Raw genomic sequence first — 115,343 nt, 5'->3', positions numbered from 1 at the left:
CGAATACTCTTACATCAATCGAAACATCTGCATTTGAAAATTGCCAAGCTATGAAATCTATTATTATTCCAAAGAATGTTACATATTTTGGTAGAACCGCAGTGGGCTATAGTGATGGCAGAGTTATTGACGGATTTATAATTTACGGCTATAAAAATACAAAGGCGCAGACATACGCAACCAAAAATAAAATTACATTCAAAGCATTGCAGGAGGAAACTGTACCTGTAGGTGATATAAATAATGACGGCAAAATAGATGTATCGGATGTTACATACTTACAGATGTATCTTTCGGGCAATTCATCATATGTAATTAAAAATACAAAGGCGGCAGACGCAAACGGCGACGGTAAAATTGATGTTGCCGATGTTACAAAGATTCAGACTATTATTGCTTCGTAATTAAAATTTAATATTAAAAGTACATTAAAGCTGTTCGGGCAAGAGTTACCGAACAGCTTTTTGCTTTTATAAATGATAAAATACGGGAATAAAAAGACAGTAATCGGGATAGAATATTTTTGAATAATCTTGGCTGATTTATGACTGAAATTGAATGACTTAAAAATGCAAAAGCAAAATCACTTGTTAAAACACACAAAATTATATGCGATTTTTGATATAAACTAACTGAATTTCAATTTTAATGAATTTTTTTGAAAGAATTTGCTTGACTTTAACAAAACAGGTGTTATAATGTAGTCAAGAGGTGAGGGAAATGCTTACTCAGGAAAGATACCAAACAATACTTCAAATATTAAGCGAGAAAAACACAGTCACGGTACAGGAGCTTACAAAGCTTTTGAATACATCTGAGTCAACCATAAGGCGTGACCTCACAACACTTGACGAGATGGGCAAGCTTAATAAAGTATTCGGAGGAGCAACCTCAATTCACCAGCTTTCGGGCGTATATGAGGCTGATGTGAAATCAAGAGAAGGTATAATGCTTGACGAAAAGAAAGCAATCGCAATCTATTGTGCAAAACTTATTAACGATACGGATTTTGTATATATAGACGCAGGCACAACCACTGATATTCTCACAGATTACATTACAAACAAAAACGCAACCTATGTTACAAACGGTATTACCCACGCAAAAAATCTTATAAGAAAGGGACTTACAACATACACAATCGGCGGCAGAATCAAACCTGCTACCGAGGCTATTATGGGCGCGGAAGGTTTAAGGTCGCTGAAAACCTTTAACTTTACAAAATCCTTTATGGGTACTAACGGAATTGAATTAAATGCAGGCTTTACCACTCCTGATATGGAAGAGGGCTTGATCAAAGAGGAAGTTATAAAAAGAAGTTATATGTCTTTTGTTCTTGCCGATAATACCAAATTCAGAAAGGTATTTCCGATTACCTTTGCAGAGCTTAAAGACTGCTGTATTATAACCGACAAACTCCCGTATAATGAGTTTTCGGAAAAAACAATAATCAAGGAGGTTATGAAGTGATTTACACAGTTACACTAAACCCGTCAATTGATTACATCGTTCGTCTTGATGAGCTTAAGACAGGCATTACAAACAGAACAACAAGCGAGGAATATTACATCGGCGGCAAGGGAATAAATGTTTCGTGCGTACTTGCCGAACTCGGTATCAAGAGCACAGCGCTTGGTTTTGTTGCAGGATTTACCGGAGAGGCTATTGAAAAAGGTCTTAAAAATCCTAAAATCACAGCAGATTTTATCACACTTAAAAGCGGAATTTCAAGAATAAACATCAAAATCAAGGCAGGCGAAGAAACCGAAATCAACTGTCAAGGACCGCACATAGATGAGGAAGAACTTTTGAATCTGTTTGATAAAATCGACAATATTCAGAGCGGCGATACACTTATCATTGCAGGAAATATTCCAAATACATTGCCTGACGATGTTTATGAAAGAATCATCGAAAAACTTGACGGAAAAGATGTAAGAATTGTAGTTGACGCAACTAAAAAGTTGCTTGTTAATTCACTAAAATACAAACCGTTTTTAATCAAACCGAACCGTCAGGAGCTTTCAGAAATTTTTGACACAACAGTAAAGACAGAAAGCGATGTTGTCAAATATGCGCAGGAATTGCAGAAAATGGGTGCAAAAAATGTTCTCGTTTCTCTGGGCGGCGACGGTGCATTACTTGTTGACGAATTCGGAAAGGTTCATAAAGAGGGCGTTATTAAAGGTCACAAGGTACTGAATACAGTAGGCTCGGGTGACTCGATGGTAGCAGGCTTTGTAGCCGGCTGCATTGACAAAAACGATTACGCCTATGCGTTAAAGCTCGGCAGTGCCTGCGGAAATGCAACAGCATTTTTAAACGGACTTGCCACAAAAGATAAAATTGATGAATTGCTCGCTCAATTCTGAGTGGGTAGAAATAAATAAACTAAAAAGGAGAAAAATTTATGCGTATTACTGATTTATTAAAACAAAGTGCCATAGAGCTTAATGTATCAGTGGCATCAAAACAGGCAGCAATCGACAAGCTCGTTTCATTGCACGACAAGAGCGGAAATCTTGTAAACGCAGCCGAGTATAAGAAAGGAATCCTCGCAAGAGAGGAAATGGGAACAACAGCAGTCGGTATGGAAGTTGCTATTCCGCACGCAAAGAGCACGGCAGTTAAAGCTCCTGCACTTGCTGCAATTACAGTTCCTAACGGTGTAGATTATGAGGCTCCGGACGGACAGCCTTGCAAACTTATTTTTATGATAGCGGCTACAACAGACGGCGATGTTCACCTTGAGGTTCTCGCAAGACTTATGCAGCTTTTAATGCATGAAGATTTTACAGCGAAACTTAAAGCCGCAAAAACTCCGAAAGAATTTATCTCTATTATTGACGCAAAAGAAACAGAGAAGTTCCCCGATGAACCAAAGGCAGAAGTTCCTGCAAAGAAGGGTTACAGAGTTCTTGCTATCACAGCTTGTCCAACAGGTATTGCTCATACTTATATGGCGGCTGAATCACTCCAGAAAGCCGGCGACAGCCTTAACATTCCGATTAAGGTTGAAACAAACGGTTCGGGCGGTGCAAAGAATGTGCTTACCGAAGAAGAAATTGCAAATTGTGACGGTATCATCATTGCTGCTGACATCACAATAAATCTTGCCCGTTTTGACGGCAAGCCCGTTTTACAGTGTGCCGTTTCAGACGGTATTCATAAGCCGGAAGAGCTTATCAACAAGATTGTAAACAAAGAAGTTCCCGTATATCATCACAAAGGCGGTTCTGCAGATGCTCCAAAGAAGAGAGGCGGCGCTTACGGTCACCTTATGAACGGTGTATCACATATGCTCCCGTTCGTTGTAGCAGGCGGTATCTTCATTGCAATTGCATTCCTTATTGATATTGCATGCGGTGTTAACGCACAGGAGGTTGGCAGTACATTCGGTACGGTAACTCCTGCAGCCGCATGGTTTAAGACACTCGGCGGTGTGGCATTTAACCTTATGGTTCCTATTCTTTCCGGCTTTATCGCAATGTCAATTGCAGACCGTCCTGGCCTTCTCGTTGGTCTTGTAGGCGGTTTCCTTGCAACATCAGGCGCAACCTTTGCAGATCCGGGTGCTGTTAACACAGTTCCGTCAGGCTTCCTCGGTGGCTTGCTTGCAGGTTTCGTAGGCGGTTACTTAATGCTTGCTATTGAAAAAATGTGCGATAAGATGCCTAAGGCTCTTGAGGGTATCAAGCCAGTTCTCATCTATCCGCTTCTCGGACTCGGCGGTATTCTCGTTGTAATGTGCGCAGTCAACCCGTTCATGGGTATGATTAACTCAGGTATGTCAGACGGCCTTAACGCTATTGCCTCTAACCCTGCAATGATGGTTCCGCTCTGTGCACTCCTCGCAGGTATGATGTCTATCGACATGGGTGGTCCTTTCAACAAGGCAGCTTATGCATTCGCAACACTTAACCTTGCAAACGCAGACGATCAGGCATACATCATTATGGCAGCAGTTATGATCGGCGGTATGGTTCCTCCAATCGCAATCGCTCTTTCAAACACATTCTTCAAGAATCGTTGGACAGACGAAGAAAGAAAGAATGCTCCCGTAAACTATGTAATGGGACTTTCATTCATCACAGAAGGTGCAATTCCTTACGCAGCAGGTCATCCGCTTCAGGTTATCCCTTCATGTATCGTTGGTTCTGCAGTAGCAGGCGCATTTTCAGCTCTCTTTGGCTGTAAGCTTATGGCTCCTCACGGCGGTATCTTCGTATTCGCAACAATGCAGGGTACATGGTATTTCTACCTCCTTGCTCTTGCAATCGGTGCAGTAGTTTCAATGTTTATGCTTGCACTTCTTAAAAAACCTCTTAACAAAGAGATTAAAAAAAGTTAAATAAATTTCACAAAAAATCTTCCATTCTTTCTTAAAATATGATAAAATAAACTTAATTCAGACAGGGAGTAGCCCTCCCTGTCTAACACAAAACTATTATAAAGGGGTTTTCTATTATGGTATCAAAAAAACTTACATTAAATAATGCATCAGGTTTTCATATGCGTCCCGCATCAGTATTTGCAACAGCAATGGCAAAGTTCCAGAGTGATGTTACAATTGATTTCAACTCAAGCAAAATTAATGCAAAAAGTCTTTTAAATATTATTGCAGCTTGTATTAAGTGCGGCAGCGAGTTTGTAGTAGAATGTAACGGTCCTGACGAAGAAGAGGCTCTTGCAAAGGCAGTAGAGCTTATTGAAGGCGGACTTGGTGAATAAAAACGGGAGCGTGTCTTTTGGCACGCTTTCTTTCTAAAATTTGAAAGCAGGTGAGATTATGTTACACGGAACACCCGCTTCCGAGGGTATCGGACTCGGAAGAGTAATGATTGTAGAAGAAACAAAACTTGAATATAATAATGTAACTGTTACGGATACCGAGGCAGAGGTTGAGCGTTTCAGAAATGCGGTTAAAATATTTTGCGACAATACTGCGGCACAGGCAGATGCGCTGAAAGCGTCGGCAGGTAAAAAAGAGGCAGAAATTCTTGAGGGTCACATTCAGATGATGAAAGACCCGTATATGTGCGGCGAAATTGAAAAGTTGATTGATAACGGTCAGTGCGCCGAGGCTGCACTTGAGTATATGTGCGATATGTTCATCTCTATGTTTTCTGCCACAGATGACGAACTTACACAGCAAAGAGCGGCAGATGTAAAAGACTTAAAAACAAGTATGCTAAGCATTTTGCTCGGAGTAAAAGAAGTAAAACTTTCGGCAGCGCCAAAGGGCACGGTAGTTGTCGCAAAAGAACTTACTCCGTCCATGACAGCAGGCATCAATAAAGAAAATATTGTCGGAATTATTACCGAAACAGGCGGCAAAACATCTCATTCGGCTATCCTTGCAAGGGCACTTGAAATTCCCGCCGTGCTAAGCGTAAACGGTGCGGTTTCAAAACTTTCGGCAGGCGAATATGTAATCGTTGACGGCAGTGAGGGCGTAGTAATTGATGAGCCGGATGACGCTGTTATTCAGGAGTACGATACAAAGAGAATTAATTTTCTTAAAGAGCGCAAAGAACTTGAAAATTTCAGAGGCAAGGCAACTAAAGCTTTAAGCGGTGAGGAATACGAGCTTTTCTGCAATATCGGCAAGCCGGAGGACGCAATAAAGGCAGTTGATGCAGACGGCGAGGGCGTTGGTTTGTTCAGAACTGAATTTTTATTTATGGACAGAACCGCTTTGCCTACAGAGGACGAGCAGTTTGACGCTTACAAAAAGGCGGCGCTTACATTAAAGGGAAAGCCTGTAATTATCAGAACTCTTGACATCGGCGGCGACAAGGAAATTCCTTATCTCGGACTTAAAAAAGAGGAAAATCCTTTCTTGGGCTTCAGAGCAATCAGATATTGCTTAAAGCATAAAGATTTGTTCAAAACACAGCTCCGTGCAATTGTAAAAGCAAGCGCTTTTGGCGATGTAAGAATTATGTTCCCGCTTATTACAGCCGTTGAAGAACTTAGAGAGGGCAAGGCTCTTGTTGAAGAGGTTAAGGCTGAACTTAGGGAACAGGGAGTAGAATTTAACGAAAATATCCCTGTAGGCATTATGACAGAAACCTCGGCGGCAGTTATGATTGCTGATATTCTTGCAAAAGAATCCGACTTTTTCAGCATCGGTACAAATGACCTTACGGGTTATACAATGGCTTGCGACAGAGGAAATGACGATGTTGCATATCTGTATTCTCCGTTACAGCCAAGTGTATTAAGGGGCATTAAGTATATTATTGATTGCGCAAACAAGAATAATATTTCTGTAGGTATGTGCGGCGAGGCAGCGGCTAACCCGATGATGGTGCCGTTACTTATGTCATTCGGACTTACCGAGTTCAGTGTATCCGCACCGTCGGTATTAAAGGTAAGAAAAACAATTTCTGCATGGTCAAAGGCAGAGGCAGACAAGGTTGCCGAAAAGGTACTTGCAATGACTACCGAAAAAGAGATAAGCGACTATCTTAAAACTCTTTTATAATTAATCAGATAACAAGTTTCATAATCAAACTCTAAATAATAGTTTGCGAAGGGCAGTGTTCGTTTGAGCACTGCCCAAAGCCTTTTCTGAGGTTCTTTATCAAAATTGGTTTAATTTATGGCTTAGCGGTGTACATCTGCAAAACCGTGATTAAACAATATTCCTTTTTCCGACAAGATATGTTATAATATCTGCGGATAGGTGATTTATGTGAATAATGATTATTTAGTTAAGAAAAAGCCGATGTATGCGCTTTTTGTGTTTGCTCTGCCTATTATTATAGGTAATATTTTTCAGCAGACATACACTATGGCGGACTCGGCTATTGTAGGCAGATTTGTAAGTGAAAAGGCTTTGGCGGCGGTAGGTGCGTCATATTCGCTTACAAATATTTTTATTTGTGTGGCAATTGGCGGCGGAATCGGTGCGTCGGTAATAGTCAGTAGGTATTTTGGCGCCAAGGAATATAAAAAGACAAAAACGGCAGTGTACACTGCGCTGATTGCTTTTACCGCACTTAGTGTTTTGCTTGGAATTATCGGTCTTGTGTTCAGCCGTCTTATTCTTATTGCGCTCAATACTCCGTCTGATGTACTTGATCTGGCGGTAGATTATCTGAACATTTACTTTGCGGGTTTGCCGTTTTTATTTATGTATAATGTGCTTTCCGCAATGTTCAATGCACTCGGAAAATCTAAAATACCGCTTTATTTTTTGATTTTTTCATCGGTGTTCAATGTTGCGCTCGACCTTTTGCTCGTAAAAAATTTCAGTATGGGTGTAACGGGCGTTGCCTGGGCAACACTTATTGCACAAGGAATTTCGGTTGTATTATCATTCATAGTGCTTGTGTGGGAGTTTAAAAAGCTCAACATAGGTCGTGCAAAATTTTTTGAAAAGAGTGAGCTTTTGCCTATGGCAAAAATTGCTTTTCCGTCAATTATTCAGCAGTCAACGGTATCAATCGGAATGATGCTTGTGCAGTCGGTGGTAAACGGCTTCGGTTCGGAGGCTCTCGCAGGATATTCTGCCGCAATAAGAGTGGAATCGCTTTGCATAGTTCCTTTTAACAGTATAAACAATGCTGTGTCTTCGTACACTGCGCAAAATTTGGGTGCAAAGAATGAAAAGCGTGTTGTAGAGGGTTACCATGCCGCAAACATTCTTGTGGCAGCATTTTCTATTTTACTTATTCTGCTTATAGAACCTTTTAACAGTTTGATTGTATCAATGTTTCTCGGTGATGACGGCACAATAACCGCAATGAATACGGGTTGCGGATACCTTAGCTTTATGGGGTGGTTCTTCTGCTTTATCGGATTTAAAATGGCGGTTGACGGACTTTTGCGAGGTGCGGGCGATATGAAAATGTTTACAGTCGCAAATTTTGTGAATCTGTTTATCCGAGTATTTGTTGCAATGGCATTTGCACCGATTTTCGGCTTGCAAATGGTATGGATTGCAGTGCCGATCGGTTGGTTTTCAAATTGGATTATATCGTTTTTGGAGTATCGGACAGGCAAGTGGAAAAGGATATATAAGAGATAACTGTAAACTAAATAAAAATATTATATAAAATATAGGCATATGATTTATACAATAAGTCATATGTCTTGCTTTTTTGTTCAAAAATCATTTATACTCTTTGGTCAAGTAAACAAAATTGTTTTTTTATTGTTGTAAATAAAATGAGGTAATGATATAATTTTAAATAAAGTTTGAATTTAGGAGTTGATTTTTTATGAAAACAAGCAAAAAAATTATAAGTTTGTTGCTTAGTGCAGCTATCATTATGTCTGCCATGGTGATAACAGCTGTTTCGGCGGCTGCCGCAGCAGACGGCTCAGAGGTATATTTTGATAATTCGGTTTTTAATTGGGAAAATGTTTATATTTATGCCTATGGCACAAAAGAAAATGCCAAATGGCCGGGTCAGCTGATGAGCGCAACTGATGACGGACTTTACAAGGCAAGCTTTACTTCAGCATATAAATCAGAAAGCATTATTTTTAATAACGGCAAAGAAAAGGACGAGGGCAAGGAGCAGTATCCAAAGGCAAGCGGACTTTCTTTAAAGGCAGGTCAGTGCAAGCTCCTCACAGCCGCAAAGCAGTGGGTAGATTACGGCAAGCCTGATTCTCATGGATACGGAATTGTTTACAAAGCCTCCGGTACAAGCTTTTCATCAGAATTTTTGCAGGTTCAGCTCGGACTAAAAAATGCCTCAGTAGGATACTATTCTGTTGACGGTTCGGCAAAAAAATCTTATACCGACGGCACAATTATTGAAATAGGCGAGGGTAAAATCGGTAACAGCGAAATTACTCTTGTGCTTACAGCAACAGGCGATGACGGTGTTGAAACAACACAGACTTTCACTTACAACAAAACATTTACAGCAGGCAAAACAACTTTTTCTGCTGACTCGGACGGACACACAACAGCTCCCGAAAGCGGCTATTACGGAACAAACCCGAATATGCAGCTGGGTAAATACAAGGCAATTTCTGTTGACGGCGATGTAAGCGATTGGGACAGCTCAATGATTATTGCTCAGGGTACAGCAAACGATGACCCCCGAGTATATATGCCATCTTCAATGCATGAGCAGCCGTGGGACGCATACGCTCTCTATGGCGCATGGGACGATGAAAACCTCTACTTTATGTGTGAAATGGCAAATACAACATACATTACTTCTCCGAACGATAATTTTGCGGCATCAAATGAGGCTCGCCCTTGGAGAAACAGTATTCCAATGTATATTGCGCTTTCAATAGACCCAAGCAAGCAGGCAACAGGCAAGGCAGTAGGCACAAACAAAGACGGCTCTGTTTACACAAATCCGTTTGTATGGGGTTGTGACGGCGGCGTAGCAAAAGACGGCGGTGTAGGCTTTACAACTCACATTGATACACTTGTTGCTTTCGATTCAAACAATTCAAACGGCGGCGCATCAATCTTCAAGGCTGATGTTCAGGATACGGACGGAACATACCTGTTTGATTATGATACAAGAGTTCCGATTGGCGTAACAAACTATCAGGCACAGGATAACCGGAACGGATTCAAAATTAAATTTGCAAACGGCACAAAGAGCGAAACTCTCTACGGTGTAAGAGAAGTAAAGGGCGACAGAACTTTAGGCGACAACACTGACCCTAACTCAAATTGGGTTGATTTCTTTAAACTCGGCTACAAGAAAAACTACGGTTATGTTTACGAGGTTGCTATTCCTTACTCTGCACTCGGTATCGACAGAAATTATGTAGAAACTCAGGGCATTGGCGCAATGCAGATTCTCACATACGGTACTTCGGGTATGGATACACTTCCACACGACCCCTCAATGCTTGATGTTGCAGATGCTGAATACAGCTACGATCCGTCTACTTCACACGAAAAAGAGGATATAGACAACATTACAGTTCCGCTTGCAAGACTTGGCAAGATCCTCCCTGATACACAGGTTCAGGAGGCAGAGTTTGAAGTAAACTTTGGCGCAGACAAGAGCTCATCTCAGCCTGTTGGCACAGCACTCGAGCTTAAAGCAGAGCCATACAACAACCATGGCAATGTTACTTACGAGTTTACGGTAAACGGTGCAACTGTAAAGACTTCATCTGACAATACATACAATTTTACAGCAAATAATGCAGGCACATACACATTGTCTGTAAAGGCTATTGATTCAGACGGCTGTATAGCTGAAAGCACAAAGTCGTTCTATATTTCGGACGGCGGTGAGCAGGAAACTATCATAAAGGGCGATGTAAACCGCGACGGAGTTGTAGATGTAAACGATGTTACACACTTGCAGATTCACATTTCAAACGACGATAAAAATCCGCTTATTGATGTTACAAATAAGGCTTGGTTTGACGCTGCCGATATGTACGGCGACGGCAAGCTTGATATTCTTGACGCAACCGCATTACAGATTTATATCGCATAATTCGTAAAAGTTATAATCATATTCAAAAGGATTGCAGAGCAAAATCTGCAATCCTTTTTTGTGTATACAGGATGCAAGAATAGTGTAAAATTGCCTATATTGTATTGACATATAAGCTCTTGTAATCGTATTTACAATGCTTTTACTCTATACTTCAGGCAAGATTAAGGCAACAGAAAAATTTAAATCTGTTACACTTGCACTTTTACTTTCAACAATAAGCATTTCAATCCTTGCTTTTATCGGCTACCTCATTACTGCAACAAGAGGTTATGTAATGATTTTCGCAGGAAATCCTATCTTTGACATAGCAATGTCAGTTATTTTTATTATTATCGCAGCTTTGTTTCTTATCAGCGACTTTCAGATTATTCGTGAAACAGTTGAAAATCAGCGCCCAAAAGAATACGAGTGGTCAGTTTCATTTGGCTTGGCATTTACAGTAATTTGGCTCTACTTCAAGGTTCTTGACCTCTTAATAAGAATTTATGACGCTAAAAACTAATTACGGAGAATAATTATGAGTGCAATATTATCGACACAAAATTTAGTGAAAAAATACGGTTATAAAATTGTTTCTAACAACATCAGCCTTACGATAAACAAAGGTGATATTTACGGATTTGTGGGCAAGAACGGCGCAGGCAAAACTACATTTATGCGCCAGGTGTTAGGGCTTGCTTTTCCCGACAGTGGCGAAATTACCCTCTTTGGCGGTGAGCCGCTCAACACTGCAAGGAAGAAAATCGGTTCGCTCATTGAGTTTCCGTCAATTTATAAAAACTGCACCGCATACGAAAATATGAAGAGAATGGCAATTCTTACAGGAAGTTCAGACAAATGTGTCAGGAAAATTCTTGATTTTGTAGGTCTTGGCAATACAGGCAACAAAAAAGCAGGACAGTTTTCGCTCGGTATGCGCCAGCGACTTGGAATTGCTATGGCTTTGCTCGGCAATCCAGAATTGCTTATTCTTGACGAACCGATAAACGGACTTGATCCGACAGGTATTATGGAGATTCGTGATTTAATCATCAGACTAAATACCGAAAAGAAAATTACCTTTATGATTTCAAGCCATTTGCTTGAGGAACTGTCAAAGATTGCCACACGATATGGATTTATTCATGACGGCAAACTTATAGAAGAAATTTCCGCTGTTGAGCTTTCACAAAAATGCAGCGACAGAGTTTTAATTGTGCCTGACAATCCGCAAAAAGCGGCGGAGATTTTATCAAAAATTATGCCGCCTCAACAGATACATATTTATAATAAATCTGTTTATCTTGACTCAATGATTGACAGAACGGGTCAAATTAATAAATATCTTGTTGAAAATGGTGTTACGGTAAATCAGATTTCTATTCACGCAATTAATCTTGAAGAATACTTTTTACGCAAGGTAGGGGCATAAAATGAAAAGGTTATTATTATTTGAACTTCGTGAGCTTTTCAAAAACAAAAGCCTTTATATTTGGACTTTTGCATCGGTTGCACTTAGTTTGATTTACCTGCTTTGCTCATTCGGTATGTTTTCGTTACAATCTTCGCAAAATATGCAGTAAATAGTATCACCGGAGTCCGGTATTATCAGTGCAATAGGATTTTTTAAAACAAGTCCCGTTACAGTATTTATACTAATGTTTATTTGCAGCTTTATTTGCAATGATTTTGACAACGGCATATTGAAAAATATTATTTCACGAGGTTACAGCAGACAGTCGATTTTTACGGCAAAGTTTATGGCGGTTATTGTCAGCACCCTTTTTATGGTAATCCTCAATTTAGTTGCTGTTTTTGCGGTATCAAGCGCGTTATATCATAACATCGGCTCAATATACGCTCTGTTTATTCCGCAATTAATTATCCTTGTGTTTGGACTTATCTCATTTGCCGGCATATTCTTTATGCTGTGTTCAATCTTTAAAAAGAGCGCTCCTGCAATAGTTGTTTCGTTGCTTGCTCTTTTGGCTTTGCCAACAGGAATATCGATAATCAGCTCATACTTACATATTAATTTAAGCTGTTTATGGCTTGGTAATGCGGTTTCTACCCTTGCAGTAAATAACATTTCGGTACAAACATTACTCGCAAGCGGAGTTTGCATTATAGTTTATTTAGTGGTTTCTTACATTGTTTCTATTTCAGTGGTTAAGAAATTGGAAGTTTGATTTTTATATTAGCAGAAATCTCATTTCATTGATTTTGAAATGAGATTTTTGCTTTTTCGGGCAATTTTTTTGGTTTTGATAAGGAGGGGAAGATTAGTTTTTGTAAAACGATATAATAAAGAAAACGGCAGTGTGAGGTTAATACTCACACTGCCAATGTTTTCAACATTTCAAGCTCAAATTGTTAATTATTTTTCGTCACCGAAGCAGATGCCCATCTTTCTTGCGGCGGCTACTATTTCGTGGTCGGCAGGAACGGCTTTCAGCTTGCCTGCAATTTCCTCAAGCGGTACGGCAACTACTTTATTATTTACAAGTGCAACCATTTTGCCGTAGTCACCGTTTATTATAAGTTCGGCAGCTGCAATACCGAAACGGGTGGAGAGCACACGGTCGTATGCGTCAGGACTTCCGCCTCTCTGGAAATGTCCGGGTACGGTAACTCTTGTTTCCTGACCTGTTGCGTCTTGAATTTCTTTTGCAATTTTGTATGAGATTGACGGATATGCGATTTCAGCCATAGCGGCTTTTCTTTTTTTCTTCGGCATAGCCGCAAGCTCTTTTGAAATTGCACCCTCTGCAACGGCGAGAATTGAGAATTTCTTTCCGCTTTCGGTTCTTTTCTTAATTGTATTAATTACGGAATTAATATCGTACGGAATTTCCGGAATTAAAATAACATCCGCACCGCCGGCAATACCTGCATACAAAGTCAGCCAGCCAACCTTGTGCCCCATAACCTCAACAATGAAAACTCTTCCGTGTGAGGTTGCGGTGGTGTGAATACAGTCGATAACATTTGTTGCAATGTCAACGGCGCTCTGAAAACCAAATGTTTTATCTGTACCCCAAAGGTCATTGTCAATTGTTTTTGGCAGAGAAACAACATTCAAGCCCTCTTCACGCAAGAGGTTTGCGGTTTTCTGTGTGCCGTTTCCGCCGAGAACAACAAGGCAGTCAAGCTCAAGTTTCTTATAGTTCTTTTTCATTTCGGCAACTTTATCAACGCTGTTTTCGTCAATAACTCTCATAAGTTTGAACGGCTGTCTTGATGTGCCGAGAATAGTACCGCCCCTTGTAAGAATACCCGAAAAATCATCAGGTTTCATCATCCTTGTTTCGTTGTAAATAAGTCCTCGGTAGCCGTCAATAATGCCGATAATCTGCACGCCGTCATTGCCGTAATTCTGATAAAGTGTTTTTGCGACTGCACGGATAGTAGAGTTAAGTCCCTGACAGTCACCGCCGCTTGTTAAAATACCGATTCTTTTCATTCTGCTTTTTCTCCTTCCTTTGCAGGTACTATAGGAGTGCCTACTGTTCTTACATATGTCTGTTTTTTAACGGCATTTTGTGCCTGTTGTGCAAGTTTTGAAAAATGTTTTTGGCTGTTAAGTCGTTTTCTGCCACGCTTATCTACAAGGTGATATGTGGTGTCGGGTAACTGCTTTCTTGCATTTACCGTGTCTTTGAGCGTAACTTTTAAAATCTGTTCAACCCTGTTTTTAATGTCTTCGTCCTCAACAGGGAACACAAGTTCAACTCGTCTGTCAAGGTTTCTCTGCATCCAGTCTGCACTGCCAAGGTAGTAGAGCGGATTGCCGTTGTTTTCAAATTTAAAAATTCGGCTGTGCTCAAGGAGTTGTCCTACAATGCTGATTACCTTTATATTTTCACTCCATCCCTTTAATCCGGGAATAAGACAGCAAATACCACGCACGATAAGTTCAATTTTTACGCCTGCCTGCGATGCCTCGTAAAGCAAGCTGATAATTGCGGGGTCTACAAGTGAATTTACCTTTGCAGTGATTGATGCGGGAAGTCCCTGTTTTGCGTTTTCGATTTCTTTTCTTATCATTTCCTCAAAGAAAGGTCGCATACCTTGAGGAGCAACAATAAATTTATTGTATTCGGGCGGTAAAGAATAGCCTGTAAGTGTGTTGAATAATGACGATGCGTCAAGGCCGTATTCTTCACGGCAGGTAAACATACCGATGTCTGTGTAGAACCTTGCGGTGCTGTCGTTGTAGTTACCTGTACCCATATGCAGATAACGGCGGATTCCGTCCTCGTCTTTTCGTACAACAAGGCAGATTTTGCAGTGAGTTTTAAGACCTGTAAGTCCGTAAATTACATGACAGCCTGCTTTTTCAAGTTTGGTTGCCCACTGAATGTTATTTTCTTCGTCAAAACGAGCCTTAAGCTCAACGAGTACAGTAACCTGTTTGCCGTTTTCGGCGGCTTTAATAAGTGCCGCAACGATAGGAGAGTTACCGCTTACACGGTATAAAGTCTGCTTGATTGCAAGTACATTCGGGTCTTTTGCGGCTTTTTTGACAAAGTCAACCACCACATCAAAACTCTCATACGGATGATGAACAAGTCTGTCTTTTTCACGGATAGCCTCAAAAATATCGTCGCAATCGTAAAACTCGGCAGGCGGATTTACAGGTGTAATAGGCTCGAAACAGAGCTTTTCGCAGCCCTTTATTCTTGCAAATTTAGAAAGGAAAGTAAGGTCAAGCGGACCGTGCTGTACATAAATTTCGTCCTCGGTTACATGCAATGCATCTACAAGGAATTTGCGGATTGACTTGTGGCATTTTTTAGAAAACTCAAGTCTTACAGGCACACCGCGCTGACGCTTTTTAATGGATTTTTTAATTTCCTCCATAAGGTCTTCCGTGTCCTCGTCAATGTCAAGGTCAGAGTCCCTTGTGATTCTGAAAGCTGCCGACTGTTTGATGTTATAAAGCTCAAACAGTTCGCCGAGATGAATAGTAATAATTCTTTCAAGGGTTATAAAGTCACGCTTGCCTTTTGCGGGAAGTTCCAAAAATCTCGGAAGGATTGACGGCACTTGTACAAGCGCATAAAATTCTTCTCCCTCTGCATTTGTAAGCAGAACTGCAATGTTAAGACTTTTGTTTGCAAGCAATGGGAAAGGTCGGCTTGTGTCAACCGCCATCGGTGTGAGAACAGGGAATACCACTCTCTGAAAATAATCGTCTGCAAATGCTTTTTGCTCGTCGGTCATTTCATCTGCCTTAACAAAGTTAATACCGTTTGCTCTCAGTGACGGAATAATGGAACGATTGTAGCAGTTGTACTGCTTTTCGGCAAAGGCATGTACTTTTTCACTGATTTTTTTCATCTGCATTTTAGGTGTAAGTCCCGACGGGTCGGGCTTATTTGTGCCACGATGAATATTATCAAGTACGCCTGCAACACGAACCATAAAAAATTCGTCAAGGTTTGAGGCTGTAATTGAAAGGAAGTTACATCTTTCCATTATAGGATTTTCCTTTTCAAAAGCCTCTTCAAGTACACGGGCGTTAAAATCGAGCCAGCTTAGCTCTCTGTTATTGTAAGGCATTTCAAGCCATTTTTTTAAATCTTGTTTCTTTTTTACATCAATTGTTGAAGCCATTATATCACTCCTTATTATTCTTATTATATTGTTAAATCTTAAATATTTCAAGTAAAATTTATGTAAAAGTTACAAAAAATTTTTAAAAAGTCATTCCTAATTATTCGCATTAAAAATATGGACAACCTTTTTTTAATTAAAGGCTTGACCTAAATTATAAATTACTCGCCTTAAACCACAATTTGTGCCAAGTTTTGATAAAAACTTTTTTAGTGAATTGTTATTTACCTTAAATCTGAAATTGTAAAAAATAACCGCCTTGTACTGCGAATACAAGACGGTTATAAAAATAATTTGTCTTAAAAGATAAACAGCTAAAGCCGTTTCTTTACACTAACTATATTATCGTAATTAAAAATTCGTGTCAACAGATTTATGTCAACAGTCACTGATACTGTTGAAAAATATTTGACAGAAAAATATAATGATTCATTTACTTTTGATTCCTATGGAAACAACTCTTGGTCATCTGTAAAAACCACACTTATATATAGAGATAAACATATAGAGATAAACAAAATAATAAGTTCTGTGTTGAATTTGATAATAATTCAGCTATAGATAATTACGGAAGCATACTTTACGATAAAGAAATTCAACAGGATTTACAGAAAGGTACAAATAGTGAAAATAAAGTTTTTGCAGACACAAGTTTATTGTATTTCGGACTTAACGAAAAATTTAACAATTACAATGCTTAGCAAATCTCATCGCAGATATTTCAAAAAAATAACACACCCTGAAAAACCAAGGTGTGTTATTGGCGCGCTGGAAGAGACTCGAACTCCCGACCTTCTGATTCGTAGTCAGACACTCTATCCAGCTGAGCTACCAGCGCATATGCGGTTAATTATTAACCGCAAGTAGTATATTACCACATTCTTTTAGAAAAAGCAAGTGTTTTTTGAAATTTTTTAAATTTTATCATCAAAGAATGCAAAAAATGCTCTGTAAGCCATATATACATCAATTTTTGATACGATTTCAAACGGTGCGTGCATACAAAGTACAGGCACACCGAGGTCTACTACATCAACATTCATATTGGCAACATACTTGGCGATTGTTCCGCCGCCGCCCATATCAACTTTACCGAGTTCGCCGACTTGCCACATTACATTGTTTTTCTCAAGCAAAGCTCTTACCTTGCCCATATACTCGGCAGACGCATCGGAAGTATCGTACTTTCCGCCGTGACCTGTGTATTTTGAAATTACAACGCCTTCGTTAATATAGCAAGAGTTCTTTGCTTCGTAAGCGGATGCATATGTTGGGTCATAAGCTGCGCTTACATCTGCCGAAAGACAGGTGCTCTTAGACAGCGCTTTGTAGCCGTCAATACCGTCCTGCTTTGCAAGGTCATATATAAAGTAACGCAAAAAGTCGCTCTGCATACCTGTATTGCCGTCGCTGCCTGTTTCTTCTTTATCTGTAAGATAAGTAACGCAGGTCTGCTCCGGAGTTTCAACATCAAGCGAAGCCATTAATGCAGGGTAAGCGCAAACCTTATCATCGTGACCGTAACCGCCGATCATACTTGCGTCAAAGCCGATATCTCTTGCTTTGAATGACGGAATAAGACAAAGTTCTGCCGAAAGAAAATCGCCCTCTACAATACCGTATTTCTTATTGAGAATTGACATTACATTGAGTTTTACAAGGTCTTTTTCGTCATTGCCGTCTTCGTACGGACGGGAGCCGACAAGAACATTGAGATCCTCACCTGTAAATACCTTTGCAAGCGGCTTTGAAACCTGGTCTTTAGCAAGGTGTGGGAGCAAATCAGTAACGCAAAAACAAGATTCGTTTTCATCGTCACCCCAAGTAATGTTTACCTTTGTGCCGTCAAGTTTTACAACTGTGCCGTGGAGTGAGAGGGGAAGTGCTGTCCACTGATATTTTTTAAGACCGCCGTAGTAATGTGTTTTGAAAAGTGCGAGGTTTGTGTCCTCATAAAGTGGATTCGGCTTTAAATCAATTCGTGGTGAGTCAATGTGAGCGATTGCAAGTCTTGCACCGTTCTTTACACCGTTTTTGCCGATAACAGCAAGTGCGATTGCTTTGTCACGGTTTACATAATAAACCTTATCGCCTGCGTTATATGACGCATTTTCATCGTATTCTGTAAAGCCTGCTTTTTTCGCAAGTTCAAGTGTGTAGCTTACAGCCTCACGCTCAACGGGAGAATGGTCTAAAAACTTTTTATAGCCTACGCAGAAATCGTCTGCTTTTTTAATCTCTTCGGCATTGAGAGTTGCTACGCCCTTGCTGCCTTTCATCATAATTTCTTCTTTAAGAAGTGTAGCTTTGCTTTTTTCGTCTGACATATTTATCTTCCTTTCATCAGATGTACCATATTATTTTATGAATAATATAACTCAATATACTTTGCTTTTGCGTCCGTTACCCGTTCAACATATTCTTTTGTTTCGGGATACGGTATATCTGTAAGCGTTACACCGTCGGTACTGTAATTCGGATCATCAAGCCAGTCCGAAACCACAAATCCTGCGTTGTACGCTGCAATAGCCGATGTTTCTGTCCCATAAAAATCAAGAAAATATTTTAAAAGATAAGAGCCGTAATCTATACAGATTTCGGGGTTATATAAATCTTCTTCCGTATATTTGCCCTCACAATCTCTTACCTGCTGCAGCCATTCAAACGAACTCGGCATAACCTGCATAATTCCGCAAGCACCCGCATCCGACTGTGCGTCTGCATTAAAGCCGCTTTCCGTACGGATAACGGCATATATGAGCGATTCGTCGAGTTCGTAATCTTTTGCGGCTTTTTGAACATATTGGCTGTAATCTCTCGGATAGCTGAGTTCGAGCAGTTGTTTTTTTGCGTTGTCATAGTAATTAAATACAAACAGTGCAAGCAAGACCGCCGTTAAAACTATGCAACCGCCAACAATAAAATTTTTTCCCTTCTTTTTGGGTTTCTTTTTGTATCGGGGATTTGCCGCCATTAAATCACCTGCCGTATGTATCCGAATAGCCCCTCGGCTTTGTCGATAAGTTCTTGCTTTGTGCCGTTGTTTTCAAGAATAAAGTCCGAATTCTCTTTAAAATAGTTTTCGGAAAGTTGAGCGTTTATACGACTTTCCGCCATTTCTTCCGAAATTCCGTCACGCTGCATTATGCGCTGTTTGCGTATGTTTTCATCAGCCGTAACGCTTATGATATAATCGCAAATTACATTTGCTTTACTCTCAAAAAGCTGCGGTGCGTCAAATACAATGAATTTTTTATCGCTGTTGACAAGTTTTTCCGTCTTTTCAAGGAAAAGGGAAAGTACAAACGGGTGGATAAGTTTGCCGAGAACGGCGGTTTTTTCTTTTGTTGCAAATGCCCTTTGAGCAAGTTTCTTTCGGTCAAGATTTTTGTTCGGCAAAATAATGTCACTGCCAAATTCAGCCGAAAGTATCTTAAGACATACCGAGTCGGGCATATAAAGTTCCGCAACAAGCTCATCGGCATTTATTACCGCTGTGCCGTTTTTTGCAAAAACTTTTGATACAGTGCTTTTGCCTGCGCCCGTCTGACCTGTAAGCCCCAATATTTTATATTTTTTCAAGGTCTATCACCTCATAGCCTGCGGCCCTTATAAGTCTGTTGTAAAGTGCCATACCTACGCCATCGCAGGACGGAAGTCTTGAGTAAGCGGTGTCAATTCCGCCGACCTCGTCAACCTCTCTCAGCATATCAAAAAGTCTGTGCGCCTGCTGTGCATAGTCGTGCCTTTTGCCAAGCGAAAATGTTTTTACCTTAAGCTGCGCAATATCTTCATCACAACACAGTGCGGCGGTTTTGCCGTCATCCTTGCTGTTCACATAATTAATATATTCTTCGTCTGTGCCTTTAAGAAGTATAACTCTCGCTTTCGGCGAATAATGCTTGTACTTCATACCCGGGCTTGCCGCCTTTTGATTAGGGTCAAGTTTGTCGAGTACCGCCTTGTTAAGTTCGACTTCTCCGATTGTATCTCTCAATTGTTCAAGGGTGATTCCGCCCGGTCTTAACAGGCAAGGAACTTCGCCCGCAAGAGTGATAACCGTACTTTCAACGCCGACTTCACTTGCACCGCCGTCAATAATTGCCTCAATCTTACCGTTCATATCATTCATAACATGGGTTGCGGTTGTAGGACTCGGAGAGCCCGAAATGTTTGCGGACGGCGCAGCGAGCGGTGTATTTGCCGCCTTAATGAGCGCTCTTGCAACAGGGTGTGACGGACAGCGAATTGCAACGGTTTCAAGACCTGCCGACACTTCGTCAGGAATAATCTCCGATTTTTTCATTATAATTGTAAGAGGGCCCGGCATAAATTTTTCGGCAAGAATTTTTGCCTTTTGGGGAATTTCGGCGACAAGACCGAATTTTTCAATATCCCCAAACTCCGCAATATGAACAATCAGCGGATTATCCATCGGTCTGCCTTTTGCCTTAAAAATTTTGGCAACGGCTTTACCGTTCAAAGCGTCTGCCGCAAGTCCGTAAACGGTTTCGGTCGGCATACCTACAAGTCCGCCGTTTCTTAGGATTTCTCCTGCTTTATTTATATTTTCCTGTGTACTGTCGAGCAATAATGTTTGCATATTGTCACCTTGCTTATGAATTTTCCATACTTTCTTTGAGTTTTTCTGCTCTGTCTGCGGTAACAAGAGCGTCTATAACTTCATCAAGATTTCCATTTAATATATCCTCAAGTTTGTAAAGCGTAAGTCCGATTCTGTGGTCGGTCAGTCTGCCCTGCGGATAGTTGTAGGTTCTAATTCTTTCACTTCTGTCGCCCGTGCCGACCTGTGACTTACGGTTAGCGGCAATTTCACTCGCCTGCTTATCCTGCTTTTCTTTTAAAAGTCGGCTCTTGAGCACCTTGAGCGCTTTATCTTTGTTTTTGTACTGACTTCTTTCGTCCTGACACTCAACAACCGTACCTGTCGGCAAATGAGTAATACGGATAGCCGAACTTGTTTTGTTGATATGCTGACCGCCTGCGCCGCTTGAACGGAAAGTATCTATTTTCAAATCTTTAGGGTCAATTTCAAGCTCCACATCTTCCGCCTCGGGAAGAACGGCAACGGTTGTGGTAGAAGTATGCACTCTGCCCTGGCTTTCGGTTTCGGGCACACGCTGAACACGGTGTACACCGCTTTCGTATTTAAAGCGTGAGTAAGCACCCTCGCCCTCAATCATAAAAGAAATTTCTTTATAGCCGCCGAGCTCGGTTTCGTTTGCGTTTACTATTTCTACTTTATAACCCTTTTTCTCGGCATACATACTGTACATTCTGAAAAGCACCGCACTGAACAGTGCCGACTCTTCGCCGCCTGCTCCGCCACGAATTTCCACAATAACATTTCGTTCGTCATTTGGGTCTTTCGGCAAAAGCAAAATTTTAAGTTTTTCCGAAAGCTCCTCTATGTTCTGTTTTGCCTCGTCAAGTTCAAGCTGTGCAAGTTCCTTTAAGTCGCTGTCGCCGCTCTCTTCAAGAATTTCAATGCTTTCGTCTTGAGATTTTACCGCCTGTTTGTACTCTCGGTAAGTAAGCACTATTTCTTCAATAGACTTAAGCTCTTTCATTGTTTTTTGATATTGTTCCGGATCTGCCGCAACAGACGGTTCGTAAAGTCTTTGCGAAAGTTCGGAGTATCTTTTATCAAAAATTTCTATTTTTTCAAACATATTATTTTTCCTTATCGGTTAAAATTTTTTTAATATTCTTTTCGATTTTATTTCGCGGCACCATAACTTCTCTGCCGCAGTTTGTACAACGGATTTTAAAATCCATTCCAATCCTTAATATTTCAAATTCCTTGCAACCGCACGGGTGCGGTTTTTTCATTTCAACTCTGTCACCGACATTAACCTTCATATTAACACTTCCGATTGCACAAAAGCTAAAAATATAAGTAAAACAGACGCTTTTTTCGGTTTCTCGACCATTTGTCAGCATTTTGTTTTATGCTACTATTGGTTTTTATTATATATCAATACTGCCAAAATATCAAGAGCCTGCTTTAATGACTTTTACAAAGATTACAAATAATTACAACATTATTAAAAAAATATTGTCTTTTGCGGAGCTTTGTGGTAAAATATTCTTTGATAAACAGAAATGTAAACATAATTGACAGAAAGGAAGATTTAAATTGTTTTTTAAAAAACTCAAAAGAATTCCGGCAATGTTCTTAGTTTGTGCATTACTTTTTACCACAGTATTTTCGTATTCAATGATTGCTAATGCGTCATCGTCTTTTACACCAAGACTTGATGCACCGTCATACAGCAATGATTATTATTACAGCAATAAAAATATTTATTACCAATACGGCTATGGTATGCCAAACTGCACAGCTTATGCTTACGGCAGAGCATACGAAATTCTTGGCAGAGATCCCGGACTTTGTCACTATGACGCTTACGAGTGGTATGACTACAACGACGGCTACAGCAGAGGTCAGACTCCGAAAGTCGGCGCTGTTGCTTGTTGGGAATATTACAGAAACGGCGAAACAGGCGGTCATGTTGCCGTTGTTGAAAAGGTAGAGAACGGTACTGTTACATTTTCAAACTCTGCGTGGGGTTGGGAAAACTTCTATCTTACATATGCAGATGTTAATGACCCTGCAATGGGTGAATCAGGTTGGAATTTCCAAGGCTTTATTTACCTTGGCGACTTTGATAAGAACAACAATAACAAAGATGATAACGATACCATTACATACAAAACAGGTGTTTACGAGGTTGAAGTAAGCGATTATCTTAATATGAGAGAGAGCGCAACAACTTCATCAAAAACTGTTTATCAGATTAAAAACGGTACAGAGCTTTATGTTACAGATGTAAAACAGTCCGGCGGTTACACATGGGGTTATACAACTTATAAAAATGTAAAGGGTTGGGTAGCTCTTGATTATTGTAAATATCTTAGGGACAAGCCGCTTGATAACGGAAACAACTACGAGCACGGTGATATTAATATGAACGGTGCTGTGGATATTCTTGATATTACAGAACTTCAGATGTATGTATCTAAAAACGCTGATTTCACCGATACACAGTTAAAGCTTGCAGATGTTGACGGAAACGGCAAAATTGATATAAGCGATGTAACAGAATTACAGCGTATCATTTCATTAAATAAAGCATAAACAAAATTACGGTCATTCGCATAAAGTTTGCGAATGACCGTTTTTTGTCAGTGTATTTTAGGCTTTATCGAAAGTTGGGGTAAATTGAGAATTAGCTAAGCACTTTTTAACAATTATAAAAGTAAGGTCAACATTTTTAAAGGTTTGACCTAAATCTATTTATATACAAAATGATTGCCTATTTTCAACCTTTCAAAAATGCAACGATTCTTTCAAACTGCATTGAGTGTGAGGCTTTTACCAAAACTGTATCACCTTTTTTGAGCAGGCTTTTTAGGTCGGGTAGGAGAGAGTCTATGTCTGCATACCACTTTCCGCCGCTGCCCTCGGCAAGTGCTTTGGCAAGCGGGCCGACTGCAATTACAAGGTCAACGCCTTTTTCTTTTGCGTGTTCGCCTGTTTTGCGGTGCATTTCAAGTTCGTTTGTGCCAAGTTCTTTCATATCGCCGAGAATTGCAACGGTTCTGCCGCTGAAATTTACAAGTGTGTCAATACTTGCCATAACGGAGGTCGGGTTTGCGTTGTAGCAGTCATCAATGATTTTGTAATCTTCGGTATTGATAACATTTGCACGGCTGCCGACGGTTTTATAAGCCTCAACACCTTTTATAAGTTGTTCGTCATTAAGTCCGCAAAGTTTGCCCACTGCCACGGCTGCAAGTGCGTTTGAAACCATATAACTGCCGATTGCAGGAATTTTTACGGAAAGTTTTGTGTCGCCGAAACAAAGGTCGGCAAGCACTCCGCCGTCCGCATTGTTTTGAATATTTTCTGCGTAATAGTCATTTTTGCGGTCAAGACCGAAGAAGATTGGCTTTTTGCCGTTTACTTCCGTTACTGTAGAAAGTTTATCGTCGTCGCCGTTGAGTACAAATTCCGCATTTTCGCTTGCAAATTTAAACATTTCGGTTTTTGCCTTTAAAACGCCGTTGCGGTCGCCGAGGTTTTCAAGGTGACAACAGCCGATAATTGTAAGTACGCATACAGTCGGCTGTACCATCTGCGCAAGTCGGCTCATTTCGCCAAAGTCTGAAATACCCATTTCTATTACAGCAGCCTCGGTATCTTCGGGCATTGCAAGGAGAGTGAGCGGTACGCCGAGTTCGTTATTTAGGTTGCCTTGTGTTTTGTGAGTTTTGTATTTTTGAGAAAGTACGGCATAGAGCATCTCTTTTGTAGAGGTTTTGCCTACACTGCCGGATACGCCTACTACAGGAATATCAAATTTTTTGCGGTAGGCCATACCGATTTTTTTAACCGCCTCAAGTGTTGAGTCAACAAGAATATACGGCTTTGTCGGGTTCTGCGGCGCTTTTTCGCAAACAGCGCAGACAGCGCCGTCAGCATAGCATTTTTCAATAAAATCGTGTCCGTCAACACGCTCTCCTTTAATGGCAAGGAAAAGAGAATTTTCCTTAATGCATCTGCTGTCACGCTCAACCGATGAAATTGCGGTTGATTTTAAGCTTTCGTCGCCGACATATTTACCGCCGCAGGCAGCGGCTATTTCTTCGAGAGTAAATTTTTTCATATTAATCACACCCTGTAAAATTTTATTTGTTTTATATTACTCTAAATATACCAAAAATACCTTGCTTTTGCAATAGCGGTAATATTCTGCGGTTATATAATTATATTCAATCGGTTATGCAAGTTTTGCATAACCGATTGATTTATTAATGAAATAAGAATAGCTTTATTTATTGACTAATCAGTCTATTTTTGCTATTATTTTATTTGTAATAAATTTAGTTTTATTCTGAAAGGCGAGATAGTATGCAGTTGTACAAACAGTTTTGCAATGAAGAATTTAATAGTGATAATACGCTGAAAAGTTTTAAATTAAAATTTGAGGATAATTATAATTTCGGATACGATGTGCTTGATAAAATGGCAGAGAAAGCACCGAATGATATTGCACTTGTGTGGACAAATCCCGAGGGTGAAGAACGAATTTTTACTTTTGCCGACTTAAGCAGACTAAGCAATAAAGCCGCAAATGTTTTCTTGAAATACGGTATAAAAAAGGGCGACAGAGTTTTGCTGATGCTCAAGCGCAACTATGAATATTGGTACATTGTTACGGCTCTGCACAAACTCGGAGTTGTTGCAATTCCCGCTACAAATATGCTTACTGCCGAGGACATAAGCTACAGAGTAAATGTTGCAAATATTAAAATGGCTGTATGTACTCCCGACAGCGAAACGATTGAACATCTGCTAACAGCGGCAAACCAAGAAAATTCATTAAAAACCGTATTTGTTGCGAGAGAAGATTTTGACGGTACGGTAAATATTACAAAAGAAATTGAAAATGCAAGCGACGAGCTTGAACGGGTAGAAACCAAAGCTGACGAGCCAATGCTTATCTACTTTACATCGGGCACAACAGGCTATCCGAAGGCGGTTGTGCATAATCATATTTATTCTTTGTGCCATATAATTTCCGCAAAATATTGGCAGAATGTAAAAGAGGGCGGACTGCATTTTTCAATTGCCGAAACAGGCTGGGCAAAGGCATCATACGGAAAAATCTACGGTCAGTGGCTTTGCGGTTGTGCGGTTATGGCTTTTGATTTCGATAAATTTTCTCCGTCAAAAATTTTGAAAGTAATTGAAAAATTTAAGGTTACATCATTCTGCGCACCTCCGACCGCTTACAGATATTTTGTGAAAAAAGGTATGCAGAAGTATGATTTGAGTTCACTCGAATACTTGACAACTGCAGGTGAGGCGCTCAATCCGATTGTTGCCGAGGCTGTATATCAACAAACAGGACTTCATCCGATGGAGGGTTACGGTCAGAGTGAAACCACATTGCTCATTGCAAATCTCAACGGTACTCACGGCAAAACGGGTTCAATCGGAAAACCAAGCCCTATGTATAATATAAAACTTGTTGACAGCAACGGCGATGAAGTAAAGCAGGGCGAAACAGGCGAAATAGTAGTTGTTCCGCCAAAAGACAGAAAGCAGTACGGTATATTTACAGGCTACATAGGTGACGAGCAGATGTACCAATATGCGTGGAGAAACGGAATGTACCACACAAACGATACCGCATATATGGACGAGGACGGCTATTTTTGGTATGTCGGCAGAGCCGATGACCTTATAAAAACAAGAGGATACAGAGTAGGCCCGTTTGAAATTGAAAATGTGCTTATGAAACACCCCGCCGTGCTTGAGTGTGCGGTAATCGGTGTTCCCGATGATAGCCGTGGACAGGCAATCAAGGCAATTATTAAAACCGTTGACGGCTGCGAAGCGGACAAAAATCTTGTAAATGAAATTAAAGGATTTTCAAACAAGCGTCTTGCATCATATAAGTGGATTCAGTACATTGAATTTACCGATGAAATGCCAAAGACTGCAAGCGGAAAAATTAAGCGTGTTGCCCTTAAGGCAAGAGCCTGAAAGTTTTGAAATTAACATAATATATGCGTTTCTGTACGCAGAAAAAATCACCGTAAAGTTTTTGCTTTGCGGTGATTTTTGAGTTTTTATTAAAAACTGTAATAAATTATGTTTTGACAGAATACTTTGTCAAATAATTATAAAATTCGGTTTAAGTTATTGATTAAAATATCTGCAATATGATATATTTATTCTATAACTTATGAAGTATATGAGGCGATTATATGTCAAATGCAATTCCTACAGAACTTTCGGTAAACGGTAAAAATTACTCCGTAATAAAATTGCTTGGCAAAGGCAAGGGTGGTTATTCTTACCTTGCATCCGACGGTACAAATCAGTATGTTTTAAAGCAGATTCATCACGAGCCGTGTAGCTATTATCAGTTTGGCGACAAAATTCAATCCGAATTAAATGATTATAACCGCCTTAAAAAAATCGGAATAACTATGCCGAAAATGCTCGACATAGATATTGAAAACGAACGGATATTAAAGGAGTACATAGAGGGCGACACAATATTTGATATGGTAAAGGCAGACAGAGTAAAGCCAGAATATGCGGAGCAGGTAAAAGCAATGTGCAAACTGCTTTACGCAAATAACACGAATATAGATTATTTCCCGACAAATTTTGTAGTGCAAAACGAAACCCTTTATTACATAGACTACGAATGTAATGATTATATGGAAGAGTGGAATTTTGAAAATTGGGGTATAAAGTATTGGTCAAAAACTCCTGAATTTATTGAATATGTAAATACACATTAATTTTAAAATCGGTACGCTCTGTGCCGATTTTTTAAATGCAGATTGGTTATACTGTTAATGTAAATCTTTTCAGAGGTGCTTTAATGGTAAAGATAATAACAGATTCTGCATCGGATTTTGAACCGAACGAACTGAAAGAATTAATGATTGATTGTATTCCTCTTTCCGTAAATTTCGGCGATGAGGAGTACAAGGATAATGTTACTATTTCAAAAGATGAGTTTTTCGAAAAACTAAAAAACACAACGGAAACCGTCAAAACTTCGCAACCGTCACTGCATGATATAGTAGAAGAATTTGAGGCTGCCGAGCATAGCAAAGACGGAGGTGTGGCAATTTTTATGTCGTCAAAAATCAGCGGAACGGCAAATACCGCACAAATTGCCTGCGATATGATCGGCTGCAAAAATGTGTATGTTATTGATTCACTGACCGCTTCGGCAGGTCAAAAACTGCTTGTTGAATATGCGGTAAAACTGCGCAGACAAGGGAAAAACTCAAAAGAAATTTATGGAGAAATCGAGCGCATAAAAACGAAAATATCGTTGCTTGCCTGCCTCGATACCCTTGAATATCTGCATAACGGCGGCAGAGTAAGTCAGACAAAAGCAATGCTTGCGACTGTTGCCCGTATAAAGCCTGTAATAAGACTCAGCGGCGGCAATGTTGAGTTGCTTGCAAAAAGTTTTAACATTAAGCGTGGCATAAAAAGCCTTGCCGAAAGGCTTGAAAGGGAAGAGCTTAATCCTCATTTCCCTGTATATGTAATGTGTTCCGACAACGAAAGCCTTGCAAATGATTTGACAAGCGACATAAAAAGGCTGCTGCCGAATGTGCATAGCATTGAAACTGTAAAAGTCGGTGCGGTTATAGGCAGTCACATAGGCACAAATGCGTGTGGAATTGCATTTGTAAAATTATGATTTTAAAGATTACGGTTTAATAAAAAAGTTTGAATAAGTGTTTTAGAATTGCTAAAGATGCACTCAATTTCGGAGTGCGTCTTTATTGTGTATTGAGATGTTTTTATATTTGACTCTTTTTATGTTGTTAAATTATCCCCGATATGCTATAATCAGAAAAAACTAAGCGAGGGATAAATATGGTAAGAGAAGTAGTAAGAGATCCGATGTTTTTACAGAGAAAATCGGTTGAAGCAAATATGTCGGATATGCCGATAGCCGTTGATTTGCTTGATACTTTAAAAGCAAATTTTGAGGGCTGTGTAGGTATGGCCGCAAATATGATTGGCGTTTCAAAAAGAATTATTGCAATAAGCGATAACGGAAAGTATATTCTTATGTTTAATCCTGAAATCGTTAAGGCTTACGGTGAATACGAAACCGAAGAGGGCTGTCTGTCGCTTGACGGGGACCGCAAAACAAAGCGTTATAAAACTGTAACCGTAAAATATGCCAACGATAAATTCAAAACGGTTACACGCACTTTCACAAATTTTACGGCACAGATAATTCAGCACGAAATAGACCATTGCAACGGAATTTTAATATAAAGCAGTCTATAAAATGCAATGTTCCGAGTGGGCTTAAAAATGAGCCGACCTCCAAAAAGTTAGACTCTGTGAATTTATCAATTTTTGTATAAGCGTTATCCTGATTTTTATGGGCGTTATGAAAGTTTTATAAAATTTCTTGCAAAATTGAATATCTATATACTTTGTGCTTGAATTTGGCTATGATAAGAAAATTTTAAATTTCAGCTGATTTTTTTGCAAAAATCTATTGACAAAGGGTAAAAATAACGCTATAATTCAAGTTGTAAAGTAAAGTTTCCGGAAAACTTCTTATTTTAATTTAATTTGAAAATGAATAATCAAGAACAAAGAGGTTCACTTTATCTTTGAAGAATTTGCAATTTAAATTTATTTTCCTGCAAATTTCAAAGATGCGGTGAACCTTGTTTTTATTCAGTCGGTTTATGTGGAGGTTTTAAAATGGATGCAGGAAATATAGCTTTTATGCTTATCTGCTCGGCTTTGGTGTTCCTTATGACTCCCGGCCTTGCAATGTTTTACGGCGGACTTGTTCGCAAAAAGAATGTAGTAAACACAATGATGACTTCAATTTTCATCATCGGTACAGGCATTGTAATGTGGGTACTTTTCGGTTACTCACTTTCGTTCGCACCAAGCTCAAACGGCATTATAGGCGACCTTAGTTGGATAGGACTTGAGGGCGTATCTCTTACCGAGGGTTACAAAGATGGTGCGGCTATTCCTAATATGGTATTCTGCGGATTTCAGATGATGTTTGCAATTATTACTCCTGCTCTTATTACAGGTGCTGTTGCAGGCAGAATGAAGTTTAAATCACTTTTCGTATTTATCATTCTTTGGTCTTTAATTGTTTATTATCCTCTTGCTCATATGGTATGGGCAGACGGCGGACTTCTCGGTCTTGACGGTATCGGTGCTCTTGATTTTGCCGGCGGTGATGTTGTTCACATCAGTTCGGGTGTATCAGCTCTTGTCCTTTGCATTATCCTCGGCAAACGCCACGATTACGAACACGCTAACTACAGAATCCACAATATTCCTACAGTAGTTTTAGGTGCTTCACTTCTTATGTTCGGTTGGTTCGGCTTTAATGCAGGTTCTGCACTTGAGGCAAACGGACTTTCTGCACACGCATTTATGACAACAGCCGTTTCTGCGGCAGCCGCAATCCTTTCTTGGATGCTTTGCGATGTATTTAAAAACAAAAAGCCTACACTTATCGGTGCAAGCACAGGTATGGTTGCAGGTCTTGTAGGCATTACTCCGGGCGCAGGTTTTGTTCCGATTTGGGCGGCAGTAATTATAGGTCTTACAACAAGCCCTGTTTGCTACCTTATGATTTCATTCGGTAAAAAGAAATTCGGCTTTGACGATGCACTCGACGCATTCAGCTGTCACGGTACAGGCGGTATCTGGGGCGGACTTCTTACAGGTGTGTTCTCAAGCACAGCTATTAATGCAGACGCAGGCAACGGACTTATCTACGGTGAGTTTGCTCAGTTCGGCGCACAGGCTTTAGGTATTGTAATTACACTTGTAATTGCAGTTGCAGGTACACTTATCTGTTACGGCTTAACAAGAATTCTTACAGGTAAAATCAGAGTAAGCAAGCGTGACGAAATGCTCGGACTTGATATTACACAGCACGGTGAATCTGCTTACCCGTCATTTAACGGTCTTGATAATTAACGGAGGATTAACATATGGATAACAATAACGAAGTTCAGCTTATTAAAATAGAGGCTGTTGTAAGAGAGGAAATGTTCCTCGATGTAAAAAAAGCGTTAATGGATATAGGCGTAAACGGAATCACAGCCTATCAGGTTGTAGGTTGCGGTATTCAAAGAGGTATGTCCGAATATGTAAGAGGTCAAAAAGTAGATGTGCAGGTATTGCCTAAAATCAAGTTTGAAATAGTTGTTTCATCAGAAGAATGGGAAGCAAAAACCATAGAAGCTATTAAAAAGACTGCGTTTACAGGCAATCCGGGTGACGGTAAAATCTTTACTTACTACTTAAAGCAGGCGGTAAAAATCCGTACAGGCGAAACCGGCTACGATGCAATTCAAACTCCTAATTTTGACGATTAATAAAAGTAAGTTATGTTGGTTTAAAAATCTTTCTAATTTATATTTTCAAAATAAAAGTGCGGTAACTGCGGTTATTGCGCTTTTGTTTTTGTAATAATTTTAAAATTTAGGTCAAGCCTTAAGGTTGACCAAACTTTTATAATCGTTAAATACACCGAAAAAATATTATTGAAAAATCGGCAAACATCATAGCAAAGTCCTGTTTATTACCCAGCCGGTACTGTATAATTTAATTATAGCTAATTATAGCTAATTATAACAAAGCCCCAAATAAACTTAAGGAGTTGTACAAATGCCTGACGCTGATTTATATGTTAATGTCTGCATTTTCGTAATTATAAGCTACGCTATGCGTTATCCCGTAAAGTCAATATTGTTCAAAAAGCCCCAATCTCAACAAAAAAATAAGAAACGAAATGCGGCAACAAGGCATACATCACGCAGAAAAGCTGCGTAAAAAATAACAAGACAGCTTAGTATATAGGCTGTCTTGTTTGTGCTTATTCAGTTGTTTTTTGCTTACGGGCAACTGCCTCGCAAAGTGCAATAAAAATAATAAAAAGCGGTGTTGTAATCGGTTGAGCAAGGTTTACCACAGCCTGCACGGCATAGCTGATAACAGATACCGCAAAAGCAATTGCAATCGGATTTTTACTTGCGGATTTAATCGCACCTTTCAGCGCTCCGAAAATTATCGAAAGGTAAGAAGCAAGTCCGAAAATTCCCGTAGTAATAAGGTAATTTATGTATTCGTTGTGGGCACAGTTTGTGGAGCTGTCACCGTAATGTTTAAGCCCCTCAAAATACGGTTCAAACACGGTGGCAAAGGTGTCAGGTCCGCATCCGAAAAGTTTGTTGTAAAGAGAAAAATCTCCGAATATATAGAAAGACCTTATCCACATATAGCCACGGTGAGTACCCCAGCTGTCATTAAATCTCAAAAAACTTTTCAAAAAGCCGATATTTGTTTTTGTGTCAATTACACTGAAATAATATACGGCAAAAAGCATTGCAATAATGCAGGCAACAAATATACTGCCGATTATAATAGGAACGGCAAGCGGTAAAGTCTTGTCGGGAATTTTGCTGTCTGCAAAAAATAAAATTGCGGTAATTATTGCGAACAATGCAATTGCCGCCCATATGATTTTTGAGTAAACAAGCAGACTCTGAAATTCCGAGATACCTTTTGATTTGTCACCTATAAAAAAGGAAAACAAACGAAGAATTTTGCCGCTTAACAGCATAATTGTTGTTGCGAGGAAAAATCTTTTAAGTCTTGCAACGCTGCGTGAAAACCATATTAAAAGCACGGCAAAAACAGTGCCAAGACCAAGTATACCCGAGTAGCTGTCGGCTGTCATAAGAGCCATATAACCGAATGCGGACGAAATATGATAAACGATACGGTGATTACGATTTTTGCTTATAACCGAAAAAGCGACGGTTACGGGCATAACAACGCAGATAAAACTTGACATAAGGTTTTTGTTGCCAATTGTGGAGGTAAAGTTTGTGATTGTCTGCTCATCTGTAAGGCTTGCAAACATTCCAAGCGGATCTATGTAAAAACAGTTGAGAATATCAAGCAGATATATTGCAATTGAACAACCTGCAAGGGCAACAAAGACATAGTTTTTAAAACAAAAAAATCTGGTAATTAAAAAATAAACCACCGCATAAAAAATCATCAGCAATAAACCGTTGTTTCTTCCGCTAAGACCCAAGAAAGCATCGGCAGGATCTTGAGAAAAAACAGTGGATACGGTGCATACCAAAATGAATGCACCAAATGCATAGTCTGTAAACGATAACTTTTTGCACCAAGGCACGGATTCGGCTTTGTCTTTTGTTCCGCTTTGCGAATCGGAATTAGTGATTGCAACAGCGCCAATCATCAAAACAAGCACCGCAGTGACAACAAGAAAAAAATAATATTTGTCGTGTCTTATATTATAGTAGTAATCCGTGTAAAATAGGGGAAAGAGCGTAAACATCGCAAGCAAAAAGAAGTTGACAAACTTGCTTTTTACAGAATATTTATCCTCGTTCAACCCGTTTGAGATTTTTAGTTTTGTATTGTCAGACATATAAAACCGCCCTTCAAAGTAATATATTTAATCAGTGTAATCATATTTTATACCCCATTACAGCGTATGTCAATTAAAGAAAAATAAAAATCACGAAAGTTTCAAAAAAATTAAAAATAATTGTTGACAAATCAAATTTTATGTTATATAATAATGAAGCTGACTTGTTGAGGCGACAAAAATTAAATAATTTCGAGGTGTAGCTCAGTTTGGTAGAGTGCTTGGTTTGGGACCAAGATGCCGCAGGTTCAAGTCCTGTCACCTCGACCATAAGAGGGTAACAAAAAAGATGTCACCCAAAAAAAGCTCGATTTAATCGGGCTTTTTTGCATTTTATAGAGCGTTTTTAATAGGTTTAAATAGATGTCAAAACTTAATTTTTTTTGCAAACATACAGGATTTGAACCTATGAAAATCAGCTTTTAGCATTTTTTAATTAAATTTAATATTGTTATTGCAGAGTCAATTTTATAGAAATATAGAATTGGCTCTTTTTTTATTAGCAATCGTTTTTATTTTTTGATTAGAACGGTTGCTTTTTTATTTACAAAAAATTGAAAGGATGAATGATAACAATGACTAATTACGAGAAAATCAAACAGATGTCAATTGACGAAATGGCTCGCAGCTGTATGGACTTTTTTGATTGTCCATATGGCATACCACGGTATTTTGATGTTGATTGTCCTAAAGAAAATCAGTTTAACGGCAGCTGCATTGACTGCACAAAACATTGGCTTGAAAGTGAGGCAGAAGATTGACCGCAAAAGAAATCAAAGACATAAACCGAGAAATTACGAGGTTAAAAGCTAAGATTGCACGCATAGCCGCCGAGGCTGACAATACATCGCCTAAGATGTCGGATTTACCGAGTGCAGGTCAAACATCTGACAAAATCGGCAATGCGGTGGTGCAGATATTCAGAGGGAGATACAAAACCTTGAAATCCGCCGAAACGCAGCGCTCAACAGCCTCTCCCGTGACGATTTTGTGGAGAACTGTTTGTTTATGCACCTTAGCTTGCGATACAGCTGGGCGAAGATAGCAGTTGATACAGGCGGAATAAATACACCGGATAACATAAGAAAAATGTGTAATCGTTATCATTGGTAATTTGTCCGTTTTTCCGTTCTAAGGGTGATATAATATAAAATGAAGAAATCGATAATAAGAGGCATTTTGTAGTTCTCCTTTTTCAAAAATAACGGCAGACCGCTCTCACTTGAGGTTGGTTTTGCTTTTGTGGGGCGGAATTAATGTATAAAGATAAAAGCTCCTATGGAAGCTATGACAAAAAATAGAGTGTATGCTACTCTTGACAAACAGAGCGACATAAAAAGTGTTACTTTTTATGACAACTACGGCGAAAGAATAAAACAAATTGACGTTAAAGGTAGACCTCATAATGGAATGATGCCACATACTCATTTGGGCTATGAACATAATGAAATTGGAGATCGTCAATTGACTGATAAAGAACAGAAATATGTAAGTGTATTATTGAATAAATGGGAAAGAAAAAGAAAACACTTGAATATTTAGAAATTTATTGATATAATATTATAAACGCAGGGGATAGTTTAAATAGGAAAACAGTTTTTACAGATTCCGGTGCAACTCCGGGCCCTGTGTTTAAAGACAGTACAGAAATGTGCTGTCTTTTCTTTTGCTGATTTTTACATAAAAGAGAGGTGGTGACGGTGGCAAAAGGAAAGTATGAAAAATGGCTTAAAGAAGAAAATTTATTACTGCTTGAGGGTTGGGCAAGGGACGGCTTGACCGATGAGCAGATAGCTAAGAATATAGGAATTACAGTATCAACATTTTATGAGTGGAAGAAAAAGTATTCGGAGATTTCGGAGTCCTTAAAAAAGGGCAAAGAGGTTGTGGACTATGAAGTTGAAAATGCGTTGTTATCCTCTGCTCTTGGGGGCAACACAACGGCACAAATATTTTGGCTGAAAAACCGTCGCCCCGACAAGTGGCGGGATAAGCAAAAAGAGGAAACCGACAAGACCGCACTCGACAAGCTCGACAGCATTTTGAAAGAAATCAAAGATGAACGCAGAGGAAAACAAGCCTGTAGAATACAACGGCAAGACATACACAAAGTACGAGACAACCCAAAGGCAGCGCAGACTTGAAACCGCAATGCGGGCGCAAAGGCAGAAAATAAAATTGCTTGAAGAAGGCGGGGCTGACGAGCAAGCAATAATTAACGCTCGTGCAAGATATGTAAAAACTTCCGATGAATATGTGAACTTCTCAAAAAGCGTCGGACTTTCTCAACAATGGGACAGAGTGACAGTCGGCAGTAATACCGTAAAAGGCATTACAAAACCAAAGAAAGCCGAAATGCCGTTAAGAGGTATCAAGAATGTCGACGACGGAAAAATCAGAGGTATGAACAGCAATCAACATATTGCAAATTCTTCAAAAGGTGATATACTAAAAGAAGAAAGTAAAGAAAGATTTAGCGGCAGATATTCTGCAAGTCAAGAGAGAATTGACCGGTTAATACAGGATGATTTGTCAGGGATAAATTTTACCGAAAAACCTGTTTACAACTCTCGTATAAGGTCTAATGGAAAAACTACTGTTAGAGAGTTTGCAGATGGCACAGTAAAAGAAGTTGTAAAAGTTGAAATTGGCAAACAAGATAATAGTAGTGCCGAGTTTTTAGAAGACTCAATATTGCATGAAGAACTTGAAGCGAGAATAGCAATTCGCTCTAGATACTCAAAACGATACAAAAAGTTATATAAATCAAACGATGACGAAAGACATAGATACATAAATCGTGTTATAGAACGATACTTTAAAATTAAGGGGTGGAACTATGAGTTGGCAACAAATTGAAGACATATTGTTTGATGGCACAGAAGATGATATTAAAAATTTGAGTTGCCCGGAATGTAAAACTCCAATTTACTACACATATAATAAGGGCGCAAAATCATTAAAGTACGGTTGTAAAAAATGCGGTATTTCTATCAGGTCAAATGGTTGTTTTAGTCAGCCGAATTGTTATCGTTATCAGTAAAGTCAGGAGTGATTTGGAGTGAAAAGAATATTCCATGAAGATGATTCGGTAATAAAAAAGATACTAAACTCTATTGGCAATGATGAACTTTCAGAAGAAGAGAAAAAGCGTTCAATGTCAAATGAGTTTGACTATTTGGAAGAAGACTAACCGCTCCGTAACAAGATCGGTTTTGTTAGTCTTTTTGGATAGGTTGTTTTAGGTGGAAAATTTCGTCCCCGTCCACACGCCGATGGTTTGACAGGGAGCAATCTCGAGAGATGCAGGAGAAAGGGATGCCTGCCAAACAACCAATCCGAAGCCACTTGTACCTTGTATAAGTGGCTATTTCTATATCTAAGCCTATCAGCACTTAATCAATCGGATTGAGTGCTTTTTTAATACCCAAAATCAGAAAGGTGGTGACAAAATGAAAGTAAAAGTAGTTGTGTCGTTTAATGATAAAATGAACGGTCTTATCAACAGACCTGTCAATGAAGTCTTTGAATGTACCAAAGACCGAGCGAAAAGCCTTATTGACAGAGGTTTTGTTATTGAGGTTGAAGACAACAAAAATAAAGCAGACTAAGCACCCTTGCATTTGATTGCATAGGTGCTTTTATTTTACCCCGCTGTTGGTTTATACGGCTGAATTTCTACAGCAGGCAAAGCGGCAAGGCAGGGCGGTTGCCCCGATTGTGCAAAATATATCGGCAAGGTGTTTATTGATGATGTGTATTCAAACGGCAAAAAGTCGGACGGCGATTATCCGCTGCTTTCAACCGCCATAGCGGAGGGACTTTTTCACCCACGCTGTAAGGACAGCACAAGCACCCACTACCCAGAACTTGACGATTTGAGCGGACCTCTCTCTGATGACGAGCTTGCAGAGCTTGACCGCCAAAGAGGACTTGAAGTACAGCAACAGCACGCAGAAAAGCAAGCCAAACGCTTTGACCGCAGGGCAAAATACAGCCTTGACGAGGATAACAAGAAGTTTGCTAAAGCAAGAGCAGACGAGTGGCACGACAGGGCAGAAAAACTGTCGGAAAAAACAAGAGATTTTACTATCGACGACAGTAAGCAGAAATATTATAAGCCTGTAGTTGACGGCGGTGAAGAAAAAGACTTTAACAGAAAAAACAGCGGTAAAAAAATTACAGTAAAAGCACATAAGACCACGGGCAGTAATGATATTTATTTATCCGATAAAGTAAAACTGAAACGCAAGCAATTCCATAAGTTTGATAAGAATGTTACAAAGATTTATGAAATGCTCGGTCAGAGCAAATCTGAAAATAAACCTGCTATTTGCATATTATCGCCCGAAGAAATGGGCAATAATGCAGTTGCAACTTACATACCGACCGATAATGTTTTAACTGTAAATTCAGCTTATTTTACAACTAAGAATTTAGCCGAATTGCAGAAATCATTTGCATGTCCTGACAGTGAATTGAGTTCGGTACTTCATGAGCTTATTCATTGGCAAGATGCCGAGAACTACAAGCGCAAATTCGGTGGAATTACCGATTATAACGCATATTGCGATTATCTTAATAAAATTTATGCTCCAAAGGTTGAAAAATTGATAAACAGCGGTTATAATATAAGTGATATAAGCGAGTATGCCTATAGAAAAATGATGGAAATAAAACCTGAATTTGATGAAATTTTTGATGAATACCGAGTAAAGACACTGTTAGGAGAGTGATTTTATGAGACTAATACCTTCTGAACAAGAAAATTTGAAATTTGAGATTATTAAGCCCTATTTAAAACTTGACGGTTTAAGGTATGTGTTAGATGAAGAGAAAGCTCCTTCTAATGTAAAAAAAGCATATGAAGAATTTCTTGAAATCAGAGAAAAAGCTCTTCATGATGCTTTGGTAGATAATTGCTTAATCTAACCGCTCCTTGTGGGCGGTTTTGTTATGCGTGAATTTAATACAGAGATTAGCACTTAATCAATCGGATTGAGTGCTTTTTTTATGCGAAAGGAAATGTGAAATGACTAATGAAGAATTTTTGAAACTTGCAAAAAGGACAGTAAAAGACTATACAACAGAACATCTTGATAAATCAGACGGCGAAGTCGACTTTTGCGTATACGTTGTTTGGTCTTGTAAAACACTGCAAAACAGCAAAGCACTTCTGTCAACAACGCTCTGTGACGGTATGTATTATGAGTGTACATACAACGGTGACAAAGACGAAATGTACTTTGATGCGTACAAGAAGTTTGAAAACAGGGTAATTAAACACTAAAAAGAGCGGTTTTGTTATTTTAACTTGCCCGTAAAGGGTTACAATTCGTAAAAACGGCTTGTTTTCGGACTTTTTAACTTGCCTATAACTTGCCAAGATAAAACTTAATACATCAAATCAGCACTTTGAGAAATCAGAGTGCTTTTTTGTATTTAAACCCGTCGAAATCGACGGGTTAGAAAGGCGGTGACAAAATGAAAGTAAGAGTAATTACATCGTTCAACGACAAGACCGAGGGGTTTATTAACAGACCGATTAATGAAGTTTTTGAATGCTCCGAGAGCAGAGCAAAAGACCTTATCGAACTTGGCTATGTTAAAGAGGCAGTCGAGGAAGTGCCTGCCGAGGAAAAGCCAAGCCTAAGAGAAAATTGACAAAACATATTTAAAACGCACTTGTGAGTGACTGCACAGGTGCTTTTTTATTGTCCGAAGACGCTAAACTACGGGAGACACCGTGCAAAACTGAAACAGAGAGACACTCTATAAACTGATTACGGGAGACACCCGATAACTGAAAGGATTGATAAAATATGGCAGAAAATAACCCAACACCTAACCCAAACGAAACACAGCCGACACCGCAGGGCAACCCTGCACCTGCATTCGATTATGACAAGCTTGCAAGTCTTATTAACGGCAAGCAGAGCGTGACAGAGGACACGGTTTTAAAGTCATACTTCAAGGAGCAGGGATTGTCAGCAGATGAGATGAAACAGGCAATCGGTGCTTTTAAGGAGCAGAAAGCCAAGAACACACCCGACATTGCGAAAATGCAGTCGGAAGTTGAATCCGCAAACAACGCAAAGCTCACGGCAGAAGTCAATCAGTCGGCAACTCTCGAAGCCGTAAAACAGGGTGTAGATATTGCAAGTATTCCGTATGTGCTTAAAATGGCAGATTTTTCGGCTGTAACGGCAGACGGCAAAATCAACACAGAAAAGCTGACCGAGGCGGTTAAGAAAGTGCTTGACGATATTCCTGCACTCAAAGCAAAAGCAAGCGAAAACGCTGGCGGTGTTCAGAAAATCGGCGGTGACGGTAACGGCAACAAAAATTTAACAGAAGATGCCTTAAGAGGAATTTTCGGCATCAAATCGAAAAAGTAAGAAAAGAGGTAAATAATTATGGCAGTATTAGAATACGCAACTATTTTCAGTAATGTTTTAAGAGAATTGTACGGTCAAGCCCTTACTTGTGATGACCTTTACCACTCAAACTCTGACATTCAGATTATCAACGGTAAGGATGTTAAAATCCCGAAACTCTCGGTCAGCGGTTATAAAGACCATACACGAGGTGCAGGCGGTTTTAATTCGGGTACATATTCAAATGGTTACGAAACCAAAACCCTTGACCACGACAGAGATATTGAGTTTGCTATCGACCCTATTGATGTTGACGAAACAAATATGGTAGTAACTATCGCAAATATTCAGACACGCTTTGAAAAAACACAGGCTATACCTGAACTCGACTGTTATACTTACAGCAAGATTTATACAGAAGCTAAGCGAGTTGGTGCAACAGTAAAAACTACTGCATTAACTGCGGCGAATGTGCTTGCAGATTTTGATGATAACCTTGAGGCTTTTGCCGAAGCGGGTGTACCGCTCGACAGGGTTATTCTTTATGCGACACCACAGTACAAAAAGCTTTTGAAGAATGCAGAGGGTATTCAGAGAACACTTGAAATCAGTTCCGCAAAGGGCATTGACCGCCGTGTTCGTTCCGTTGATGATATTGATAAGATTGTAGAAGTGCCAAGCTCAAGAATGAAGTCTTTGTTTGATTTTACAAACGGTTGTGTTGCTGACAGTTCAGCTAAGCAGATTGACTATATTCTTATTGACCCGGAAGCACAGGTATCAAGAGTTAAGTATTCATATATCAATGTCTATACTCCGCGTTCTGACAGCCGAACAGCTGATAATTATATATATCAGAACAGAAGATTAAATGGTACTTTTGCCATTGATGAACTTATGAAGCAGGGCGTAATCATTCACGCAGAGGCTTAAAGCGAGGTGAGCAAAAATGAAAGCAATTAAAGACAATAAGTCATATACAGTCAATACAGATGAGGAAGCTAAGACTTATGTATCTCGTGGTTATGATATTCAGGACGACAATGGTGAAATCAAAGAATACGGCTTAGGCAAGAAAATTTCTGTTGATGATTACAATACTTTGAAGAAAGAAAATTCAAAGCTCAAAGCCGAAAACAAAAAGCTTAAAGAGAATATCAAATCAGACACAAAGGAATAAATCTATGTTTGCGGATTACATTGAACAGCAGGGCGGAGATGAAAACAGCATTATCTCCGCCGAGCACATCGACATTCTGACCTTTAACCGCATTGTTTATGACAGACTTTCAGAAATGCAGAAGAGAATCATCGGCAGAGTGCATAGCAGACTTACTGCTTTTGAAAAAGAAAATGCCGATATGATTTCTTCCTATCTGAAAAATTACAACATCAACGGTGTGGGTATGGAGTTTGGCGCAAGTTGGAATTTGATGTGCATAAGCGGCGTGGCAATTCCTGCGGACCTTTACTCTCTGCTTAAATCAACAGGGCTTTGTTATCCTGCAATATGAGGTGATATGTTTTGAAATTTCCGTCACTTGTAAAAAAGCAGTTCTGTAAAACTCCTGTCGAGGTCACAATCTACGGTGAGGGAATAACCGAGGACGGCTCTCCTGTTGTTGCTTTCCGCTGCGGAGAAATATACCCGTCAGACACCTTATTGCCGAACACTAATTTGTTTGCGGGTAATGCTCATTGCAATATGCAGTCAAAAGCAAAGACCATATACACAAAAGAACAGAAAATCGTGCAGGTGTCTGCAGTGCTGCTTTTTGACGGTGACATTGCTCCCGACACGCCGACTTTGAGCGCAGGCTTTGTAGTGCTTGACGGAGTAAAGCGTAACATCGTACAAGGCATTAAACACCGCAATCCTGACGGTACAGTGAATTATACGGAATTGGATGTGATTTAATGGGATTTTTTCGGTAACATCAAAAATCAAGCTGAATCTGCCTGTACTAAAACAGCTCGATACAGCACAGCAAACGGCATTGCGTAAAACCACAGACGCATTGCTTACACAGATTAAAAACAGTCAGGTTATGCCTTTTGATACAGGTAATTTGCAGAACGAAAGCACCTTTGCCGATTACACAAATCTTTCCGAGGGCGAAACAAAAATCGTATCGAGTACACCGTATGCCAGACGGTTGTATTTTCATCCCGAATATAATTTCAGCCGTGAGGAAAACATTGCCGCCGGCGGCAAGTGGCTTGTGCCTTGGCTTAAGGACGGTACACGGCAAAACTTTTGTCAAAAGGCATTTGCTCGATTTTACAAACAGGAGGCAGGACTTTGATTTATTTATCTGACATAAGGGACTTTTTAAAGACTGTCTTTAAAGCAGAGCATTACTACATCGGTAAACTCGATAACAAACAAGATAAGTCCCTCGGTGTGTACTCTCTCAAGCAGTCGGGTGCTCCTGTAAGGGCGATTGGTGACGAGAGTACATACAACACAATCAGCGTGTCTTTACTCTTGCATTGGAACAACAACGCAAATGAAACGGAGCGACAGGCACGCAATTTATTTGAAACGCTTTACAGTGTAAAAGATGTTGAAATCAACAAACACACAATTTATATTATTGAACTGCTCACACCCGAGCCTGTCGATGTAGGCACAGACGACAAGGGCGTTTATGAGCAAGTCATTGAAGTTAAATTTTATTACGAAAGGATGTAAATAATTATGGCAGTATCAAGCGGAGTTTATCCTTGCTACGAAAATCAGTTTGCAATCGGTAAATCGGGCACAGACACAGCCACAACTCCAATCGCAAATTGTGAGGAGTTTTCGGTGGCATTTGACAACGGCGTTGAGGAATGGACAGCGTTTGAGAACGAGGGTTGGAAGTCAAGACTTATGACAGCCAAGAGCGTTACAATCTCTGTAAAGGGCAAGCGTACAATCGGTGACGCAGGCAACGATGAAATCGCAGAGCTTGCGTTTAAGAACGGCACAGCCGTACAGCTTCCGTTTAAGTGGACTTTCCCGAACGGTGCAAGCGTACTCTTCAAGAATGCGGTTATCTCTGTAACAGCAAACGGTGCAGCCGCAAGCACAAGTGTTGCACCTCTTGAATTTGAGGTTATGTCAAACGGCAAGCCCGAATACACACCTGCAGCCTAAGGAGGTATAAAGTATGTCAAAAATTATTGATATTACAAACAAACTTAATTTTGACGAAAAGCCAAAACTTGTTATCAAAGGCACAGAAATTGAGGTCAACAACGACGCAATTTCTTTCATTAAGACGGTTGCGCTTTTTGACAGCGAGGACGGCGTAAAAACATCGGACATCTTATCGGCTCTTGAGCTTCTTTTTGATGAGGAGAACAGAGAAAAAATTGCAAAACTTCATCTCTCGTTTGCCGACCTCTCAACGCTCATCAGAACAGCAACGGAGCTTATTGCTGACGAGGACAGCGAGGGGGAAATTCAGACCCCGGCTACGACTTAATAGATGATTTCGATTTAATCGTATCGAGTTTTAAGTCAGAGTACGGGGTGAGCATTTACTCCGAAGATTTTAAAAAGATGACTTGGGCGGAGTTCAGCTCTCTGCTGTGTGGCTTGGGAGCTGACACGCCTCTTGCAAGAACGGCTCAAATTCGCCTTGAAAACGATGAAAATGTTTTGAAGAACTTTACATCATCTCAACATAAAATACGCAACAAGTGGCGTTCACGCACAGCAAATAAACGCACGCAGGCTGACATAAACACAGCCTTGCATGACTTTGAAATGATATTTGCAAATATGTAAATATTGCATACAATTTTGTTTATTTTAATGAAATTCTTGACTTTTGTGTATATTTTTGGTAATATTTAATAAATGCTAAGTATTATAACATTGTAAAAGCCACTCCAAACGGGGTGGCTAAAATTTTATCAAATTATACAGCGTACATCTTCGGGTGTGCGCTGTTTTTATACCACAAGGGTGTCACATTTCGTTATGCCCTTTTAATTTTACAGAAAGGAGTGTGATTATATGATTACTACAGTTGGCGAAATTGGTCTGAAACTTGTGCTTGATTCGTCAGGCTTTACTAAATCGATTAATGCAGTGCAGGAGCAGGCAAACAGCGTAAGCAATAAGATGTCTGCTAAGTTAAAAAAACTCGGTACAGCGGTTGTGGCTGCTTTTTCGGTTGCCGCTGTTAAGAATTTCGGTCAGCAGTGCATTGAATCGGCGGCAGAGGTTAATGCCGCAAATTCGCAGTTTGAACAAACATTTGGCTCAATGCAGTCACAAGCTGAAAGTGCTATTGCTACGGTATCTAAAAACAGCGGTATTTTGAAAACACGCTTGCAGGGTGTGGGTACAAGTATCTATGCATTTGCAAAAACTACGGGTATGGACAGTGCAGATGCTCTTAATATGATGCAAGAGGCTTTACAGGTAACAGCCGACAGTGCGGCATATTACGACCGTTCGCTTGAAGATACCGCAGAAAGTCTTAAGTCGTTTCTTAAAGGTAACTTTGAAAATGACGCCGCACTTGGTCTGTCTTGTACAGAAACAACACGAAACGCAGCGGCTAATAAGCTGTATGGCAAGTCATTTACGGATTTGTCGGAATCGCAGAAACAGCTCACGCTTTTGCAAATGGTCAAGGACGCTAATCAGCTTTCGGGTGCTATGGGACAGGCAAGCCGTGAAGCAGACGGTTGGGAGAATGTAACAGGCAACTTAAAAGAGAGTTGGAATCAGTTGCTTGCCGTAGTCGGTCAGCCTATTCTCCAGGTTGCAACTCAGGTTGTAAAGCGGTTGAGTTCCGCACTTGCAACTTTAACGGAATATGCCAAAGGTGCGGTTGAATCGCTTTCAAAGGTCTTCGGCTGGGATACAGGCAACAACACCGCAAGCAATATCAAATCTGCGTCCGATTCTGCCAAAAGCCTTACGGATACGGCAGATGACAGTTCAAAGTCACTTGATAATGTTCAGAAAAGTTCCGAAAAAGCAAAGAACAGCGTTGCAGGTTTTGACAAGCTGAATGTTATTACTAAATCAGATAGCGGCGGTTCTGATACTTCCGCAAGCAGCACATCGGCAAGCAATGGTACTTCTGTCGCAAATACTGTTGTTAAAGACACAAACAGCGGTGTTTCGGGTGCTTTTAAAAATTTATACGAAAAAAGCGGATTCAAAGGCTTTGTGGATAATGTTCAAAAGGGCATTAATAAGGTTGATTGGTCAGCTATCGGCAAAAATTGTGAGTCGATATTCAAAAATTCTGTTCCGATAGCTCAAAATTATCTTACACAGGTGCAAAAGGTCGGTAAATCTGCATTCGGTGCGGTAGGTTCATTTGTCGGCGGAGTGGTACAGGTTAGCGGTAAACGGCTGCAAACACTGACGGGCGGTGTTGCAAAATGGCTTGATAAAGACAAGAATAAAATCAACGGCTTTATTACAACCATTGGCGATAATTTCAGCAAAGGCTACGATAATTTATCGACATTCTTTGAAAAGGGTTTTGATGTCATCGGGCAGAGCGTTGACAGAGTTCGCCCACAAATGGAGGACGCAATTTCAAATCTGCTCAGCGGTTTTACAGATTTCGGCGGTGCGGTCGGAACGATTTTCTCGGAGGGCTTTAGTTTAGCTACCGAATCACTTGTAAAATGGATTGACAATGACGGTGCAACTATCGGAGAATTTTTTGACAATATTCAACTTCAAATGGCAGATGTTATGAACTTCGTGGGCGGCGTATTTTCAGACATCGGTAACTTCCTGCTTGGCTGGTGGGACGGCGAGGGCGGTTCTGAGATTTTTCAGAATGTGTGTGATATGTTCCTTAATATCGGCACAACACTGATGAATGTGTACAATCAATGGATTAAGCCTGCTTGGGATTTTATCGTGGCAATTGTAAGGTCAGCGTGGGAAAATTGGCTGAAACCTGTTTTTGAGGGAGCAATAAACTTCTTCGGCAAGGTTGCAGATTGCGTTTCAACCGTGTGGAATAACTTCCTGTCACCGCTTGTAAACTGACTTGTCAGCTTTTTGGGTCCTAAAATTCAGAACGTTTTCAATGCTGTAAAAAGAGTGTTTGATAATGTGTTTACATTCATCGGTGGATTGGTTAATTCAATTCTTAAAACATTCGGCGGTCTTATTGACTTTATCACAGGTGTTTTCTCAGGCGATTGGAAAAAAGCATGGCAAGGTATTCACGACTTTTTCAAGGGCATTTGGGATGGTATCGGTGCTGTGTTCAAATTTATTGTAAATGCTATCATTGACGGTATCAACAGTTTGTGGACAGGCATTTATAACTTTGTTTCGGGTGTTATCGATGCAATCGGCGGAATTGCAGGGGCTATTGGTTCTATCATCGGACAGGATTGGAGTTTTTCAATGCCTGAAAATCCGCCTCTCATTCCACGACTTGCAACAGGCGGACTTGTCAAAGCACCGACACTTGCGGTAGTCGGAGATAACGCAGGAGCTAATTCGGGCAATCCGGAAGTTATTGCGCCGCTTAGCAAGCTACAAGGTATGATTAATACTTCTAACGGCGAGGATACGGTAATTCTCGGCGAAATTCTGTCGTATCTTAAAAAGCTGTATGAGATGTTCGTAATATTCAGAAACAATGGCGGTAACTACTATCAGTTTGTCGCTGAAATTAACGGCAATGATATTTTTAACGAAATCGTAAAGCAAAACGAACTTTATAAAAACCGCCATAACGGCAAATCGGCATTTGCGTAAAGGAGGTGCAGTATGTCAAATTATAAAGGTTATTTACTAAAATTCGGAAATACCGAATTTCCTAATAACTATTTCGCTGAATATTCGTCAACACCTGATCAGCGTATGGACAACGATGCCGAGCGTGACGATAACGGCAGTTTACAGCGTTCAACACTGCCGACAGGTAAGACAAGCATTACTTTTTCTACCCACATTCTGCACTTGAACGAGAAAATCAATATGCAGAATATTATTAATTCTGCAATCGTGAACACAGTACAACGCAAATGCTATGTTACCTACTGGAACGATGAAACCAACTCATATGACAGCGGATATTTCTATATTCCCGATATTGAGTTTTCGGTTATGGACGCAAGCAAGACAGACATCCGCTACAACCCGATAAGCATTGAACTTATTGAGTATTAAGGGGGTGCGGTATGATAAATTTAACAGATGAGGTCAAAAAGCAACTGTTGAACGACAGCTTGCAAAGGGAAATAATTATCAGCTTTCCTGACGACGATATTCAAGACATCACTGGCGCGAATATTGTATCTGAAAGTCTTGAACTTACGCAGGCAATCAGTGACGGCAAGGAGTTTAAACTCGGCGGCTGTATTGCGGGTCAGCTTACTGTAAGAGTGATAAATGTTGACACAGAGCTCAACGGCAAGCGCATTAAAGTTATAATGAAACAGTCATACAGCAAGGGGCTTTTATTTCCCTCGGATACAGTATTGCCGAGTGCAGATTTATATTGCGGTTATCAGTCTGGAGTTATTGAGGTGTCGCTATTCTGCGGTACTGTCAACAGCTCATCAAGACAGAAAAACAGGGCGGTAAAGGAAATTATCGCATATGACGATTTATACCTCGCTTCGCAAAAATACGCTTACAACTACTTTACAAGCCTTGCGATTTATTCGCCAAAAATAAGTTTATATGATTTGAGAGTATATCTCTGCAGCAGCTTTTTAAAGGATTATGATTACGAAAACGAATTTACAGGCTTTAATGACAGCAATGAGCTGTCACTGAAATTGGATCTTGTAAAATCGATTTTCAATGACAAAACCACGATATCGGACTTGTTGAGTGCGTACTGCGAACTTAATGCTTGTTTTGCAATTATGAGCGGAGAGGGCAAGATAAAGTTTATTCAAATTTTAAATCCTAAAACCGAGGTCGTTGACAACTACAGCAACCTCGACTTTGAGGAATACACAACACGCAGTATTAATCTTATTAAGTTTAAGTACAACAAGGACAGCTATTTTTCGTACGGTCATACAGAAGAAGAAAAACAAAGTTGGTATATATCAGACAACATAATTACTGCTTGCTGTATAGACATTGCAGGTATTGTTACAAGTTTTAACGATAATAAAGGTAACAACTACATCTTTTACAATTTGTATGCTTACAGGCCTTTTAAAGCTGATGTTTACGGTAGGTGGTGGCTCGAATGCGGCGACAAGGTGAGCATAAAAACAGGCTTTACGGACACGGAAACGGTCGACAGTTTTATACTTGAACGAACGCTGAAAGGCACTAACGGTATGAGAGTAAGACTGACGGCAGAAGGTACAGAATATTTAGGAAAGGATGAGATAAATGAGTTACAGCAAAATTAATTGGGTTGACGGAGCTGTTCCGGCGCTGAACGCAACAAACTTAAATCGTATGGACGACGGTATCTACAGCAACAGTGTGGATATAGCAGTAATGGGCACTAATACAAAAAAATTATTGAAGAACAGTCCTAACTATGTAACGAGCGGCACTGTGTATAACAGTGTTAATTCGCTTAGGCAGACCGTTGTGCAGAACAAAGCCGATATAGAAAAATCGCTTGCAGACAAATATGATGCGGCAAATAACGAAATCGGTTCGGGAGAATTATCTCCGGCGCAGACAATTTATGAGGGCAGTGCGGGAAAATTCGTTTATGTAAAGAACGGCGACGCAGTTACTGTGTCTGTAAATATTACAAGTATGTTGGCGGATACAAACTATTTGCAAATGTCGGGTTTGCCGTTCCCGTCAAAAACAGAAAGTAAACTTGCAAGTATTGCCGTATATTCTACAAAGAATAAATTGCGTAATGTGAGAATAGACGGCTCTTGGATTTATGTCAGCTCAACTGACAAATTTGCAGAGGGCGAAAAAAATCAATTTCATTATTACATACATAATCAAATAAGGAGCGAATTACTATGGAAATCAAAGAAATAATTACGCTTGATATGCTTACAAAAGAGGGAGTGAGCGTATTAAGACAGAGGGTTATTGAAATCGGCGGCACAGAAATGCAGGTCGGCGGTAATGTTCGAAACGCATATATGAATTGTGAAAACGACAGGGAAATACTTAAAGCCGAGCTTTCGGAAGATTACTACAACGCAGTTATGGCTGTATGGGAGGTATAAATATGTCGTATAAATTTAAAGAAATATGGTGCAATAAAGGTAATTTCACAGAGAGCAACAGAAAATCTTCGGAAATTGATACACTTGTTATTCATTACACCGGCAACAACGGTGACACAGCAGAAAACAACGGTAACTACTTTAAGAATAATGTAGTTGAAACATCTGCACATTATTTTGTCGATGATACAACAGTTGTACGATCTGTCGCTGACAAAAATATTGCTTGGCACGCAGGTGACTGGAATATTAATTGTCGCTCAATCGGCATTGAGATTGCAGGCTCAACAAGTGAGTGCAAGGGAAAAACGCTTGAGAATGTAATTCTGCTTACTCAGCGACTTATGAGAAAGTACAAAATCAGTAAAGAGAGGGTGATTCGTCATTATGACGCAAACGGCAAAATCTGCCCGGGGTTTTGGTGCGGTTCAGCTGCTAAAGACAAGCTATGGAGAGAACAGTTTTTAAATAAACTTGAGAGTAACTCTGAAAGCAAAGAGGAATCAAAAGTTGAAAAAGATGATAAACCTACGATTGAATATTGCGTATTTGCAGACGGTAAGTGGTTACCAACTGTAAAAGGTTTATCAGACTTCGCAGGCATTGCCGGCGAGGCAATCAGCGGTCTTGCAATCAAAGTAACAAAAGGTAAGATTAAGTACAGAGTGCATATTAAAGGCGGTAACAGGCTTAGCTGGGTTACAGGTTTTAATCTTAATGATGATGTAAACGGCTATGCCGGTATTCTCGGAATGGATATTGATGCTGTACAGATTTATTATACAACTCCTGCTGATGTTAAGTCCGCACACGGCAGCTACTATAAGGCTACATACAGAGTTTCTGCAGTTAATGAAGACTATTACGATTGGCAGCACGATGACGAAAAAGACAGTAAGCAGGACGTCTACGCAGGAACAAAGGGCAAGGCTATTGACCGTATTGAGCTTACTTTAACTTGATTTGGAGGTATAACTAAACTATGAAAGACAATATTATTCAGGCTACTGTTTCAGTAGCTATCGGTGCTCTGATATCATATTTTAATATCTTACTTATCCCAATTCTCGTGCTCATCGCTGTAATGCTTATTGATTATATTACAGGATTGACATCGGCGTACAGAAACGGCGAATTAAAAAGTAAAACAGGTTTAATTGGAATTTTGAAAAAAGCAAGCTATCTCGTTCTTGTGGTTGTTGCGGGTGTTGTCGATTATTTAATCTGCACAGGCTTAGCGGCGGCAAATGTAAATATAGGTGTCACATATTGTTGCGGTTTAATTGTAACAATTTGGCTCATCATCAACGAATTAATCTCAATTCTCGAAAATCTCTCGGAGTTAGGCACGCCAATTCCGAAATTCCTTGTAAATATCGTCCGCCGATTGAAAAATACAGTTGAAAACAAAACCGATACAGACACAAAAGAATAGCATATATAAGTTTAGCCCCTCGCTTATTTGAATTTTAAAATCAAGGTGGTTCAGCAGGTGGCTCAAAATTGAAAAAAGTATAGTGTCTATCGAATGTTTTTAAGATTGTATTTGCGGTTTGGGAGCGTAGACGGACACATTTTTGACCTTTCCGCAAATCCTCAACAAAGCCTTACACACGGCGGTTTCAGCTCTTTATTTTTTCGTTAATTTATGTTATAATAAGGCAACGACCACATAGTATCCCACAGATACTGAAATCACAAAAATTAAATAAATCCGGGTGTGGCGCAGCTGGGAGCGCGGGTGGTTTGGGAGCATAGACGGCATTTCTGACGTTTATCGGTGCCAACCGCCGAAAGCCCTTTAAACGTGCAGATTTCGGGCGGTATGGAAAACAAAAAATAACGGTCAAAACCGTGCCTGACCACAGATTTGACCACCTACACGCAAAAACCTAAAAATTCAATACAAAATCGGGGTGTGGCGCAGTTGGGAGCGCGCGACATTTGGGATGTTGAGGCCGCAGGTTCGAACCCTGTCACTCCGACCAGGCTAACGAGTCCGAATTAAAAAAGTTCGGACTCGTTTTCTGATTTAAACATTAAAAGTTTCTCTTGAAAAAAACTTCTAATAACCGAATGTTTTAAAGAACTATTAACAATGAGTGGAGGTATCTATGAAAAAACGTATCAATTATGCGTTGCTTATCATTACCATACTGTGTCTAGTGATTGCAATAAAACTCTCATCAATGCCAGTATTCGAATTTCTTCCTAATCCTATTAAATCATTTTTTATCACAGCGCCACATACACAAGAACAATTCAGTTTCATTTATGATTTAGCAATGGATTTTATATTAAGTGCGTTGTTCTACTTTATAGTTGACGTTGTGCCTGAACAAATTAAAATACATAAAGCCAAGAAGTTATTAAGTCCCCAAGTCAACAGGCTACTAGAATATATGGAACAAATAATCTCTATAATAGTTTCAGTTTATGAACGCAACCCAAACTTAAATGAGTTGACCAATAAAGACTTTTTAATTCTCGATGGCGAAACCATAATCGCAAATCAAGAGATATCATATCTCACTACAACTTATTACTCAAATGGAAAGAGGAAAACAGCCGTCCACAGTTATGGAACACCCAATAGAATAATCAAAGACAAGATAATTCAAATAAACAAGGTCGTAGAGCAAATTAAAAATTTCGAATATTTTTATTCCGACTACACCGAACTTATAGAATATATTAGAATCATCGAAAGTAACGACCTTTTAAATTGGTATAAATCAAAAGAAAAAAATGAAAGTCCTTGTTTTTTATTACAAGGCACAAATAAAGGTGTTACAGAATTCACATCATTATACTCAAAAATCAAAAAATTGAAATTTAATACGGAATACACTTCAACAACTTTGGATACAAAATCTGCCACGGAAAAATATAAGCAAGAACGTGATGACGGAACATTACTAAAACATGTTTTTGATTGTCAACAAAAACAACAAAATTTAGCAATCAGCAATCCAACATTGATTGTTGGAAGCAAAAAATACACTACTAGAATACTAACCGATTTTCTATCCAAACGATTTAAAGTTACTTATACAAATTTTGAGTGTTTAGAGCTTGACAAACTATCTGATTTCAAATATGTTGTTTTCATTGTTGATTCAACAACCCGAAAATTTATGACATATATGCAATCAAAGATTAAAATTCCAGTGAATGTAATACTCCTTTCAGAAGCGACCCCCATAAGAAGAAGTTCAAAAAAGCTGTTCAAATCAACCAACATTACTATTATTGACGAATTGTTTTTTGAGAGTGGTTGGAAATTCTTTTCGATACCGTTGAATAAAGAAGAACCATCCGAAAATAGTATTGTTGAAATAGAGGGAAAACTGCGTAGTATATGTTTTAACGATAAGTAAAACACATCAAAAAATCTATCATTTGCACTAATTGTGTGCACCTTGTAATATAGCAGAACTTTATAAAAATATTTTTCTTTGTTTACTGCAAACCAATTTTTGAGGGCGCCTTAATTGGCGCCCTCTTTTAGTTTTGCTTTTTCTTGTGCGATCTCCGCTTTTTTTTGGGCGATCATCTCTGCGAGTTTGATTTCGCACTGATCGCGGGTTTCGGCGTAGACGTTGAATTTCTTTCGCTTGCCGCCGGGCAGGCGTGGGAAGAAGCTGCCTTCCCAGATGTTGTCATTGATCTGATACAGGCATCCGGTGCCGGATTTGCGTATCTTTCTTGGTATGGGCTCGGGATGGGGTTCTGTGGGCGCACACGGGGCGTTTACGGGCGGCTTCGCCGTCGCCTCGGGTGTTTGTTCTTCCACGGGCATCTGTGCGTCCGTTTTGCCGATTTTGCGGTCAATATGCACCGCCGTCTGCCTTTGCATAGTATCGGTGATATGGCTGTAAATATCAAACGTGGTTGCCGAGGACACATGACCTATGGTTGCCGAGAGCGTTTTCACATCCATACCGTGCTCCAGCGCCATGGTAGCAAAGGTGTGACGCAGATCGTGAAAGCGCACCTTTTTACAACCCGCCCGTGCCAAGATCAGTTGTAACCGTTTTCTAACCGATGACGGATTTCTCGGTCTGCCGTTATCCGTCGGTGACGGGAACATCCATTCCGAATCCACCGTTTCTTTATACACTGCGAGAGTTTTGAGGAGTGACGGCGGCAGAATAACAGTGCGTATTGAGGCTTTTGTTTTCGGCGCCGATATAATTATTTCCGCCCTGATGATATACACCTGCCGCTCGATATGCAGCTCTCCTGTTTTGAAGTTCAGGTCACTCCATTTGAGTGCTAATATTTCACCGCGCCGCATCCCCGTGCCAAGCTCCAGCAGAAAGAGTTCATAATAGCCTTCTTCCTTTGCTTGATGCAGAAACCGCAGAATCTCGTTTTGCGTCAGCACCTGCATCTCCCGTGCTTTCTTCGGTGGCAGCTTACAGCCGACGGCGGGATTGGTGCGAATTAAGCCCTCCTGCACCGCCCGCTGTAAAGCAGTGCGGCAGTTGGCATGTATCCCCCTTATCGTTCTGTCCGAAAGTCCCTTTCCGTAAGTTTTTGCATGCAGTTTTCTTCCGTCTGTCTTTTCCTTTGCGTAGAATTGCTGTAAATCCGACTGTGACAGCCTGTTCAGCGGAATTTTTCCGATTTCGGGAATGATATGATTGTAAATGCGGTTATCATAGTCGGTTCTTGTGGTAATGCGGAGAGTGTGCCGACAGTAGGTCTGATACCAGAAGTCGATCCAATCCCCGAACGGCATATCCGCCTTGATTCTGTCGGAAGAGCGTCCGTACTGTTCTTTCAGCGCTTCGAGCTTAGTGGAACATTCTGTTTTTGTTTTCGCCGTTACGCATTTTGTAATAGGCAGGCTTTTCTCATTGTACCCGACAACAATTCTTCCTTCCCACCGACCGTCTTTACGCAGGCGTAATGTGCCCTCACCATTTTTTCTTTTTTTAGCGATTGGTATCATCTCCTTCAAGCATAATCTCATCCATAAAGCTCCCCACGATAGTGGAAGCGTTTCTCTGCATATCGGTGGTCACATGGGTGTAGGTGTCCAGCGTAAAGCTGGCGTTGGTATGCCCGAGGATTCCCGACAGGGTTTTCGCATCCACGCCGCCCGCCAGCGCGTGAGTGGCGAAGGTGTGGCGCAGATCGTGGAACCGAATCAGCGGAAGCTCCGCCTGTTTTAACAGTGTTTTTAATCGGTGGTAAGCATAGTCGGGGTGCATCGGTTTTTCGGGCTCATAGATATTCGGGAATATCCATTCGCTGACTGCCGTTTCTTTTCGCTTCCGCAAAAGTTCCGCAGTGCTCGGCGGCAGGACAATCGTGCGCGTTCCCGTCTCGGTTTTGGTTTCGCCGATATTCAATCCGCCGCCTTTCCTTTTAGCAACCGAGCGCCTCACTTTCAGCTTTCCGTTTTCCGCATCGAAGTCCTCCCACTTCAGTCCGCAGATTTCACCTCGGCGAAGACCTGTTGTCAACTCGGTGTAGAAGAAATCGTACCACCGCTCATCCTGCCGAATGCGTTTCATAAATCTGTCAAGCTGTTCGTCATTGAGTATCTGCTTCGTCGGATAATTGTTTTTGGGAATCGTTGTGCCGACCGTTGGGTTTTTAACAATCAGCCGTAGGCACACCGCCATATCCAGCGCTTCGTGCAGCATCATATGAATACCGCGCACCATGCTGTCGGCAAGCTCGGTGCCGTGTCGTCTGTCGGGCTTCACCCGACCATTCTTTTTGACGGTGTTATAGAATTTTTGAAGCTCCTGCGTGGTCAGCGCCGACAAAGGTCTGTCTCCTAGATACGGTTTGATTTGATTTTTAATCATCGCTTTGTAAGAATCCAGTGTGCTCTCGCGAATCGTGAAGATCATATATTCATTGATCCATCGGTCGAGCCATTCGCCGAGCGTCATATTCGAATCCTCGGTGAGGTCGGCATCGCGGTACATCTCGATGCAGTCGTGGAGCTTTACGATTAACTCCTTTTGTGTTCGGGCAAGCACATAGCGGTGAATCGGATCGCCGTTCTTTTTGTGACCGACAACGATGCGGCCTTCCCACCGTCCGTCATCGCGCTTGCGCACCATACCGTCTCCCGACGGTCTTCGTTTTGCCATGGTATCACCTCCTAGCAGGGCTCTCGCCAGCCGAACACAATACCACATACATGGCGGAATATCCAGCTAAATTTGCGGTAAAATTCGCAACCCCTAAATCAGCGAGGTTTTTATCGCCGCAACCCCTAAATTGAAGCTTTTATAACCGTTCTTAAAAGCCATACAAAGCCTTGTGCGGTCGGCGTTGCCGTACGCTGTTCCCTGCGAGGGGAAAGCAAGGCAACCCCTCGCTTTCTCCTGCTTATTTTCGTACGGAACGTAAAACTGCCGTTATACCGCCGATTTTCCATGTTTGCGGTCAAATTCAGCGAGCTTTTTCAAAGCTATCCGCCGCCGTGTTTCTTCGTGCAGCCGTATCAGTTGTTGCTCGTAATACTGCTCTAACGCTTCTCCAATCGGGCGTATCGTATAGCGCAAATTGCCGTTGCGCCTTTCGCCTTTTTGGGTGATGACGGAGGTCGGTTCGGCAGTAATCAATCGCTTTTCAATCAGGCTGTCCACATATTTCCTGACGGTATTTTTGCTCATGCTGACCGCCTTGCCAATCGTCTTGTAACTCGGATGGCATTGAAATGTTTTCCTGTCCTCGCAGTACATCAGATACGCATACACTGCAATCTCACCGGTGCTGAGACCCAAGCTGAAAATTTCATTCGGCAGAGGAAAATAATCCCGGATCGCATCACGCTTTGGATATCGGGTGAATTTCAAATGCTGCCTCCCGTCTTTTCTTCGACCCATGCGCGAAATTTCTCTTTCGGTACGATGAGCCGTGAGCCGATACGCAACGACGGAAACCCTTTCTCGTGCATCAGCTCGTAGCTGCTTGAGATGGAGATGCCGAGGAGCTTGGCTACCGTTTCAGCATTAAGGAACAGTGGCAGATTCTCATAAGCGGTGTAAACAGATTCTTTCATTGGTTTTTCCTCCTGTTAAATTCACACGGCTTTTCGCCGTGTTATGTAGAGGACTGCTGTTTTGCAAAACAAAAAGACCCGCACTCAATCCCGATGCTGATCTGCATCGGTGATTATGTAAGTGCGAGTCTGAAACTCAAAATAAAAATATGTGTATTCAATTGTCGGTTGCTTTCTTTACTTGCAGTATAACATACCGGGGAAATTCTGTCAAGTTTTTTGCGCCAACAGTGTATATTCCGGCGCTTTTGCGGGAATACTGTTTTCTTTGTTTTCTGCGGTGCAGATTTTAACCGTGCTGTGTCGAACTGAAAATTGCAAGGCCAAACCGCAAAATCGGCTCGGCCTTGTTTCTGCTTATTCAATCCTCTGACGGTTTACACAACACTTCGGTCATGATTCTCGCCGCGAGCTTAAAGCCGCTGATAAACGCTTCACGCTCATTCATACCGTGCAGTTCCGCCTCGCAGTCTTTGAGCTTTTCAAAGGTTTCTTTTAGCTGAGCCGTAAGCGTCGGTATCAAGCTGTCCTGATGCCGAATAACATAGCTCAACATTTCGCTGTAAGCACTCCCGCGCTTAAAACTGTGTTCGTGCGGAACGATATTGCCGTAGTACAGATCTTCAAGCGTTGTCATTTTCATTCCACCTCACATAAGAAGAGGACGACATGTCATCGGTCATACCCGACACCGTGTCGCCCTCATTTTTCATTTTCTCTGCCGCAATCAGCGCGTGTTTTACAAGCAGCATATCAAGCCGTGTCCGCTCGTCGTATTCCGCCGGAAGCCCATTCATAAGATAGTCCGCCGTCGCCACACTCATCACATCATACTTTTCGCCTCTGTAAATTTCTTCTACAGTCATTCGTGCCATACCAGCACCTCCTTTGCAGTACACAACAGTACCACAGAAAGGCGCAGAAGTCCAGATAAGAACGAGGAATTTTTGCTCTTTATCAACTAGTAATTTGTTTGCTAAAACTATTAACTCATTGAAAATTGCTTTTAGCAAGCAAATCAAGAACCTGTCCACCGGGTTCCAAGCTGATTGCTGTATATCTTTGCGCAAGCGCAATAGGAACTATCGATGTACTATCAAGATCACACTCAAACTCTTCGATTAATTCTATATATGTGCCTATGTTTTTATAGTTAAGTAAATTAGATTTTTCTTTTTTAAATACAATCTTATTGTGCTTGTCTCTATACGGCAATAATGCATTAAAAACGAACAGTTTTCCAGTTTCGGTTTTTAAAAGGAAATCTTGACCATAATATGTTTCTGCTCCGAATGTTGTAGATGATGGTTCTCGATCAAAATTGATATATTTATTTCTAAATTCATCGGATACCGCATAAATCGAATTCTTTTTCACCGAAGGTCCAATCATTTTAAAATAGTCACAAATTGCTCCGGCTTTTAAAACACCCATAACGATAATAGGAGCTCTCCCGCTATCTACCAATTCCTTGTTAATGTCATATAAATATTTTAAGATAGATGCGTGTAGCCACGCAGGATTACCGAAAACAGCTAAAGGACCACTAACGATGAAACACAGATCTGTCAGTGCGTTAAGATAAGAATCTGGGCTCTTTTCTTTAAGAAATCGAATATAGTGAACAACTAGCAAATGCATGATTGCATTCGTAAACCTTGTTAGAGCAGATTGATTTGAACCGGCATCCCCCACATCTTCCCATATGCGCAAACAATCAGAAGGATAAACAATATTACCGCAATACGGACAACGCTGAACTTCTGGGATGTCCCACAATTCAAGATTTTCTGCACTACACGAAGGACATTTGAATAAAACCAATTTATCATTTTCGCTGTCAACATCATTTGAACGCAAAGAAGCCATACGAAACAAAGTGGTTCTCAAACTTGTTGAGGCGTCTTTCTCCCAGAATCGACAGTTGTATAAAATTTCATCTAAAGCCTTTCTGAAACTATCACGAACATTACTTTCGCCTTTATAACACATATTCGTACTTGGGAGTGCAAATGAAAGCGATGAGTTGTCCTTGCTCAATTTTGCAACTTCGAACGGATTAACAAAATTACCTTCTGATAAGCTTTTTAAAGCATTGCGCCTTATTAACAAGTTACTTATTTTAACAAAACCTACTCTTGTAAATGGCAACTCCTTTCGAACACTTGCTTCATAATTACTCCCGTCAATAGATATTACTTTTTGAGGCAAATCATATTCTGCATCGGGAATTGTCAAAAAATGATTTGTAATATCATTTATTTCGTTCCCGGTAGGTGCTTTCATATAGTCGCAATTTTCCAGAAAAACCCTTACATCAGGATTATCTACAATATCAATATGAGACGTTCTATCAACGTTGTAATCCGACATTTTTATTGTCCTTTCTCGGCGATTATTTTTTCGGGATCAAATTTATTTATTTGAATAGGAACAACAAATGGGCTTGATAAAGTCTTCACTCTTGAAAAGCCTACGTCTTGAGACCTGAGTAAGGATAATTTGAAATCTGCAAAATCATAAAACTTTGCAAGTTCTGAAATTTCCTTTTCGCTGTTCAAATGGGAGATAAACCAATTTTCGGTGTTGGCAAGGATATTGGGGTGTACAGAAGAGACTTCTTGCGTAGCATACACAAGCGCAATCTTATATTTTGCACCTTCTTTAGCCAAACGCGGCCACGTTTCTGACAAATCCATATTTCGTCCGATTAGGTTATGCGCCTCCTCGATATAAATCACTATGTTTTGGGGACTTTGACCACTAGTGAAACAATTCATGGAAGCATTGAATACATATTTCGCTATTCTTTTGCTGAGTCGCTCTCTTAATTGAGCCTGTCCAACCGATAGATCTAAAATGACTATTTTCCCTTGCATAAGATGTTGATAAATCTCTTCACAAACATCTTGCGTTCTGTAAGGTGTATGATATGGACGACCACATTCGATTGTTCTAAAACCGCGAATATAAGAATCGTTGTTGTTATGTCCATCCAACAGATTTAACATAGCAATACACTCTTCATCAAACCAGTTTGAGCCACTACTCGATTTCAACTTACCGGTCGTCTTCTTATCCTTGTTTGCAGAACGGGCCGCGATAAACCACTTAAGTGCTTCTTCATAAGAAAGAGAATTGTTCGGATCAAAATGCACTTCACAACCTGGTTCGGCATCAGCATTTATAACAGCGTCGACTGCCTCACGAACTTTTTTATTTGCTTCGAATTTAACAGAGAAAGTACCATTATAATCGTATCCAGCTCTTTTAAGAAGTGTTTTATATAAAGCTGTTTTCACCTGCCAGCGCTTATATTCGCCCGGCTCATCAAGAGAATCGGGTTGCTCTAACGACATCCCTAAGAAAGTATCTATATCAGCTGAGCCATCTTTTTTGTTTTCTCTAATCAATTCGCTAAGTATCGTCAATCCTTCTTGCAATTCAGAATAAAAATTGTTCAGCAAATGTGAAAATCCTTCGGTAGGAATCATGCGATATCTTTCGCAGCCTTCAGAATAAATGTCTGAAATCGAACCATTATCCTGTTTGTTTGCATTTGCATATTCGCCGTTAATATCAAATACTAATTGTCCAATAGGAAGTTGACAATTGTCAGCAATGCTCTTTACTACAGAGATAGTCTGCTTGATCATATTAGATTTACCAGTTCTAGTCATACCTAACACGGCAGTTCTACGAGCTAAAAAGTCAGAAGGTTGAATATGAAATGCAATTCGATCCGCAGCGTTTGCTCGATGCAATCGATCTGTTGATGTATAACGAACGGTTCCGATTTCAAAAGGTTGAAGTTCTTTATTAATTCCAAGAAGTGTTAGTTCCTCTTTAAAACGATTCTTTCTTATAGGATCAACATAATTGACAATTAAAGATAATGCATCCCCCTTAGGCATATACACACCCATACGCATTGAAACTGAGAAAGATTCTATATCACTTCCCATATTAAGCTCACTATTTTTCATATAAAAAGTACCTAGCACTCGACACTTTAATCCACCAAATTGTAACCTGTTCTGTGTTATGGGATCATAGCCTTTATTGTTATCTTCTAAGTACACATCAGTTTGATTTTGATAATTATCAATTTTAGTTCGAATCATGTCATCGTCTTGAGGCAACTTACAAGTACCAATAACTCTAAGAAGAATAACTTCTTTCTCCATCGAAGTCACACTGGCATAATTAGACGGGTTAAAAGAAGAGGCAACTAAAAAACTATTATGCGGTATTCCATTAACCTTAGCTTTCCACGCATCGTTTGTTACAACTAATGCTGAATCATAATCAATAGAATAAACCCAACCAATAAAGTTGTCAGGTTGAACTAACTTCAACAATGGATCTCTATCATTCAGAGTATCAATCGATATTTTATTCATCACTACACCGCTTTCTAATATTGATCTTAATTTTTTTACATTTTAATTCATCTTCACTAGGCCAGAGCCTTTCGTCACTCAAAAACATAATTTCTGATTTTTTTCCCGAATTAGCCACACTATAGGTTAGGTCGAATTGTTTACACTCGTAATCTTTATACAGCCCACAAATAGCATCTACATCGTCATAAGTTACCATCCAATAACAATCTAGTCTCTTTATTAGTTTTGAAATGCGCTCGTGATCTTCATGAACAAAGAAGTTCTTATACAGTTCCTTACCTTTGTTGTAATATGGCGGATCAAAATAAACGAATGCATTATGCTGATACTTAGGCAAATAGTTTTTTATGAAACTTTCAATATCTTTATTGTACAAATGTATATGTGATTTATATTCCGATATTTTTTTTATTCGTTGAATCAAATCCTCTCTGTTATACCTAACATCCATAAGGTAATTTCCAGTTTGCTTATATCCACCAATAGGACCAGCTGCCAATATTCCCGAACGGTTGGTTCTATTAAGATAAAAAGTGGCAAAGCCTAATTTTAATGAATATTTCTTATTCTCGTCATTGTATATTTGTTTTTGTTTTCTCCATTCATCAATTGTTAAAGGAACGGTTCGAACCAGATTTATAAAGTCCTCGGTTTCTTCAAGAATGGCTTTCCACATGGAATAAATAGCCTTATCATAATCATTAATTACGATACTAGTTACTGTCCAATCAAATAAAAGGGATAGCGCCACTCCTGCCCCACCTGCAAAAGGTTCAACATACGTACATTCACCTAAATTAGTTTTCTCAATAAGCAATGACACAAAAGGCGCAATCTTACTTTTGCCACCTGGGTATCTTAGTGGTGAATAGTTCATATTCTCTTCTCCTTTCTGGGCGTTTTCCATGTTAGTGACTCCATTTCTTTAGTAAGTCTTCAGCAACATTTAGCCGTATTGTTTCGGCATCATTTTGATAAGTCCGCTTTAAAACATCACCTATTTCTATTGACACACTTACATCTGACAATTCGTTTGCCTTTTTGTTTAAATTAATTGCTGCAATTTCTGATATTTCAAAGTAAACAGTTTTTTGTAAACTATCTCCCGAAGAAATTTGCATAGGAATTTGCGATAAACTCTCCGGCATTTTGATAAATACGCTTTTTTGATCATCTATAAAGTCGACGGTGTGCTCGATTAAATTACTTCCGCAGTGGACAAATATATGAATACTATCAATCACGATTGTTTTGGGTGTATTGTTTTGGATAATACACCTGACTTGCCCAGCCAAATATGAGTTTCCATTTATACGAATATTGCTAAACGAAAGTTCTTTGGTATATAGATTAATGTCCAGAGTCCCTTTATTATGATATATACAATCAAGATCGCTTCTTTCTGCTATGAAATTGGTGGCACCTTTTCGAGTATAAATCTCACCTTTTCGCAAAAAAACACCTTTGTTCTTATTGTACTCCTTTGAAATAACATATGGGCGATTTAAGTCATGATGTGGAATACGAATAAACCCTATCGTTACTCCTTGGTAATCAAGATATCCCAGTTCAACATCAATAAATGGTTCAACATAGGAGTGCAATAAGTTATTAATTTCAGAAATATCAGGCAAAGAAGCTCTATCTATTCCTAAGACATTCCAAGTAGAGTTTTCAACGCCAAAAACGATATACTTATCCTTTGGTTTAATATTATTAGCAAAAGAAACAATATCCTTAATAAGGTCGTACTTCTTCTCTTTGGAATAATATTCTTTTTTGAAATCCACTTGATCATTCTCATCCTGTGAAATGATTAAGTTAATTATTTGATTTTCTTTTGATGTCATAATTGAACCTCTTGAATTATAATATAGTTCTCAAATTAAAATTCCATTACAATGATCGATTTCGTGCTGAATGATCTGAGCCGTCCAGCCTGTGTAGGTCTTGATGCGAGTCTGCAATTCCAAGTTTTGATACTTAACCTTAATGGATTTATAGCGTTTGCAAGGGCGTGGGCCGCCGAGAAGAGATAGGCAACTTTCCTCGGCATCGTATACGCTGTCTTTTTTTATAATTTCCGGATTGAGCATTACAGTGTAAGTAGATATCCGTCTACTTTCATCGAGAAAAGCGATTATTCGTTTTTTCACGCCAGTCATATTCGCTGCCATGCCGACACAACTATCCTTGTGCGCAATCAGCGTATCGAGCAGATCCTGTGCGACGAATAGATCATCTTTTGTTGCCGGTTCCGACTTTCCCGCAAGAAATATCGGATCATGTATCAGTTCCTTGACCATTTCCGTAAACCTCGATTATCTTTTTCAATATCTCTACATCCGCCGGGCAGAATTCATAATTCGGAATTCCACTCGGTGCAATCCATTTTATATCTTTATGTTCAAATTTTTGCGGTACGCCTTCAATGACAACTGCATTGAACAAGGTTAGATGCACTGTCAAATCCGGGTATTCATGAACGACATCCATAAATACATCACCAATAGAAAGCGTCACGGCAAGTTCTTCTTGGCATTCGCGGATAAGCGCCTGTTCTTTCGTCTCGCCCGGTTCCACCTTACCGCCGACGAATTCCCACAAAAGGCCTCTGGCTTTATGCGCCGGGCGTTGGCAAATCATAAATTTATCTTTATCCCATATAAGAGCGGCCACTACTTCTGTCATTATCCAACCACCAATTTGTTTGTTTTCTTCAGGTATTTTGCCGGAATGGGGGCATCTAATCTCCATGTAATATTCATCGGTCTTGAACCGTTATGTGAAACATAATTTGCAGTACCAAGATAAGTGTACGGTGCAGTATTGCCGTAAACATCATTCTTAAATTCGCGCACAAACAAGAGAACCTTGCTGCCGTTTTTGCGATGATTGATATACCGCTGACCGACTTTACCTTCTGCATTGGTCGTGCTTTGACTTTGCCAATAGAACAGTGTTTCATTGATGGAATAATCCTGATACATGGTTGTAGGCGAGTAGTCTTTATCCGACTTGTTCAATGTGATAAAGAACACATCAATTTCCTTGTCGGGCAACCATTTTACACCTTCGCGAACCGTGCTTGGCTTCATAAAATCCATTGCAACAAGCAGTTGATCGCGCGTATAGGTACAATGCAGATCCAGCGGACAATCAAATCCGAGGCTGACAGGCTCATCAATAAAATCAATGCGATTGTAGTTATATTTGAGCAATGCAATCAGCTCAGAAAGCATTATCGGGCTATTTAAAAGAGCCCGGAAATTTTCGAATACTTCGTCCGCGTTCCAATCCTCAATCGCTTTTCCCCACATTGTAATATAGAACATCTGAAGCATACGCTTTTCTATATCCGAAAGTTTTGTAAGGCCGAAATGGTCGATGTTTTCCAAAACACGTAGCATAAACACAATCCAACGTCTTGAATCAACCAAAGCAAAACGGCTGAGTGCTTTTGACATTACCTCTTCGATCGGTTCCTCGAAATCATCAATTATATCTGCACGCGCGCACAGACGAGAAAAAGAAGCAAATTTATAGATTGAGCGAGGATCCAAACGATAGTGGTCAAGAAAGTTTTCGAGAGTAAGTTTTAGGCCGGTATCTTCTTCAAAGGTTGCTATACGTGCAACAAGACCTGCGCTGTTTCCATAAGATGCGCGAATGTTATCAAGAATATATCTTGCTGCCTTCTTTTCAAGCTGAATATAGCATCCCTTTGGGAGTGAAATAAACCCATCCTTAATTTCACGTGTTACGCCTCGTGTGGTGTTGAAAAGTAGAGCTGCAAACTTATCTTCAAAATTATACTTTTTGTTTGCCTGTCCGATAAAATCAAGTACAGTCAGGCACTCTTTATCCTCGGATAAACGCAGTCCACGTCCAAGCTGCTGTAAAAACACTGTCAAAGATTCTGTTGGACGCAAGAATAAAACCGTGTTGACTTCAGGAATGTCCACACCTTCGTTGTAGATATCAACGACGAAGATAAACCGCACTTCACCTTTTACAAGCCTGGCCTTTGACTCTTTTCTTTCTTCGTCCGGCGAATGTCCGGTCAGGAACATCGACGGAATTCCGCGGGCATTAAAGTAATTAGACATAAATTCTGCGTGTTCAACCGTTACGCAAAATCCAAGCCCCTTTACATCATCAATATCAGTAACATATTTGAGCAATGAAGAAACCACCAAGTCGGCGCGACGATTTGCCATCATGCCGCTGAGTGTATAAATTCGCGAAAGTTCGCCTTTATCATAACCTCCGGCTGCCCATTTTAAGTGATCTAGATCAACCGTATCAGTTACACCGAAATACTGGAACGGACACAGGAGCTTACGGTCAATAGCTTCGGGCAGACGAATTTCGGCAGCAATACGATTATTAAAATACGGCAAAATGCTCTTTCCGTCCATACGTTCAGGCGTTGCCGTCAAACCGAGAAGAATCTGCGGATTATAATAGGATAAGAGCTTTTGATATGTAGGCGCGGCAGCATGGTGGAACTCGTCCACAATAATATAATCATAAAAATCTGATGTTGTTTTTTCGGTAAAGCTCTTCGAGTTGAAAGTTTGAATAGATATAAAAAGATTATCTATGCTTTCCGGTTTATAGCTGCCTACAAACATCTCCCCAAAGTTTGCATCTTTCAGTACTGCGCGAAAGGTGTACATACTTTGTTCCAGAATTTCTTCACGATGAGCCACGAACAAAAGTCGGCAAGGCTTATCCGGGTTTTGCTTGCGGAAACGCTTGTAATCAAGCGCAGAAATCACCGTCTTTCCGGTACCTGTGGCGGCAACAACAAGGTTTCTGTGATAGCCACGAACCTTGCGCTCTGCTTCCAGCTTATCAAGAATTTCTTGCTGATAGGCATATGGCGCAATATCCATTGTATAAACTTCGGCATTATTACTGTCAAAGTATTTTTCAGCCTTTAGCGCACGGGCTAAACGCTCCTTTTGCTCCTCGTTGTAATATTCAAATTCATTGGAATTCCAATAGCTTTCAAAGGTGGCTTCGATTTTGTCAATCGTTTCCGGCTGGTCCTTCTTTGTGACCTTTACGTTCCATTCAAGGCCGCTGGAAATGGCAGCATTAGATAGGTTCGACGAACCAACATACGCCGTAGTAAAACCGGTATCCCGATAGAAAACATACGTTTTCGCATGAAGTCGGGTGCGTTTGGTGTCATAACTCACCTTGATTTTTGTGTTAGGAAGTTTGCGGAGTTCTTCGATTGCCTTTACATCGGTCGCTCCCATATAAGAGGTTGTAATAATGCGGAGTTCACCGCCGTTTTGTGTGAAGGTTTTAAGCTCATCCATTATTAAGCGCAGTCCGCTCCATTTAATGAAGGATACCAGCATATCAATACGGTTACAGGATATAATTTCCTTCTTGAGCTCTGAAAACATCTGCGGCTCGTGGATTGCACCAGTAAATAGCGAGCTTTGTGCAATAGATGTTTCGGGGCGAATAATCGCTGCCTTTTCGTCGAGCGCAAGGATGTTGTTCTTTCTATCAAAAAGGGCGAGAAGCTGTTCAGCCCGTTTTGCAACCGTCATGTCATGAAAGGTATTTTCCTTTGTTTCGCAAATAATGGTAGAAATAATACGATTGGCAAGAGCTACTTGCGAGTTGATGTCACCGCCGTTATCGACGATATTATCCAATCCTTTTTCAACAACCTCGGCAACATATTTTGCTAACACTTTGGCCGCCTCAGCACTATCAATAGGTGCAGTTGTAGAGAGCTTCTCCGTGGAATCAAGCTCTTTCTCTAAGCTATTATTGATTATTTGCTCATAAAGCCCATCGTGTAACATATACCTTAATACCCTTCCTCGCGTTTGTTAAATCCTCTTTTATGCTTGATCAATGATTTCCACTATATCATCCATCGTGCAGCCCAATGCAGAGCATATCTTCACGAGCACTTCGCTGCTGACGACGGCGCCGTCTTTGCCCATCTTTGTAATGGTTGCGATGCTGATGCCGGCTTTTTCGGCGAGTTCTTTCTTTTTCATATCACGGTCGATCAAAAGCTTGAACAATTTTTTAAAGCTTGCGGCCATTGCATTACACCTCATACGCAGTTATAAATTTGGCATTTTACCATTTTCGTCATTATACCACATTTCAGACTGAATATCAACGGCTTTCGGCATAATAATACTGCGATTTCAGTATTTCTCGGTTTTTGTCGCAAAGTTCTATCTTATTCCCTGGGATATTCAAATTTCCTTTTTCTTTGTCTACTGCAGTGTATTTGAAACACTATCCTGAAGTCACATTGAAATATTTAGTGAAACATGGTATAATAACTTTGATAATCCACAAAGGCCCACAACAGTTGATATAGAATCATATAATAATGGAGGTGCAAAACCGTGATTGCGGGATTATTAAAAGTAGATGAGGCAATTTATGAAAGCAACAAGATTATTTGTCGCCAAATCAGTCGTTTGGGCGAATCAACACGCGGAGAGGTTTCTCAAGAAGTTTTGGAATCTTTGCGCCATTTTGTAGAACACATCATTCTTAAAGAATATGCTAACGGTGGAGATATTGAAGACACTCACGAGAATCTAAAAGTCGCGGTTAAGTACGTAAAAAACGAGCCGCAGTTAATACACTTATCTAGATTTCACCACTTCCTTCAAGTATCATCATCTCATCGTGTGCTCAAAGAACACAATGCCGAGAGACTCATGATAAGATACTATGAATATTTGTTCCGAATCAGGAAATTTCTATATGACAAATACTCTATGGTGGTACTCGAAAACCTAGAACAATTCCCTTTAGACACTAATGATGAACTCGCAGAATACTATACTAAAATTGCTACCGTAGTTGATAGGTATAATGCTCCTATTCATGGCGGATTCCGTTACGATAGGTTTTACGTTCAAAAAATCAAACCATTTTTCATCAATAACAAAATATATTACGAAGTTGCATTTGTCTCTGCAAATGACAATGCAAGTAAAACCGACAGCATCATTGCTTTTACAGACATGGAAATTACCAGTTACTACGCGGTCAAGTTTGCTATAGCTGACAATAGCATTGAGATTTTTGATCAGCGTATGCCAATTCGTGTTATTGTCGATTGGGAGGTTAATATTCGCCCCTGTGAGTTAAAGAATTTCAATAGAATTCTTGACAATTCACTAAGAGACTACGGCTCAGCAGAACAACGCAATATCAGTCAATTCCTTACTAAAACAGGCCTCAGCTTATCAGAAGTAATAATGTTCTCCGATGAGGCCTTTGCTAAACTCAGAAGCCAACTTGTTCCTTCGACAAAAGCCATCCACTTTTTTGATTGTCTTGAAAAATGTCGCGATATAATAAAACAAAACGCACCCGGAAGCAATATACTGCGATACTTGTTGCACCATCTAACCAATCGTGTACTTAGGAAGCAATATAAAGATATCTGGTACTATGATCGTTTTGAAAACAAATACGTACATGTAGGAAAAAACAGCAATCTTTCTGATCTTTATTTGGACAACAAATGTATCCCTTTTGACGAGATGCCTTTCTGTTCTGGATTAAAAAATCACGTTCCCAGCTTATCGGATTTGTTTGATTGCCTTGATGTAAAGGGACGTGAGCACGAGCTTTTGGCTTGGGTCGTCCAAAACAATACAGAAAGAGAAAACATTCTATTTACGCCGCTCGAAAAAACGGAGGATGGCAAATATAAGCTTGACAACTTTGATGATGTGGAATCCCTGGTTGCCACTTACAATCAGCGGCTATACCATTCGGAGAAACAACAACTTCGCAAAATGGTTATAAAATATAATCATCTTTTCATCGAACATTACAAGGAAGATACTGTATCTATAATTAGGACGATAAAGAATCTTACCCAAAATGGTATAGACAATTATACCAACATGGCAAACTATTGGATGCAGACAACCAATCAAGTCAATAGTGATGAGAAAAAAGCTGCTCTACTCAACATGTTTTCTCACTCGAAAGTTGCTCTCATATATGGCTCTGCCGGTACCGGAAAATCATACTTGATTAATCATATATCGAACATGTTTGCGAGCAAATCAAGACTTTATTTAGCTCAAACCAATCCTGCTGTAAACAATATGAGAAGAAAAGTTACCGCATCTGCAAACAGTACTTTTATGACCATATCAAAGTTCACAAGCAACAAATATAAGGGCAAGACAACCTTTGATATACTAATAATTGATGAGTGTAGTACGGTAAACAATCAAGATATGAGAGAAGTCCTTGAACGAGCAAACTTCGAGTTGCTCGTGTTGGTTGGCGACACCTACCAGATTGAGTCAATAGAATTCGGAAATTGGTTTGATGCAGTACGGTTCTTCCTTCCTCAAACTGCAGTATGTGAACTCACAACACCTTACAGAAGTGATTCTGTTGCTCTATTGAATGTTTGGAACGATGTCAGAAAAATGAATGGGGACATATATTATCTTCTTCAAACTTATGGTTACTCTACCGATTTGGACAAATCAATCTTTGCTCCGGCTAGAGAAGGTGAGGTCGTTTTATGTCTCAATTATGGTGGTCTGTATGGCATAAACAATATTAACCATTTCCTACAAGAAAGCAATACAGGCAAGGCAATATGGCGAGGAATACAACGTTATAAAGTAGGCGACCCTATCTTATTCAACGATGCGTCGGACAAGTTTTTCACTCGTACAGAAGAACAGCTTCCCGTGATTCATAACAATATGACTGGTCGTATTGTCGATTTTCTTTTGCTGAACGAGGGGAAAGCTACAGAAGGAATACAGTTTGATATAGAAATAGATCGACCACTCATAGACATGGATATGAAGGATATGGATTTTACCATAGTTGGAACTGCCGCTAACGGTAACTCTATCATTCGTTTTGTCGTTAATAAAAATAAGACCACAGACGAAGATGACGAAGGACCTTCAAAAGCCATTGTTCCTTTCCAAATTGCCTATGCAGTATCTATTCATAAAGCCCAAGGTCTTGAGTATGATCATGTCAAGATCATCATAACTGATGAAATTGATGAGTTGATTACTCATAGTATCTTCTACACCGCTATTACACGAGCAAGAGAGTCTTTGAAAATATACTGGACTCAACCGGTTGAAGAAAAAGTATTGGATCAGATCAAGCCGCAAGATCATCAAAAAGATGTGGCTCTATTAAGACAAGAGATCAAATGATAAAAAAAGGCGAGAGAGATCTAATAATGCTCTCGCTTTTTCTTTGTTTACAGCATCGCAGATTTTGGCTTAAAAGACTTGACTTTTTTCGGTGTTTAGAGTTACTATACAACCACCAAACGAACGCTCCCCGAACGATTTTTGTTCGGGGAGTGTTTTTATGACCACATAACAGACCACCTACCGTTTCGGAGCACTCGGAAACAGTGGAGATAAGAGTGCCGAAGAGCGCGGTTTTCCGAGCGGAAAGGGGCGGAAAAAGCTATTTTTAGCGGAAATTGTCTTCATAGGTCCGTTTGGGACCAAGATGCCGCAGGTCCAAGTTCTGTCACCTCGACCATATCGAGTGTTCATAAGGGATTTGACTTATGAACACTCTTTTTGTTTTATCATATAATTCGTATGTACGAGCAAGGGTAACACCTTGCTCTTTTTTATGCCGTGAATTGTTCGGTTATATACTCTACGGCAACCCCTTTGCGTGTATCCGCAATGTGGGTTTGTTTTGCGGTGTTCGGCAATTCGATATATCCGATAAAACGGTAATATATAACGATTCGTTGCGTTCGACTTTTGCCTGTACCCTCTGTTTCAAAAATATCAATATGGTCAATCAGTTCTCGAAGCAGCGGGGATGTCAGATTATCCATTTGCATAAACCTGCGAATTGCCGATATGAATTTTCCATATTCCGAATTGGTGTTTTTCAACTCTTCAATTTTGTATCGAGTATCCGCAATTTTGGCTTTTAAGTCTATACGCTCTTTTTCGTATTTATGAGATAGCTCAACAAACCATTCATCGCTGACTTTTCCGATAACATTATCCTCGTATAGCTTTTCATAAAGTTGCGATACCGTGTTGCTGCGTGTAATCGCTTTTTGCAGTTCCGACTCCAAAAACTTTTTATCTTTTTCTCTTTCTTCGTCATTTTTCCGCAAAAGCAGTTGTGCAAAATATGACTCGTCAATTTCTAACATTTCAACAAGTCGCCTTAATTCGAGTTTTACAACTTCTTCAAGGGCGTCTGCTCTGACATAATGTCTTCCCAGACACTTTCCTCGATAATCAACTTTGTTATCAGAACAAGTGAAATAGTGAATTTCTTTATTCGAGGTGCTTGTGTGGTATCTCATTTTACTGTGGCAATCTCCGCAATATATCAATCCGTTAAATATACTCCGTTCGCCGTTTTCTTTTTTCGGAGCCCGACGCTTTGTTTTTGAAATAAACTTCTGTACGGTTTCAAATGTTTCTCGGTCGATTATCGGCTCATTAACATTCTTAAATACAGCCCAATTCTCTTTGGGGTTTTCATATCTTGTTTTGTTTTTAAATGACTTGGAATATGTTTTTAAATTGATAATATCTCCGCAATACTCTTGTTGAGAAAGAATTTTTTGAACAGTTGTCTTACACCATTTGTACGGATTGGTTTGTGTTTTCTTTCCGCCTCTGTTCAGTCCTTTGGACTGCCAATATGCCATAGGAATAAGCACTTCGTTTTCCTGCAATTCTCTTGCAATGGTTTCGTTGCCTTTACCGTCGAGGCACATTTTGAATATGCTTTTCACAACGGTTGCGGCTTCCAGGTCAATTATCCATTTTTTTGTTTTCCGGAGATTTCATATATCCGTAAGGCGGTTGCGATAACGGCTCTGCCATACTGCCTCTGAGCCTGTGGGATGAACGAATCTTTTTTGAAATATCTCTTGCATACATTTCGTTTAAGATATTCTTGAACGGTGCAATTTCGCTCTCGCCTTCGTCGCTGTCAATGGCATCGTTCACGGCAATAAAACGAACATTATGTTCGGGGAAATAGCTGTCGGTATAATTACCTACCGAAACATAATCACGGCCCAGGCGGGATAAATCTTTAACCATTACGGCAGAAACAAGTCCGATTTCAATATCGTCGATAAGCTGTTGAAATCCGGGACGGTTGAAATTTGTTCCGGTATATCCGTCATCCACATAATATTTTGTATCCGTTAAACCCATTTCTTTTGCTTTTTGTGATAACAACTTTTTTTGATTACCTATGGAGTTACTCTCGCTTTCCGTTCCGTCATCACGGGATAAACGACAATAAAGAGCAGTTATCCCTATTTGGTTTTTGTTTTTCGACTGCATTTAATCCTCCTTTACGACAGTCGAACAATCATATTCATCTGTCATTTTATCATTGATGCTATCAAATGACAATTCTGCGAAATCGCCCATGAGATGTTTTTTCAATCTGTTATTCAAATGATTGCTGTCGCTATATTTTTTAATCTTAAAATCCTCAAATTTACCGCAAACGATATATCTTACTCCGTTTATCATATATTCGCCTGTACCCAAGTTGAAATTTGTTATTTGCTTTTTCATATTATCTCTCCCTCTCACGCTGTCGGATTAAATATTTTCTGTAATGTTCGCAAGCTTTAATTATGAAATCTTCGGTCTTTTGTTTATCCAAACCTTTTGGCAAGACGTCACGCAACTTATCTGCTGATATTCGCACCTGTTCTTTTTGATTTGGCTTTTCTTCATTGAGAACGGCGAAAACCGTATCGACGAAAAAGTTGCCGTCTTTACTGAATTTTCTCAATCTTTGTGCTTGTGACAATGACGGCGTAGCGTTGGTAAATTCGATTTGTTCAAGCAATATTTGCTGTTCATATTCCGACAGATATGAAAGTTCAACCGCAGGAGTAAAGGCTATCCTTTCCTCGTCAACGAGTTTAAGTAATTCGGGTATTAAATATGTCAGGCGGATATATCGCTGTATTTGTCTTGCGCTGTCATCGACGGTTTCTGCAATCTTTTCATCTGTTCTTAACTTTGTGCCAAGTTGGCACGAAGTTTTCCCTTGATGCTTCAAAGCCTCTGATTTCATTTTGTATGCAAAAGCCTTTTCACTCGGTAAAATATGTTCACGGTGTATGTTTGAATCCACCATTTGCACAATTGCCTCGTCTTTTGTGAGTTCTTCGATTATTGCGGGTACGCTTGTTATTCCGAGTTCCTTGCACGCTTCAACTCGTCTGTGTCCGCTGATAATTTCATATTTACCGGCCGGAAAAGAACGAACGATTATCGGTTCAAGCAATCCGTTTTCTTTTATGCTTTCGGTTAATTCTTGTTGCTCAATTCCGCTTCTTTTCTTAAACGGATGATTTTCAAAGGGAACAAGTAAATCTATGCTTATGTTTTTTATCATTTTAACCTCCATATATATTCTTTTCTCGGCCGGTAACAGTCTTAATCTTCTAAGTCTTATTACCTTCCGTTATTCGGAAATCAAGAAAACCGAAAATCAGAATTGTTTCAGATAGATAATGCTCGGCTTCCCCTGACCTTGTCTTTTGCGAATAATCAAATCTGCGACTTCAAGTTCGAAGAATAACTTGCATATCTTTTCGTGACCGAAATGCAGTTTTTTCTGAGCGGATTTTATTGTGAAATATTGATATACTCTGCCTTGTTTATCTATCCAGCCGTTTTTGACGGACAAATACATTCGGTCAAGCAAAAGTCCGTACAGCATTTTTGCATCTGTTGAAACCGATTTGTACTTTTCTTCAAATAACGCTTTCGGTACTTTGTAGAAAGTAAAGTTTTTAGCATCCGATATTTTGAAATATTTGTTCACTGTATCACCTCTGTTTCTGTATTGATTTGGTGCCAAAATCGGTAATTTTTTCTTTTGTATCGGCTTTTCATTGAAAACAAGTATCGCTACATCAAATTAACCGCTGTCATCATATTCACGACGATTTTTAACGCTTTTTGCTCCTCTTTTGGATTTGTACTTCGGGCAGAAAACAACGATTGCCTTGTGGCTTTGCTTGCATTTGTTTTTGCTTTTGAGGTAAAGGCTGTTGTATGTTCTTCTGCCTGTTTCGGGATTTATGAAAAAATCCCATTCTTGTTTTGCTTTCTTTGATAATCTCGGCATTGTAAAAACTCCCTTCACTTGTTTGAACCGGGAGAGCCGTTTTGTACCCCCTCCGAAGAGAAAAAGTTTCCGAAAATAAAAAATCTCTCCGATTTATCAAATCGAAGGGGAAAAGTTAGTTTGAATTTGGTATTCAATTTTAATAGGCAAAAAGAAAAAGACACAGCCAACGGATTTTTCTCCGTAAGCTGTGCCTTGATTTTTAATTGTAAAGATTATGGGTAATGCGAATCCAATATCGAATGTTCAATCTGAGCGAGCAGACCGTTTTTACCCATGCGGCGAAAAAACGGTAAAACACTTTGTCAGGGAATACCCTGAAACCCGATTACCACCCTAACTTGTTTGAACTGAGAGAATCGTTTTGCACCCCTGTAAACGAAAAAAATTGTGAGAAAGCAAAAATCCCTGTTGAGATACAGAAAATTCTGTAAACCCAACAGGGACTTCTTTTAATTCGCACAATCGACTTGCACTTTGTATTTATCTAAAATTTAAGCGACAATTTTGGAGACATACTTTTCGGGTACAATATAGTTAACACTTACTCGGAGGTAAATACAATGAAAGGACGAATTTTAACGGCAGATATTATTGATGATTTTAGAAAAAATTTAGAGCTGCAAGAGAAAAGCACGGCAACGATTGAAAAATATATTCGTGATGTAAAAGCATTTTCGCTTTATGCAAAGTCCAAAGCAATAACTAAAGAAACCGTGATTGCCTACAAAAATCATTTGCAGGAAAATTACGCTGTTCGCAGTGTGAACTCAATGCTTGCAAGTATCAACAGCCTGTTTGCATTTTTGAATTGGTTTGATTTGAGAGTGAAATCGCTAAAATTGCAACAGCAAGTATTTTGCTCGGAAGAAAAAGAATTGACAAGAGCAGAATACAAACGCTTGTGTCAAGCGGCAAAGCAAAAGAAAAACGAACGATTGAATTTAATTATTCAAACGATTTGTGCCACAGGCATTCGTGTCAGCGAGTTGCAATATATCACGATTGAGGCAGTGAAGTGTGGCGAGGCAATTGTAAACTGCAAGGCAAAAACACGCTCAGTTTTTATCGTGAAAGAACTGAAACAAAAATTGCTCCGCTATGCAGCAGAGCAAGGAATAAAAAACGGTATGATTTTTGTAACGAAAAGCGGAAAGCCGATAAACCGCACGAATATCTGGCGAGAGATGAAAGCCTTGTGCAAAGATGCAAATGTCAATCCGCAAAAGGTGTTTCCGCATAATCTTCGCCATCTGTTTGCACGCACATTTTATGGGATTGAAAAAGATATTGCAAAGCTTGCCGACATTCTTGGTCACAGCAGTATCAACACAACTCGAATTTATATTATTTCCACCGGTACGGAACACCGCAAAAGAATGGAAAATATGCACTTGATTATTTAGCTTAAAAACAAAAAATCCGTCCAAATCGGCGGCGAATAACATAATCGATATTATGTTGCATTTAGAATCAATTCCATACAAAATAAAAAAGCACCTACAATCAAATGTAGGTGCCGAAAACTAAAAATGAGTATGACGAACCAAGCCTTGTCAAGAAAAAACTTGAAAAGGCTTATTCGTGTTTGTTTTAGGTGACGATTTTGGTACTTTTCATATCGTACAATATATGTAGCATTGTAAATAAATATGAAATATGATATAATCAAAAATAAATTAAGTATGTTTTACAACATAATATCGATTTTGTTGTACGGAGAGTGATAAAAGCGTGATGAAACAAGTTAAATCGAAACAGCGTGTTGCCGATCATGGAGAGGTTTTTACTGCGGAACGAGAAGTAAAAGCAATGTGCGATTTGGTTTCGCAAGAATGTGACCGAATTGACAGTCGATTCCTTGAGCCGGCTTGTGGCAACGGAAATTTCCTTGTTGAAATTTTAACAAGAAAATTGGCAACTGTAAAAAGATTATATAAAAGCAATCCTTATGATTTTGACCGTTATTCCGTTCTTGCTGTTTCGAGCGTTTATGGTGTGGATATTATGCAAGATAACACCGAGGAATGTCGCAATCGTTTGTATTCTATTTGGGAAAAAGAATATAAAGCAGTTTGCAAAAAGCAATGTAACGACGATACACGCAAATCGGTTAAATACATTCTTCAAAAGAACATTTTATGCGGTAACGCTTTAACTCTTATGTGCGTTGACGAACATCAAAATGATACCGATATTCCGATAGTTTTCCCTGAGTGGAGTATGGTGCTTGGTACAAAACTGAAAAGGCGAGATTTTCGTCTTGATGTTTTATTGAAAGCGAATGAAAAACCCAAAAAATCAAAACAACAATCGCTGTTCAATTCAGACGATACAAATCAGTACTTATCTAAAAATCCCGTTACGGATGAATATATGGCGGAGCCGATTTGTGAATATCCGCCGATAAATTACAGGAGGATATGGGAAAATGGCTAACAGTTTTTTTGATACAATCTATAAAAATAAAACTCAACACACACCTGATGTACTAAGTTGTTTATCAAACCTCTCAAATGACGAGGTTTTTACACCGCCGGATGTGGTTAATCAAATGCTTGACCTTTTACCTCAAGAGCTGTTCACAGATCCGAACACAACATTTTTAGACCCGGCTTGCAAAACAGGCGTTTTTCTTCGTGAAATTGCAAAGCGATTGTTAGTAGGGCTTGAGGATAAAATACCCGATTTGCAGGAGCGTATTGACCATATTTTCCATAAGCAGCTTTACGGTATTGCAATTACAGAACTGACGAGCCTTTTATCTCGCCGAAGTCTTTATTGCTCGAAATATCCCAACGGTCCGTATTCAATTACGGAATTTGATAGTCCGGAGGGCAATATTCGATTTAGACGCATAAATCATACTTGGGTAAACGGAAAATGCAAATATTGTGGCGTGTCTAAAAAAACGGTATTAGGAAGCGAAAAACGTAAACTAGAATTAGAGACTCATGCTTACGAGTGGATACATATTGACAACCCTGAAAGGCTATTAGATATGAAATTTGATGTTATAATAAGTAATCCTCCTTATCAGTTGGATGATGGGGGAAATGGTGCAAGTGCAAAGCCAATTTATCATAGATTTATTGAACAAGCAGAAAAATTAAATCCAAGGTACTTAACGATGATTATTCCGGCAAGATGGTATGCTGGAGGTAAAGGACTTGACAATTTTAGAAAATCAATGCTTAATGATACTCAAATATCACATTTAGTAGATTTTGTTAATGCTAAAGACTGCTTCCCAGGAATAAGTATAGGTGGTGGAGTTTGTTATTTTCTAAAAACAAAAGGTTATAAAGGAAAATGCCATTATACCAATATCCATGATGGCCATGTTTCTAAAAAGATGCGTGATTTAAACGAATTTGAAGTGTTTATACGATATAATGAGGCTATTTCAATAATAGAAAAAGTAAAAGAATATAATGAAAATTGTTTTGCATGTCATGTAGGCACTAGAAATCCATATGGCCTTTCTTCCTCTGCAAGAGGTAAAAAAGAGAAGGGAGAAATCGCATTATATTCAAGCGACGGTATTAGCTATATTGAAAAATCGCAAATTAAACAAGGTCATGACACGATTAAAAAATATAAAGTTATGATAAGCAAGGTTACGGCAGAACATGCCGGTGAACCAGACAAGGATGGAATGTTGGGTGTCCTATCAACAACAAAACAACTTGGACCTGATGAAGTGTGTACGGATTCATATCTCATTGCATATACAAGTGATTCACCTACCAAGGTAAATAATTGTATAGAATATATGAATACAAAGTTCTTTCGATTTCTGCTATTACAAGCAGTTTCTTCTATTAACTTATCTAAAGATAAATTCATTTTTATTCCAGATCAGGATTATAACATAGGTTGGAATGATGAAAAATTATATAAAAAGTATAATCTTTCAGAAAATGAAATTGATTTTATAGAAACCATGATAAAACCAAAAGCAGGAGGTATAACTAATGGCAAATAATATCAGTCTATCCGACATTCTACACAACCGACCTGCTGTTGTGCCGACTATTTACGGCTATGTTTTACCTACCGTTGCCGACCATGACGGGTATATAAAAATCGGATATACCGACCGTGAAAATACCGAAAGCAGAATCAAAGAGCAGTTACATACCGCAGGTATTCCGTTTAAGGTGTTATTCAAAGAGTCTGCTATGCGTTCCGACGGAACTTGCTTTACAGATAAAGATGTTCACCGATTGCTAAAACACAAAGGCTTTCGACAGTTAAACGAGGGTAAAGACCATAACGAATGGTTTTGTTGTTCAGAAAAAGAGGCTCTTGAAACAATAGAAGAAGTAAGAACAGGTATTCGCTTTGAAGGTCAGCGCACTTGGAATTTTTCTATGCGAAAAGAACAACAAACTGCCGTGCAAATGGCAAAAGACTATTTTGAACAATCAAAAAAAGATGACCCTGACCGCCCGTCTAAATTTTTATGGAATGCTAAAATGCGTTTCGGCAAAACATTTGCAACATACCAACTTGCAAAATCAATGAATTTCAAAAGAATTTTGGTTTTAACTTTTAAGCCTGCGGTTGAATCGGCATGGCAGGAAGATTTATCACACCATATTGATTTTTTAGGGTGGCAGTTTGTTTCAAACAAAGAGGCAAAATTTGATGCAAGAGAGCTTGACGAACAATTTGAGGATTGCGATAGCACAAAGCCGATTGTGGTTTTCGGTTCGTTTCAAGATTTATTAGGTACTAACAGTGCCGGAGGCATAAAAGCAAAGAATGAATTTATACACACAACAAATTGGGATTTGGTAGTATTTGATGAATACCATTTTGGTGCATGGCGTGAAAATGCAAAAAATCTTTTTGAAAAATTCGACGAAGAAAATGACGATTTCGACATTGAAAAATATCAAAAAGAAGAGGCAGGCAACGCAATTAACGAGTCATTTTTGCCAATCACTTCAAATCACTATCTTTATCTGTCAGGCACACCGTTCAGAGCGTTAAATTCCGGCGAATTTTTAGAAGACCAAATTTTCAACTGGACTTATTCCGATGAGCAATCGGCAAAAGAAAATTGGACAGGCAAGGCTGAAGATAATCCTTATGCAGCACTGCCAAAGATGATTATGCTCACATACAAGGTCCCGGATTCTATTACCAATGTTGCCACAAACGAGGGCTATGATGAATTTGATATAAACGAATTTTTCCGTGCAGAATGTGAAGAAAAGGACAAGCCGGAAACAGCACGATTTGTCTATGAAGATTATGTACAAAATTGGTTGAAAATGATTCAAGGCAACTATATGCCTGTTGATGGATTAAAGCTTGGCGCAGAACGACCGCCTATGCCCTTTTCAGATACAACACTTTTGAATGTTTTATCACATACTCTTTGGTTTTTGCCTAATATTGCAAGTTGTTATGCAATGTATAATTTACTCAAGCAAAAGCAAAACAATTTCTTTAGCGATTACAAAATTATTGTATGCGCCGGAACAAAAGCGGGCATTGGCTTAGATGCTTTAACACCTGTACTCAATGCTATGGGCGATCCACTTAAAACAAAAACAATAACTCTCTCTTGCGGAAAACTCACAACAGGCGTTACGGTTAGACCGTGGGCAGGCGTATTTATGCTTCGTAATTTGAAATCGCCCGAAACATATTTCCAAACAGCATTTCGTGTGCAATCTCCTTGGGAAATTAAAGATGAACACGGCAATCGAGAAATTATTAAAAAAGAATGTTATGTATTCGACTTTGCATTAGAGCGTGCATTGCGACAAATTTCGGATTATTCCTGCCGATTAAAAGTTGACGACACAAGTCCTGAACAAAAGGTGTCGGAGTTTATAAATTTCTTACCTGTTCTTGCTTTTGACGGTTCATCAATGAACAAAATTGATGCACAGGATATACTTGATATTACATACGCAGGCACTTCGGCTACTTTACTTGCGAAGCGTTGGCAGACAGCTCTGCTTGTTCATGTTGATAACGATACTCTCAAGAAGTTACAAAACAATCAAGACGCTTTGGACGCACTTATGAATATTGAGGGATTCCGTTCGCTTAATTCCGAAATTCAGACGATTATCAACCGTTCAGAAAAGGTTAAAAAGCTCAAAAAAGAAAAGGGCGACAACCTTACAAAGCAAGAGAAAAAAGAAATTTCAGAGGACGAAAAGAAAGCAAAATCTTTGCGTAAGCAGGTTCAGGAAAATTTGCTAAAACTCGCTGCTCGTATTCCTGCGTTTATGTATTTGACCGATTACCGTGAGCAAACGATAAAAGATGTTATAACACAGATTGAGCCGGAGCTTTTCAAAAAAGTAACAGGACTTTCAGTTAAAAATTTTGATGTTCTTTGTTCTATCGGTTTGTTCGATCCTGAAAAGATGAATCAAGGCATTTTCGGATTTAGAAAGTATGAGAATTCAAGCCTTAACTATACAGGAATTGACAAGCACGAGGGTGAGGCTGTCGGCGGTTGGGACACTGTTCTTCGCCGAGAAGAATATGAGGCACTTTATTCTAAACAACAAGCAACCATTACAGATTTGACCGATGCGATAATTTCTGCTACAGAAACCAAAACGGCACCCGAATCAAGTGCAAGTTCTAAAATTGATACTACTTCAGCCCAAAAAACGGTTAATCCCGAAAAGCAGGAAAAACCGCAAATCGATTGGGAACATATTCTTGCCGATGTCGGAACCGGAACGATTGTAAAACACAAAATGTTTGGCGAAGGTACTGTTGTTTGGATGGATAAAGCTAAAAAATATATTCGCATTAAATTTAAGAACGGCGAAAAACAGTTTATCTTTCCCGATGCTTTTATTGGTGGATTTTTAAGTCTGCAATAAATTTCTTTACATACAGGTCTTAGGATGTCCCTAACGAGGGAATTACCGTTTGGAAAACTGTGTTTATCCAAATGGTCTGCTCGCTAAGATTATGCATTGCAACTTGGTAAATAAAATTTAAGGCACAGCCTACTGGATTTTTCTCCGTAAGTTGTGCCTTGTTTTTAGTTATATATTACTTGTATATATTACTTGCTCGTTCACAATTTCCGTTGCTCGATTGCGAATGTTATTCACCTTCCGCACCCACAATATTGGGTTATCCGATTTCAATTTTTCCGTAACATTTTCTTTTTCGGCAAGGTCTTTTGCCAACCGAGAAAAAAGATTTTGAGCCTGTTTCTCAATGTCGGCAAGGTATGAATTGAGTTTACCGCTTGTCAGCAAATTGTAGTAACGCACTTTATGGTTTTGCTTCAAATATCGTTTGTGCCTCATTGCCCATAGACCAATATTCGTTTCTTTTTCTTCCGCTGGCAACGAAAGATTAGGCAATAAATAGTCGCCGACCTGCGTATAAGTACCACCGTTATTTTCAAAAATTGTTTTCATATTAAAACCTCCTTGATTTTAGTAAGTTTATTATACGAAAAACAAAGTAAAATTGCGAATGTGCGGATTATTGTTTGAATATGATGTTCGACTATCGGTAAAACTGTATTTCGCCAAATCCTATATGAACATCCGCACCATAGAAAAACCGCACTATTAAGCCATTTTCAGGCTCTTTAGTGCGGTTTATTGTTTTTGAAAATCACCGCAAAAACCCGTTAAAAATCATATAAAATTCTAAAAATGTTAGGCAAATGTTAGGCAAGTAAAAACTCCAGAATACGGCTTGTATCCTGGAGCTTTTTACTATAATATAAAAGATATTACATTTGATGAGCTTTGCGAATAAAATAAAAGCCCCCTCAAATACCAAACGGTAGTCGAGGGGCTAATCTTATGTATTCTTATTCTTCTGATATTTCCGGCAAACCTGCAACACTTGTCAACAGCGAAAGAACTCCCGAAAGTACACTTGCCGAGGCGACCGCAACCCAATTCACATCGCTTAACACGGCAGATACACCGATAACCGAAATTGCTGTTTGAGCAACGGTTTTTACTGCTCTTATGCCTGCACATTTTGCCCACAATTTCCAATTTGTAATTTTTTTCATATTATTACCTCATTATTTTTTCTCAAGGTCTGCAATTCTGTGATTTGCAACTTTGATTTCTTCAACTGTAACGGCTGAATTTTTTTCAAGATTAAACACTCGCTCTTGCAAATGATTGTATTTATCTTGCTTTTGCTCAAGTTTATCTATACGATAAACAATAAGCGATTTTGTTTTTTCATTTTCGCTCTCTTGCTTTTTTCGATTTGAAACATTGATAATTAGCTGACAAATAATACTGCCGCAAGCAACAATGAGCGATGTAATAATTTCCGTTGCCATATTAACACCGCCAATTAAGACAGAATAAGCTGTAATCTGTCTATGTAACAGTCATATGCACCTGCATAGCCGTCTTGTCCGTTTGATGTTTGAATATCGTGCTGCCAATCAAAATACTCTTTGTTAATTTCTGATACACGGTATTTTGCAACAAGATACTTGCCGATACTGTTTGCAACATTTTCAGGAGTTGTGTAATATACTTTAATTGCATCAATTTTACTGCCGTCACCTGCATAACCGTCTTTGTAATCATTAATATTGTAACCGCTTTTTTTGATTGTTTCACAAAATAGTTCTGTAATCTCTGTAAGTTTTGTTTTGCCGAGTTTAACTTGCGAATTATCTTCCAAATCATAATAAATCGGCATATCAAGAGATTTGTTGTTAATGCACTCAAGAATCATCATATTTTCACTTTTTGCGTTTTTGTAATGGCTTTCAAACATACTGTCTTTCTGACTTGATTCTCTGCCATAGCCTGTCCTTATAATGACTGCTTTTATACCGTCATTTTTCATTTTGTTGAAATTAATATCTTTCTGAAATTCAGAAATGTCAACACAAGATATTTTTGTCGTATTTATGCCTCCTTAACAAAGTTTATAACTAAACTCCTTGATGTCGATAGCAGCGGTGTTCTGAATGGCATTACCGGATATATTGGTAGCCGATAGCTTTGTTATGTAAAGTAGCGGATATACGGTTATATCCTTATCCTTATATTTGCTTATGTCAAAAGCAATATTTTTTGTAATATAGCTTGTGTTAAAGATTATATTCGTTTTACCGTAGTCCAACGATGAATCTAAATATTCGTAAACAAGTTTGCCCGCTTCGTTTTTATAAGAAACCTGTACGGCAGGGAAGATTCCGAATGCTTTGTATTCACTTACTTTTGCGGTAAGTTTCAGATATAATACTTCATTTGTATTATTTTTTAAATTAATTTTGTAGCCTCGTCTGTAAGCAACTTTTGCAAAATCTATGTTATTGATATCTTTTAGGTCGTCAACGGTATATGTCGGTAATTCCGAATAATCGTTAAGATTAAGTTTTAAAATATCCGGATTTTCGGAGAGATTATCTGTTACTGTAAGGTAATTTAACCCATCGCTGTTTTTCATATAGCTGTTGATGACAGGAGAAATCATTTTTATGTCAGTCATAGATTTATCTGTTACTGTTTCGCCGTTAATTTTAATTATATTAAGCGGATTGTCATATTTCTGCTTAAGAGTGTTATACTCGTTTAAATTTGTATAATTGAAAAATTTATCTTCTTTATTTTCTTTGTTTTTGTCTGTATATGTATAAACATACGGCAAAAAACAAACATTGTACATATCCGGACCTTTGAGAGAATCACAAACAGATACATCAATAATATTGTTAATGTTGTTTTTGCCGGCAATTCTGATAGAACTCTCTTCAAATGAGTTCCAATAATCATAGCAGCTTGTTATATTGCCTTGAATATAATTGTTGTGATTATTATCAGTTAAAAGAATACCGGCGGCATTATTTAACGGCTTTTCTCCGTTTTTAAGTCTTGAACCTGAAATAAAGTTATTGGCAAGGCTTTGAAAACCTGTAATTACACAACTTTTGCAATTAGTCATCATAAGTCCGTGTCTGCCGTTTTGCTGTACAGACACATTACTTAAATTAATACAAGAGGCATTACTTAAAGTATTATCCATATTTACACCGTCGCCTCTGTTACCCCATGATTTTATATTTGTGCCGTTAAAGCCGCCAATATTAATTTTAATACCGTGTTTGCGGTTCTGATGTGTATCAAGATTTACAATTTTATTTCCGTATCCTCCGTTGTACAAACCGCACTCGCCGTTTTCGTATGTACGAATATTAGAAAGATGACAGCCGATACATGTAGTTTCCAATTTTATTCCGGACAAAGGGCAATTGGAAACATTGATGTTTTCAATTGTGTTATCGGAAGAATTACTGTTGCTTATTTTAATACCGTGATATTTGTAATCATCTTCTGAAATTTTACCCTTAACCGAAAAAGAGCTTAGAGTGCAGTTTGATGAACCGGTGATATGAATTATACAATCGTCATTTTTATATTTATATTCATTCGTTTCACTGTCTTTATCATCATTGTGTTTGATTATGGTTTTGTTAATACCCGCACCAAAGATTTTAAGGTTAGATTTTTCAATTGTTAATTTACCGACTTTATAAATACCTGCGGGAATATATACTACCTTATTTTCTTTTATTGCTTTTTGCAGTGCGTCGGTATCGTCGTTTACGCCGTCACCTACAGCTCCGTAGAACTGTGGAATTGAGAAATACGATGAGTATGAAAATGTTACAGCTTTTGTAGAAGTCAAATCGTTATACTTGCAAAGAGTACCGTCGGATGTCAGAATAAAGCGTATGTTATTAACGATTGTCATAATGAACGAAATTTTGTTATTTTCGCCGTTTCCTATTTCTCCCGTGTAAAGTGTGTCACTGTCAATGTAAGTCAGCAAGTCAGTTACTGAGTTTACAGTTCCTACATTGCAGTGCTTTTCGTAATTTTCAAGATTGTTGTTAGTCATATTTATACCTCCAAATAGATTATTGTATAACTTTAAAAGTTACTTTGCTTTCAAAAAATTAGCAGATAATTTATTTAAATTATCTGAATAAAGTATTATAATTATCTCGTAACTTTTCAAGTTACTTTTATTATAGCAAGCGTTTTGTAACTTGTCAAGATATTTTAAACAGTGTTGCATAAGATTTTTTCTTGACAAGTTACTTTTGCGGCTATATAATTATGGAAATGATTAATTTAAACACAAAAAGGTGATATTATGACTGTTGGTGAGCGTATAAAAAAAATCAGACAACAAAATGCGATTTCTCAAACGGAGCTTGCAAATGCCTGCAAAATAAGTAAACAAACATTATATAAATACGAAAATAATATAATAACCAATATACCGTTTGATAAAATAGAATTGATAGCCGACTGTTTATCTACATCTCCGTCTTATATAATGGGGTGGGCGGAATATGATTTAAGCAATGTAAAAAATATTGAATCTATGCCGGAAATGGTAAAAGTACCTTTAGTTGGTACAATTGCCTGCGGTGAGCCTATACTTGCGCAGGAGAACATTGAAGACTATATAAATATGCCTGAAAAAACCAAAGGTACATTTGCACTAAGATGTAAAGGCGATAGTATGATTAATGCTCGCATATTTGACGGAGATATAGTATTTATAAGGGAACAGCCGGAGGTAGAAAACGGAGAGATAGCAGCGGTACTCATTGACGATGAGGCTACTTTAAAGCGTGTATATAAAACAGAATTCAGCATAGAACTCAGACCCGAAAATCCTACCTTCAAATCGCTTTATTATCAAAAAGATGAGATGAACAAAGTCCGTATTCTGGGCAAAGCAGTAGGCTTTTACAGTAATGTGTTGTAATATTTTATACTCGATTATATCAACAAAAATAATCGGTAATCACTGATTAAAAAAATTTATTAATTATAAGAAAGAAAACCAAATACTTTGACAACAAAACGGTAAAATCAACGCAATATTGTAAAACAAAATTAATTATGCCTACACAATTCGACATACCATTTTTTGGTAATGTGATATTATAATGTCACAGGGACAAACCCCTGATGCTTAAAAGACACGGGATGGTAAGGTTGACTTTTTTATTTAACAATGATAACAAAATCACTGAAATACCAATAATAAGAATACGACCTAACAAGGCTCAGCCTCGAAAACAATTTGACGAAGCCTCTCTTACATCATTATCGCAGTCCATAACAGAAAACGGTATCTTGCAGCCGCTGACTGTCAGAAGGGCAAGTCAAAGTGAATATGAGCTGATTGCCGGTGAACGCCGTCTTCGTGCGTCGGTTATGGCAGGACTTAAAAAAGTGCCGTGCATAATCGTTAAGTGTTCTGACAAAGAGTCTGCGATCTTTGCTCTCCTTGAAAATCTACAGCGTAGCGACCTCGGCGTGTTCGAGGAAGCTCGCGGGATTTCAAGACTTATACGAAGATTCGGACTTACTCAGGAAGAGGCGGCTCAAAGGCTTGGCAAAACTCAATCTACCATAGCCAACAAACTCCGACTTTTGAGGCTTACATACGAAGAACAGGAGCTTATTATTTCGGCAGGTCTTACGGAGCGCCATGCCAGGGCATTACTCCGAATAGAAGACGAGGGCAAAAGGCGAGAAGTCCTAAGCAAGGTAATAGCTCTTAATCTTAACACTCAACAGACCGACAATCTTGTAGGCGAAGTTTTGAATGACTGCCCAAAGCATATTAAAAGTATGGGAAGCAGTAAAGCGGTGATAAAAGATGTGCGAATTTTTGTAAACACCATCAACAAAGCGGTAGATACAATGCGCCTTGCAGGTATTGATGCCAAAGCAGTCAAAAGTGAAAACAACAACTATATCGAATACACAATTAAAATTCCCAAAAAAACCGCAAGCGATAATAAATCCGCTTAAATTTACTAACAAGAGGGTGCGAAAGCATCCGTTCCACTCATACCCATTTCCTTATCTAAACCCCTTGCAAACAGCCGTACAGTGTAAAAAACTGTACGGTTGTTTGCGTTCGCAATTAATAATTTTTTGCCGTTTCGTTCAAGCCGCCGAACAGCAGGCTGTTCGGCTACAGAAAAATTTTGTTAGCAGACAGTATCGTTGGCTTTGCCCACACCCACAACTTTTGAAAGGGGCGACCAAACTTTCATAATTGTAACGGACAAGGTATGAAAATTTTGACATTATTATAAGTCGGTGTTAAAATAAAATTACATTATAATGAAAAGGAATGATTTGTATGTCTAAGGGAGATATTGCAAAGCAAAATTTTATGAACGGTTACAATTGTTCTCAAGCGGTTTTGCTTGCATTTTGCGAGGATTTTGGACTTGAAAAAGAAACGGCATTAAAAATTTCCGAACCGTTCGGCGGAGGTATGGGCAGAATGAGAGAAGTTTGCGGTACTGTTACAGGTATGTTTATGGTGATAGGTCTTGCAATGGGTAATGACAATTCTAAAGACAATACCACAAAGAAAAATGTTTATAAATCGGTTCAGGAGCTTGCCGCAAAGTTTAAAGAAGACAACGGCTCTATTATTTGCAGAGAACTTTTAGGTTTTCAGAAAAACAATAAGGAAAGTTATGTGCCGTCAGAACGCACCAACGAATACTATAAAAAGCGCCCTTGCCCCGAACTTTGCAAGTATGCGGCAGATATTCTTGAAGAATATCTTAAGAAAGAAAACCTCATTTAAACAACTGTTATTATATAAAATATATGATTTTGTGAATTGTCAACCAAAATTCAATTGCAGGTTGACAATTCGGCAAAACCGAGTTATAATATTGTCAACTTAATAAACCAAATAGGTTGACGATAAGGAGAAAGAACAATGTTAGAGGTAAAATCAAAGGCAACATCAAAAAGCAAAGCCGCTTTGCTTGATTTAGTATTTGTGGCACTCTTTGCCGCTGTAATGACAGTTTGTGCGCAAATTCAGATTCCGTTCGGAGAAGTTCCGTTTACACTTCAAACTCTCGGTGTATTTATTGCAGCGTCATTACTCGGTTGGAAAAGAGGTACACTCAGTGTTATAGTTTATGTACTTCTCGGTCTTGCCGGTGTTCCTGTGTTTGCAGGTTTCAGCGGAGGTATAGGTGTACTTTTCGGACCGACAGGCGGATATATTATCGGCTTTATTTTTACAGCTTTAATTGTAGGTCTTATGACAGAAAAACTCGGCAAAAAACTTTGGGTTGAAATTGTTTCTATGATTTTGGGCCTTGCTGTTTGTTATGCATTCGGCACAGTATGGTTTATGTTCCAAATGAAAATGGGACTTGTTGAGTCACTTTTACTGTGCGTAGTTCCTTATCTTATTGCTGACGCACTCAAAATTGCATTTTCAGCTGTATTGGTAAATCGTCTTGACAAAGTTATCAAGCTTTAATCTGCGACCGCACCACAGCCTTTGCATACAATTTTTCGTAGGAAAAGGCTACAGCAGTGATTTTGTGCAGAATATGACAAATGTAATTGAATATCTGAATAAAGAAAATCCGCTGATTACCTTAACGGGCAGTTGTAATGATGTTCTTTGCAGTAAATGCCCGAATAATAAATCACAGCTTTGTGCCGATAATGATAAAGTGGCAAGTTTTGACAATGCTTGTCTGAAAGAATATAATTTAAAAATCGGTGACGAAATCGAGTGGCTTGCGCTTAAAGATATGGCAAAAAGCAGGATAATTTCACAAGGAAAACTTAGTGAAGTCTGCAAAAATTGTCAGTGGAAATGTTACGATATTTAATAAGCTTACAACATCCCCATATAAAAAATCCCTGTTCAGCGCTGAACAGGGATTTTTGCTGTCTGTTAATTTTTGTTGAGTTGAGAGTAAAAGATTATTGTTTAGAAGAATGCTTCGCCAATCAATTATAAAAGTTTGGTCAACCTTTTCAAAAATAAATAATTCTGTTTTAATGGCTGTCGCCTGTTTTTTCAAACTAAGTGCAAGCACGCAAACAGCGTGACTGTTTGCGCCTGATAAATTAGATATTATGGGCGCTGCCCAAACCCCGCAAGCCTTTAAAAAGGCTTGACCTAAATTTTATTAAACCGTCTTTTTATTAGCTTTTGCGGTAAGTTTTTCAATTTCTATCACAAAAACATCTGTGCGTTCAAATGCGCTTTTTATATGGTTTTCACCGTCTTCCGCAAATTCGGGAGAGTATTTTTGCACCAGAAGCCGCAGTGCTTTTTCTTTTTCGGTAACCGTTTTTGACGCATAACCAAAGGCAATGGCACTTTCATAACCTGTTGTGAATTTTTCGGAAATAACATCTGATTTTGTAACGACAGTAAACGAAACTTTGCCCGAAAATCTTAGGTTATCCTGTTTGTGACCGACATTTTTGGCACAGTGAAAGTAGATTTTGCCGTCATCGTAAGCGTAGTTTACGGGTACGCCGTACGGATAGCCGTCTGCGCCGATGGTAGAAAGCACACCGAAGCTACCCGATTTCAGAATTTCTAAGGCGGCATTTTCGTCAACTGCTCTGTCTTTTCTGCGGATTTCATAGTCTTTCATATTAATCAACTCCAAGATTGTTCATTACCATACCTGTAATCATTTTTGGATAGAAATATGTGGATTTCTGCGGCATTTTTTCTCCTGCGGCGGCAACATCACGAATTTCGGTAACTCTTGTAGGGTTGAGTACAAATGAGCATTGGAACTCGCCTTTGTCAACTCCGTCAATTGCCTCTGTAAAGAATTTTGTGTATGTAAGGTTAATCTGTTTTGCCATATTTTCCTTGTCAATTCCAAAGATTTTTTCAAGAATAAGTGTATGGAGAACAGAAACATCAAGCGACTGTGACGCCTTGCTTACATTGGGGAGCATTTGGCTCATAAAGTCGATATTTTTGAGTGTCAGCAAGAACCATTCGCCCTTGCCGCAATAGAAACCGAATGCTTTTTTGCCCTCGTCATAGAGTTTTTTCAAATCTTCCTCCATGGTGTCCGTGCCTTCTTTTTCGTCTATGTAGAAGAATTCGGAGCTCTTTTCGAGTACCGCCTCTTTGTCAAAGTTCGGTAAATCTCTCACAAGGCGGTGGGTAGGGAATACCACAAGTCCCGGATGCTCCATATCTACGAGGTAAATCATCTGGAAGTCCTGCGGATCGCCCGGCTTTGAAATGCCGTTTTCTCTGCAATAATTTCTGTAATTGAGAGCGGTTTCGTATCTGTGGTGACCGTCGGCAATATATAGTTTTCTGTCTGCAAAATCGGCAACAAGCTTCGCAATGATTTCTTCGTCGGTTTCAATCCAAAGGCGATGTGTAACACCTGTTTTGTCTGTAAATTCAAGGTCGGCTTTTGCCTTTGACTGCTCATCAATGGTAGCGAGAGTTGTATGTTTTTCGTCCATATAGAGAGCGTAAATCTGACTGAAATTGCAGTTTGTTGCTTTCATAAGATTTAAACGGTCTTCTTTAGCCTTTGAAAGGGTAAATTCGTGCGGTAAGATAATGCCTTTTGAAAATTCTTCAAGCTGAACTCTCGCAATAATGCCCTTTATGCTTTTGCGTGTGTTTCCAACGGAAAATTCTTCCTCGTAAATATAGATAGCAGGCTTATCTTCAATTTTCAAAATGCCTTTATCCTGCCACATTTTTAAAATATCGCTTGCGCAAGCGTAAGGATTTTCACCCTCTTTTGGCAATTCAAGACGAATAATGTTGTATTCGTTTTCTTTAATAAAAGCAAGTCTTTCTTGCTCGCTGATTATGTCGTACGGAGGACAGCAAAGAGAGGAAATTTCGCCTGCCTTTGCGGTGTTGTATCTCATACCTTTGAATGCTTTAATAACTGCCATAGCCGTTACCTCCAATTGAATTAATAAAATTCCCGAACGAGGAATATAAAATTATAAGAATTATAAGTAAAAATAATACTATCATATATATTGTACCACGAATATGTAGGAATTTCAATAAATTTGTTGTAAAAAGCAGTGCTTTTATATACTTTTTGAATAATACAGAAACAAAAATTCTTATAAAATTAAATGAAAAGATTGACAATACAGATATAATATGATATAATATCACTTGCGTAAAATAAATACGCGCCAATAGCTCAGTTGGTTAGAGCTACCGGCTCATAACCGGTCGGTCCGGGGTTCGAGTCCCTGTTGGCGCACCAAGCAAAAACCGCATTAGAAAACTGTTTTTCAGCTTTTTAATGCGGTTGTTTTTATATCGTGATACACAGAAATACAAGTAAAAACAGTGTACTACAGAAAAAATGCATTGCAATAAATTTAAAAAAACGCTTGACTTTTGAGTTCTGAAAGAACATGATATAATTACACTCAATAGAGGTGAACAAAGACGAATAGACTGCAAGCGTCAGAAAGGAGATTAAAATGAAAGAAGATATGACAAGACTTGAGATACTTACTTTATTGCTATCTATCAAAGCGTTGCTTGACAGTGATAATATTGATAAAGCAAAAGAGTTAATTGATGAAGTAATTGCCGAGGCAAAAAGAACAAGCTCTGACGATTAAATCAGAGCCTTATATTTAATATCAAGAGAAAGGAAGTTATATTTACGGCTTATATTAAAAAAACAGATAACCCCAAAATGGGTAGACCGAGTGAAAATCTTACTCATGATATAAAAGTTAGGGTTGATGATGAATTAAATTCTCAAATTGAAAAATACGCAGTCAAATGCACTCTTTCAAAAGCGGCTGCAATAAGAGAGATTTTATCATCATTTTTTGCACAAAATTAAAAGGTACTATTCTGAATATCTGGGCAACAATAATAAATTATGGTTTAGCAAATTGATTTGCCAATCAATTATAAAAGTTTGGTCGACCTTTTCAAAGGTCGTGGGTTGTGGGCAAAGCCCACAAATACTTTCCGTTTATGCAATCTAAGGATAGCCAAACAGCCTGCTGTTTGCGCCTGATAAATTGTTATATCGGAAGATTTTATGGGCGCTGCCCAAACCCGCAATTTTTGAAAAATTGAGTAAACTTTTTTTGTTTTTGGGAGGATAATTTAGCGTTAGCTAAATTTCAATGCCCGACCGACACTCCGCCAAACCATAATTTATCCTAACTTTTGATAAAAAGCCAAAAAAGAAATGCAGATAGGGAAGAACCCTGTCTGCATTTCAGATTATAAAGAGGTCGGACAAAAATGACCTTAATATAAAATTAATTTAAAAACTGAAAAATTCACCTAATCAGTTGTTATTCTTCAACTGTTTCAATTTTTTCTTCAGCTTTAGTTTCCTTAGTTTCTTCCTTTTCTTCGACTACAGGCTTTTCATCGGTTTTTTCTTCTGCCTTGCTTTCAGCTTTTGCGGCTTTTTCAGCCTTTGCTTTCTTAAGAGCGGCAGCCTTGCGGTTTGTAGTCTTTTCCTTCTTTGGCTTTTCGGGTGCAGGAAGTTCCTTGTCAAGCTCAATGTAGATTACAGAAAGCGGTGCAAGCGTAATGTTGATTGAGTACGGAAGATCGTGATCGGCTGCATCCTGTGCCTTTAATTCGCCCTCGTTTACGATACCGCAACCGCCGAATTCCTCTGCCTCGGAGTTGAGAACTTCTTTATAGATACCAAACTTCGGAACACCGATTTTGTAGTTCTCACGGAGCATTGGCTGGAAGTTACATACAACAATAACTTCGCTTCCGTCATAAGCAATTCTTCTGAAAGAAATAATGCTATGCTTGTAATCGTCGAGCGCAATCCACTGAAAACCGTTCCAGTCGTAGTCGTTTTCGTGCATTGCAGGTGTATCGCAATAGAATTTATTTGCTGTAGCAAAGAAGTGATTAAGCTGACGGTGCTTTTCGTAGCCGAGCAAGTTCCACTGGAGCTGTTCGGTAGAATTCCACTCGTCAAACTGTCCGAGCTCACTGCCCATAAACATAAGTTTTTTACCGGGATGAGCAAGCATATAAGCAAGGAATCCTCTTACGCCCGCAAACTTGTTGTCATACAGACCCGGCATTTTGTTGATAAGCGAGCCTTTGCCGTAAACAACTTCATCATGAGAGATAGGGAGCATAAAGCTTTCGCTGAATGCGTAAACCATACTGAATGTAAGAGTATCGTGGTGATAATTTCTGTAAAGCGGGTCAAGGCTGATGTATGAGAGCATATCGTTCATCCAACCCATATTCCACTTGTAGTCAAATCCAAGTCCCATATCCTTTGGCGGGAAACCGGTAACATTCGGCCATGCTGTGCTCTCTTCGGCAATCATCATAGCTTCCGGGTGGAACATATGCACAACAGTGTTAAGCTTCTGTAAGAAATCAACAGCAACAAGATTTTCTCTGCCGCCGTAGATATTTGCAAGCCATTCGCCGTCTTTACGGTTGTAGTCAAGGTAGAGCATAGATGCAACGGCGTCAACTCTGATGCCGTCAATATGATATTGGTCAAGCCAGAACATTGCGGATGAAAGCAAGAAACTTGCTACTTCGTAACGGGCATAGTTAAAGATATATGTACCCCATTCCTTGTGTTCGCCGATTCTCCAATCCTCGTATTCATAACAGCCTGTACCGTCAAATCTGCCAAGACCGTGCTCGTCCTTGGGGAAGTGAGCAGGTACCCAGTCAAGAATAACGCCGATACCTTCCTGATGACATTTGTCAACAAAATACATAAGGTCTTTAGGAGTACCGTAACGGGAAGTTGCCGCAAAGTAACCTGTTACCTGATAGCCCCAGCTACCGTCAAACGGATATTCTGTAAGAGGCATAAACTCAATGTGAGTGTAGCCCATTTCTTTTACATAAGGAATAAGCTCCTCGGCGAGCTTTCTATAGCTGAATACATTGCCGTCCTCGTATTTTCTCCAAGAACCTGCGTGCATTTCATATACATTGATAGGAGCGTTCTTGTGCGGGTGAGCTTTCTTGTGCTCAAGCCACTCGCTGTCGTTCCATTCATAACCGTGAATTTCATATACACGAGATGCGTTATCAGGTCTTGTCTGGCAATGGAATGCATATGGGTCGGTTTTCATTACCTTTTGCATTGACGGAGTTTCTACGCAGTATTTATAGCAAGCATATTCCCATACACCCTCAATAAACAATTCCCATACGCCTGAATTGTCGATTTTATACATATAGTTTGCATCGGGGTTCCAATCGTTGAAATCACCTACAACGGATACGGAAAGTGCGTTTGGTGCCCATACTCTGAACACAACGCCGTCTCTGTCGCCCCAGTTTACAAAATGAGAGCCCATAAATTCATAAGCTGTAACAGATTCGCCCTGCAAAAACTGTTCAAGCGGAGTTCTTTTGTCATTTAAACTAAAAGCCATTTATATATCCTCTTTTCTTTAAGAAATTTGGGAAAAGGGCGCATATTGCTCGTTTTTACAAAAAAATAAATCCGCAGTATGCTTTTACAGTGTTTCCCTTGATTTAATTATATGTTTATAGTATAATATATTCTACACAAATATACAAGAGTTAATTTTAATTTTTATGTAAATTATTTTACAAATTATTAAAATTTGTTTATTTTTTCAAAAAAATTTAAGGTGAAATTTTATGGATAAAAGAGTAAAAAATACCACAAAGGCACTCAAGCAGACACTTTTTGATATGCTTGAGCAAATGCCTTTGAGCAAAATTACAGTAACCTCTCTCTGTAAGCAGGCGGGAGTGAACAGAGTTACCTTTTATCACCATTTCGCCGATGTTTACGATATGATTTCTCAAATAGAAATCAGCTATGTTGAAGAATTAAAGAATTACAATTTTAAATTTACGCAGAACGGCAAGGTGAATTTCCTTTGGATTGTGCGCTTTGTAAAGAAGTATTCGGATTTTTACAGAGTGGTTTTCAATAACAATATCCAGACTAAATTACTTGACGAAATGTATGCGGAGCTAAAAAAAGAGTATTGTGCGGCATTTGGCAAAAAGGATATTCCGCAGACCAAACTTGAGTATATGTTTACATTTCTCGAAAGCGGTGCGTCAAGTATTTTAAAAAAGTGGGTAAGAGGCGGAATGGCAGAGAGCGAAGAATATATCGCTGACCTTATAAGCGAAATATTTATCAGTATGCACAGTCATATATAATAGTTGCCCACAGCCGAAAATTATGTTAAAATATGTAGTCAAATGAAAGAAAAAATTACGGATGGTGTATATATGAAAAAAAGATTTCTTGACAGCGGAAAAATTGTAGGCACTCACGGCATAAAAGGCGAATTAAGAATTGACCCGTGGTGCGACAGTCCCGAATTTTTGTGCTGCTTTAAAAAACTTTATCTTGACGAGCAGGGCAGAGAGAGCATAAAAGTTAAGTCACGCCCTCACAAAAATATTGTGCTTTGCAAGGTTGACGGAATAGATACAATTGAGCAGGCGGATAAAATGAGAGGCAAGACAATTTATATCGACCGTGAGGAGATCGTCCTTGACGAGGGTGTAAACTTTGTTCAGGATTTGCTCGGTCTTGAGGTAAAAGACGCCGACAATGCAACTGTTTACGGCAAAATTACAGATGTTTTGCGCACAGGTGCTAATGATGTTTATGAGATAACAGATGACAACGGCAAAAAATATCTTGCACCCGTTATTGACGAGGTTATTACAGAAACCAATGTTGATGACGGATATGTTCTTATTCGCCCGATGAAAGGAATATTTGACGATGAGGATTGATATAATAACCTTATTCCCCGAGATGTTTACTCCTGTTTTGGGTGACAGTATAATCGGCAGAGCACAAAAAAGCGGTGCACTTGAAATACATTGTCATCAACTGCGTGACTATGCTTTTGACAAGCACAGACGAGTTGACGATACCCCGTACGGCGGCGGAATGGGAATGTTGATGAAAGCCGAGCCTATAGCGCTTTGCTTTGAGGATATATGCGATAAAATCGGCAAAAGACCGCATTTTGTCTATATGTCGCCGCAGGGAAAAACTCTTACGCAGCAAAGACTTAAGGAAATAGCTGAGATTGAGAATGTCTGCATATTGTGCGGTCATTACGAGGGTGTTGACCAGCGTTTGCTTGATGAATTTATAGACGAGGAAATTTCAATCGGCGACTATGTGCTTACAGGCGGCGAACTTCCTGCAATGGTATTTACGGACGCACTTTCAAGAATGGTGCCGGGTGTACTTTCAAATAATGAATGTTTTACCGAAGAAAGCCATTTTAACGGTTTGCTTGAGTATCCTCAATACACAAAACCGTCGGTATGGAGGGGCAAAGAAGTGCCCGAAGTGCTTTTGAGCGGTCATCATGCAAACATAGCAAAGTGGCAGAAAGAAAAAAGTCTTGAGGTAACCCGTGCAAAGCGCCCGGACTTGCTTGAAAAGATAAAAGAACAGCAATAAGAATTAACAATAATTTAGTGCTGCAAAATAATATTTAGCAATACTTAATATAATTTAATTTCAGTTTTAGTAAAGTTGCACAACAACAGACCGAAATTTTTGGTTGTAAGTGAGTATTAAACCAAAAATTAATTAACTTATTGACCTTTTTTTGAAAAAATACTATAATATTTATTAAAAGATTGCAAAATGCAGTCGGATTACAAAACGGGTTAAATTATATGGCAAGAGAGGGATTTTAAAATGTATGTTAAGGAAGTATTAGTACAGAACAAGGCAGGCTTACATGCTCGCCCAGCTACATTTTTCATTCAGAAGGCTAACGAATACAAGTCAACTGTATGGGTAGAAAAGGAAGAAAGACGAGTTAATGCAAAGAGCCTTCTCGGCGTATTGTCACTTGGTATTATCGGCGGTACAACCATCAAGGTTATTGCTGACGGTTCAGACGAAACAGAGGCTGTTGACGGTCTTGTTGCTCTCGTTGAGTCAGGTTTTGCTGAATAAGTTAAATAATTTATACTCTTTCAGAATTTAAGGGCGGTTTTCCGCCCTTTTTGTTTTGCCTTTTTAAAGGTTGACCAAACTTTTATAATTGCTTGTCGAAACAATTTGTTAAACCATAGTTTTAAATATTCCAAACATAAAAACAAATCCGATTTACATTATTTTCAAAAAGATTTTTAAAATCTATTGACAAACGGAAACGGTGGTGTTACAATAAACCTACTTTATCGGTAGGAATACTAAGTTTTAGGAAAATTCCCGCTTTTTAAAGTAATATTATTATATATCCGCACACAATGCGGAAATTTAAAATCAGAAGGGTGATAATATGAGCGAAAAGAATGTAAAAGATTTAGGCTTTCAGACAAGAGCCGTGCATACAGGCAACGGTGTTGACGGCGAAACAGGAGCAATTAAGAGGCCTATAACTATGGCAAACAGCTATGAATTGCCCTATGACCCAAGTGACCTTAACTGGAGCAGTGCAGGTAAAAACCTTTATACAAGAAACGGAGGCTCAAACCAGCAGTATCTTCAGGAAAAAGTTGCCTCTCTTGAGGGCGGCGAAGATTGCGTGGTACTTGCAAGCGGTGTTGCCGCTTTGTCGGGATTGTTCTTTGCTTTACTCAAAAGCGGTGACCATGTAATTTTTTCAAGCGTTACTTATATTGCGGTTTACAGACTTTTAAACGAGCTTTTAAACAATAAATTCGGTGTGGAAACAACAATTGTTGATACCTCCGACCCCGAAAATGTAAGAAAGGCAATCCGCCCGAACACAAAACTTATTCATATAGAAACTCCGGGCAACCCCACACTTACAATTTCGGACATCAAGGCGATTGCAGACATTGCGCACGAAAACAATGCGCTGTTATCTGTTGACAATACATTTGCTTCTCCGTACAACCAAAGACCTGTTGAGCTTGGCGCAGACTTTTCGATTGAAAGCCTTACAAAATATATCAACGGTCACGGTGACGCAATGGGCGGTGCTATTATCGGTAAAAAAGAATACCTCGACATCATCAGAGCACAGTCGCAGATTAACCTCGGTGCAACAATCAGCCCGTTCAATGCTTGGCTTATTATGCGTGGTGCGGTTACTTTACCGCTTAGAATGAAACAGCACAATGAAAATGCACTCAAAGTCGCTAAATATTTAAAGACTGTAAAGGGTGTAAGTTTTGTGGCTTATCCGGGACTTAAAGACCACCCGAACCACGATATTGCCAAAAAGCAGATGACAAACGGTTTCGGCGGTGTGCTTTCGTTCGGACTCAAGGCTGACCATGATACATATAACAGATTTGTAAGCCATTTGAATGTCATAACTTCGGCAGTTTCTCTCGGTCACGATGAAAGCCTTATCGTTTTCCTCGGAGAAAATGACGAAAGACAGTATCTTTATCCCGAAGAATTCCACAACGGCTTTTTCAGATTCAGCGTCGGCATTGAAGATGCAGAAGATATTATTGCAGACCTTGAACAGGCATTTAAGAAGGAAAATTTATTATGATAAGAAAAGCCACGGTGCTTGATTTGCCGGCTGTCAAAGAAATTTACAATTATGCGGTTTTAAACACTACCGCAACCTATGACATAAATCCCAAAGATGACAAATACTTTGTTGATATGTTAAATGAGCATACAGGCAAGTATTTGCTCTCTGTGTATGAGGAAAACGGCAATGTAATCGGTTATGTTGCACTTTCCCGCTACAGTAAAAGAGATGCATACGACATTACAGCAGAGCTTTCGGTATATGTAAAAAACGATTGTCAAAACAGGCACATCGGCACTCAACTTATTGAGTATGCACTTCAAGAGGCGCAAAAGAATAATCGGTTCTTGACTGTGGTTTCGCTTATCACAAGCGAGAACGAGCACAGCATTTATTTACATAAACAGTTCGGATTTGAATTTGGCGGAAGGATTAAAAACGCAGGATTCAAATTTGACAGGCTCTTGGGCGTAGATATTTATTACAAGAATTTCCAATGAGTTTTTAACGGATTGGCGCAGATGTATTGACTTTTATCAATTAATATGGTATTATCAGAACATATAAAACCTATTAGGTTTATAGGACTTCAAGAGAGGAGAGCAACCTTATGACAAAGCTTGTTTCATATGTAAAAAGCTCTATGTGTTGCTGTTGCATGTGCACAATGTGTATGTGTTTATTTCCCATGCTCTCCGACGAAAAGTTTTGACCAGATAAAGTTTTACTGACCGGAGTGCATATGTTCTTCGGTCTTTTTTAATGCTTTTTATTATTCTGTGCATAAAATGTTAAGAGATTAGGAAAAAGGTGAAAAAATGAATTGGGAATTTATTTTTAAATATCTTCCTTTGTACCAAGAGGCAGCTTTGCTCACTTTAAAAATCGGACTTATCGGAATCGCCGTTTCTATTATAATCGGTCTTTTCTGTTCATTGGTTCAGTATTACAAAGTGCCCGTGCTAAGGCAGATTGCAACGGTATATATTGAAATATCCCGTAACACTCCGCTGCTTATTCAGTTGTTTTTTATTTACTATGCGCTGCCAAAGGTTGGCGTGCAGGTAAGCTCTGAAATGGCAGGCTATATCGGTCTTGCTTTCCTGGGTGGAAGCTATATGTCGGAAACTTTCAGGAGCGGACTTGAATCTGTAGATAAAATTCAAACCGAAAGTGCTTTAAGTCTTGGTATGAAGCATCCGCAGATTATGAGATATGTAATACTGCCGCAGGCTTTTTCAACAAGTGTACCGCCGTTTGTGGCAAATGTAATATTCTTGCTTAAAGAAACAAGTGTATTCAGCGCAGTAAGCCTTATGGACCTTATGTTTGTTGCAAAGGACTTAATCGGTCTTTACTACAAAACAACAGAGTGTCTGTTTATGCTTGTTGTGTTCTATCTTATTATACTACTGCCTGTTTCAATACTTGGAAGTGTGCTGGAAAGGAAACTGAGATATGCCGGATTTGGGGATTGATGTTCTTTTTAAGGGAACAAACTTTATACGCCTTTTGGGCGGCTTGTGGACTGCACTTGAAATCAGTCTTATTTCAGTCGGTCTTAGCATACCGCTTGGCATTTTGCTTGGCATTGTAATGACTATACCAAACAAAGCAATAAAAGTTATAACAAAAATTTATCTTGAAATTATCAGAATAATGCCGCAGCTTGTGTTGCTTTTTATAGTGTTCTTCGGTGCAACAAGAACTATGGGAATTAACCTTTCGGGCGAGGTTGCCTCGGTAATAGTGTTTACGCTTTGGGGTACGGCAGAGATGGGCGACTTGGTGCGAGGCTCAATTATCAGTATTCCGAAACACCAGTCGGAAAGCAGTCTTGCGCTCGGACTCAGCAAAGCACAAACCTATTTATATATAATAATTCCGCAGACGGTACGCAGACTATTGCCGCTTTCAATCAACCTTGTTACAAGAATGATAAAGACTACAAGCCTTATCCTTATGATTGGTGTTGTAGAGGTTATAAAGGTTGCACAACAGATTATTGAGGCAAACCGTGCCACAAGCCCGAACGCAGCGTTCGGTGTGTACCTTGTAGTATTCATTATGTACTTTATAGTTTGCTTCTCAATAAGTATGGTTGCAAAACATCTTGAAAAGAAATGGAGTTGAGGAAATGTCGCAGGAACTGTTAAAAATAGAAAACCTTACAAAGCGTTACGATGATAACACCGTACTTCAAAGCATTAATATGACAGTCCGTCAGGGTGAAGTTGTGGTAATTATCGGCCCGAGCGGCTGTGGCAAGAGTACCTTTTTACGATGTATAAACGGTCTTGAACCTATACAGGAGGGCACAATTTCTTTTGAGGGCGAGTTAATCGACCGCAAAAGCAAAAATATAGCGGAAATTCGCCAGAAAATCGGTATGGTGTTTCAGAATTACGAGCTTTTTCCACACCTTACCGTTATGGATAATATCTTACTTGCCCCCACAAAAGTGCAGAAGAGAAATAAAGAGGAAGTAAAAAAAGAGGCGGAAGAGCTGCTCGAAAAAGTCGGATTAAGCGAAAAGAGCAACAGCTATCCACGACAGCTTTCGGGCGGTCAGAAACAGAGAGTTGCAATTGTAAGAGCCTTGTGTATGCACCCGGACATTTTGCTTTTTGATGAGGTTACAGCCGCACTTGACCCCGAAATGGTAAGGGAAGTGCTTGATGTAATGCTCGGACTTGCAAAGCAGGGAAGAACAATGCTTATTGTAACTCACGAAATGCAGTTTGCCCGTGCGGTTGCCGACAGAATAGTATTTTTTGACGGCGGTCACATTGTGGAAGAGGGTAAACCCGAAGAGTTCTTCACAAATCCAAAGACCGAGAGAGCTAAAAAATTCCTTGATATTTTTGAGTTTGACTCAATAAAATAAATTTTCTTTAAGAAAGAGGAGAGATTATTATGAAAAGAATTACAAAAATCATTTCTGCAATCCTTGCAGTGTTAGTTGTTACAGCGGTGTTTGCAGGCTGCTCAAGTTCAAACGACAATTCAACCGCTAACGGCTTTAGAACACTTGATGAAATCAAATCATCGGGTACAATCAATATCGGCGTATTTTCCGACAAAAACCCATTCGGTTATGTTGACGAAAACGGCGAGTATCAGGGCTACGATGTTTACTTTGCAAACCGACTTGGCGAGGACCTCGGCGTAAAAGTAAACTTTGTTTCAACTGAGGCTGCAAACAGAATCGAATACCTCCAGACAGGTAAGGTAGACCTCATTCTTGCAAACTTTACAGTTACAGACGAGAGAAAAGAAGAGGTTGACTTTGCACTTCCTTATATGAGCGTTTCACTCGGTGTTGTATCTCCGAAGAGCAACACAATAACAAGCCTTGACAATTGGAACGAAAGCGACAGTATGATTGTAATTTCAGGTACAACTGCCGAAACTTACCTCACAAAGAACTATCCGAACATCAAGCTTCAGAAGTATGACGCATATGCACAGGCAAAGACAGCTCTTGAAAACGGCAGCGGCGCAGCTTGGGCAAACGACAATACAGAGGTTATCGCATACGCAAACCAGAACAGTGACTTTGTTGTAGGTATTCCTGAACTCGGTTCGGCAGATACAATTGCTCCTGCCGTAACAAAGGGTAACGATACACTCCTTAACTGGATTAACGATGAAATTAAAGCACTTGGTAAAGAAAACTTCTTCCACAAAGATTACGAGGCAACACTCCTTGACACATACGGCAAGGAGTACGAGAATCAGCTTGTAATCGAGGGCGGCGAGCTTGCTTCTTCAACAAACGATACAGCTAAATAATTTAACTTAATATTCAATAAAACAACGGCAATCGGAATTTAATCCGGCTGCCGTTGTTTGCTTATAGCTTGGTGTTTATTTTTTTTATTGTAATTTTTGTTTTGGTATATGATATAAGCCATATAAAGAAATATATTGTAATAAAAACACTGTAATAAATCAAAATCGAAATTACATTGTGCGGCATCCAATACAGAAAGTAGGCAACAGGAAATGTAGCTGTTGAATAAATTAGTAAATGAGTAATTGTTTGCTTTATTAAACTCCACCTGTCTATTGCCCATATGACCGATGTACCGCTTAAAATTGCGCCGTATATCATGCTTATAATTGTTTGAGCTATTACTGCATTTAATTCTGTTCCAAACAATTCAATTGCCTGCGGAACAACAGGGTAAAATTCTCCGTTTCCGATTATAACGGATGTGATTATTGTTATAAAATAACATATAAAAAATCCGACTCCCGCTCCGATTAATCCACGAATTAATAACTGTTTTTTAATACTCATTTTATACACCCAATCTTTCTTTAATTTTTGATACATATCTTCTTGAAACATACGTGCTTTTTCCGTTTTTAAACAGAACATAAACAGTACCTGAAATTTTAAGATTAAATCTGCTGACTTTTTCTAAATTTATAATTTCTGATTTTGAAATCCTTACAAATTTATTATAGTCAAGACTGTTTTCAAGTTCGTATAAACGCTGTGTAACCGTAAATTTTCCTCGATCGGTTACCGCAAAAACTTTACCGTTATTTGCATAAATGTTAATAATGTCATTTTGGTTTATAATCGAAACATTATCTCCGCTTTTACCTGTAACAGTATTTTGTGTAGTACAGGAAAGCTTAGTTATGTATGATTTTATCTCTTCGGTTATTTGGTCGGTGTAAATGACGCATAACGGAGTTTTGTAATTGTTATCTATCTTTAATTCAACTTTCAAATTTTTACCTCCTCAACATATTATGCTATTAGTTTACAATAATAAAAAATAAAATCAACCGTTTTTTTATATGCGGTTGATTTTATCGTTTAAGCGGTAGTATTCAGTTGTTGAAATTCAGTTTTTAATTTTAAATGTATGTCTGAAAATAAATCTTGCTGTCGGCAGGCTTTACAACTTTAAACGCAAACTCTTTTACAAAACGGCTTGTTAAGAACTTACTACAACGATTATACAGGTACAAGTATTTGGCGGCTACAGTACAAGTTTTAATACGGTTAAAGGCATTATAGATGGTGCAAACACTTGATTTGCAAAATAACAATTTAAGAATTCACAAATTTACACCGCCTTGCAGAGTGATTAAGCTTTGCAGGGCGGTATTTATTTTAAAATGGTATTGATGATAATTTAATTGTATGATAAGATAAAAAAGGAGTTGATTTTTATGAGTGACACAATAAATGATTTTTTCGACAGTTTAGAAAAAGAAAATCTTTCCGGTAAAGAAATGAGAGAAAAAATAGATGAGTTTATAAAGCAAAATAATATTGACTATGAAGATTTGGCAGATGAAGAAGATTTATATTATTATTTAGATATGGCTTTTCAAGCCGAAACCGAACAAGAAGCAATAAAGTATGCTAAAAAGGCTTTGAAGATTGAGCCTGATAATATTGACGCACAGGTGATAATTGCAGAAAATTCAATATATGATCATATAAAGCTGCTTAACAAGTTTGAAAAGATAAAAAAGGCTGCCGAGCAGAAACTTGTTGAGCAACATTTATTAACAGAGGAAAATATAGGGGATTTTTGGCTGTTAACAGAAACCCGACCCTATATGAGATTGCTCTATAATCGTATGCGGCTGTTATTGGATTGCGGAAAAATCGGTATGGCAAAAAATGCTTGCTTGGAAATTTTGGATTTGAACAATGATGATAATTTAGGTGCAAGATTTATTTTAATGCATATTTACGCATATTTTGAAGATGAAAAATCAGCGGTTAAGTTGTTTGAAAGGTATGACTGCCAAAAATCGACGCAATTTTTATTGCCTTTGTCAACTTTATATTATAAGCTTGGAAAAACTCGCAAAGCCACAGCTTATATTAAAGAACTTGTCAATATAAATAAAGATACACACAATTTCTTTAATCGTTTGGTGATAGGCGAAGGTTTGTCAGACATTAAGTTTGGTATGTACGGTTATCGTGCAAATTCTATTGAAGAACTTGCAATTGATGTTACAGATAATAAGTTTCTTTTTGTAAATTGCGGTGTTTATTTTAAATGGGTATTAAAAACAATTAAGAGTATTGATTAATAAAAGCCTCGCCAAAATCATTTAACTTGGCGAGGTTCTTTTGTACCAAAGCGTGTAAAGCTGTTGCTGTCAAGTTTTGAATTTAATAACCCTATATAGTTGTCTGCAAGAATTTTAATATATTTTATTGCAGTACATTAAGCAAAGACCAAATTTTCTTTATGAAGTGTAATAATGTTATTATATTTGTTTAAATATGTGTTTTTATGTCTAACAACATTAAAATGATTTATTTTTCAAAAATTCCTTGACAAATTACACAAAGTTTGATATAATACATCTTGTCTTGAAAATTAAACAGATATAGGGGTATAGCTCAGTTGGTAGAGCAGCGGTCTCCAAAACCGCGTGCCGAGGGTTCAAGTCCTTCTGCCCCTGCCAAGCAAAAACGGCTTAAACACTGCGTTTAAGCCGTTTTTTTATATAAATAATCAGGCGGAGCGTGGTCTAAAATACCACTTTTGATCTTCAAATTATGTTTCAAACTTTTCAAACGGTCTCAAAAATTCCAACAAGTCCGTCTGTTACATCATCAAAATAGCATCAATTATCATCAACAATATTTTATTAAAGGCTTTGAAGAAAAATAAATTTTCCAAAGCCTTTTCTTTGTTTACAGCGTAGCAGTTTTTATTTTTTTAATTACTTCTCATCTAAAACAAATATTCCATCGTCAAATAGTTCAATGGTAAAAAAATAACCAGTAGATTTATCGGTAATAAGAAGTGCTGTACCGTTTAGCTTTTCAACATCATAAATTTCTTTATCACGGTAGTATTCCGCAAAATCATTAATATCATAAAATTCTTTATAATACACTTCCCCCTCAAACGGAGTAGCATTTGCAGGGTAGTCAGAATTTGAAAATTCTTCGAGCATATAAAATGGTATGTAAATGTATTCCCCAAATTCTTCTGCTCTACCGACATCTGCAAAAAGCGAGTAGTTGTAATCTCCGTTATTTGAAGAATTGTATTTGACATAAAAATTACCGTTTGTTGTTTCAAGTTTCATATAGCCGGTAGAAAGTGTGTGGTAAATGTTAATCGCTGTATTAACAGCGTCGGCACTCTCAAGCTCCTTTTGTAACTCTGAAAAGCTGAGGTGCGTTGTGAAATTTGAAAAGTTTCCTGTATCAGCATAATTATAAACATCAATCGGTATGGTAAGGCTTTTGCCGGTAATGAGATTTTTGGCATAAATTTTATTACTGCTATGCAATCCTCCGCAGGCTGAAAGCAGACTACTGCAAACTATAAAGCCAATCAACAAGAGCGTCTTCTTTGTTTTTTTCATTTTATTCAAACTCCTACATATTTAGCAACTTTCTTTTGATGATAAGTTCAATATAATTCATCATCAACATTGAAACGAGGGGCAAACTCAGCAACAGGAAACTATATAATCTGACCTTTGCCTCAACTGCCGATACTCCATAAAGCGTTACATAATGCATTTCGTACAGCATTTTTGAAACCGTGGATGTATCGCTGAAATCTACAATTCTGAATATAATAAAAATTGATAAAAGCAACACAACCGAGACGGAACCTATAATAATTGATATCACACTGATTGTTTTACTAACCTTTACACCTGCCTGTTTAAGTAAATGCTTGTAATACAACATCATAATCTCAAACAGAATAACAGGTACTACTACAAAAAATTCATACCAATAATCAATTCTTAAAGCTAAAAACAATGGCATAATCAGCAGGAAAATAACACTTATAGTTATTGCTGTAAATCCGCTATATGCTATGTCTTCCGACAAATATATGATAGTGTTCCCTTCATTTCTATAAACGATTTTATAGACTATTTCTGACAATAAGCAAATTCCACACCCCGAGAACATCATTATCTGTCCAAAGAGCCGAGTGGATTCATTATTTTCATCTATTAAATCACATCTGACCAGAAAGAATGAACCAAATACCACTAATACTAAACCAAGGATAATACCAATCTTATATGCATACAAAACTCTCTTGTTAATTTTATATGAAACTTCAGAGGTAGTGTTTTCTTTTGTGTTTGTGTAATTATCCTCTATTCCATATAGCTCGTTTATTGTTATTTTCAGTACTTTAGCAATATCAGGCATTAACAATGCATCCGGAACCTGATTTCCTATTTCCCAGCGTGATACAGTCTTGTCTGATACAGACAGCATATCGGCAAATTCCTTTTGTGTTAAGCCAAGCTTTTTGCGGTGTTGCTTTATTATTTCATTAATAGTCATATATCCATCTCCTAAAGTTTTATAAATAAATAATATCAAATCAGGAACAGAGAGGAAACATCGTGCTTGCTGAATTAATTCTCATTTTTTGAGAATTGGCTTTAGAATGCATATATATTACGCTAATATGCCTTTCTGTTAATACACAATAATTGACAGTTAACCTCGCCTATGATATGCTATATTATAACAATTTAGCATTATGTTTGCAAATTCAATTATATCAATTATTTTTGCACTATCTGCAATAGAGGATTTATGACAAAGTGCCGTTTCTGGGAAAACCGATATTTACCAATTGAATACAGTCTTGATAAAATTCAAAGCAACGAAGGATTTTTTTCTTTATGCCTTGTTAAAAAAGGCGTAGCAACTCTTGAAATTGACAACGAGAAGTGTTATCTTTCTGCCCCTGCAATAATTTGTGTTAATCCGGACAAAAAGATTACAATCTTAAAGTCAAATCATTTGCAAATAAAAACCATTCTATTTACTCCGGATTTCATTAACAGAAATCTCTCTGTAGAAAGTATTTTGTCTTATGATTATGAAATTAATTGCAAGCTTTTTGATTTTCCGAGTTTTGATTTGTTTTATCAGACAAACAACTTTTACAATTGTGTAATTCCTTTTGATGTAGAAGAACTTAGCAAAGTTGAATACCTTTTTGACAGCATTATAGAACAGCTTTCAGTACAGCCTGATAATATGTGGTCTTGTAGAGCAAGAATGTCTGTTATTAGAATTTTTGACTATGCTGCAAACCTCTACAAAGAAGCTTTTGAAATAAATCAGGAAAGCGATACATTAATTGACTGTATCCTTACTTTTATTGAATTTAATCTTGAAAAACAATTTACAATTGACGATTTATGTCGTTGGTATAATACCAACCGCACAACCCTTATGACTGAGTTCAAACATATAACAGGAAAAACAATTAATGAGTTTGTTATTGATAAGCGTATTAGTGTTAGCAAAAAGATACTTGAATTCACCAATATATCTATTGAGGAATTATCGGAGAAATGTGGTTTTTCAAGCCAGTCATACTTCACAAGAACATTTAAAAAGAAAACAGGTCTTTCTCCAACACAATATCGCATGCAAGCCATTGAAAAACGAATTGAAAAATTTCAAACTTAGTCCTATGTTTTTTCTATTCTTTGTTTACAGCATAGCAAAAATTTACATCGGATTTGAAGTGGAATTCAAGTCCGATGTTTTTGTTTTGATGTTAAGTTATAATTCAAACCCATCAGTTATTCTGTTCAGCTTTGTCAAATCTCTTTTCACATAATAAAGTTCCGTAATTTCAGATGTTGTATGTCCGAGCAAGTCGGCTACCTGTCTTTGTGTTAATGATTTTATTGAACCGTCAGGTTGCTTTATGCCGTTTACAAGGTTGGTGGCGAAGGTGTGTCGGAGTGAGTGCAAGCCTTTGGTTTCTATACCTGCGGCTTTAAGGATTCTGTAATAGCGTTTGCGGAAGTTGACAGGTCTGGTGAAGTTGCCGTTTTCATCGGGTATGAGCGGCGAGTCTTCTCCAAAGTAGAATTCTTTTCTCAGGTCAAGTATCATTTCTATTGCAGTATCGTTCAGCGGAACATCTCTCTTGCTTGTGGCACTTTTCAGCTTGCCGACCTTAACCTCTCGTCCTTTTTCTGCTGTTACTCCGTCACGCTTTGATATTTCCTTTACTCCTCTGTTAAGGTGCATTACACGATTTTCAATGTCAATGTCGCTGTTGAGAAGTCCGAGCACCTCGCCTGTTCTCAAACCGGTATTCAGCATAAGAATATATGCTGCGGCTTGCTGATATTTTCTCTTGCCGTTTGAGAATGTACTAAACGCTTCATCTTTAAATATTTTAATCTCTTCCGGCGTGAATATCGTTATGGTTTCGCTCGTCGGAAGATTTTCTTTGTCCTGCGCCGCCAGAAAGTTGCTCTTCTTAATCATGGGCGCACTTATCATAGGATTTCTGTCAATGTACTCTTGCTGGGTAAGATAGCGGAAATATTCATTCAGAACATTATGAACTTTCTTAACCGTAGTGTAGGCATAGCCCTCATTCATTTTGTCATTGAGCAATTTTTTAATGTCCGCCGACTTGATATCTCCGACTACCTTATCTCCGATATACGGATAGATTTGATTTTTCGCTGTACATTCGTATCTGTCATATGTAGTACGTTCAACGGAAGGAAATTTGAATACCTCAAGCCAGTTCTGCATACTGTCTTTCAGCCTTTTCTTTGTTTCCTGCGACTCAATTATTGAGTCATTAAACGCTGCAATATATTCCGTCATCTTCTTATTGACCTCAGCTTTAGTGGTACCCGAAAAGCTTTTCCTTTTCCGTTCGCCTTGCTCATCCATATACCAAACAACACCGCCCCAACGGTTATCCGTCCTCCTGAAAGCATTGCCGTTTGTAAGTAATTTCCTTGTTGACATAATATCAAGCCTCCTTTTCAAGTACAACAACATACCATAAATGAGTCTGAATATCCAGACCAAATTTTAAACTCTCAAAAATCTCCCGTGTCGGTTTAAATTTAAAATTTCGATTACTTTCCTGCTGATTGCAACAAAATCGCAACACGGGCGACACACGGCTTAACAGAGAGGTTACATTGACATTGTAAATCCCTGCTCCTCGTCATTTTCTATTTCATTCTGATTAACCGTTCTGTCGGTTTTAAGTCCGTGAGTAAGCTTTTTCTCTTCAAGTTTAGACTTGAGTTTACTGTCAACCTGACCGAATAATTTTGCTCGTTTACGCTTGCAACTGTTTGCAATCAATTTTGCGAGCGTAAGGACTATTCCTGAAACAGATTGCTCAACACTTGATTTATCAATTTCCATTGTCGGAGTTGCTTTGGATAATAAATTGACCGACTTCAAAATATAGTTCTTGATACTTCTGAATTTCTTGTTATTTTCAAGCGGTATATCAGGTTTTTCGTTATCGTAATACAGCGACAGTTTTTCTCTGTTGATTTCATTCCACCTTGAATAGAGCTTTGCAAGATTTTTATCATTTGCAAGTTCGGCTACAATACTATTAACGATTTCTTTGATTGATTTGGGAAGGTAACCATACATCAACCTGCCGTTGTAACTTTTGAGCTGTTCATCAAGTTTTCTGAACAGTTCAACCATTTTATCGGAAACATAAACATCTGAATCAATATTTGAAATTAAATCATCAATTACATTCTTTGCCTCATTTTTAAGCTCGTCACGGATTTCTGCCTGTATTTCGAACAGCTTGTACTGCTCATTTCTGAATATATCATTACCGAATGAACTACGCATACTCTCAATGCCATTGTTAGTAAGATAGCCTTGTCTTGATTTAGAATATACAAGCAGATGTATGTGGGGATGATGTGTTGTGTTATGAAATGCTCCGTACCATTGCAAGTCGCTTGGCTCTATTTTATGAGCCTTGGCAATTTCTAAAACATTTCTCCTCACAAGACTTTTCCACGCATTTGCATTGTTGTAGCCAAGTCTTTCAGCATCTTCTCTTTTAAGACTTATCACATGAGTCCACACAATTCCATTGTGATTTGAAACTTCTTCAGCTACCTCATCAAGATTTATCTTGTCATCAGTTTGAGAAAACAATCCATGTTTCCCTAACTTCTCAACACCCGGTCTTTCGGCATAATATGAAACTAACTTTTTAACACCGTCTATTCTGTCAGCATTGCGTTCAAGAAATTCGTTGAGAAACTCCGTTGCATTAACCTTAGTTTTATTTTCAAGATAAGACTTCATCTCGGGATAATCCCAAGCTTCAGGAACGGTTTTAAGTGCAGTACATATTAAATCATTTTGTTTCTTGGTAGCAGGAGAGTTATCGATACCGTTTGGCAGCTTTTCAACTCCCTCGCGAGTACCCATATATTTTATCAGCTTGCCTGCGTTTGACGATGCAGGATTTTTTATATATCTGCTTGTAAAAATAATCTTAGGCATTTTTAGCTCCGCTGAAATTCGTAAGCTTCCTCAAAGGTAATTATGCCGTTGTTTCTTGCAACTTCTTCTGCACAGAGATTATTGAGTGCTGACAATGAATGATTATCAATCTCGTTGGTAGCTGCAACAACATTACTTAGCTTTGCCTGTTCCACAGCCATCTTGAACAGCATTTCAGAAACATTCTTTTCTACACTTTCGATTTCACTTTTAATAGTCTGAGCAAGGATTGGCGAGAGATAATCAATACATTTCTTCTGATGAAGATAACCAATGTAAAACTGAACAGCCTGACAAACAAAGTCACTCTTTGAAGTTGCATTTGCTGTATCAAGCATTTCTGTAATCTCTTCAACCATTGATGGTTTCATCCAATAGGCATATTTCCTTTTATTTTCGCTCATTTCTGATAGACCCCTCAAATTCTGATTTTTGACATACTGCAAAACCGCATAACAGTCGGCTCTGCCGTCTGATGTGACTCCGTGGGGAGACGCCCCACTTTAACCTGCTTATAATTATTTCCTCGAAATCATGCGTTTCTTCGCAGTTGCTCACTGTGAAAATAGTCAATAGCCTCTCTAATAGGTCGGATAGTATAGAGCAGAGTACCGTTATGTTTTCGTCCGTTTTTTGTTATTACTTCCGTTTTCTCTGTGGAGATAAAATGCTTATCTTCAAGACTTTGAACATATTTTCTAACCATTAAGGAAAAGAAAATAACCATTTCCGAATTTGAGAAATGGTCACGGTTTGCGTCGAGTTTGAGAGATAGGGCGATTTCAGGAGAGGTTGAATTTGAGCAGTATTATGCAGATATACGGAAATAGTCTATCTTTGTTAACAGCGATGAAAATTTTGGAAAATAATTATACATAAATTGAGAAACTCATCTTTATAATATATTATCCGAATGTTTTACTCATTATTTTTATCAAGGGACTTAATCTGTAATAATTTATAATATAGCGATTTGTTATTGAAAACTATTATTTTCATTTCATTAATCACACGCGTAATAATTTGATAAAACATACCGGGCAAGCTAAAGTTACAATTTCTATACTGTAATTTATTGCTATCGTCATAGCAAAATTATCATCCATAACAAATACTACTTTTTAGCTCTTGCCCAATAATAGTTTCTAACCTGTACCATCATCGGCTGTAATGGACTACATCACATAATCAGAAGTAATTTTCTGTATTCTCTTAACTTACAGATATTATGTTGCAGAAAATTCTGCAACTATGACGTTTTAGCTCTCTTTAAAACTGTTTTCAAAACCGTCGAGAATCGGTTCTAAAAAATATGACAGAACAGTTCTTGTATCGGTTATTATTTCAATGCTACCGGTCATTCCCGAGATTAATCTTATGCTTTCGCTATCGTTTTCTATCTCCGCAGTTACTTCATAAACACTCCCAATGCCTTCAATTACACTTGCATCGGGGCTGATGTAAATGAGTCTACCATTTACTGTTCCATATTCTGAATAAGGATATGCATCCAGTTTTATATTTACCTTGTCATTCAGTTTAATCTGTGCAATATCTTTATTATTTACATAGCATTCTATTTGCATGGGCACATCGCTTGGTACTATTGTTGCTACATTTTCACTTGTATATACCATGTCTCCTTCAAGGTTTACTTCTATACTGCTGATATAACCGTCAATCGGAGAGGTTATAAGACATTCAGTTTCAGGTTTTTCTATGTCATTTTCCTGTGAATCAAGTTCAATCAAAGTATCGCCTTGTTTTACAAACTGACCCTTTTCAACTAAAACATTTTTTACAGTACCTGAGAATTGGGATTTTATATTAACTGTTCCTCCCTGAGGAATTACACTTCCCTGAGCAGTTACAACCACGTCGAGCTTTGAAAATCCTGCCCAGATGATTACAGAAACTAAAGTCAAAAACACAACAAATATAATTATTTTTCCGGCCTTGTGTGCAGGCTTTTCAATAATTTCCAGAATGTCAGGCATAAAGTCATATTTTAAATCCCGATTCTTTTTTTTGCTATGTCTTAAGATATATCCGGAAATATTGTCAGACATACATTATTCCCCCCATCTGCTGTTTATGAAATAAATATGAATACAAGCCTTTGTTTTTCAGAAGATTTTCATGTGTATCGTATTCAACCAGAGTGCCATTATCAATAACCATAATTTTTTCTGCTGATTTCAACGTTGAAAGTCTATGTGCAATGATTATTACCGTTCTCCCTTTACAGATATTTTTCAGATTTTTCTGAATAATACTTTCTGACTCATAATCGAGAGCCGAAGTTGCTTCATCGAATATTAAAATCCTTGGATTGGCAAGAATCGCCCTTGCTATAGCAATTCGTTGTTTTTGTCCTCCGGATAATCCGATACCCTTATCGCCGATGATCGTATCATATCCATTGGGCAATTGTGTTATAAACTCATGCGCACCGACGGTTTTTGCTGCCTGTATAATTTGTTCAGCCGATGCAGATGGCATATGAATAGAAATATTCTCGCTTACTGTACCCGAAAACATATAATTCTCCTGTAGTACGACGCCTATCTGAGTTCTTAACCACAGAGGGTTAACCATAGAAATATCTATATCATCAATTGTAATTTTTCCGCTTTCAGGTATGTATAAACGCTGAATAAGCTTTGAAATAGTGCTTTTTCCCGAACCGCTTCGTCCTACTACACCAATAATACTTCCCTGCTTTATTTCAAAAGAAACATCTTTTATTACTTCAGGATTGTCAATTTTATATCTGAATCTTACTTTGTCAAATTTAATATTGCCCTTGATTTTCGGGAGATTTGAAAGATTAGTGGAATTAACCGCTTCAGTAGGTGAATTAAAAATATCCCCGATACGTTTTACTGAAAGCGAAGCCTGCTGATATTCCTGCCAAAGCTGTACAAGCCTTAATACGGGGCCTGTAACTCTGCCGGACAACATTCTAAATGCTACCAATGCACCGACCGTTAGCGTACCGTCCATAACAAAAACAGCACCAAAAGTCAGAATCATTAATTCAAAAATTTTTTGGATGAACTGTGCGATGCTGTTTGAATTAGCAGACACCATTGAGGTTTTGTAGCTTGCTTTGACGTAGTCAGCCTGAATATCGCCCCATTTTTTCTCAAAGCTTTCCTCCAGAGAAAAGGATTTAACAGTTTGAACACCGTTTATTGATTCTACAAGAAAAGACTGTGATTCTGCACCTGCATTAAACTTTTCATCGAGACGTTTTTTAAATACAGGGGTGATTATGGCAGAAAGCACTGCAAAAACAGGGATAGAGCCAACTACAATAACGCTCAGTGTAGTATTATAGAGGAAAAGAATTGCTATATAAACAATTATGAACATAAAATCTATTGCAGTTGAAAGTGGAGTGCCTGTAAGAAAATTTCTTATTCCGTCCAGTTCACGCACTCTCGCAACAGTTTCACCGACACGTCTTGATTCAAAATACTTGAGCGGAAGTGCAAATAAATGCTTAAACAGCCGATAATTCAGAATTACATCAATGCGGTTTGTTGTATGAGTGAATACATAATTTTTAGCGATTCCAAGAACAAGCTCATAAATATAAACAACCGCAATACCTATTGTTATTGTAGCAAGAGTAGACATGCTGTTGTTTACAAGCACTTTATCTATAACCGCCTGAGTCATAATCGGCGTGAGGATTCCCAGAAGCTGAATTGTAAAAGCAGCGATAAAAACCTGAATAAACTGCTTTTTAAATTTAAGAATTGTAGGAATAAACCACTTGAAACCGAATTTTACATCTGAATCAATGATTTCTTTTTTCTTAAGCAAAATTGCTACTCCTGTCCATAGCTTTGAAAATTCATCGATGTCGACGGTTTCGGGACTTCGTTTATCGGGATATAGAATCATTACTTTGTCCTCGAGAATTTTTGCGACTATAAAGTATTCACCGTTGTTATTTTTGACTATAACCGGTCTGTTTATCTCTCTTAAATCCTTAATGCTAACCTTACGAAACTTTGCAGATAGTTTAAATGATTTTGCTGTGCTCATAATGTCAAAATCACCGAATTTTGACGTATGTAAATCCGAAATATGCTCAATTTCCTGCTGCGTAATTTTAATATTATTAAATCGCATCAAGATAATAAGACTTGCAAGTCCGCTGTCTAACTGAGAATTCAAAAATTTTTCTCCTTTCTGTTGTTAATTCGAATACAGAAAACAGAACGGACAGGTTAGAAATTGCGATATCTCTTCTCCGTTCCGTTTTAAACCATCAGTTTCCCTTTATCCAAATTTGGTTAAGCACGCTTTGTACAGCTGAAGAATCCTGTGTTATAGCCTCAGCCCACGAAATATTGTTCTCGCTTGTGAAGGCAGACATATTTTCAATGAGAAGTTGAACCTGATTGTTAGTCAGAGCGTAACCGTCATTGCCGATAATGGATTCAATCTGATTATTTTCACCTGCAAACCAATTTTTAACAGTAAATTTATCATCCGTCTGATATAATTGTATATCAAGGTCATCCCCGTTTTGTGAGAACATAAGATTGAGGATATCGGCATTTATTTCTAAAACATCTTCTCCCTCTGAATCTGAGATACTTACTTGACCGTCACCTGATGAAAACGTATAGCTGTTGTCAAGTTCAGGAAACTTAAAAGCAAGCGATTCTTTGTTAATGGTCGCAACAGTGCCGTCAGAAAAGGAATATCTGAAGTTGGAATAATTATCATTATTAAAATAATATTGGATGATAACCTTATCGTCAGTGCCTTTGATGCAAATCTCAAGGTTATTACCGTTTTTAACGAAGGCAATATCCTCAGGACTGATGCCTTCGCCGAATTTAACCGTATCAAGACCGTTATAATCATTGATTACATCAGTGCCGTAGCCTTTGTTGAAAATGTAAGTATCATCACCGTAGCCGCCGTAAAGATAATCATTACCTTCACCGCCGTCAAGAATATCATTTCCGCCAGAGCCGGAAATTGTATCGTTGCCGCCGTAACCGTACAATTCGGAATTGTTGTATATTACATTAAGACTGTCATTGCCGTCTGTACCCTTTACTACCCTGAGCATGGCGGTAATATCTTCCTTAACCCATGTAGTGCCGTCAGAAAAGGAATATCTGAAGTTGGAATAATTATCATTATTAAAATAATATTGGATGATAACCTTATCGTCAGTGCCTTTGATGCAAATCTCAAGGTTATTACCGTTTTTAACGAAGGCAATATCCTCAGGACTGATGCCTTCGCCGAATTTAACCGTATCAAGACCGTTATAATCATTGATTACATCAGTGCCGTAGCCTTTGTTGAAAATGTAAGTATCATCACCGTAGCCGCCGTAAAGATAATCATTACCTTCACCGCCGTCAAGAATATCATTTCCGCCAGAGCCGGAAATTGTATCGTTGCCGCCGTAACCGTACAATTCGGAATTGTTGTATATTGCA

Annotated in this window: 123 protein-coding genes and 5 tRNA genes (1 of these 128 running past the window's edge); 79 read left to right on the top strand and 49 right to left on the bottom strand. The window is 38.8% G+C overall.

The features are described from left to right. The 12 genes from H8R91_RS07410 to H8R91_RS07355 form a co-directional block, all read left to right on the top strand. A protein-coding gene (locus tag H8R91_RS07410; protein ID WP_186935490.1) for a leucine-rich repeat protein crosses the window boundary here: on the top strand, window positions 1-404 show its 3' end. The gene continues 1,153 nt to the left of window position 1, outside the view; only the last 404 of its 1,557 coding nucleotides appear in the window; the start codon falls outside the window, past its left edge; its stop codon occupies window positions 402-404. 316 nt (window positions 405-720) lie between these two features. Beyond that, window positions 721-1,470, top strand: a complete 750-nt coding sequence (locus H8R91_RS07405; RefSeq protein WP_022235581.1) for a DeoR/GlpR family DNA-binding transcription regulator — start codon at window positions 721-723, stop codon at window positions 1,468-1,470. Then, window positions 1,467-2,372: a 1-phosphofructokinase gene (gene pfkB / locus H8R91_RS07400; RefSeq protein ID WP_022235582.1), complete on the top strand. Its 906-nt coding sequence runs from the start codon at window positions 1,467-1,469 to the stop codon at window positions 2,370-2,372. The genes H8R91_RS07405 and pfkB overlap by 4 nt, the downstream gene beginning before the upstream one ends. Window positions 2,373-2,410: 38 nt before the next feature. Beyond that, window positions 2,411-4,351 carry a PTS fructose transporter subunit IIABC gene (locus H8R91_RS07395; protein ID WP_186935489.1) on the top strand — a complete coding sequence of 647 codons (1,941 nt, stop codon included), beginning with the start codon at window positions 2,411-2,413 and terminating at the stop codon, window positions 4,349-4,351. 116 nt (window positions 4,352-4,467) lie between these two features. After that, complete coding sequence (locus H8R91_RS07390; protein ID WP_022235584.1) at window positions 4,468-4,731, top strand: HPr family phosphocarrier protein; 264 nt, start codon at window positions 4,468-4,470, stop codon at window positions 4,729-4,731. Between the two features lie 58 nt (window positions 4,732-4,789). After that, window positions 4,790-6,490, top strand: coding sequence for a phosphoenolpyruvate--protein phosphotransferase (gene ptsP / locus H8R91_RS07385; RefSeq protein WP_186935488.1), 1,701 nt, complete (start codon window positions 4,790-4,792; stop codon window positions 6,488-6,490). 210 nt (window positions 6,491-6,700) lie between these two features. Beyond that, window positions 6,701-8,038: an MATE family efflux transporter gene (locus tag H8R91_RS07380; protein WP_366477313.1), complete on the top strand. Its 1,338-nt coding sequence runs from the start codon at window positions 6,701-6,703 to the stop codon at window positions 8,036-8,038. A 193-nt stretch (window positions 8,039-8,231) separates the two neighbouring features. Then, window positions 8,232-10,445, top strand: coding sequence for a starch-binding protein (locus H8R91_RS07375; protein WP_186935487.1), 2,214 nt, complete (start codon window positions 8,232-8,234; stop codon window positions 10,443-10,445). A 124-nt stretch (window positions 10,446-10,569) separates the two neighbouring features. Beyond that, complete coding sequence (locus H8R91_RS07370; protein WP_289780785.1) at window positions 10,570-10,950, top strand: Bax inhibitor-1/YccA family membrane protein; 381 nt, start codon at window positions 10,570-10,572, stop codon at window positions 10,948-10,950. A gap of 15 nt (window positions 10,951-10,965) precedes the next feature. Further along, complete coding sequence (locus H8R91_RS07365; RefSeq protein ID WP_186935485.1) at window positions 10,966-11,859, top strand: ATP-binding cassette domain-containing protein; 894 nt, start codon at window positions 10,966-10,968, stop codon at window positions 11,857-11,859. A 1-nt stretch (window position 11,860) separates the two neighbouring features. Then, window positions 11,861-12,010, top strand: a complete 150-nt coding sequence (locus H8R91_RS07360) for a hypothetical protein (protein WP_186935484.1) — start codon at window positions 11,861-11,863, stop codon at window positions 12,008-12,010. Next, window positions 12,011-12,616 carry a DUF2705 family protein gene (locus tag H8R91_RS07355; RefSeq protein ID WP_487741348.1) on the top strand — a complete coding sequence of 202 codons (606 nt, stop codon included), beginning with the start codon at window positions 12,011-12,013 and terminating at the stop codon, window positions 12,614-12,616. Between the two features lie 188 nt (window positions 12,617-12,804). Here the strand turns inward: H8R91_RS07355 and H8R91_RS07350 are convergent, their stop codons facing one another. The 9 genes from H8R91_RS07350 to H8R91_RS07310 all read right to left on the bottom strand — a co-directional run bounded on the left by H8R91_RS07350 (window position 12,805) and on the right by H8R91_RS07310 (window position 21,929). Further along, entirely contained in the window at window positions 12,805-13,890 is a 1,086-nt protein-coding gene (locus H8R91_RS07350; RefSeq protein ID WP_022234463.1) for a 6-phosphofructokinase, read from the bottom strand. Then, window positions 13,887-16,046: an RNA degradosome polyphosphate kinase gene (locus H8R91_RS07345; RefSeq protein ID WP_022234462.1), complete on the bottom strand. Its 2,160-nt coding sequence runs from the start codon at window positions 16,044-16,046 to the stop codon at window positions 13,887-13,889. Before H8R91_RS07345 ends, H8R91_RS07350 begins: the two co-directional genes overlap by 4 nt. A gap of 761 nt (window positions 16,047-16,807) precedes the next feature. After that, window positions 16,808-16,884, bottom strand: a tRNA-Arg gene (locus H8R91_RS07340). A gap of 76 nt (window positions 16,885-16,960) precedes the next feature. Next, window positions 16,961-18,373 carry an aminopeptidase gene (locus tag H8R91_RS07335; RefSeq protein ID WP_186935482.1) on the bottom strand — a complete coding sequence of 471 codons (1,413 nt, stop codon included), beginning with the start codon at window positions 18,371-18,373 and terminating at the stop codon, window positions 16,961-16,963. Between the two features lie 35 nt (window positions 18,374-18,408). Further along, window positions 18,409-19,020, bottom strand: a complete 612-nt coding sequence (locus tag H8R91_RS07330; RefSeq protein ID WP_178586018.1) for a lytic transglycosylase domain-containing protein — start codon at window positions 19,018-19,020, stop codon at window positions 18,409-18,411. After that, on the bottom strand, window positions 19,020-19,628 hold the full coding sequence (gene coaE, locus H8R91_RS07325; RefSeq protein ID WP_186935481.1) for a dephospho-CoA kinase: 609 nt from the start codon (window positions 19,626-19,628) through the stop codon (window positions 19,020-19,022). The genes H8R91_RS07330 and coaE overlap by 1 nt, the downstream gene beginning before the upstream one ends. Next, on the bottom strand, window positions 19,615-20,649 hold the full coding sequence (locus tag H8R91_RS07320; RefSeq protein ID WP_186935480.1) for an L-threonylcarbamoyladenylate synthase: 1,035 nt from the start codon (window positions 20,647-20,649) through the stop codon (window positions 19,615-19,617). Before H8R91_RS07320 ends, coaE begins: the two co-directional genes overlap by 14 nt. Window positions 20,650-20,662: 13 nt before the next feature. Then, on the bottom strand, window positions 20,663-21,739 hold the full coding sequence (gene prfA / locus H8R91_RS07315) for a peptide chain release factor 1 (RefSeq protein ID WP_186935479.1): 1,077 nt from the start codon (window positions 21,737-21,739) through the stop codon (window positions 20,663-20,665). A 1-nt stretch (window position 21,740) separates the two neighbouring features. After that, window positions 21,741-21,929: a DUF951 domain-containing protein gene (locus tag H8R91_RS07310; RefSeq protein ID WP_022234456.1), complete on the bottom strand. Its 189-nt coding sequence runs from the start codon at window positions 21,927-21,929 to the stop codon at window positions 21,741-21,743. Between the two features lie 277 nt (window positions 21,930-22,206). Between H8R91_RS07310 and H8R91_RS07305 the strand changes: the two genes are divergently transcribed. Next, window positions 22,207-23,208, top strand: coding sequence for a CHAP domain-containing protein (locus tag H8R91_RS07305; RefSeq protein ID WP_186935478.1), 1,002 nt, complete (start codon window positions 22,207-22,209; stop codon window positions 23,206-23,208). Between the two features lie 184 nt (window positions 23,209-23,392). On the opposite strand, the gene H8R91_RS07300 is transcribed toward H8R91_RS07305, so the two are convergent. Beyond that, window positions 23,393-24,739 (bottom strand): UDP-N-acetylmuramoyl-tripeptide--D-alanyl-D-alanine ligase, encoded by a 1,347-nt coding sequence (locus H8R91_RS07300; protein WP_186935477.1) that lies wholly within the window; start codon window positions 24,737-24,739, stop codon window positions 23,393-23,395. A gap of 245 nt (window positions 24,740-24,984) precedes the next feature. Between H8R91_RS07300 and H8R91_RS07295 the strand changes: the two genes are divergently transcribed. From H8R91_RS07295 to H8R91_RS07265, 7 genes are all read left to right on the top strand, one after another. Beyond that, on the top strand, window positions 24,985-26,625 hold the full coding sequence (locus tag H8R91_RS07295) for an AMP-binding protein (RefSeq protein ID WP_186935476.1): 1,641 nt from the start codon (window positions 24,985-24,987) through the stop codon (window positions 26,623-26,625). 224 nt (window positions 26,626-26,849) lie between these two features. Beyond that, on the top strand, window positions 26,850-27,395 hold the full coding sequence (locus H8R91_RS07290; RefSeq protein ID WP_186935475.1) for a BUD32 family EKC/KEOPS complex subunit: 546 nt from the start codon (window positions 26,850-26,852) through the stop codon (window positions 27,393-27,395). 83 nt (window positions 27,396-27,478) lie between these two features. Beyond that, window positions 27,479-28,318, top strand: coding sequence for a DegV family protein (locus H8R91_RS07285; protein ID WP_186935474.1), 840 nt, complete (start codon window positions 27,479-27,481; stop codon window positions 28,316-28,318). A 179-nt stretch (window positions 28,319-28,497) separates the two neighbouring features. After that, window positions 28,498-28,908, top strand: coding sequence for a peptide deformylase (locus H8R91_RS07280; RefSeq protein ID WP_186935473.1), 411 nt, complete (start codon window positions 28,498-28,500; stop codon window positions 28,906-28,908). Between the two features lie 441 nt (window positions 28,909-29,349). After that, complete coding sequence (locus H8R91_RS07275; RefSeq protein ID WP_186935472.1) at window positions 29,350-30,600, top strand: ammonium transporter; 1,251 nt, start codon at window positions 29,350-29,352, stop codon at window positions 30,598-30,600. A gap of 14 nt (window positions 30,601-30,614) precedes the next feature. Further along, on the top strand, window positions 30,615-31,001 hold the full coding sequence (locus tag H8R91_RS07270; protein ID WP_022234815.1) for a P-II family nitrogen regulator: 387 nt from the start codon (window positions 30,615-30,617) through the stop codon (window positions 30,999-31,001). 292 nt (window positions 31,002-31,293) lie between these two features. Then, window positions 31,294-31,458, top strand: coding sequence for a hypothetical protein (locus H8R91_RS07265; RefSeq protein ID WP_022234814.1), 165 nt, complete (start codon window positions 31,294-31,296; stop codon window positions 31,456-31,458). A 43-nt stretch (window positions 31,459-31,501) separates the two neighbouring features. Here the strand turns inward: H8R91_RS07265 and H8R91_RS07260 are convergent, their stop codons facing one another. Further along, window positions 31,502-33,091, bottom strand: coding sequence for an O-antigen ligase family protein (locus tag H8R91_RS07260; RefSeq protein ID WP_186935471.1), 1,590 nt, complete (start codon window positions 33,089-33,091; stop codon window positions 31,502-31,504). A 193-nt stretch (window positions 33,092-33,284) separates the two neighbouring features. On the opposite strand from H8R91_RS07260, the gene H8R91_RS07255 reads away from it, so the two are divergent. The 33 genes from H8R91_RS07255 to H8R91_RS07100 all read left to right on the top strand — a co-directional run bounded on the left by H8R91_RS07255 (window position 33,285) and on the right by H8R91_RS07100 (window position 52,010). Beyond that, window positions 33,285-33,361 (top strand) — tRNA-Pro (locus tag H8R91_RS07255). Between the two features lie 305 nt (window positions 33,362-33,666). Beyond that, the gene (locus H8R91_RS07250) at window positions 33,667-33,852 is read left to right on the top strand and encodes a hypothetical protein (RefSeq protein ID WP_186935470.1); all 186 of its coding nucleotides are present in this window, start codon (window positions 33,667-33,669) and stop codon (window positions 33,850-33,852) included. Beyond that, on the top strand, window positions 33,849-34,136 hold the full coding sequence (locus H8R91_RS07245) for a hypothetical protein (protein ID WP_186935469.1): 288 nt from the start codon (window positions 33,849-33,851) through the stop codon (window positions 34,134-34,136). Before H8R91_RS07250 ends, H8R91_RS07245 begins: the two co-directional genes overlap by 4 nt. Before the next feature lie 233 nt (window positions 34,137-34,369). After that, entirely contained in the window at window positions 34,370-34,633 is a 264-nt protein-coding gene (locus H8R91_RS07240) for a polymorphic toxin type 24 domain-containing protein (RefSeq protein ID WP_186935468.1), read from the top strand. Window positions 34,634-34,791: 158 nt separating this feature from the next. After that, window positions 34,792-35,235, top strand: coding sequence for a helix-turn-helix domain-containing protein (locus H8R91_RS07235; protein WP_186935467.1), 444 nt, complete (start codon window positions 34,792-34,794; stop codon window positions 35,233-35,235). Beyond that, window positions 35,150-35,950, top strand: a complete 801-nt coding sequence (locus H8R91_RS07230) for a phage minor capsid protein (protein ID WP_186935466.1) — start codon at window positions 35,150-35,152, stop codon at window positions 35,948-35,950. Before H8R91_RS07235 ends, H8R91_RS07230 begins: the two co-directional genes overlap by 86 nt. Then, window positions 35,931-36,134, top strand: a complete 204-nt coding sequence (locus tag H8R91_RS07225) for a hypothetical protein (RefSeq protein WP_186935465.1) — start codon at window positions 35,931-35,933, stop codon at window positions 36,132-36,134. The genes H8R91_RS07230 and H8R91_RS07225 overlap by 20 nt, the downstream gene beginning before the upstream one ends. 18 nt (window positions 36,135-36,152) lie before the next feature. Then, the gene (locus H8R91_RS12290) at window positions 36,153-36,284 is read left to right on the top strand and encodes a hypothetical protein (protein ID WP_279287580.1); all 132 of its coding nucleotides are present in this window, start codon (window positions 36,153-36,155) and stop codon (window positions 36,282-36,284) included. Window positions 36,285-36,543: 259 nt separating this feature from the next. Next, entirely contained in the window at window positions 36,544-36,702 is a 159-nt protein-coding gene (locus H8R91_RS07220; RefSeq protein WP_186935464.1) for a hypothetical protein, read from the top strand. Between the two features lie 129 nt (window positions 36,703-36,831). Beyond that, complete coding sequence (locus H8R91_RS07215) at window positions 36,832-37,827, top strand: hypothetical protein (protein ID WP_186935463.1); 996 nt, start codon at window positions 36,832-36,834, stop codon at window positions 37,825-37,827. A gap of 4 nt (window positions 37,828-37,831) precedes the next feature. Next, window positions 37,832-38,023 carry a hypothetical protein gene (locus H8R91_RS07210; protein ID WP_186935462.1) on the top strand — a complete coding sequence of 64 codons (192 nt, stop codon included), beginning with the start codon at window positions 37,832-37,834 and terminating at the stop codon, window positions 38,021-38,023. Between the two features lie 100 nt (window positions 38,024-38,123). Further along, window positions 38,124-38,381 (top strand): DUF6275 family protein, encoded by a 258-nt coding sequence (locus H8R91_RS07205; RefSeq protein WP_186935461.1) that lies wholly within the window; start codon window positions 38,124-38,126, stop codon window positions 38,379-38,381. Window positions 38,382-38,575: 194 nt separating this feature from the next. Beyond that, entirely contained in the window at window positions 38,576-38,755 is a 180-nt protein-coding gene (locus tag H8R91_RS07200) for a hypothetical protein (protein WP_186935460.1), read from the top strand. Between the two features lie 158 nt (window positions 38,756-38,913). After that, on the top strand, window positions 38,914-39,489 hold the full coding sequence (locus tag H8R91_RS07195) for a hypothetical protein (protein ID WP_186935459.1): 576 nt from the start codon (window positions 38,914-38,916) through the stop codon (window positions 39,487-39,489). Between the two features lie 18 nt (window positions 39,490-39,507). Next, window positions 39,508-40,401, top strand: a complete 894-nt coding sequence (locus tag H8R91_RS07190) for a capsid protein (RefSeq protein ID WP_186935458.1) — start codon at window positions 39,508-39,510, stop codon at window positions 40,399-40,401. 16 nt (window positions 40,402-40,417) lie between these two features. Next, window positions 40,418-40,648 carry a hypothetical protein gene (locus H8R91_RS07185; protein ID WP_186935457.1) on the top strand — a complete coding sequence of 77 codons (231 nt, stop codon included), beginning with the start codon at window positions 40,418-40,420 and terminating at the stop codon, window positions 40,646-40,648. Window positions 40,649-40,652: 4 nt separating this feature from the next. Then, a complete protein-coding gene (locus H8R91_RS07180) occupies window positions 40,653-40,982 on the top strand; it encodes a hypothetical protein (RefSeq protein ID WP_186935456.1) in 330 nt (109 codons plus the stop codon). An 11-nt stretch (window positions 40,983-40,993) separates the two neighbouring features. Continuing rightward, window positions 40,994-41,386, top strand: a complete 393-nt coding sequence (locus H8R91_RS07175) for a hypothetical protein (protein WP_186935455.1) — start codon at window positions 40,994-40,996, stop codon at window positions 41,384-41,386. 79 nt (window positions 41,387-41,465) lie between these two features. Then, the gene (locus tag H8R91_RS07170) at window positions 41,466-41,774 is read left to right on the top strand and encodes a hypothetical protein (RefSeq protein ID WP_243237786.1); all 309 of its coding nucleotides are present in this window, start codon (window positions 41,466-41,468) and stop codon (window positions 41,772-41,774) included. After that, complete coding sequence (locus H8R91_RS07165) at window positions 41,771-42,163, top strand: phage tail terminator protein (protein ID WP_186935454.1); 393 nt, start codon at window positions 41,771-41,773, stop codon at window positions 42,161-42,163. The genes H8R91_RS07170 and H8R91_RS07165 overlap by 4 nt, the downstream gene beginning before the upstream one ends. 6 nt (window positions 42,164-42,169) lie before the next feature. Continuing rightward, window positions 42,170-42,610: a phage tail tube protein gene (locus H8R91_RS07160; protein ID WP_186935453.1), complete on the top strand. Its 441-nt coding sequence runs from the start codon at window positions 42,170-42,172 to the stop codon at window positions 42,608-42,610. 13 nt (window positions 42,611-42,623) lie between these two features. Next, window positions 42,624-42,941 carry a hypothetical protein gene (locus H8R91_RS07155; protein ID WP_186935452.1) on the top strand — a complete coding sequence of 106 codons (318 nt, stop codon included), beginning with the start codon at window positions 42,624-42,626 and terminating at the stop codon, window positions 42,939-42,941. Window positions 42,942-42,988: 47 nt separating this feature from the next. Then, complete coding sequence (locus tag H8R91_RS07150) at window positions 42,989-43,246, top strand: hypothetical protein (protein WP_482597940.1); 258 nt, start codon at window positions 42,989-42,991, stop codon at window positions 43,244-43,246. Between the two features lie 231 nt (window positions 43,247-43,477). Beyond that, complete coding sequence (locus tag H8R91_RS07145; protein WP_186935451.1) at window positions 43,478-45,490, top strand: phage tail protein; 2,013 nt, start codon at window positions 43,478-43,480, stop codon at window positions 45,488-45,490. 66 nt (window positions 45,491-45,556) lie between these two features. Then, window positions 45,557-46,213: a phage tail protein gene (locus H8R91_RS07140; RefSeq protein ID WP_186935450.1), complete on the top strand. Its 657-nt coding sequence runs from the start codon at window positions 45,557-45,559 to the stop codon at window positions 46,211-46,213. A gap of 12 nt (window positions 46,214-46,225) precedes the next feature. Beyond that, complete coding sequence (locus H8R91_RS07135; RefSeq protein WP_186935449.1) at window positions 46,226-46,627, top strand: DUF6711 family protein; 402 nt, start codon at window positions 46,226-46,228, stop codon at window positions 46,625-46,627. Between the two features lie 11 nt (window positions 46,628-46,638). After that, entirely contained in the window at window positions 46,639-47,835 is a 1,197-nt protein-coding gene (locus H8R91_RS07130; protein WP_186935448.1) for a hypothetical protein, read from the top strand. Further along, on the top strand, window positions 47,816-48,436 hold the full coding sequence (locus tag H8R91_RS07125) for a hypothetical protein (protein ID WP_186935447.1): 621 nt from the start codon (window positions 47,816-47,818) through the stop codon (window positions 48,434-48,436). The genes H8R91_RS07130 and H8R91_RS07125 overlap by 20 nt, the downstream gene beginning before the upstream one ends. Beyond that, window positions 48,418-48,630: a hypothetical protein gene (locus tag H8R91_RS07120; protein ID WP_186935446.1), complete on the top strand. Its 213-nt coding sequence runs from the start codon at window positions 48,418-48,420 to the stop codon at window positions 48,628-48,630. The genes H8R91_RS07125 and H8R91_RS07120 overlap by 19 nt, the downstream gene beginning before the upstream one ends. A 2-nt stretch (window positions 48,631-48,632) precedes the next feature. Beyond that, complete coding sequence (locus H8R91_RS07115) at window positions 48,633-49,592, top strand: peptidoglycan recognition protein family protein (RefSeq protein ID WP_186935445.1); 960 nt, start codon at window positions 48,633-48,635, stop codon at window positions 49,590-49,592. 20 nt (window positions 49,593-49,612) lie between these two features. Then, window positions 49,613-50,065 (top strand): phage holin family protein, encoded by a 453-nt coding sequence (locus H8R91_RS07110; RefSeq protein WP_186935444.1) that lies wholly within the window; start codon window positions 49,613-49,615, stop codon window positions 50,063-50,065. A 477-nt stretch (window positions 50,066-50,542) separates the two neighbouring features. After that, a tRNA-Pro gene (locus H8R91_RS07105) sits at window positions 50,543-50,618 on the top strand. A gap of 126 nt (window positions 50,619-50,744) precedes the next feature. Then, complete coding sequence (locus H8R91_RS07100) at window positions 50,745-52,010, top strand: hypothetical protein (protein WP_186935443.1); 1,266 nt, start codon at window positions 50,745-50,747, stop codon at window positions 52,008-52,010. A 110-nt stretch (window positions 52,011-52,120) separates the two neighbouring features. Here H8R91_RS07100 and H8R91_RS07095 read toward each other — a convergent pair whose 3' ends face one another. The 14 genes from H8R91_RS07095 to H8R91_RS07030 all read right to left on the bottom strand — a co-directional run bounded on the left by H8R91_RS07095 (window position 52,121) and on the right by H8R91_RS07030 (window position 66,158). Further along, window positions 52,121-53,590 carry a tyrosine-type recombinase/integrase gene (locus H8R91_RS07095; protein ID WP_186935637.1) on the bottom strand — a complete coding sequence of 490 codons (1,470 nt, stop codon included), beginning with the start codon at window positions 53,588-53,590 and terminating at the stop codon, window positions 52,121-52,123. Further along, a complete protein-coding gene (locus H8R91_RS07090) occupies window positions 53,574-54,749 on the bottom strand; it encodes a tyrosine-type recombinase/integrase (RefSeq protein WP_186935442.1) in 1,176 nt (391 codons plus the stop codon). Before H8R91_RS07090 ends, H8R91_RS07095 begins: the two co-directional genes overlap by 17 nt. 270 nt (window positions 54,750-55,019) lie before the next feature. Beyond that, a complete protein-coding gene (locus H8R91_RS07085; RefSeq protein ID WP_186935441.1) occupies window positions 55,020-55,460 on the bottom strand; it encodes a helix-turn-helix domain-containing protein in 441 nt (146 codons plus the stop codon). Next, window positions 55,457-55,666: a helix-turn-helix domain-containing protein gene (locus tag H8R91_RS07080; protein ID WP_186935440.1), complete on the bottom strand. Its 210-nt coding sequence runs from the start codon at window positions 55,664-55,666 to the stop codon at window positions 55,457-55,459. The genes H8R91_RS07085 and H8R91_RS07080 overlap by 4 nt, the downstream gene beginning before the upstream one ends. Before the next feature lie 361 nt (window positions 55,667-56,027). Then, window positions 56,028-56,303, bottom strand: a complete 276-nt coding sequence (locus tag H8R91_RS07075; RefSeq protein WP_186935439.1) for a DUF6809 family protein — start codon at window positions 56,301-56,303, stop codon at window positions 56,028-56,030. Next, window positions 56,290-56,541, bottom strand: a complete 252-nt coding sequence (locus H8R91_RS07070) for a hypothetical protein (RefSeq protein ID WP_186935438.1) — start codon at window positions 56,539-56,541, stop codon at window positions 56,290-56,292. Before H8R91_RS07070 ends, H8R91_RS07075 begins: the two co-directional genes overlap by 14 nt. A 115-nt stretch (window positions 56,542-56,656) precedes the next feature. Next, window positions 56,657-58,039, bottom strand: coding sequence for a DNA double-strand break repair nuclease NurA (locus H8R91_RS07065; protein ID WP_186935437.1), 1,383 nt, complete (start codon window positions 58,037-58,039; stop codon window positions 56,657-56,659). Between the two features lie 2 nt (window positions 58,040-58,041). Then, on the bottom strand, window positions 58,042-60,069 hold the full coding sequence (locus tag H8R91_RS07060; protein WP_186935436.1) for an ATP-binding protein: 2,028 nt from the start codon (window positions 60,067-60,069) through the stop codon (window positions 58,042-58,044). After that, window positions 60,062-60,979: a DNA adenine methylase gene (locus H8R91_RS07055; protein ID WP_243237784.1), complete on the bottom strand. Its 918-nt coding sequence runs from the start codon at window positions 60,977-60,979 to the stop codon at window positions 60,062-60,064. The genes H8R91_RS07060 and H8R91_RS07055 overlap by 8 nt, the downstream gene beginning before the upstream one ends. A 1-nt stretch (window position 60,980) precedes the next feature. Then, a complete protein-coding gene (locus H8R91_RS07050; RefSeq protein WP_186935435.1) occupies window positions 60,981-61,922 on the bottom strand; it encodes an AlbA family DNA-binding domain-containing protein in 942 nt (313 codons plus the stop codon). A 30-nt stretch (window positions 61,923-61,952) separates the two neighbouring features. Further along, complete coding sequence (locus H8R91_RS07045) at window positions 61,953-62,378, bottom strand: peptide deformylase (RefSeq protein WP_186935434.1); 426 nt, start codon at window positions 62,376-62,378, stop codon at window positions 61,953-61,955. Continuing rightward, window positions 62,356-62,763, bottom strand: a complete 408-nt coding sequence (locus H8R91_RS07040; protein ID WP_186935433.1) for a (deoxy)nucleoside triphosphate pyrophosphohydrolase — start codon at window positions 62,761-62,763, stop codon at window positions 62,356-62,358. Before H8R91_RS07040 ends, H8R91_RS07045 begins: the two co-directional genes overlap by 23 nt. Next, window positions 62,763-65,909 carry a DEAD/DEAH box helicase gene (locus H8R91_RS07035; protein WP_186935432.1) on the bottom strand — a complete coding sequence of 1,049 codons (3,147 nt, stop codon included), beginning with the start codon at window positions 65,907-65,909 and terminating at the stop codon, window positions 62,763-62,765. The genes H8R91_RS07040 and H8R91_RS07035 overlap by 1 nt, the downstream gene beginning before the upstream one ends. A 39-nt stretch (window positions 65,910-65,948) precedes the next feature. After that, window positions 65,949-66,158, bottom strand: coding sequence for a helix-turn-helix domain-containing protein (locus tag H8R91_RS07030; RefSeq protein WP_186935431.1), 210 nt, complete (start codon window positions 66,156-66,158; stop codon window positions 65,949-65,951). Between the two features lie 315 nt (window positions 66,159-66,473). Between H8R91_RS07030 and H8R91_RS12420 the strand changes: the two genes are divergently transcribed. Next, window positions 66,474-69,296, top strand: coding sequence for an ATP-dependent DNA helicase (locus tag H8R91_RS12420; protein ID WP_186935430.1), 2,823 nt, complete (start codon window positions 66,474-66,476; stop codon window positions 69,294-69,296). Window positions 69,297-69,730: 434 nt separating this feature from the next. On the opposite strand, the gene H8R91_RS07020 is transcribed toward H8R91_RS12420, so the two are convergent. The 6 genes from H8R91_RS07020 to H8R91_RS06995 all read right to left on the bottom strand — a co-directional run bounded on the left by H8R91_RS07020 (window position 69,731) and on the right by H8R91_RS06995 (window position 73,245). Further along, complete coding sequence (locus H8R91_RS07020) at window positions 69,731-70,870, bottom strand: recombinase family protein (protein WP_186935429.1); 1,140 nt, start codon at window positions 70,868-70,870, stop codon at window positions 69,731-69,733. A gap of 19 nt (window positions 70,871-70,889) precedes the next feature. After that, window positions 70,890-71,432 (bottom strand): recombinase family protein, encoded by a 543-nt coding sequence (locus tag H8R91_RS07015; RefSeq protein WP_186935428.1) that lies wholly within the window; start codon window positions 71,430-71,432, stop codon window positions 70,890-70,892. Beyond that, window positions 71,433-71,672: a hypothetical protein gene (locus tag H8R91_RS07010; protein WP_186935427.1), complete on the bottom strand. Its 240-nt coding sequence runs from the start codon at window positions 71,670-71,672 to the stop codon at window positions 71,433-71,435. Window position 71,673: 1 nt separating this feature from the next. Next, window positions 71,674-72,507, bottom strand: a complete 834-nt coding sequence (locus tag H8R91_RS07005) for a ParB/RepB/Spo0J family partition protein (RefSeq protein WP_186935426.1) — start codon at window positions 72,505-72,507, stop codon at window positions 71,674-71,676. A 96-nt stretch (window positions 72,508-72,603) separates the two neighbouring features. Beyond that, window positions 72,604-72,939, bottom strand: coding sequence for a replication initiator protein A (locus tag H8R91_RS07000; protein ID WP_186935425.1), 336 nt, complete (start codon window positions 72,937-72,939; stop codon window positions 72,604-72,606). A gap of 96 nt (window positions 72,940-73,035) precedes the next feature. Beyond that, entirely contained in the window at window positions 73,036-73,245 is a 210-nt protein-coding gene (locus H8R91_RS06995; RefSeq protein WP_186935424.1) for a hypothetical protein, read from the bottom strand. Window positions 73,246-73,808: 563 nt separating this feature from the next. Between H8R91_RS06995 and H8R91_RS06990 the strand changes: the two genes are divergently transcribed. The 4 genes from H8R91_RS06990 to H8R91_RS06975 all read left to right on the top strand — a co-directional run bounded on the left by H8R91_RS06990 (window position 73,809) and on the right by H8R91_RS06975 (window position 80,114). Beyond that, entirely contained in the window at window positions 73,809-74,651 is an 843-nt protein-coding gene (locus H8R91_RS06990) for a tyrosine-type recombinase/integrase (RefSeq protein WP_186935423.1), read from the top strand. Window positions 74,652-74,982: 331 nt separating this feature from the next. Continuing rightward, a complete protein-coding gene (locus tag H8R91_RS06985) occupies window positions 74,983-75,684 on the top strand; it encodes a hypothetical protein (RefSeq protein ID WP_186935422.1) in 702 nt (233 codons plus the stop codon). Beyond that, window positions 75,677-77,233 carry an Eco57I restriction-modification methylase domain-containing protein gene (locus tag H8R91_RS06980; RefSeq protein WP_186935421.1) on the top strand — a complete coding sequence of 519 codons (1,557 nt, stop codon included), beginning with the start codon at window positions 75,677-75,679 and terminating at the stop codon, window positions 77,231-77,233. Before H8R91_RS06985 ends, H8R91_RS06980 begins: the two co-directional genes overlap by 8 nt. Beyond that, on the top strand, window positions 77,223-80,114 hold the full coding sequence (locus tag H8R91_RS06975; RefSeq protein ID WP_186935420.1) for a GIY-YIG nuclease family protein: 2,892 nt from the start codon (window positions 77,223-77,225) through the stop codon (window positions 80,112-80,114). Before H8R91_RS06980 ends, H8R91_RS06975 begins: the two co-directional genes overlap by 11 nt. 168 nt (window positions 80,115-80,282) lie before the next feature. Here the strand turns inward: H8R91_RS06975 and H8R91_RS06970 are convergent, their stop codons facing one another. The 5 genes from H8R91_RS06970 to H8R91_RS06950 form a co-directional block, all read right to left on the bottom strand. Continuing rightward, window positions 80,283-80,666, bottom strand: a complete 384-nt coding sequence (locus H8R91_RS06970) for a TnpV protein (RefSeq protein WP_186935419.1) — start codon at window positions 80,664-80,666, stop codon at window positions 80,283-80,285. Window positions 80,667-81,070: 404 nt separating this feature from the next. Beyond that, window positions 81,071-81,280, bottom strand: coding sequence for a holin (locus tag H8R91_RS06965; RefSeq protein ID WP_186935418.1), 210 nt, complete (start codon window positions 81,278-81,280; stop codon window positions 81,071-81,073). 12 nt (window positions 81,281-81,292) lie between these two features. Further along, window positions 81,293-81,562, bottom strand: a complete 270-nt coding sequence (locus tag H8R91_RS06960) for a hypothetical protein (RefSeq protein WP_186935417.1) — start codon at window positions 81,560-81,562, stop codon at window positions 81,293-81,295. Between the two features lie 14 nt (window positions 81,563-81,576). Beyond that, window positions 81,577-82,119: a glycoside hydrolase family 25 domain-containing protein gene (locus tag H8R91_RS06955; protein WP_366477364.1), complete on the bottom strand. Its 543-nt coding sequence runs from the start codon at window positions 82,117-82,119 to the stop codon at window positions 81,577-81,579. Between the two features lie 36 nt (window positions 82,120-82,155). After that, window positions 82,156-84,141 (bottom strand): glycosyl hydrolase family 28-related protein, encoded by a 1,986-nt coding sequence (locus tag H8R91_RS06950; RefSeq protein WP_186935416.1) that lies wholly within the window; start codon window positions 84,139-84,141, stop codon window positions 82,156-82,158. A gap of 258 nt (window positions 84,142-84,399) precedes the next feature. Here H8R91_RS06950 and lexA point away from each other — a divergent pair, with 258 nt between their 5' ends. The 5 genes from lexA (at window position 84,400) to H8R91_RS06925 (ending at window position 87,934) form a co-directional block, all read left to right on the top strand. Further along, window positions 84,400-85,023, top strand: coding sequence for a transcriptional repressor LexA (gene lexA, locus H8R91_RS06945; RefSeq protein ID WP_186935415.1), 624 nt, complete (start codon window positions 84,400-84,402; stop codon window positions 85,021-85,023). Between the two features lie 233 nt (window positions 85,024-85,256). Further along, window positions 85,257-86,081: a ParB/RepB/Spo0J family partition protein gene (locus H8R91_RS06940; protein ID WP_243237782.1), complete on the top strand. Its 825-nt coding sequence runs from the start codon at window positions 85,257-85,259 to the stop codon at window positions 86,079-86,081. Window positions 86,082-86,418: 337 nt separating this feature from the next. Continuing rightward, complete coding sequence (locus H8R91_RS06935) at window positions 86,419-86,877, top strand: C-GCAxxG-C-C family protein (protein ID WP_186935414.1); 459 nt, start codon at window positions 86,419-86,421, stop codon at window positions 86,875-86,877. A gap of 138 nt (window positions 86,878-87,015) precedes the next feature. Then, window positions 87,016-87,573, top strand: a complete 558-nt coding sequence (locus tag H8R91_RS06930; protein ID WP_186935413.1) for a biotin transporter BioY — start codon at window positions 87,016-87,018, stop codon at window positions 87,571-87,573. Continuing rightward, window positions 87,551-87,934 carry a DUF1284 domain-containing protein gene (locus tag H8R91_RS06925; protein WP_186935412.1) on the top strand — a complete coding sequence of 128 codons (384 nt, stop codon included), beginning with the start codon at window positions 87,551-87,553 and terminating at the stop codon, window positions 87,932-87,934. Before H8R91_RS06930 ends, H8R91_RS06925 begins: the two co-directional genes overlap by 23 nt. Before the next feature lie 303 nt (window positions 87,935-88,237). On the opposite strand, the gene H8R91_RS06920 is transcribed toward H8R91_RS06925, so the two are convergent. Next, window positions 88,238-88,714: a pyridoxamine 5'-phosphate oxidase family protein gene (locus H8R91_RS06920; protein WP_186935411.1), complete on the bottom strand. Its 477-nt coding sequence runs from the start codon at window positions 88,712-88,714 to the stop codon at window positions 88,238-88,240. A 1-nt stretch (window position 88,715) separates the two neighbouring features. Beyond that, window positions 88,716-90,005, bottom strand: coding sequence for a DUF1015 domain-containing protein (locus H8R91_RS06915; RefSeq protein WP_186935410.1), 1,290 nt, complete (start codon window positions 90,003-90,005; stop codon window positions 88,716-88,718). 252 nt (window positions 90,006-90,257) lie between these two features. On the opposite strand from H8R91_RS06915, the gene H8R91_RS06910 reads away from it, so the two are divergent. The 3 genes from H8R91_RS06910 to H8R91_RS06900 all read left to right on the top strand — a co-directional run bounded on the left by H8R91_RS06910 (window position 90,258) and on the right by H8R91_RS06900 (window position 90,931). Beyond that, window positions 90,258-90,334, top strand: a tRNA-Ile gene (locus H8R91_RS06910). A gap of 223 nt (window positions 90,335-90,557) precedes the next feature. Continuing rightward, window positions 90,558-90,701 (top strand): hypothetical protein, encoded by a 144-nt coding sequence (locus H8R91_RS06905; RefSeq protein ID WP_186935409.1) that lies wholly within the window; start codon window positions 90,558-90,560, stop codon window positions 90,699-90,701. 77 nt (window positions 90,702-90,778) lie between these two features. Further along, entirely contained in the window at window positions 90,779-90,931 is a 153-nt protein-coding gene (locus H8R91_RS06900) for a CopG family transcriptional regulator (RefSeq protein ID WP_186935408.1), read from the top strand. A 466-nt stretch (window positions 90,932-91,397) separates the two neighbouring features. On the opposite strand, the gene glgB is transcribed toward H8R91_RS06900, so the two are convergent. Continuing rightward, window positions 91,398-93,491, bottom strand: a complete 2,094-nt coding sequence (gene glgB, locus H8R91_RS06895) for a 1,4-alpha-glucan branching protein GlgB (protein WP_186935407.1) — start codon at window positions 93,489-93,491, stop codon at window positions 91,398-91,400. A 232-nt stretch (window positions 93,492-93,723) separates the two neighbouring features. Here glgB and H8R91_RS06890 point away from each other — a divergent pair, with 232 nt between their 5' ends. The 10 genes from H8R91_RS06890 (at window position 93,724) to H8R91_RS06845 (ending at window position 101,339) form a co-directional block, all read left to right on the top strand. Next, complete coding sequence (locus tag H8R91_RS06890; protein WP_186935406.1) at window positions 93,724-94,260, top strand: TetR/AcrR family transcriptional regulator; 537 nt, start codon at window positions 93,724-93,726, stop codon at window positions 94,258-94,260. A gap of 72 nt (window positions 94,261-94,332) precedes the next feature. Beyond that, complete coding sequence (rimM, locus tag H8R91_RS06885; protein ID WP_022234865.1) at window positions 94,333-94,848, top strand: ribosome maturation factor RimM; 516 nt, start codon at window positions 94,333-94,335, stop codon at window positions 94,846-94,848. Next, on the top strand, window positions 94,838-95,533 hold the full coding sequence (trmD, locus tag H8R91_RS06880; RefSeq protein WP_022234866.1) for a tRNA (guanosine(37)-N1)-methyltransferase TrmD: 696 nt from the start codon (window positions 94,838-94,840) through the stop codon (window positions 95,531-95,533). Before rimM ends, trmD begins: the two co-directional genes overlap by 11 nt. A 243-nt stretch (window positions 95,534-95,776) precedes the next feature. Then, window positions 95,777-96,040, top strand: a complete 264-nt coding sequence (locus H8R91_RS06875; protein ID WP_022234867.1) for an HPr family phosphocarrier protein — start codon at window positions 95,777-95,779, stop codon at window positions 96,038-96,040. Between the two features lie 328 nt (window positions 96,041-96,368). After that, complete coding sequence (locus tag H8R91_RS06870) at window positions 96,369-97,559, top strand: trans-sulfuration enzyme family protein (RefSeq protein WP_186935405.1); 1,191 nt, start codon at window positions 96,369-96,371, stop codon at window positions 97,557-97,559. Continuing rightward, window positions 97,556-98,044 (top strand): GNAT family N-acetyltransferase, encoded by a 489-nt coding sequence (locus H8R91_RS06865; protein WP_022234869.1) that lies wholly within the window; start codon window positions 97,556-97,558, stop codon window positions 98,042-98,044. Before H8R91_RS06870 ends, H8R91_RS06865 begins: the two co-directional genes overlap by 4 nt. A gap of 318 nt (window positions 98,045-98,362) precedes the next feature. After that, complete coding sequence (locus tag H8R91_RS06860) at window positions 98,363-99,022, top strand: amino acid ABC transporter permease (protein WP_186935404.1); 660 nt, start codon at window positions 98,363-98,365, stop codon at window positions 99,020-99,022. Continuing rightward, window positions 99,003-99,677: an amino acid ABC transporter permease gene (locus H8R91_RS06855; RefSeq protein WP_022234871.1), complete on the top strand. Its 675-nt coding sequence runs from the start codon at window positions 99,003-99,005 to the stop codon at window positions 99,675-99,677. The genes H8R91_RS06860 and H8R91_RS06855 overlap by 20 nt, the downstream gene beginning before the upstream one ends. A 4-nt stretch (window positions 99,678-99,681) precedes the next feature. Continuing rightward, the gene (locus H8R91_RS06850; protein WP_022234872.1) at window positions 99,682-100,431 is read left to right on the top strand and encodes an amino acid ABC transporter ATP-binding protein; all 750 of its coding nucleotides are present in this window, start codon (window positions 99,682-99,684) and stop codon (window positions 100,429-100,431) included. Between the two features lie 29 nt (window positions 100,432-100,460). Next, window positions 100,461-101,339 carry a transporter substrate-binding domain-containing protein gene (locus tag H8R91_RS06845; protein WP_186935403.1) on the top strand — a complete coding sequence of 293 codons (879 nt, stop codon included), beginning with the start codon at window positions 100,461-100,463 and terminating at the stop codon, window positions 101,337-101,339. Window positions 101,340-101,400: 61 nt separating this feature from the next. Here the strand turns inward: H8R91_RS06845 and H8R91_RS06840 are convergent, their stop codons facing one another. Next, window positions 101,401-101,850, bottom strand: coding sequence for a DUF3021 domain-containing protein (locus H8R91_RS06840; RefSeq protein ID WP_207722743.1), 450 nt, complete (start codon window positions 101,848-101,850; stop codon window positions 101,401-101,403). A gap of 1 nt (window position 101,851) precedes the next feature. Then, a complete protein-coding gene (locus H8R91_RS06835; RefSeq protein WP_186935402.1) occupies window positions 101,852-102,292 on the bottom strand; it encodes a LytTR family DNA-binding domain-containing protein in 441 nt (146 codons plus the stop codon). A gap of 415 nt (window positions 102,293-102,707) precedes the next feature. On the opposite strand from H8R91_RS06835, the gene H8R91_RS06830 reads away from it, so the two are divergent. Together H8R91_RS06830 and H8R91_RS06825 are read left to right on the top strand one after the other, a co-directional pair. Continuing rightward, window positions 102,708-103,622, top strand: a complete 915-nt coding sequence (locus H8R91_RS06830; protein ID WP_186935401.1) for a tetratricopeptide repeat protein — start codon at window positions 102,708-102,710, stop codon at window positions 103,620-103,622. Window positions 103,623-103,927: 305 nt separating this feature from the next. Continuing rightward, window positions 103,928-104,003, top strand: a tRNA-Trp gene (locus H8R91_RS06825). Window positions 104,004-104,264: 261 nt separating this feature from the next. Here H8R91_RS06825 and H8R91_RS06820 read toward each other — a convergent pair. Beyond that, the gene (locus tag H8R91_RS06820; protein ID WP_186935400.1) at window positions 104,265-104,918 is read right to left on the bottom strand and encodes a hypothetical protein; all 654 of its coding nucleotides are present in this window, start codon (window positions 104,916-104,918) and stop codon (window positions 104,265-104,267) included. 13 nt (window positions 104,919-104,931) lie between these two features. Further along, entirely contained in the window at window positions 104,932-105,870 is a 939-nt protein-coding gene (locus tag H8R91_RS06815; protein WP_186935399.1) for a helix-turn-helix transcriptional regulator, read from the bottom strand. Between the two features lie 258 nt (window positions 105,871-106,128). Here H8R91_RS06815 and H8R91_RS06810 point away from each other — a divergent pair, with 258 nt between their 5' ends. Continuing rightward, complete coding sequence (locus tag H8R91_RS06810; protein WP_186935398.1) at window positions 106,129-107,016, top strand: helix-turn-helix domain-containing protein; 888 nt, start codon at window positions 106,129-106,131, stop codon at window positions 107,014-107,016. Window positions 107,017-107,112: 96 nt separating this feature from the next. Here the strand turns inward: H8R91_RS06810 and H8R91_RS06805 are convergent, their stop codons facing one another. From H8R91_RS06805 to H8R91_RS06780, 6 genes are all read right to left on the bottom strand, one after another. Then, complete coding sequence (locus H8R91_RS06805) at window positions 107,113-108,330, bottom strand: tyrosine-type recombinase/integrase (RefSeq protein WP_186935397.1); 1,218 nt, start codon at window positions 108,328-108,330, stop codon at window positions 107,113-107,115. Window positions 108,331-108,504: 174 nt separating this feature from the next. After that, the gene (mobP3, locus tag H8R91_RS06800; protein WP_186935396.1) at window positions 108,505-109,863 is read right to left on the bottom strand and encodes a MobP3 family relaxase; all 1,359 of its coding nucleotides are present in this window, start codon (window positions 109,861-109,863) and stop codon (window positions 108,505-108,507) included. A 2-nt stretch (window positions 109,864-109,865) separates the two neighbouring features. Next, the gene (locus H8R91_RS06795; protein WP_186935395.1) at window positions 109,866-110,267 is read right to left on the bottom strand and encodes a hypothetical protein; all 402 of its coding nucleotides are present in this window, start codon (window positions 110,265-110,267) and stop codon (window positions 109,866-109,868) included. An 855-nt stretch (window positions 110,268-111,122) separates the two neighbouring features. Continuing rightward, window positions 111,123-111,932 carry a beta-barrel domain-containing protein gene (locus H8R91_RS06790; RefSeq protein WP_186935394.1) on the bottom strand — a complete coding sequence of 270 codons (810 nt, stop codon included), beginning with the start codon at window positions 111,930-111,932 and terminating at the stop codon, window positions 111,123-111,125. After that, window positions 111,925-114,054, bottom strand: coding sequence for a peptidase domain-containing ABC transporter (locus H8R91_RS06785; RefSeq protein WP_186935393.1), 2,130 nt, complete (start codon window positions 114,052-114,054; stop codon window positions 111,925-111,927). Before H8R91_RS06785 ends, H8R91_RS06790 begins: the two co-directional genes overlap by 8 nt. Before the next feature lie 94 nt (window positions 114,055-114,148). Further along, window positions 114,149-115,343: calcium-binding protein (locus tag H8R91_RS06780; RefSeq protein WP_279287577.1), on the bottom strand; the 1,195-nt coding region annotated here is incomplete at its 5' end.

The organism is Ruminococcus intestinalis, assembly GCF_014288065.1.
Taxonomy (GTDB): Bacteria; Bacillota; Clostridia; order Oscillospirales; family Acutalibacteraceae; genus Ruminococcoides; species Ruminococcoides intestinale_A.
Note: the sequence above shows the minus strand (reverse complement) of the source record. Positions and strands in the feature narration are given on the sequence as shown.

What these genes read in the sequence shown, in the direction of transcription:
- H8R91_RS07155 (WP_186935452.1), top strand. Translation starts at nt 42,624, where the DNA reads ATGTCAAAAATTATTGATATTACAAACAAACTTAATTTTGACGAAAAG.
- H8R91_RS06995 (WP_186935424.1), bottom strand. Translation starts at nt 73,245, where the DNA reads ATGCCGAGATTATCAAAGAAAGCAAAACAAGAATGGGATTTTTTCATA.
- H8R91_RS07130 (WP_186935448.1), top strand. Translation starts at nt 46,639, where the DNA reads ATGATAAATTTAACAGATGAGGTCAAAAAGCAACTGTTGAACGACAGC.
- H8R91_RS07320 (WP_186935480.1), bottom strand. Translation starts at nt 20,649, where the DNA reads ATGCAAACATTATTGCTCGACAGTACACAGGAAAATATAAATAAAGCA.
- H8R91_RS06790 (WP_186935394.1), bottom strand. Translation starts at nt 111,932, where the DNA reads ATGTCTGACAATATTTCCGGATATATCTTAAGACATAGCAAAAAAAAG.
- H8R91_RS07335 (WP_186935482.1), bottom strand. Translation starts at nt 18,373, where the DNA reads ATGTCAGACGAAAAAAGCAAAGCTACACTTCTTAAAGAAGAAATTATG.
- H8R91_RS07110 (WP_186935444.1), top strand. Translation starts at nt 49,613, where the DNA reads ATGAAAGACAATATTATTCAGGCTACTGTTTCAGTAGCTATCGGTGCT.
- H8R91_RS06965 (WP_186935418.1), bottom strand. Translation starts at nt 81,280, where the DNA reads ATGAAAAAAATTACAAATTGGAAATTGTGGGCAAAATGTGCAGGCATA.
- H8R91_RS07080 (WP_186935440.1), bottom strand. Translation starts at nt 55,666, where the DNA reads ATGAAAGAATCTGTTTACACCGCTTATGAGAATCTGCCACTGTTCCTT.
- H8R91_RS07100 (WP_186935443.1), top strand. Translation starts at nt 50,745, where the DNA reads ATGAAAAAACGTATCAATTATGCGTTGCTTATCATTACCATACTGTGT.
- H8R91_RS07180 (WP_186935456.1), top strand. Translation starts at nt 40,653, where the DNA reads ATGTTTGCGGATTACATTGAACAGCAGGGCGGAGATGAAAACAGCATT.
- prfA (WP_186935479.1), bottom strand. Translation starts at nt 21,739, where the DNA reads ATGTTTGAAAAAATAGAAATTTTTGATAAAAGATACTCCGAACTTTCG.
- lexA (WP_186935415.1), top strand. Translation starts at nt 84,400, where the DNA reads ATGACTGTTGGTGAGCGTATAAAAAAAATCAGACAACAAAATGCGATT.
- H8R91_RS07250 (WP_186935470.1), top strand. Translation starts at nt 33,667, where the DNA reads ATGACTAATTACGAGAAAATCAAACAGATGTCAATTGACGAAATGGCT.
- H8R91_RS06950 (WP_186935416.1), bottom strand. Translation starts at nt 84,141, where the DNA reads ATGACTAACAACAATCTTGAAAATTACGAAAAGCACTGCAATGTAGGA.
- H8R91_RS07035 (WP_186935432.1), bottom strand. Translation starts at nt 65,909, where the DNA reads ATGTTACACGATGGGCTTTATGAGCAAATAATCAATAATAGCTTAGAG.
- H8R91_RS07195 (WP_186935459.1), top strand. Translation starts at nt 38,914, where the DNA reads ATGGCAGAAAATAACCCAACACCTAACCCAAACGAAACACAGCCGACA.
- H8R91_RS07075 (WP_186935439.1), bottom strand. Translation starts at nt 56,303, where the DNA reads ATGACAACGCTTGAAGATCTGTACTACGGCAATATCGTTCCGCACGAA.
- H8R91_RS07045 (WP_186935434.1), bottom strand. Translation starts at nt 62,378, where the DNA reads ATGGTCAAGGAACTGATACATGATCCGATATTTCTTGCGGGAAAGTCG.
- H8R91_RS07290 (WP_186935475.1), top strand. Translation starts at nt 26,850, where the DNA reads ATGTCAAATGCAATTCCTACAGAACTTTCGGTAAACGGTAAAAATTAC.
- H8R91_RS07125 (WP_186935447.1), top strand. Translation starts at nt 47,816, where the DNA reads ATGAGTTACAGCAAAATTAATTGGGTTGACGGAGCTGTTCCGGCGCTG.
- H8R91_RS06970 (WP_186935419.1), bottom strand. Translation starts at nt 80,666, where the DNA reads ATGAAAACAATTTTTGAAAATAACGGTGGTACTTATACGCAGGTCGGC.
- H8R91_RS07330 (WP_178586018.1), bottom strand. Translation starts at nt 19,020, where the DNA reads ATGGCGGCAAATCCCCGATACAAAAAGAAACCCAAAAAGAAGGGAAAA.
- H8R91_RS06975 (WP_186935420.1), top strand. Translation starts at nt 77,223, where the DNA reads ATGGCAAATAATATCAGTCTATCCGACATTCTACACAACCGACCTGCT.
- H8R91_RS07295 (WP_186935476.1), top strand. Translation starts at nt 24,985, where the DNA reads ATGCAGTTGTACAAACAGTTTTGCAATGAAGAATTTAATAGTGATAAT.
- H8R91_RS06900 (WP_186935408.1), top strand. Translation starts at nt 90,779, where the DNA reads ATGGGTAGACCGAGTGAAAATCTTACTCATGATATAAAAGTTAGGGTT.
- H8R91_RS06875 (WP_022234867.1), top strand. Translation starts at nt 95,777, where the DNA reads ATGTATGTTAAGGAAGTATTAGTACAGAACAAGGCAGGCTTACATGCT.
- H8R91_RS07055 (WP_243237784.1), bottom strand. Translation starts at nt 60,979, where the DNA reads ATGGAAAACGCCCAGAAAGGAGAAGAGAATATGAACTATTCACCACTA.
- H8R91_RS07230 (WP_186935466.1), top strand. Translation starts at nt 35,150, where the DNA reads ATGAACGCAGAGGAAAACAAGCCTGTAGAATACAACGGCAAGACATAC.
- H8R91_RS07205 (WP_186935461.1), top strand. Translation starts at nt 38,124, where the DNA reads ATGACTAATGAAGAATTTTTGAAACTTGCAAAAAGGACAGTAAAAGAC.
- H8R91_RS07200 (WP_186935460.1), top strand. Translation starts at nt 38,576, where the DNA reads ATGAAAGTAAGAGTAATTACATCGTTCAACGACAAGACCGAGGGGTTT.
- H8R91_RS07145 (WP_186935451.1), top strand. Translation starts at nt 43,478, where the DNA reads ATGATTACTACAGTTGGCGAAATTGGTCTGAAACTTGTGCTTGATTCG.
- H8R91_RS06915 (WP_186935410.1), bottom strand. Translation starts at nt 90,005, where the DNA reads ATGGCAGTTATTAAAGCATTCAAAGGTATGAGATACAACACCGCAAAG.
- H8R91_RS07360 (WP_186935484.1), top strand. Translation starts at nt 11,861, where the DNA reads ATGAAAAGGTTATTATTATTTGAACTTCGTGAGCTTTTCAAAAACAAA.
- H8R91_RS06935 (WP_186935414.1), top strand. Translation starts at nt 86,419, where the DNA reads ATGTCTAAGGGAGATATTGCAAAGCAAAATTTTATGAACGGTTACAAT.
- H8R91_RS07270 (WP_022234815.1), top strand. Translation starts at nt 30,615, where the DNA reads ATGGATAACAATAACGAAGTTCAGCTTATTAAAATAGAGGCTGTTGTA.
- H8R91_RS06990 (WP_186935423.1), top strand. Translation starts at nt 73,809, where the DNA reads ATGAAAGGACGAATTTTAACGGCAGATATTATTGATGATTTTAGAAAA.
- H8R91_RS07060 (WP_186935436.1), bottom strand. Translation starts at nt 60,069, where the DNA reads ATGAATAAAATATCGATTGATACTCTGAATGATAGAGATCCATTGTTG.
- H8R91_RS07350 (WP_022234463.1), bottom strand. Translation starts at nt 13,890, where the DNA reads ATGAAAAGAATCGGTATTTTAACAAGCGGCGGTGACTGTCAGGGACTT.
- H8R91_RS06815 (WP_186935399.1), bottom strand. Translation starts at nt 105,870, where the DNA reads ATGACTATTAATGAAATAATAAAGCAACACCGCAAAAAGCTTGGCTTA.
- H8R91_RS06980 (WP_186935421.1), top strand. Translation starts at nt 75,677, where the DNA reads ATGGCTAACAGTTTTTTTGATACAATCTATAAAAATAAAACTCAACAC.
- mobP3 (WP_186935396.1), bottom strand. Translation starts at nt 109,863, where the DNA reads ATGCCTAAGATTATTTTTACAAGCAGATATATAAAAAATCCTGCATCG.
- H8R91_RS07210 (WP_186935462.1), top strand. Translation starts at nt 37,832, where the DNA reads ATGAGACTAATACCTTCTGAACAAGAAAATTTGAAATTTGAGATTATT.
- H8R91_RS06920 (WP_186935411.1), bottom strand. Translation starts at nt 88,714, where the DNA reads ATGAAAGACTATGAAATCCGCAGAAAAGACAGAGCAGTTGACGAAAAT.
- H8R91_RS07260 (WP_186935471.1), bottom strand. Translation starts at nt 33,091, where the DNA reads ATGTCTGACAATACAAAACTAAAAATCTCAAACGGGTTGAACGAGGAT.
- H8R91_RS07310 (WP_022234456.1), bottom strand. Translation starts at nt 21,929, where the DNA reads ATGAAGGTTAATGTCGGTGACAGAGTTGAAATGAAAAAACCGCACCCG.
- H8R91_RS07275 (WP_186935472.1), top strand. Translation starts at nt 29,350, where the DNA reads ATGGATGCAGGAAATATAGCTTTTATGCTTATCTGCTCGGCTTTGGTG.
- H8R91_RS06805 (WP_186935397.1), bottom strand. Translation starts at nt 108,330, where the DNA reads ATGTCAACAAGGAAATTACTTACAAACGGCAATGCTTTCAGGAGGACG.
- H8R91_RS07065 (WP_186935437.1), bottom strand. Translation starts at nt 58,039, where the DNA reads ATGTCGGATTACAACGTTGATAGAACGTCTCATATTGATATTGTAGAT.
- H8R91_RS07300 (WP_186935477.1), bottom strand. Translation starts at nt 24,739, where the DNA reads ATGAAAAAATTTACTCTCGAAGAAATAGCCGCTGCCTGCGGCGGTAAA.
- H8R91_RS06985 (WP_186935422.1), top strand. Translation starts at nt 74,983, where the DNA reads ATGAAACAAGTTAAATCGAAACAGCGTGTTGCCGATCATGGAGAGGTT.
- H8R91_RS07090 (WP_186935442.1), bottom strand. Translation starts at nt 54,749, where the DNA reads ATGGCAAAACGAAGACCGTCGGGAGACGGTATGGTGCGCAAGCGCGAT.
- H8R91_RS06810 (WP_186935398.1), top strand. Translation starts at nt 106,129, where the DNA reads ATGACAAAGTGCCGTTTCTGGGAAAACCGATATTTACCAATTGAATAC.
- H8R91_RS06840 (WP_207722743.1), bottom strand. Translation starts at nt 101,850, where the DNA reads ATGAGTATTAAAAAACAGTTATTAATTCGTGGATTAATCGGAGCGGGA.
- H8R91_RS07225 (WP_186935465.1), top strand. Translation starts at nt 35,931, where the DNA reads ATGAGTTGGCAACAAATTGAAGACATATTGTTTGATGGCACAGAAGAT.
- H8R91_RS06905 (WP_186935409.1), top strand. Translation starts at nt 90,558, where the DNA reads ATGAAAGAAGATATGACAAGACTTGAGATACTTACTTTATTGCTATCT.
- glgB (WP_186935407.1), bottom strand. Translation starts at nt 93,491, where the DNA reads ATGGCTTTTAGTTTAAATGACAAAAGAACTCCGCTTGAACAGTTTTTG.
- H8R91_RS07120 (WP_186935446.1), top strand. Translation starts at nt 48,418, where the DNA reads ATGGAAATCAAAGAAATAATTACGCTTGATATGCTTACAAAAGAGGGA.
- H8R91_RS06820 (WP_186935400.1), bottom strand. Translation starts at nt 104,918, where the DNA reads ATGAAAAAAACAAAGAAGACGCTCTTGTTGATTGGCTTTATAGTTTGC.
- rimM (WP_022234865.1), top strand. Translation starts at nt 94,333, where the DNA reads ATGAAAAAAAGATTTCTTGACAGCGGAAAAATTGTAGGCACTCACGGC.
- H8R91_RS07375 (WP_186935487.1), top strand. Translation starts at nt 8,232, where the DNA reads ATGAAAACAAGCAAAAAAATTATAAGTTTGTTGCTTAGTGCAGCTATC.
- H8R91_RS07190 (WP_186935458.1), top strand. Translation starts at nt 39,508, where the DNA reads ATGGCAGTATTAGAATACGCAACTATTTTCAGTAATGTTTTAAGAGAA.
- H8R91_RS07160 (WP_186935453.1), top strand. Translation starts at nt 42,170, where the DNA reads ATGGCAGTATCAAGCGGAGTTTATCCTTGCTACGAAAATCAGTTTGCA.
- trmD (WP_022234866.1), top strand. Translation starts at nt 94,838, where the DNA reads ATGAGGATTGATATAATAACCTTATTCCCCGAGATGTTTACTCCTGTT.
- H8R91_RS07395 (WP_186935489.1), top strand. Translation starts at nt 2,411, where the DNA reads ATGCGTATTACTGATTTATTAAAACAAAGTGCCATAGAGCTTAATGTA.
- H8R91_RS07030 (WP_186935431.1), bottom strand. Translation starts at nt 66,158, where the DNA reads ATGGCCGCAAGCTTTAAAAAATTGTTCAAGCTTTTGATCGACCGTGAT.
- H8R91_RS07345 (WP_022234462.1), bottom strand. Translation starts at nt 16,046, where the DNA reads ATGGCTTCAACAATTGATGTAAAAAAGAAACAAGATTTAAAAAAATGG.
- H8R91_RS07265 (WP_022234814.1), top strand. Translation starts at nt 31,294, where the DNA reads ATGCCTGACGCTGATTTATATGTTAATGTCTGCATTTTCGTAATTATA.
- H8R91_RS06855 (WP_022234871.1), top strand. Translation starts at nt 99,003, where the DNA reads ATGCCGGATTTGGGGATTGATGTTCTTTTTAAGGGAACAAACTTTATA.
- H8R91_RS07135 (WP_186935449.1), top strand. Translation starts at nt 46,226, where the DNA reads ATGTCAAATTATAAAGGTTATTTACTAAAATTCGGAAATACCGAATTT.
- H8R91_RS07185 (WP_186935457.1), top strand. Translation starts at nt 40,418, where the DNA reads ATGAAAGCAATTAAAGACAATAAGTCATATACAGTCAATACAGATGAG.
- H8R91_RS06960 (WP_186935417.1), bottom strand. Translation starts at nt 81,562, where the DNA reads ATGGCAACGGAAATTATTACATCGCTCATTGTTGCTTGCGGCAGTATT.
- H8R91_RS06890 (WP_186935406.1), top strand. Translation starts at nt 93,724, where the DNA reads ATGGATAAAAGAGTAAAAAATACCACAAAGGCACTCAAGCAGACACTT.
- H8R91_RS06870 (WP_186935405.1), top strand. Translation starts at nt 96,369, where the DNA reads ATGAGCGAAAAGAATGTAAAAGATTTAGGCTTTCAGACAAGAGCCGTG.
- H8R91_RS07365 (WP_186935485.1), top strand. Translation starts at nt 10,966, where the DNA reads ATGAGTGCAATATTATCGACACAAAATTTAGTGAAAAAATACGGTTAT.
- H8R91_RS07390 (WP_022235584.1), top strand. Translation starts at nt 4,468, where the DNA reads ATGGTATCAAAAAAACTTACATTAAATAATGCATCAGGTTTTCATATG.
- H8R91_RS06845 (WP_186935403.1), top strand. Translation starts at nt 100,461, where the DNA reads ATGAAAAGAATTACAAAAATCATTTCTGCAATCCTTGCAGTGTTAGTT.
- H8R91_RS06850 (WP_022234872.1), top strand. Translation starts at nt 99,682, where the DNA reads ATGTCGCAGGAACTGTTAAAAATAGAAAACCTTACAAAGCGTTACGAT.
- H8R91_RS06795 (WP_186935395.1), bottom strand. Translation starts at nt 110,267, where the DNA reads ATGAGCGAAAATAAAAGGAAATATGCCTATTGGATGAAACCATCAATG.
- H8R91_RS07405 (WP_022235581.1), top strand. Translation starts at nt 721, where the DNA reads ATGCTTACTCAGGAAAGATACCAAACAATACTTCAAATATTAAGCGAG.
- H8R91_RS06930 (WP_186935413.1), top strand. Translation starts at nt 87,016, where the DNA reads ATGTTAGAGGTAAAATCAAAGGCAACATCAAAAAGCAAAGCCGCTTTG.
- H8R91_RS07015 (WP_186935428.1), bottom strand. Translation starts at nt 71,432, where the DNA reads ATGCAGTCGAAAAACAAAAACCAAATAGGGATAACTGCTCTTTATTGT.
- H8R91_RS07005 (WP_186935426.1), bottom strand. Translation starts at nt 72,507, where the DNA reads ATGATAAAAAACATAAGCATAGATTTACTTGTTCCCTTTGAAAATCAT.
- H8R91_RS07095 (WP_186935637.1), bottom strand. Translation starts at nt 53,590, where the DNA reads ATGATACCAATCGCTAAAAAAAGAAAAAATGGTGAGGGCACATTACGC.
- H8R91_RS07070 (WP_186935438.1), bottom strand. Translation starts at nt 56,541, where the DNA reads ATGGCACGAATGACTGTAGAAGAAATTTACAGAGGCGAAAAGTATGAT.
- H8R91_RS07280 (WP_186935473.1), top strand. Translation starts at nt 28,498, where the DNA reads ATGGTAAGAGAAGTAGTAAGAGATCCGATGTTTTTACAGAGAAAATCG.
- H8R91_RS07240 (WP_186935468.1), top strand. Translation starts at nt 34,370, where the DNA reads ATGGAAGCTATGACAAAAAATAGAGTGTATGCTACTCTTGACAAACAG.
- H8R91_RS06860 (WP_186935404.1), top strand. Translation starts at nt 98,363, where the DNA reads ATGAATTGGGAATTTATTTTTAAATATCTTCCTTTGTACCAAGAGGCA.
- H8R91_RS07040 (WP_186935433.1), bottom strand. Translation starts at nt 62,763, where the DNA reads ATGACAGAAGTAGTGGCCGCTCTTATATGGGATAAAGATAAATTTATG.
- H8R91_RS07050 (WP_186935435.1), bottom strand. Translation starts at nt 61,922, where the DNA reads ATGACATCAAAAGAAAATCAAATAATTAACTTAATCATTTCACAGGAT.
- H8R91_RS07010 (WP_186935427.1), bottom strand. Translation starts at nt 71,672, where the DNA reads ATGAAAAAGCAAATAACAAATTTCAACTTGGGTACAGGCGAATATATG.
- H8R91_RS07115 (WP_186935445.1), top strand. Translation starts at nt 48,633, where the DNA reads ATGTCGTATAAATTTAAAGAAATATGGTGCAATAAAGGTAATTTCACA.
- H8R91_RS07285 (WP_186935474.1), top strand. Translation starts at nt 27,479, where the DNA reads ATGGTAAAGATAATAACAGATTCTGCATCGGATTTTGAACCGAACGAA.
- H8R91_RS06865 (WP_022234869.1), top strand. Translation starts at nt 97,556, where the DNA reads ATGATAAGAAAAGCCACGGTGCTTGATTTGCCGGCTGTCAAAGAAATT.
- H8R91_RS07220 (WP_186935464.1), top strand. Translation starts at nt 36,544, where the DNA reads ATGAAAGTAAAAGTAGTTGTGTCGTTTAATGATAAAATGAACGGTCTT.
- ptsP (WP_186935488.1), top strand. Translation starts at nt 4,790, where the DNA reads ATGTTACACGGAACACCCGCTTCCGAGGGTATCGGACTCGGAAGAGTA.